Origin of the sequence: Campylobacter showae (genome assembly GCF_900573985.1) — a bacterium.
GTDB classification, from domain to species: Bacteria; Campylobacterota; Campylobacteria; order Campylobacterales; family Campylobacteraceae; genus Campylobacter_A; species Campylobacter_A showae_E.
This window is the reverse complement of record NZ_UWOK01000001.1, coordinates 2063170-2162358: the sequence shown is the minus strand read 5'-3', so window position 1 is coordinate 2162358 and position 99189 is coordinate 2063170. Positions and strand designations below refer to the sequence as shown.

Below are 99189 nucleotides of genomic sequence, written 5' to 3'. Positions count from 1 at the left end.
TTGGTAGAAAAATCTTATCTTGCTTTTGGTTATATTTCCCGCTGCGTCAAGCGCCACGACGTCGGCGCCAAACGAGCCTGCTGCGCCGCGCCCAAGCTACTAGCGAGGCGAATAGCCGTCTTTTACGAATTGCTCGGGATAAATTTTATACCATAGTTTGTCTCGATAAGACCTTCTTTTAGCATTTCATCAGTCGCCTTTAAACACGACCGTCGCCCGCTCACCGCCTTTGGTGATGGCGTATGAGTGGTTTAGGATGTTTACGTCGGGTTTTTTGTTATCGACGGTGATTTTGACCTCTTTTTTTTTGCGTGTGCCGCAGGAAAAATCCCCCATGTTGCTAGTATGCCGTGGCCTCGAATCACGGATCTGTTGTAGTATCTTTTTGTGCGCCAAATCCCGTTTTCCGGAAAGGTTAAATTTAAATCCGACGAAGTCTCAGACGGCGCTTCAAATTTTTGAGTCAATAAATTTACGCGCCTTTTTCGTCCTATAAGCGAAATTTTAACCGATTTCACGCCCGCCTTCCGTCGGGGTTATTTTGATCGGTAAGAGGCGAGGTTAGATTCCAGTAAAGTTTGATCTGAGATAGCTATGCTCGGTGCTTCCGCGTTCCAAAACCTGTTTTTGAAGGTAAATAAAAAAAGCTAATCGCCGCAACTCAAAAGTAAAATAAATAGATGGCCGAAAAAATATCATTCCGAGATTGCCAGCGTCTTCTCATAAAAAATCTCCTAAAATCTTAAAGACGAACCGATTTTACTAAAAAAGCCGATAAATTTAAGGGTAAATTGCCGCCCCAATTTATAAAAGTTTCGCGTATTTTTCTGCTTCGCCCATCCATTCTCGCAGCTCGTCCCACTTCTCGTTTTTGATTAAATTTTCGCATTCGTTCCAGCTCTTTTTTGAAAAGGTCTATCGAATTTATCAAATTTTGCTTGTTTTGTTTAAAGATATCCGTCCACATCACTGGCGAGCTTTTGGCGATCCTGATCATGCCGTTAAATCCCGTGCCGCTTAGCGCGATGATATTTTTTTTGTTTTCCTTTTTTAGTACGCTGCTAGCTAGCGAAAAGCTGATGGCGTGGGGCAGGTGAGAGATGACGCTGGCGTGATGGTCGTGCTCCGCCGCGCTCATAAAAATGATCTTCATGCCTAGGTGTGAAAATAGCTCGACCGAGCGCTTGACGTGCATCTCGCCGCTTTCTTTAAAGTCGCAGATAGCTACGACGGCGTCTTTAAAAAGCCCAGAAAACGCGGCAGTCGGACCGGAGTATTCCGTGCCCGCCATCGGGTGCGCGGGGATGAAATTTGCCTGATGCTCTCGGGCACCGCTTCGATTATTTTTTGCTTGGTGCTACCAAGATCGACGATAGTCGTGTTTTCGCCGATACCTTCAAATTCTTTAACGATTTTGATGATGCCTTCGACGGGGATGGCTAGAAATATCATATCGCATTTTTGCTTCATCTGCTCAAGAGTTAAAATTCATGCACGAGACCGAGCTCAATGGCTTGTTTTTCGTGCTCTTTGTTTAGATCCATGCCGCTAACGCAGCTGATTAGTTTTTCGTTTTTTAGGCTAAGACCTAGCGAGCCGCCGATGAGTCCTAGGCCTACGATACCGATTTTCATAAATTCACCTTTTAAATTTATATTGTTTAAAAATAAAATGTGCTATTATACAGCCTTATCATCACTTTTAGGTTAAATAAATGAAAAAAAGCGTTTTTCTACTACTTCTGGGTGCTGTTTTGGCAAATGCCCAGCAGATAACTTCCATAAATTTAAAGGTCTTGTGCATCTGTCTCCAGAAACTGCAAAGGAGATAATGGGGCTAAAAGTCGGCGACGATCTAAACGGCGATAGTACGGATAGGGCGATCGCAAAGCTGTTTAGGCAGGGCTATTTCGACGATATATATATCGAAAACGAGGGCGGCGACGTAACCGTAACGGTAAAAGAAAAGCCTAGCATCGCTCGTATCGATATCAAGGGCGTAGTGACTAACGATAAAACCGCTATCGACGGGCTAATCAATATCAAACAAGGCAATATGTACGACGAGCTAGCTATCGAGCGCGCAAAAGAGCGCATCAGGCAGTATTACGAGTCAAAAGGATACTTTGACACTATCGTGGACGTAACAAAAGAGCCGGTAGCGGGCAATGAAAGCAGCCTTTTTGTCACGATGAACATAAATCGCGGCGAAAATATCATAATAGAAAACGTAAATTTAGTTGGCGCAAAGCTTTTTGATTATGACGACGTGGAGCCTGTGGTAGCGAATAAAGAGCGCGAATTTATGGGCTGGATGTGGGGTAGAAACGACGGTAAGGTTAAGCTTTTCGAGCTACCAAACGATCCTGCGAGAATCCAAGACAAATACTACCAAAAAGGCTACCTAGACGCCACCGTCTCAAACCCGTATCTAAACGCCTATATGGATAACTACACCGCAGACCTCACCTACTACGTGACCGAGGGCGAGCAGTATAGGGTATCTAGCGTAGATATCGAAGCGCCTGAGTTTTTAGAGCTTGATAAAGAGAAAATTTTAAAAGACTTTAGGCTAGAGAGCGGCGACGTGATGAACTCCGCTCGCCTAAGGCAAGACATGAAAAAGCTCGACGATATGGTAGCGGATAAGGGCTACGCGTTTGTAAGGATAAATCCAAAAACCGAGAAAAATGTCGAGGACAAGACTGTTAGTATCGTCTATGAGGTTTTACCGGACGAAAAAGTATATATAAGAAACGTGCAAATTTCAGGTAACGACAGAACCGTGGATAGGGTCGTTAGACGCGAGCTATACCTCACGGAGGGAAATTTATACAGTAGAACAGACCTGCAAGACAGCAAGGACGCTCTAAGGCGAACGAGTTATTTTGACGAGGTTGAGATCGAGGAGCAGCGCGTCGGAGCAAACCAAGTTGACTTACTCGTAAAAGTAAAGAGGCCTCCACGGGCTCGATCAGCGGCGGTATCGGCTACGGTAGCTCGGACGGTTTGCTACTTAACGCGAGCGTGTCTGATACGAACGTATTTGGTAGCGGCTTGAAAGGCGTCATAAGCGTAGATAGGAGCGATAACGAGCTCTCCGGGCAGATAGGTCTAACCAACCCGCGCCTTTTTGATAGCGAATATAGCCTTGGCGGCACTCTTTATGCTAACGACTATAGCTGGAATAACTACGATGAGAAATCATACGGTCTAAACGTCGTCGTAGGCAGAAAACTAACTAGAAATCTAAGCGCGTCTCTGGGTTACATCATAGAGCAAAGCCGTATCAGCGGGCTTAGCGACGTGCTAAAAACCGTCGGGTACAAAGACGGCAAGAGCCTAAAAAGCTCGCTCATACCGTCTATCACGTATAATAGCACGGATGACTACTACCTACCTCGCACCGGTATCATCGCAAGCACCAGCCTAGAGTTTGCGGGCGTGGGCGGCGACGAGAAATTTTTAAAGAGCAGAACGAATTTCAACTGGTATCAAGGTATCAGAGAGTGGGTGGACTACGACCTTATTTTTAGATTCAAATCAAGCTTTGGCAAAATTTGGGATCGCGGCTGGGTGCCTATCAACGAGAGACTATATCTAGGCGGCATCAGAAATCTACGCGGATTTGAGAGTAGAACCGTCTCGCCTAAAGTCAAAGTCGCCAGCGGTAGCTGGTACGAGACGGGCGGCGATACGTCGTTTAACAGCTCGGCAGAACTTAGCTTCCCGCTAATAGAGCGCGTAAAGATGCGCGGATTGCTGTTTGTTGACTACGGCGTTATTCGCGGCAGGATCGCAAACGTAACGGCGCCAGGCATCGTGGATTATATCGACGGACGTATCAGTAGATATAGTGCGGGCGCAGGTATCGAGTGGGTAACGCCTATGGGGCCGCTACAGCTAATCTTTGCCAAACCGCTCAAAAAGCAAGACGGCGACGATACGAGTACGTTTGAATTTACTATCGGACAACGTTTCTAATATTACAATAAAACGGCGTTTTGTGTGGCAAGACGCCGTTTTTAACTTTCTATCCCATAAATACTGCTTTTATCTCGATACAAATTTGTACTAAATTTTGCCTTATTTACGTTGCGATTTAATTTTATCTACAAAATCCCCAATCATCTAAACCGTCAAATTTGCCTCTTGCTTAAAAATATCAAGGTTTAAATTTAATTCGTCTATGATAGATAAAAGTTCTGAAATTTCCTTTTTTATCCGCGCGGCGTCCTCAAGGCTAGGCGGTAGCGAAAATGGCGTAGTTTCAAATCTATTTTTCGCTCCGTTTAAAAATAGATAAAATTTATCGTCCATAAACGCAGCGCTCACGCCCATCTCTCCCGCAAATTTTATCTTTAATTCGCGCAAGCGCTTCATGAATGCGGGCGTCAAAAGATACCTCGCTTCGACCTTGTCGTCCGTAAAAACCCTAAATTCATCGTTAAAAAGAGCATCGTCCATCTGCTCTTTTTCGCCTAAAAATTTAGTGTTTAGAGTGCGGCTTGCCACTATCGTTTGCCCGCTAAATTTCTTATCAAACTCGCAGACCAAGACAGAGCCGCTAAAGGCCTGCATATCTTTCATCGTCTCTCACGCAAAAATTATCACTCGGAAACTAAAAGCTTCTCATGGTTTATGATACACATGACTTCGTGAGATTAATTTGATATTGTTTGGAGCGAAATTTACGCCGTAAGGGTGCGGGTTTGGCGGGCAAGCCAGTAAAATATGGGCGTCAAATTTAAAAATTAGCCGCGCAAATTTTAGTATAATACCCCAAAATTTAACTAGGCGGAAGCGATGATAAACGACGAATTTTATATGTCTTTAGCCATAAAAAAGGCTTGGGAGTTTCAAATTTTAACCTACCCAAATCCAGCTGTCGGTTGCGCGGTTTTAGACGCCGGCGGCAGGCTTCTCTCGGTCGCCGCGCATAAAAAGGCGGGCTTTCTACACGCCGAGCCAAGCGCGATTTTATTGGCGCTCTGCGAAAAAAGCGAGGCATTTTTGAGCGATTTTTTACGCGATTATCATGCGGCTTCGGGCGTCAAATTTGAAAGCGCTGCAGAGCTTGAAAATGCGGATTTGGAGCCAAATTTCACGTATGAATACATCCTGCAAAATCACGGCGATCTGCTAAAGGGCGCCAAGGCCTACGTGACGCTCGAGCCCTGTGCTCACCGTGGCAAAACCCCGCCATGCGCCGAGCTTTTGAGTCGGCTAAAATTTGCCGAAGTCGTCATCGCTAGAGGAGACGAAAACGCCGTAGCTAGCGGCGGCGCGCATATCTTGCAAAGCGGCAGCGTAGCGGTCAAATTTGACGTACTACGGCGCGAAGCGGACGATCTGGTTGAGCCGTTTCTAGCGTGGCAGGGCGGAAATTTTAGTTTTTTTAAGCTCGCCCTTAGCGCAAACGGCGTCGCAGTCGGCACCGCGCAGAGCAAAATCATCTCAAACCTAGCCAGCCGCACGCACTCTCACCGCCTTCGCAGCGCGGCCGAGCTGCTAGTTATCGGAGGCGCCACCGTCCGCGCCGACCGCCCGAGGCTAGACACCAGGCTGATAGAGGGCAGCAAAAACCCAAACGTGATGATCTACTCGCGCGAGCGCGAGTTTGACGCGTCTATACCGCTTTTTGGCATGGCGAGCAGGAGCGTGCACGTAACAAGCGACATAAATGAAGCTTTCATGCCGCGCTTAACGATGTTTGAGGGCGGCGAAAACGCGCTAAAGGCCCTAGACGAACGCGTAAAATGGCTGCTGCTTTACCGCTCGAGCGAGTTTTTAGACGCGCCCGCGGTTAGGCTAAATTTAAAACTCAAACCGCTATTTCACGGCGAGCTTGGCGGCGACGTTTACGAATGGTATAGGATCGAGCAGGATTTGGGCTAGAGCGCGTCAAATTTAGCCAAATGATTTTGTAAATTTAAGGAGAAAAATGAAAAAAATAACGCTAAACGGAGCGAAATTTAAAGTCGCGGCAAACACGATGGAGGAGCTAAAAAACGAGGCTCTGGGCGATAAAAACGGCGAGATGTATAAATTTCTAGCCAAATTTAACGCTAGCGAGCCGGATATCTTTATCCTGGACGGCTTTGCGACGAAGGAAAATTTGGAGATAAAAGATGGCGCAAATGTCGTATTTATAAGGCGCGGCGTGATGCCTGGACGAGAGGTGCTAAAGGCCATGATCGCCTCCAGAAACAGCCCCGAGCTAAACGCGGCTCTAGCTAGCGGCTGCGTGGGCGTGGCGGGACTTGGCGGTCTTGGCTCAAATATCGCGCTAAGCCTTGCCCGCACGGGAGTCGCTAAGCTCGTGCTGGCCGACTTTGACGTCGTGGAGCCTAGCAACCTAAACCGCCAGCAGTACTTCGTCCGCCACATCGGCATGAAAAAAACGGACGCGCTAAAAGAGCTCATCGCCGAGGTAAATCCATTTGTCGAGGTGGTGACGCACGACGTGACGCTAGACGCGAGCAACGTCGCCGAGATTTTCGCGCCGTGCAGCATTATCTGCGAGGCCTTTGACAATGTCGCGGGCAAGGCGATGATGGTAAACGAGGCGGGCGCGAGCCTGCGGGACAAAAAGATCGTCGGCGCGTCGGGCATGGCGGGGCACTTTAGCTCAAATCTCATAAAAACGGTCAAATTCGCGCGAAACGTCTATCTGTGCGGCGATCTGCAAAACGCTGCGGGCGTAGGACAGGGGCTCATGGCCGCGCGCGTGGCGATCTGCGCAAATCACGAGGCAAACCTTGCTATTAGGCTTTTGATGGGGCTTGAGGAGGTTTAAATTTGACGGCGGCGACCTTTTAGCTTGCGCTCAAATTTAGCTTTAGCGAGTTTTTGATTGCGATAAATTTGAGTAAATTTCGTTGCGATAAAGTTAATGGCTTGCGTTTTGCCGTGTCAAAATTTAGCTTGCAAATCGGTTATTTATCGCATGAAATTTTGTAAATTTGCGTCTAATTTATATAAAATTTGACCAAATTTACTCGTCTGATTGCTTGGTTAGTTGTTTGCGTTTGGCGGACTTTACCGAAGTTTGTTTTAAATTTTATCGTGAGATTCAATCCAAATGAGCGCGCGCCTAACAAGAAGTCAAATTTTACCTACGCTACTTCATCTTCGGACGAAACGAGCGTTTTACGTCAAAGCCCTTGCCTGCGATTTTTATATCGTTTGGGATCGCGCCTGTTGGGGCGGAGGCGTCCTTTTTGGCGGACAAAAACTCCACTAGGCTTTGCCAGACGAAATCAGCATCCAGATAAAGCCCCATCGCTCTAAGTTGCGGATTTATCGCTACAAAGTCGGTAGTTTTCGTTTTTTTAAAAAGCACGATCGGCGCATTTAAAATCTCGTCTGCGCTTATCGCTTTACCGTCGCGAACGATGTTTTTTAACGATTTTTCGCAGGTGGCGCCTAGGGGGTATTTTATGTCGAGCAAAATATCCTCTCTCGTGGCGCGATCGCCTATCTGCCGAAACTGCGAAACGATATAGGCGCGAAAACCGTCGTTAAACGTCAAGATCCCAGTTTTGTTATCGGTTTCTTTAAGATCAAGGCTCGTGTAAATCTTACCCTGCGCGGCAAAAATATGGACCAAATTTTGGCCGATAAAGATGATGGAGTGCAGCAGGCGCGGAACTTCATTGATGTCGGTTTTGTTTAAATTTATAAATTTACCGTCAGTAAATCGGTAGCCGCCCAGTTTTCGCTCAAAATCTATTTGATCTATTTGGTTTAGTTTCCATAGCTCATCGGCGGCGACGAGAGTCGAGTTTCTGCGGTCATAGATTAGCGTCTAGTCAAGGCCGTATTTTGAGACCATAAAGTCGTAGTTGTCTTTAAATTTCGAGATTATTTTCACGGCGCGCCTTTAAATTTACCTCGCCTTAGTTTCAAAAAATGCCGAGATTAGCGAGTTTGCGCCCTGATTTATAAATTTTTGCATCGCTTTTTCGTAGACGGACGGCTTTGCCCAGACGGGCTCGGCCACGCCGCTTAGCTTTTCTAGCTCGGCGCGCGCAGAATAATAATCGCTCACCTCGTCGATGAGTCCGAGTTTTGCCGCATCGCGAGCGAGAAATACCCGCGCGTTGGCCCACTCTTTGCTTTTGTTTGCGTCTAGATTTCTATCCGCCGCCACGTCGCTTACGAACATCTCGTAGCTGGCGTTTACGAGCTCTTGCAGTTGCTCGCGCTCGATCTTGCTCCACGGGCGCAGAAACGTCCCCGCCTCTTTATACTCGCCCGCTTTTACGACTTGCTGCGAGACGCCGATTTTAGCCGCTAGCTCGCTAGCATCCGCGCCTTGCATTATCACGCCGATCGATCCGATGAATGCGCCCGGATTTGCTAAAATCTTGTTCGCGCCAGCGCCCGCGTAGTAGCTACCGCTCGTCATCGACCCGCCCGCATACGCGACCACGGGCTTTGCGGCGCGTAGATTTTTGATCGCTAGGTGCAGCTCGACGCTAGGCGCCAGCGCGCCGCCGGGGCTATCGATGTAGAGCAGCACGCCTTTGATGTTGGCGTCCTTGCGCGCGGCCTCGATCTTTTCTAGCGCCTCGTTTGCGTCCATGATCGCGCCTGAGAGGTTGATCTGGGTTAGGTTGGGCGGATTTACGCTCTCGCCTTTGCCGCTAAAAAATATCAAAAAGACGATGAGCAAAAACAACATCGCCTTAAAATACGTGTTTATGAACCTAAAAATCGCCGCGATCGGCGAGAAAATAAACTTAAAAAATCCCATTTTTTTCCTTTAAATTTGTCGTTTTCGTGAAATTCGGGCGCATTTTACCATTTAAATTTATAAATTTAGCTAGCGGGCGGGATTTAAGAAACGAGCCACAAATTTGAGCTTAAATTTAGCATTTTTATTTTTTCGCGCCAGAGCCTAAACCGTAAAATTCGGCTTAATCGTTTAAATTTACCTCCGCGCCGCCAACAAATAGCCGCTCGCAGCCTCTGGCATGCAAGATGAGCATGAGCGGTAGCTGCGCCGCGTCGGCGTCTGCAAAACCGCCGTATAGCGCGAGGTCGGCCAGCTTGCCCTCTTTTATCTCGCCTGCGTCCAAATTTAGCGCCTTTGCCGCGTTTTTTGTCGATGCTAGAAGCAAAATTTTAGCAAGCTCAAGCGGATCAAATTCGGCGTGAATGAGTAAATTTGCCCGCAGCTCGTCCAAGAAATTTAGGCTCATATTTGAGCTAAGCCCGTCCGTGCCGATGTTTATGTTTGCTCCCACGTCCAGCGCGGCGCGTAAATTTAGCGTGCGTTTGCTAAGCAGCCTGTTTGAAACCGCGCAGTGCGTGAGACTGTGAAGCTCCGGGTCAAAACCCGAAAAATCATCCGTCCAAACGCAGTGCGTAAAGAGCGTGCGAACGCCCGCAAACATCGCTACAAACGAGCTTGGCGAGTAAAGCGGGTACGCGGCGGGGTTAAATTTGCCCAGCCACTCTTTAAAGCCGCCCGTGCCGCCCTCTAGCCAGCTTTTTTCATGCTCGCTCTCCATAAAATGCGTCGAGACGACCAGCTCCAGCTCGCGGGCTAAATTTAGCGCCGCAGCGGCTAAATCAGGGTGCGTAGAGTAGGGCGAGTGCACTGAAACCGCAGGCGTAAAAAGCGGGCTTTTGCGCTTTTGCGACGCTTCAAAGCGGGCGGTGAAATTTGCCAAATTTTGCTCGAGCGCTGCTTCATTCGTACCTAAAATTTCGTTAAAAAACACGACTCGCCCGCCGCAGTTCGCGCACGCGTCCAAATCCCGGCCAAAGCTCGACACCGCTCCGAAGCTCGCCACGCCGCTACGCTGCATGGTTTTTATCGCAGAGGCGATGAGGTCATCGTTTGCCGCCTGCGAGAGCGCGCCGCGAGAGGCGATAACGGAGCTTAGCCACTCTAAAAAATCGCCGTAAACGAGGCTGGTTTTGTTCGCGCTAAATTCCAGATGTACGTGCGGATTGATGAAAGCAGGCGCCAAAACGGCATCCGGATACTCGAAAAACCGCGCATTAGGGTATCTTTTGCGCAGCTGCTCGGCCTCGCCAACGGCCTCGATACGCTCATCAAAAGCGACCGCCGCATCCTCTAAAACGGTAAAATTTTCGTCGCATAGCATTGTAAATTTTGGTTTAACGATGATCATTTTTTAAGCTCCTATTTTTCGTGATTGTAGCGAAAATTTAGCTTAAAAAATGTATAATCAAGGCTAAATTTAAATCCTTTAAAAGGCTAAAAATGGAAACAAAATCTAAACTAATGGTCATCCAGGGCCCGAATATCAACATGCTGGGCACGCGCGAGACCGATATCTACGGCTCGATGAAGATGGAGGATATCCACGCGCAGATGAAGCTTTTTGCCGAGCAAAACGGCATCGAGATCGAGTTTTTTCAGAGCAATTTCGAGGGCGAGCTAGTGGATAAGATCCAAGAGTGCTTCGGCGAATTTGACGGCATCATCATAAACCCAGCCGCCTATACGCACACATCTATCGCGATCCGCGACGCTATCGCAGCCGTCGGGCTTCCGGTCATCGAGGTTCATATCAGCAACATCCACCGCCGCGAAGAATTCCGCCAAAAAAGCCTCATAGCGCCGGTGACTGCGGGACAGATCGTCGGCTTTGGACCTGTGGGCTACCACCTAGCCATGATCGCGATTTTACAAATTTTCGAGCAGATAAAAGCCATGAAAGCCGCAAGAGCGGGCGAAAAAGCGGAGTAAAACGAGGCAAAATTTGAAAAATTTTATCCTAAAGGACGAAAACGCCGTATTTTACGAGTGCGGATACAGCTGCGACAACGCGATATTTTTGAGTCTTGCGGGGCGCAAATTTTTCCTCACCGATGCGCGTTATAGTATCGAGGCGCGCGAGCTTTGCAAAGATACCGAAGTGATCGAGGTCGAGCGAAATTTGATAAAAGACGCGCGACTATTTTTGCGAAAGGCAGGCGTAAAGGAGCTTGCGTATAACCCGTACGATTTTAGCGCGGGTGAGTGGGAAGCTCTGAGTAAGGGGCTTGGGATAAGATTTAAGGCGCGTGCGAATTTTTCGCAAATTTCGCGCATAGTAAAAAGCGAAGATGAGATAAAAATTTTAAAACGCGCGGCGCAGCTGGGCGCGGAAAGATTTGACGAATTTGCCGCGTTCGTGCGCTCTAGCGGCGAAGGCATGAGTGAGGAGGAGCTGTTTTTTAACGCCGAGCTCATCTTTAAGAAAAAGGGCGAGCTCGCGCTTAGCTTTTCGCCTATCGTCGCGATCAACGAAAACGCCGCCAAAGCGCACGCTCTGCCGAGCAAAAAGCGTTTGCGACAGGGCGATTTGCTCCTGCTTGATGCGGGGGTTAAATTTAACCGCTACTGCTCGGATAGGACGCGCACGGCGTGCTTTGACGAAAATTTTAACTTCGGCAAAGAGCAAAATTTTAAAAATGCCAAACGCCAAGAAATTTACGAAATCGTAAAAGAGGCTCAGGCTCTAGCGATCGCGGCGGTTATGCCCGGCAAAAAGGCGTGCGAGATCGACGCGGCGGCTAGGGATTTTATCGCCGCTCAGGGTTATGGCGAGGCGTTTTTCCACAGCACCGGACACGGCGTCGGAGTCGATATCCACGAGCTTCCGTTCATCTCAAAGCGCGGAGATACCGTGCTAAAAGAGGGAATGGTCTTTAGCGTGGAGCCGGGGATCTATCTGCCTGGCGAGTTTGGCGTGCGCATCGAGGACGTCGTGGTTGTGCGCGAAAACGGAGCTGAAATTTTATGAGGGTAGCGGGAGCGAGACGGTTTGATAAATGCCTCTTTTTCCCGAAGGTTTTTGATTTTAAACCGAGCTTTAAAAATAGCGTTATTTTGGGGCTCGGAGGCAATATCGGCGACGTGAAAAAGCGCTTTAATCGGTTGCATTTTAAACTCAGCCGTGACAGCAGGTTTCACGTCGTGGAAAACTCGGCGCTCCTTATCAACGAGGCGTTTGGGTTTAAGGAGCAGGCTGATTTCACAAATGCCGTAATGCTCGCGCAAACGAGCCTTGCCGCGAGGCAAATTTTAAAAATAACGGCAAATTTAGAAAAGCGTTTCGGACGCGTGCGAAGTTTTAAAAACGCGCCTAGAACGCTTGATATAGACATTTTGTATTTTAGCGGACGAAACAGGAATGATGCGCGGTTAACGCTACCCCATCCGGGCGCGCAAAGCAGGGCTAGCGTGATTTTGCCGCTTGGGACGATGAGGCGCGTTAGCAAAAGCGGAGTGAGATTTTAAAATTTAGCGGCCACAAAGCCTAGATTTGAAGCGGGAACGGAAAATGCATAGCCTTTGCCGCGACGATTTTGGCTAGAGGCGGCGAAATTTAGCGAGAAACGAAGGAGAAGATTTGGCGACGAAGTTTTATACGTTTACCGGCGAGAGCAGTATGGAGGCGCTAAAAAAGGCGCAGGCTCAGTGCGGTGAGAGGGCGATCTTGGTAACGACGAAGCAAATTCAGCCAAAGACGATAAACAAAAAGCCGCTTTATGAAATTTTAGTTAGCGTCGAAGAGGACGCGAGCGAGCAGAAAAAAAACCAGCCTCAAAAGCAAAATTTAAAGGGCTACGAGGAGTTTTTGCGCGCTCAGGCAGCAAAAGAGGAAAGGCCGCAAAAGATCATTTTAGACGAGCGCGAGCTTTTTGAAGTCGAAGCTCAAAGCGCTTTAGCTGCGGCAAATTTTAGCCAAAACTCCACGAGCTCAGCCTCGCAAAATCAAAACTACAAAACAGCCCAAAATAGCGGCGAGGACATACTTCTAAACATCTCAAAAGCCGCAAAGGAGATAAGCCAAATAGCAAATATAGAAACTATGCCAAGCCGCCAAGATCAAAACTACGATAAAAAGATAGACGACGTCGCAAGGCAGGTGAGCGCACTAAGCGAAAAAGTAAATATGATAGCCGATATGTTCTGGGAGGAGCGAGCGGGTGCTAGAAACAACCTAAGCATACCGCCCGAGTTTGCCGGTATCTACAAAGACGCCAAAAATAGCGGCATGAAAGAGGAACACCTAGAGCAGATAATGAAAATAACCGTGGAAAATATGTCGCCTCAGATGAAGGCTAATCCGACCGCGGTTAGGAGATATTTTAGCTCGCTACTTAGGAAGATGCTACCGTGCAGAAGCGAAGAGGACGATAGAAAACAAAAGATAATGATGCTGGTGGGGCCGACCGGAGTTGGTAAAACTACGACTCTAGCTAAACTTGCTGCAAGATTTGCGTATGGAGACGGTAAGCGCGTGAAAACGGGCATCATCACGCTTGATACCTACCGTATTGGGGCGGTCGAGCAGCTGTTTCAATACGCCAAGATGATGAAGCTTCCGATCCTTGACGTTATCGAAGTTGATGATTTTAAAAACGCTCTAAAGCAGCTAAATCACTGTGAGGTTATCCTCATAGACACCACGGGTAGCTCGCAGTACGATAAAGAAAAGCTATCAAGGCTAGAAAAATTTTTAAAAAGCTCGGATACGCATATAGACGTGCATTTGGTGCTCTCGGCAGGAGCAAAGATCGAAGATATGCTTGAAATTTACAACGGATTTAGCTTTCTTGACATCGATACCCTGATTATCACCAAATTTGACGAGACGAAGATTTTTGGCAACGTATTTTCCCTAGTTTACGAGACGAATAAGCCTGTTAGTTTTTTCTCCGTCGGCCAGGAGGTACCGGACGATATCTTGGTGGCAAAGAGCGAATTTTTAGTAAGCTGCGTATTAGAGGGATTTAGCAAGGAACATAATGAGTAATCAGGCCGAGAAACTAAAAGGCATAGTGGCCGCCCAAGCCAAAGCAAAAACTACGTATTTTATCGCTGTAACTAGCGGCAAGGGCGGAGTAGGCAAAAGCACCATAAGCGCAAATTTGGCTAACGTCTTGGCCAAAAGCGGGTATAGAGTCGCTCTTTTTGACGCGGACATAGGGCTAGCGAATTTAGACGTCATCTTAAACGTGCGCGTTAATAAAAATTTGCTCCACGTACTAAAAGGCGAATGTTCCTTAAAAGATATTTTGATCGAGATAAAGCCGAATTTGACGCTGATTCCCGGTGAAAGCGGCGAGGAGATATTAAAATTTAACAACCAATTTTTGTGCGAGCAGTTTTTTGCCGAGTCGGCGAACCTTGACGGGCTTGATTTTATCATCATCGACACGGGCGCGGGTATAGGCGGAAACACGCGGCTATTTTTAGAGGCCGCAGACGAGGTCGTGGTGGTTACTATGCCCGATCCTGCAGCGATAACGGACGCCTATGCCGTTATAAAAATCACTTCAAAAGATAAAGACAATCTTTTGATGGTTTTTAACATGGTGAAAAACGAAAAAGAGGCGATGAGGATATTTGAGCATATTCAAAAAGTGGCCAAGGCAAATATCGAAAATCCGCTAAATTTGGAGTTTTTAGGCGCTATTAGCGAGGATAAAAGCGTCTCAAAGAGCATAAAACAGCGTACGCTTTTTACCGACGATAGCGAATTTTGTCTGCCGAGCTTGGAGTTAAATCAGATAGCTCAAAGGCTTATTTCGAGATTGGAACAAAAAGTGCTTAAAGATGGTCAAGTCAATAGCTTTAGCGCCTTTTTTAGGCGCATGATTGAGCAATTTTAAATTTAGGATTTAGTTTTGAAAGCGGAAAATTTTATAGCATTTTTTACTGTTTGCGGATTTTTTACGGGAGTCGTTTTTTCGGCGTTAAAGTTAAGCGACCCGATACAGATGTTGCTTTATACTTTCGTGATTACGTTTTTCTTTTATCTCGTGATTCACGTTATCATAATGAACTATATCGACGTAAGATTATCTCTTAAAAAGAGATTTGATAAAGAGCAATACGAGCAAACGGCTGATTATCTTATCGGAGAACTAGCTCTTAGAGAAAAGCGTATAGATAATATATTAAGTAAGCTAGCTAGCGAAAATATCCTAATAAAACAAGCGCTAGGCAAAAATGGCGAAAGAAATGCAAAAGCCGCATAATCCTTATGCCTCAAATTTAAAAAAAGAACAAGACGAGGTTGTGCTAGCCTACACGCCCGCTCTTCGCGCGATGGCTTTTAGGCTAAAGGAACGCCTGCCCGCTCATATCGACGTTAGCGACCTGATCGGCGCTGGGCTGGAGGAGATGGTAAAGCTCTCCAGAAAATACGACAAAGAGCAAAACGACTCGTTTTGGGGCTACGCGCAAAAGCGAGTTTACGGCGCGATGCTTGATTTTTTGCGCGGGCTTGATGTGGTTAGCCGCTCGGACCGTACTTTGGTAAAGTCTATCGAGGCTTTAGTAAATGAGTATTTTAATAAATTCGAGTGCGAACCCGACGATGTATATATCGCAGAAAAGCTAGGTATCGACGTAGAAAAAGTAAGCGAAGCAAGGAACGTGAGCGCCGTCGTCGCCGTCCTAAACATCGACGATCAAATGGAGCTAATGAGCGAGGAGAATACGCTAGAACGGGTCGAAAAAGAGGATTTGATAGAAAAGATAACTCAAATTTTAAACGAATTTGAGGAACGCGATCAGCTCATCGTACAGCTTTATTATTACGAAGAGCTGAGCTTAAAGGAGATCAGCGAAATTTTGCAGATTACCGAGAGTAGGATCTCGCAGATACATAAGCGCTTGATGGAAAAAATAAGAAAAAAGCTTGAGGGTAAATAATGGCGGACATTTTAAGTCAAGAAGAGATAGACGCGCTACTAGAAGTCGTGGACGACGACGATGCTAGCGAATCTATCGGCGAAAAATCAAAAAAGAAGAACAGCAGCAGGTAATAATTTACGATTTTAAACGCCCAAACCGCGTGAGCAAAGAGCAGCTTCGCGCGATAAAGGGCATACACGACAAGCTTGCGAGGAATTTGGCTTCTCAAATTTCAAGCGTTATGAGAAGTATCGTGGAGATCCGTCTGCATAGCGTCGATCAGATGACGTACGGCGAGTTTTTGATGAGTTTGCCGAGCCCTACTAGCTTTAACGTCTTTTCGATCAAGCCGCTTGACGGCAACTGCGTTTTGGAGATAAACCCGAGCATCGCGTTTCCTATGATAGATCGCTTGCTAGGCGGTAACGGCGAGGGCTTTGAGACCAGCAGGGAGCTAACCGATATCGAGGTAAATTTGCTCGACGCAATCCTAAGGATGATGATGCAGCGCCTAAAAGAGAGCTGGTCGATGATCACCGATATGTACCCAAACGTCGAGGCTAAAGAAAGTAGCCCAAACGTCGTGCAGATCGTCAGCCAAAACGAGATCGTGATAATGGTCGTCATGGAGATCATCGTAGGCAACTCAAGCGGCATGATAAATATCTGCTATCCAGTTATCTATCTCGAACCGATCTTAAGTCGCCTAGCCAACCGCGATATAATGCTTGGCGAAACGAGCGCAAAAAAGAGCCGAAACAAAGAGCTAAAAACGCTAATAGGGCGCGCCGAGGTGCTATATGAGGCGATACTGGGTAAAAGCATAGTTAGCGTAAACGAGTTTTTAAATTTAAAAGAGGGCGACATACTGCGCCTCGACCGATCGGCAAACGACAAGGCCATCGTAACGATCGATAAAAAAGAGGTATTTTTGGCTGAGGTCGGACTACATAGATTTAGAAAATCTATCCGCATAGAAGAGCTAATCAGAAGCGATAAAGACGAGATCAAAAATATCCTCGAGCAGTATGAAGAAGAGCGCAGAGCAAAACTCATGAGCACTGAACACGAGGATGAGTACGAAGACGATGATATATTAGGCGAGGATGAAAACAATGAATGATTTTTTTAAAATTTTCGTAAACGAGGTAAAGGCTACGGTCGAAGGGCTAACGGGTAGGACGCCTGAAATAGGCGAGAGAAACGAATACGACGCTCCTAAGCAAGAAGGCATAAAGCCGCCTCTAGCCGTTGCAAACATAGCCGTTAGCGGCGATACGACGGCAAAGATGATACTAGTAGCCACGCCGGTGCTAATGAGCGCGATCGGCGAATGGATGCTTGGAGAAGAAGAGATCTCGCGCAACGAAAATCTAAGCGAGGACGAGCTAGATGCCGCTAAAGAGGTGTTTTCAAATATTATGGGCGCGTTTTCCACGAGCCTTGGCGCGCAAAAGGGCATGCCGAAGCTAAATTTCGAGGTCGCAAAGGTAAATTTCCTCGACGAGAGCGCAAATTTTGATTTGAACGCGTTTGAAAAAATATACGTCTATTCCGTTAAAATTGGAGACGTCAGCGAGCAAATAGCTATCGTGCTTGACTTTGCATTGGTGAAATTTTTAAATAAAGATCACAAAGAACCCGCCCAGCAAGCAGCTGCTTCAAAAGGCGATTTAAGCATCGAGGAAATGCGAAATATCGGGCTCATCATGGACGTGCGCCTGCCGCTTCACGTGCGTATCGGTTCAAAAAGAATGCTGCTAAAAGACGTGCTCACGATGGACATAGGCTCGGTCATCGAGCTAAATCAGCTCGCAAACGACCCGCTTGAGATCTTGATCAGCGACAAGGTCGTAGCTCTAGGCGAGGTCGTCATCGTTGATGGCAACTTCGGCATCCAAATCACTCAGATCGGTACGAAAAAAGAGCGCTTAGAGCAGCTTAGATAAGGTTAAATTTAGAAATAAGAGGCTAAATTTAGCCTCGCTTTAGCTCGGGCGCGCCTTTTCTTAAATTTGACGGCATTTACTCAAATTTGAGCGCAAAGCCACGGCGCGTAAATTTAACCCCGCGAGCGCAAATTTAACCGCAAAGAGAAATAATGGATGAAATTTTAAACGATCTGGCCAAATTTAGGGATTTTGCGACTTATAAAAATCCTAGCGTTACGTTTTTCGGCTCGGCTAGATTTGACAAAAATAGCAAATACTGTAAAATGGCTTTTAGCCTCGCAAAAGAGCTTGCCGACGGCGGTTTCGCGGTCGTTAGCGGCGGAGGGCCGGGCGTGATGGAAGCGGCGAACAAAGGAGCGTACGATAGCGGCAAAAGTCCGTCGATAGGGCTAAATATCGTGCTCCCGTTTGAGCAAGTGACAAATAAATACGCCACGAGCAACTTCGTTTTTTCAAATTTATCCGCTCGCAAATTTGCCCTCATCGAGCGCTCGAGAGCGTTTTTGGTATTTCCGGGCGGCTTTGGGACGCTTGACGAGCTGTTTGAGATACTGGTGCTCGCGCAAATCGGTGCTAAAAAAGCTAAAATTTTCCTCATCGGAAGCGAGTTTTGGGGTAAGCTCGATGATTTCATCAAAACCACGTTGATACACGAAAAAGCCGTCAGCGAGGAGGATTTGTCGCTTTATACGATCAGCGACGATCTGGACGCCGTGAGAGATGAAATTTTGCGGATTTTAGACTAGGCGAGTGCGCTAAATTTTATAAATTTTGAGGATTTTGCGATGTTTGACAGGATGCGAGATAGGATCGCTTTTGTGCTGATTTGCCTCGTTTTTATAGCTATTTGCGGCTGTGTCGCCCTCAAATTTGACGGCGCGCGCGTCCCTTTGTTGATTTTAGCCGCCGTAGTTTTCGTCACTGCGCTGGCGGCGCACATGATACATGAAAATTTAAAGCTAGATAAAGATCTAAAAGACGGCGAAACTCAAGACCAATAGCCACAAGCAGGCTTGACGGCTAGTTAAATTTGGTCGGTAAATTTGCCGAGTACTTATACTTGGCGCTCGGCGTTAAATTTTGATTTTTACGCTTTGGTTTTTTGAGCGGATTTGCCGATATGCTTGCCTTTTACTTCAAATTCGGTAAATTTAACTGCGTCATCGCCGTTTGAAAATTCTGCGTTGCCGTCTCGGCGGGTAAAATTCAGAGCCGAGCAAAGCGCAAAAGCTAAATGCTCGCTTAGCTCGCTATCCTTGGCTCGCAAATTTATAGCGTATTAAGCTAATTTTTATATAATCGCACCGAATTTATACGAATTTGCCTTATTGTGGGGCTAGGGCGAGATTTGTAAATTTACAAAACACTTTTACAAAAAATCACAAGCGATGAATCGTGAGACGAATTTAAGCGTTGCACGGAAATTTTTGCGTCAAGGCTAGGCATGTAGCCTGCCGCAGATCAAAAATTTCAAGCTCGTTTAAAGGCGCTCGCGAGGCGCGCTTGCTCCACAAAGGAAAGAAAAATGAAAATTTTAATGGCCATGAGCGGCGGCGTCGACTCCACCATGAGCGCCAAAATGCTGCTAGAAGCGGGTCACGAGGTCGTGGGCTGCTACATGAAATTACACAAAAAGCCCGGATATCATGAAAAAAATATCGATAAAGTCGCCCGCGCGTGCGGGTATCTGGGCATCCCTTATCACGTGCTTGATTTACAAGAGCAGTTTGACAGATACGTCTATACGCCGTTTGTTAGCTCCTATAAAGAGGGTAAGACGCCAAATCCCTGCGCGCTTTGCAACCACTTTATAAAATTCGGCGAGCTGCTAAAATTTGCCAAAAGTATCGGCTGTGAAAAGCTCGCCACCGGCCACTACATCCGCGTTCAAGATGGCATGATCAGAGTCGCCGCCGATCCTAGCAAAGACCAGAGCTACTTCGTCGCGCAGGTGCCAAAGGAGATAATCGCCGATATGATTTTCCCGCTCGGAGACAAATTTAAAAAAGATATAAAAGAGCTGGCAAAATCATTGCCGAGCTTTCGCGAATACGGCGAGCAGGCCGAGAGCAGCGAGATTTGCTTCGTCGAGGACACCTATATCGAGGTGCTAAACAAGCACTACGAGACCGACCTGCCCGGCGACGTGGTCGATAGCGCGGGCAGGGTGATCGGGCGGCACAGCGGCTACATGCACTACACGATCGGCAAGAGGCGCGGATTTGAGGTGTTTGGGGCGCACGAGCCGCATTTCGTGCTCGCTATCGACGCGGCAAATAACCGCATCGTCGTAGGCCCAAAAGAGGAGCTCGAGCGCGGTAAGATCGCGGTAAATAGCCTAAATTTGTTCGTGGATGAGAGCGAGTTTGACTGCGACGTCAAGGTACGCTACCGCAGCATCGGGCTAAACGCGCACGTAAAAGTGCTGGGTGACGGTACCGCCGAGATCGAGCTAAAGCAGAGCGCATTTGGCGTGGCTAGCGGGCAGCTCGCGGTATTTTACAGAGGCGAGCTGGTTATCGGCAGCGGATTTATACTGTAAATTTATCTTAAATTTGATCGCTTCAGGCGGTCAAATTCGGCTCTCTTGCCGAGGCGTTTGCGGTAGCGGCGTTTCGGCGAAATCTACAAATTTAACTTCAAATTTTACTGTTTGGCGACCTTTTTTATGCGCTTAAATTTATAAATAATCGAGTTTTAGGAGTCCAGTACTCACGATCTAAATTTGCCTTTTTTAAAATCGGCAATCGCTTTGTATATGGTTTGGTTTGTAGGAAAAGTGCCCTTATGGCCTCGTAGAGTAAAAATTAGTTTTACTGATTTGTATGCTCGTTAAGAGACTAGCCGCGAAAGATTGTTGCTCGGTTAGTAGGTAGGCTTAAATTTGCCAAAAAGAGTTACATTTAGATATGTTTGCGTAAAATTGGCTATAGAGTTGATAGGCGTTAGTCGTATAGCCGTAGGGAGCGGAAAAACTCCGCTCCACTTAAGATTACGCGTTAGTTATCTGGATATAGTTTATTCCGCCTTCGGTTACCGAGTTAGCGTTTAACAAGTCGAAATTTGAGATACCTGCTAGTTTAACTAAGTTATCGTTAGCATCTAAGGCCTTATTGCTGTTAGCGTCTCTTACTAGATACGTATCGTTACCGTAGTATACCGCATAGATAGTATTTGCCGCGGTAGAGCTTAGGCTACCTAGGGCATCGTTTATAGCGGTTTTTAGATCGGCTCTGCCGTCTACGTTTAGAGTTATTTTTTGTAACGTAGCTGCGCCTGCGCTACCTAGGCTTATCTTATCGCCTCTGTTTGCATCGGTGATTGTTATGTATTTGCTAGCGCTAGCATCGGTAGTAGAAGCTCCTAGGCTAAACGTATCGTTACCCGCTCCGCCGCTGATTTCAAATTTCTTATTAGCGGTTAATGCCGCAGTAGTGACGGTATCGTTGCCTTCGCCTAGGTTGACGGTTATATCGTGGGTTTGAGTAGTATTTCCGCCAAAGGTTACCTCGTCGTCGCCCGTACCGGTATCTACTGTTTTTAGCTTGGTATTTGCGGCATAGACGATACTTATGTCGTCTTTGGTAGACGAACCTTTGATTGACGATATTTCTAGTTCGGTCGATCGGATAATTATTTTATTCGTACCGCTTGCATTGTTGTAGCCGCTTAGATCGATTGATTTTAGTTTAGGCATGTAGCTTAAGTCTACCGTTAGATTTGAGTTATGATTTACGCCGCCGTCTATAGCTAGGATACTTGCGGGATTGGTTATGCCGCCTTTTATTGTCATGGTTTCAGTTTTATTGTTTGGCGATATTGACCATCCCCCCATTATCGTTCCTTTGATGTTTACGATGTCGGCCGTCGCATTCTTTTCTGCGGCACCGAGTCTGGCGTATATCTTTGTTACGTCATCTCCGACGTAGCCTTTGATATTAAGCGCTTTACCTGCACTTAAATATAGAGCTTTATCCCAATGTTGTCCTGGTTGCGATACGCGGCTGTTTACGGGTTCTATGACATTTGAGATGTCCAAATTTATATTCACTCCAGCCATATGAACACTATTTGAGCCAGAGTTAAATTCTGCATATTGCATAGCGTCAAAACTTCCGGTGCTTATATTTATATTGCCTTGAGATGCCAATATAGATCCGGTTTTTAGCTCTTTTAAGTTGTCTGCTTTTATAGTAATGCCTTCGCGACTGATAATTCTATTAAATTCTGCCGTAGAATCCAATCCGCTACCATTTATGTTTATTTTTGTCTCTTTAGCGGCCATGATGGCTTCGGCCTTAAATGTCTTTTGTCCGTGTGCTTTTAAATTTACGTTTTTCACCATCTGGCTTCCATTATGACCTATGCCTTTAGTGTATGGATGTATTGATGTAGTGTAGCCTATGGTTACGTCGCTATCTTGTATATCTGTACTTAAATTTATATTTACGTCGCTCTTTTTGTTATCATAGCCGCTATTTAGTCCTCTTAGCCAGCCTAGACTTACGGTTTTTTGATTTACGGCAGTTATATTTATGTTGCCGCCTTCGCCCACATCACCCCAGTAGTCGCCCAGCTTTAAAACGGCGTCCGTTATGCCGTAGTCTGCGGTAGCGTTTAATGTTAAACTTTTAGCTTTTATAGGCGCATTGTTGATGTCAAAAGGAAGGGTATGCCCTATGTCTGCGATACTTCCTGCTACGCTAGCTTTTAAGTTAAACGTCATATCGCCCGTCGCGGTTATTCTTTGGTTTGTACTGTTGTTTATATTTAGTTCTTTATATCCGCTTGCATTTACGGTAAAATTTCTTGCCTCGGCGTGTGATAGGAAATTTATCACGCCGTCAGTTATATTCGAATTTGAGGTATGATTTATGGTTATGTCGCCGGTTGTGCGCACGGTTCCTGCATTGTAGTTAGCCACAGACCCCTCTTGCGTAAATTTACTAGTCAGACTTACGTCTCCTGCTGCGGTTATATTTCCTACGGTTAACGTTTTTTGTCCTACGGCGCTTAGGGTTACGTTATTTACCTTTTTATCGTTATCTCTATCTCCTATCTCTCCGTACGTTACCGTAGAGTCCTCTTTATCCGTAGTAGATATTAGGCTTACGTCTCTAGTGGTATATATTTTATCGTTTGCAGCTACGCTTAAATTCTTTAATCCTTCGGCTTTTAAAGAAATATCTTGAACGCCTTGAAGAGGAACCGGAAGATAGGTCTTATCGCCTACTGCTCTAAGAGTTACGCTAGTGTCGTCGCCTGTACCTTTTAGATTGATTTTACTGATGCCGCTTAGCTTATTGTTTATAGTATAGTCTCCCTTTGTCTCTACGTTTAGAGTCTTTAGGTTGTAGGCATTCGTATCGTGGCTTCCCGAAGCGTTTAACGCCGTAATACTAGCCGTTATATCTTTATCGGTCTTATTTACTACGTTTAGCGTTTCAAGAGCAAATACGCTGTTTATATCTTGATAAAAAGTACTACCGTTAGCCGTAGTATTTTCTAGGGTAAAGTCTAGCTCTTTTACGGTATTTGAGACTACGCTTGCACTAGTAGTGCCTTGACTTGCAGGTACGTCGCTAGCGTTGGCTACTTTTACGTTTAGCTTTTCGGTTCCGTTTGCGGTTATGCTGCCGTTACCTTTTTCTATAACGAAATCTCTTATATCGGTACTATTGTTTATAGTTACGTTTGTAGAGTTGGTAGCTTTTGCGTTTACTTTTGCTATCTTAGAGTTAAGTATATTTACGGTAGCGCTAGTTCCGTTAATACCAAGCTCGGTTATCTCTTGCGCTCTTGTAAAGTCTAGTACTGAAGCGTTGGTGTTGATATTTAGTACTTCCACTCCCGTCATCTCTACGTGCTGGTTTCCGTTTATAGCGTCTATGAAGTTTACCGTATCCTTGCCGGCTCCTCCGTCGATAGGTATGATTCTTCCGCTGGCTCCGGTTACGTTAAACAAGTCGTCTTGTCCGCTGCCTTTTATGCTTTGAACGTATCCGTTGGCTTTTACGTTTGCAATTAGTTTATTGCCTTTATATTCGGTAGCGTCAAAGCTATATAGTCCGCTCGTAGTATCTACCGTTAGATCAGCCGTTCCTTTTATATGCATAGTCTTTATGCTTGCAACTTGATCCGGTTGTCTAATCGTATTTGATGTAAAATTAGTTAGCTTGCTAGCTCCTCCTACGGCGTTAATGGTTAGAGCTTCTATATGGTCTCCGTTAACGGTAGTTATGTTTATTCTAGCGTCTTTATCCATGTTTACATTATTTACGACGATTTCCTGGTTATCGTTGCTTCCGGCTAGTACGTCGGTATTATAGATTAGATTTAATCTTCCCGTATCGCCGTTTCCGCTTAGTTTTAGATCGTTGACTAAAAGTTTTACTTTGTTCTCCGGGTTAATAACGTCTACCTTATTCTCGCCGTTTAAGGTGATGGTTTCTAGGTTGTGGATATATTTAGTGTCAAATCTTAAATCGCCGTTGGTCTTGTTGGTCAAATTTAGATTCTCTATATTTTTAACCTCTCCGGTTCCGTTAGTCATTCCGTAGAAGTTAGTGTATAGATCTAAATTTAAAGTATCGTTTCCGCCTTTGCCGTCTAGCTTATCGGTAGCTTTAAACGTAGTTTGTCCTACGGTAGCAGATACGGCTCCGTTAAATACGTCTGATTTGCCTGTTCCGCTTACGTCGTTAGCGTCTGCTGAAAGATTGTGGATAGTAGGAGCTATAAGAGCGTCTATTTTTGCTTTTTGCTCGTCTAGGTTGGTATTATTAGTAGTCGCTATTATATCTTGGAATAAAGAGTAGTCGTACGCTCCGGTTTGATCGGCCGGAATATCTGCTATCTTCTCGGCCATATACTGAGAGATGGCTGTTTTATTTTCAAATACCTTAGCGGCTACCGGGTCTGCCGCTTTTGCTATAGCAGAAGTAGCTACTTCAAATAACTTAGCTACCGTATCTCCTCTGGAGTTACCTAGTTGAATGTGTTTTACCCAGGCGTTAATACCGTCCGGATCTTGAGAATAATCTTTACCTAAGATATTTTTATAGAGCATCTCCACGAAATCTCTATCGTGATCTATGCTGCCGTTAAAATAGGCTAGTGCCGCCGGAGAAGATAGCATGTCGTTAGCCATCTTAGCTATCGTACTGTTTGCTCCCGCGTTTACCCACGCGTTAAAGCCTGCGCCTTCGGGTGCGCGGTTAAATAACGCTACGTAAAGCTGTGCTACTTGCGCTTGTGTTACTGCCATTGAGGACTCCTTTTTAGTTACGGTTATAGGTTTAACGTTTTAAATACGATTTACGAGTTTAAAAAATAAGCTCAGCTAGGCTTAATTCGCGGGTAGATTGCGACGCCTAATCGGGTCTAGTTTTAGGATAAAATTTACTGCACCGAAATTATGATCGCACAAATCTAAACGCAGCTAAAGATACACTTATCTTTAGGCTTTAGCGTTTAAATCGCAAATCTTAATTTTAATGATATTTATAATTTTAACTAGATGCTATAAACTTAAAATCGATTTAAAAAGTCGGGGGATTATAGCGAAAAAATATGAAAAATAAAAGGTAAATTAAATTTTACTCCCCGAGTAGTTCTAAAAGTACCGCAACGTGGCTTAAATTTATATCTTTAGTCGCGGTTAATAGAGCGATTTTACCGTGCTTTTTTTCTAGAGTTTTTAGCTCGTTCAGTCCTACCGTCGCCTCTTTGTCTGCTAGTTCGGCCTTAAATTTAACTTTAAATTCCTCAAATCTAGCCTCTTTGTCCTCATGAAACCAAGATCTAAGCTCGTTTGACGGAGTAACCGACTTTAGCCATAAAAACGAGCAAAATATCTCCTTTTTCACTCCGCGAGGATAGAGTCTATCGACGAATACGCCGTAAAAATCGCTATTTTTATCGCCTTTTACAAAATCGTAAATTCTGAAAGCCTGAAACATTTTTGCTCCCCGGTTTGACAAATTTGATTCCGAATTTTACAGTAAAATCGCTATTTTATCGACTAGATTTTAAATTATCTCCGTAGTTTACGGGTACCAAGTTTTATCAAAAAGAGATCTTGCGCCGTATTTGATTTTTGTTTATTTACATCAAATATCGGCTTTAATTTTCTAAGAAACGGCGTTAATTTTTCGTACGAATTTGCCAAAATAACCGCTCTTTAATCAAAATCCTTGTAAAATTCGCCAAAAAAAATCGAGGCAAATTTATGCAAAAAAGTAAAAAAATCGCTCTTATTATCCTAGGCTCGCTCGCGGGCTTGTTGCTTATCTACACGCTCGCGGGCTTTTTAGGCGTTCCTTACGCGCTCAAAAATACGCTGCCCGCAAAGCTAAAGGATATGAACGCGAGCCTTAGCGTGGCGGAGGCTAAATTTAACCCCTTTACCTTCGAGCTAAACGTCACGCGCCCCGAGCTAAACACGACCGCGCCGCTTTTTAGCGCGGAGCAAATCGACGTCAAGCTTAAGCCTTTTTCGCTCTTTAAAAAACTCGCGGAGGTCGATATCTTGCGCCTTGAGAGCCCTAGCGTAAATATCGCTAGAGATAAAAACGGCACGCTAAATTTAGCTACGTTTTTAGACGAGTCAAACGCTACTAGCACCGAAAATAACGAAACTAGTAGCATAAATTTCGCTCTAAACAGCACAAAGATAATCGGCGGCTCGTTTGCCTACTCGGACGAGAGTTTAAAACAGCCGTTTAGCGCCAAATTTGAGGGAATAAACTACGAAATCTCGGGCATAAATACCGAGCAAAATAGCGCCGGTAAGCACGTTTTTGACGCAAACTCCACGCTAGCGCAAAAGCTAGACTGGCAGGGCGGCATCGACCTCTCGCCGCTTCGAGTTTACGGCGAGCTTAGCCTAAAGGACTTTAACGTCCGCCCCGTCGCTCTTAGCTTCATCGACACGCAAGATCTGCGCATAAACAGCGCGCTTATAAACGCGAAAACTAACTACGAACTAAGCACGGACGGCGGCGTTATCAAGGCTGCTTTAAAAAACGCCGCTTTAAATTTAAAGTTGTTTGAAGCACAGCTAGACGGGCAAAATTTGAGCCTAGAGGAGCTTGATCTGCCTGCCATCGAGGTAAATGCCGACGTTAGTGAAAAAAGGAGCTTTGCGGCCGATATTAGTGAGATAAAATTTAAAAATACGAGCTTTAAAGGCGAGGCGCAGGCAAATTTAAACAGTCTAAATTTAAGCGGAGTCGCGCTTAAGGCTGATATAAACGAAAAAGGCGATATAAACGCCTCTGCGTCGCTCAAAGCCCTGGGCGTTAGCGGGATAAACTTGACCGAAAAAAGCGTCGGCGAGATAAAGCTAAAAGACGCAAACGCAAGCGAGCTGGATGCTAAAATAAAAGGGCAAAATATCGCCGCTAGCCTAAAAAATTTGACGCTTAGCACCGCCTCCGCTCCCGTAGGCAAAAACAGTGCGGCAAGCCTAGAAAAGCTCGTTATAAACGCGCCTAAATTTACGCTGGAAAATAACGCTAGCGCCGCTTCTATCGGCGAGGTAAAAGCGCAAAAAATCGCGCTAAAAACAAAAAATAAAGAGCTCGCTACCATCGCCGAAATCGGCGTGAAGGACGCGGATTTTGATCTAGCTAAAACCGCGCTTCGCATCGAAAGCGTCAGTATAAATAAGCCTAAATTTACAACCGAATTAAAAGAAAACGGCGAGCTTAGCGCTATTAGCGAGCTTGGCTTAAACGGCGAAAAAACCGCCGCCAAAACAAAAGCAAAAAGCAAAACCGAAAGCGCAAAAAAACCTGCCAAATCTCAAAAAACGGCAGAAAAAAACGCCGCGGAAAAGAGCCAAAAAACCGAGCAAAAAAGCACTCAGAGTGCAAAGAGCGGATTTCAATTTAGCATCAAAAACGTCTCCGTTATGGGTGCCGATATCGGCGTAACGCATATTTTCGAAGGTCAAAAGATAGCGCACAAATTTGACGGACTAAATGTAAATTTGCAAAATATCAGCGAAAATTTAGCTGCGCCAGTGACCGCTAAAATCGACATGAAAAGCTCGCAAAAGCTAAATTTGGCTCTTAAGGGTAAAATCACGCCAGAGCCCCTAAGTATCGAAGCCGATATAAAACTAAACGACGCAAATCTGCCTCGCTACTTCGTCTACGCTAAAAACTATCTGGACGCGAGCTTAAAAAGCGGCGAGCTAAACGCCGAGCTAAACGTAAAATACGCCGCGGATGCCTCCGTAAGCGGCAAGGCAAACATCGCAAACATCGAGCTTGCGGACGGCTCTGGCGATAAGGTTTTTGCATTTAAAAATCTCAAACTATCTAAAATTTCGTTTGCGAAAAACTTCTTAAATTTAGAGCGCGTGACTCTGAGCGCACCGTTTTTAAAGGCGCATTTAAATAAAGAACGCGAGCTAAATCTAAGCAGTCTAGTGAAAAAGAGCGAGAGCGAAAAGGCGCAAAAAGCGGACGCAAAACAAGCCGCCCCTAAAAACGAAAAGCCCGTAGAGGCCGCAAAACAGCAGAAAAAAGAGGGCGAGTTTGACTTCGCTATCAAAAATATCCTCGTAGAAAACGGCGATGTAGACTTCTCCGACGCGTCGCTATTTATGCCGTTTGCGACCAAGATAAGTAAGCTAGAAGGCGTGCTGATGGATATCGACAGCACTCGCCCGACGATGGGTACGTTTGAGGGCGTAGTTGGCAAGAGCGGCTTTAGCAAGATCGGGCTCAAGCTACTGCCGTATGATCCTAAAAAGAGTACGGAAGTCAAATTTAGCTTTAAAGATATCGATCTAGTCGACGTCACGCCTTACAGCGGGCAGTTTTTGGGCTACAAGATAGAAAAAGGCAAGCTAAATTTGACTCTAAACTACGATGTTAAGGACTCTAAGCTAAACGGTAGCAACATCGTAAATCTAGACACGCTAACGCTTGGCGAAAAGGTCGAGTCTAAGGACGCGGTAAATCTCCCGCTGTCGCTTGCCATCTCGATCCTAAGCGATCAAAACAACCAGATAAACATCGATCTGCCGGTGACAGGCGATCTAAATGACCCGGACTTTAAATACGGCGGTATCGTCTGGGAAGCCGTAAAGAAGCTATTTGCAGACATCACGCTGGCCCCGTTTAGATTTTTGGGTAATATGCTAGGGCTAAGTAGCCAGGATCTAAACACTATCGACTTTATGCCCGCAAATGCCGAGCTCATCGTATCCGAGCAGGCCAAGATAGCTGATTTTATCAAGCTAACCACGGCAAAGCCTAAGATGAAACTAAGTATCACTCCAGCCTATTCTGATGTGGACGTAACGGCTCTAAAAAATGCGAAACTAAACGAAAAAATAAGCCAAACGATGAATCAAACCGGTAAAGACTACGCAGGAGCGCTCGCATCGCTAGCTCCAAAAGAAAAAAGCAGCGACGAAAAGGCGCTGAGAGAAGCTGCGCTAAAAAGCATCGAGGTGAAAAAAGAGCAGCTGCTAGAGCTCGCTAACGCAAGAGCTCAGGCTATTAAGACGGCCCTAGCGCAGGCGGGACTGGCCGAGGATAGGATGACTGTCAAAAAGCCTGAAAAAACAGACGTCAAGCAGGGCGAATACTCAAGCGTGATGATGGGCGTGGCGGACTAAATTTGCGTGGTTGCGGGTGTTTATTTCATCCGCACCATTTTTTGTTCACCTTGCTTGCGACAAAGGATTTTTGGGGTTAAATTTGCAAATTTGACCCGCCCAGACCCGCACCGCGAAAATGCCAAATTTGACGCTATATCCACTTTTAAAATCTCAAAAATCAAATTTAATAAAATTTATATGATTTTCCAATTTCATTCAAATTTTACGCAAATTTGGAAATTCATCTCAAATTTGGATAGAATTTTGCTTGCGCGATGTAAAATTTACGAAAGGATTTTTATGAAAAATTTTATACTTTTATTTGCAGCGTTCCTTTTTACGGGATGTTTCGGGCTGTTCGAGAGCTCACCGGAGGTCGCTCAAATCGAGGGCGGCAACGCCAAAGGCTACAAAGAAGTAATGCGCATCAAAGCAGACTGCTCCTCATGCGCTAGCGGCGGTCAGGATATCAAGATAAACGGCACGGACTACACTAGCGACGTCGCGATAAAATGCTGCATCGCTCAAAGCAGGATCGACACGAGCGCGGCCATCAAAAAAGTCTATATCCATAAAATAGCCGACGAAAGAGCTGCTGATAGCGGCATAAAATTTATCTCCAAAAACGGCGCGAAAATGCTCTATCCAAAAGAGCGTCTTGAGAGACTTTTTCATCTTTTCTTACAAGACGAGCTTCTAAACCGCGGCATCATGGTCGTGGATAGCCAAACCTCGCCTTACACCTACCGCGTAGATTTTGCGTTTACCGACTACGCAGCGTCTTATAGCGAACCGTCGCAGTATCTAAGCGCGGCGATGAAAGGCAAGCTAGGCGTCAAAAACATAAACAAAACCCGCGTGCTAAATATCTCCACCAGACAAGACGTGCGCAAGCTGGAGGCCGAGGACACGGAGGATTTTAACCTCTACGTCTACCTTCTGGTTAAACAAGCCGCCAACAAAGCCGCTGAAGAGATATCAAAACTATAAAGGAAAAGTATGAAAAAATTAGCTTTTTTCGCCCTTACCGCCGCGCTTTTTGCCGCGGTCATGAGCGGATGTTCGCAGCGCAGCTCGGTGTTAAATTTAACCCCGTATCAATCAACCTCAAACCAGATGGGCTACCAAAAAAGTATCCGCATAAATAGCATCGAGGACGCTCGCGCCAACAAAAGCATAGTCGCCACAATCACGGGCAGCAACGGTGACGTCAAAGAGTACGTCACGCTACAAAACAGCATCGAGGGCTGGCTGCAAGACGGCCTTAGCACCGAGCTAAAGCGCCTGGGCGCAAATTTGAGCGACTTTGGCGATATCGTCGTGGACGTGAGGATCGTCGAGCTTAAAGCAAACCTAAGCGGCTACTCCACCGACAACCTAAAGGGCTCGGCAAAGCTTGCGATAACGGTTCATAGAGGCGATCAAACTATCACCAAAAACGTCTCGCAAGAGCAGACTAAATTTGCCCCGATCCACACGAGCGGTGCGTTTAAGAGCTTTTTTGACGAGCTACTACAAGACATCGTAAAACGCGCGGCGATCCAAATCCTAAAAAGCTGATGAGATGCGCTAACTGCGGGCATCTGAGTCTGGGCGTGATCTGTAAAATTTGCAAAGATCACCTGCTCTCCTCGCCCGCAAGGACGCGCGTTTTGGACGGCGATTTTAAAATTTACAGCTTTTTTGATTACTCCGAAGTTAAAAATTTGCTCCATTCAAAGCACCTATTTCACGGCTCTTTCGTTTACGGCGCGCTCGCAAATTTGAGTTTTAAGATTTTTGCTAGCAAATTTAGCTTCGGCTCGCCGGTAAATGCCGTGCCGATCGATGATAAAACGGCTAGCGGCTACTCGCATACGGCGATCCTAGCTCGCGCGTTAAAAAGCGCGGAAATCCGTCCGCTTTACGCCTGTTTGCACGCGAGCTCAAACGTCAGCTATCACGGCAAGGATCTCGCCTTTCGCCTAAAAAATCCGCGAAATTTTAAGCTCTTAAAAACGCCTAAATTTCCGGTTATCTTGATAGACGATATCGTAACGACGGGCACTACGATAGACGAAGCCAGACGGACGCTGCAAAAAGCCGGCTGCGAGGTGCTTTTTGCGCTGACGCTTGCCGATGCAAAGTATTAAAATTTGATTCAATTAAGGCAAAATTTGGGCGCAAATTTGGCATTTTAAAACTAGCGAAGTAAAATTCTCAAACATCCCCAAATTTCGACTAAATTTAACTCAATCAAGCCAAGAAAAAGCATATCTATTTAGCAAGTTTTTATCAAATTTAAGCTAAAATCGGCAAGTAAATTTTAAGGATAAAAATGGAAGAAAATCTACTCAATCAAAATCAAGACATCCAAACCGTCGATATCGAGGAGTCTATAAAAACGAGCTACCTCGACTACTCGATGAGCGTCATCGTCGGTCGCGCCCTGCCCGATGCCAGAGACGGCCTAAAGCCCGTTCATAGACGCATCCTCTACGCGATGAACAACCTCGGAGTCGGCAGCCGCAGCCCGTACATGAAGTCCGCGCGTATCGTGGGCGACGTCATCGGTAAGTACCACCCGCACGGCGACACGGCCGTTTACGACGCGCTCGTGCGTATGGCGCAGAAATTTTCCATGCGCTATCCGGCGGTCGACGGTCAAGGAAACTTCGGCTCCATCGACGGCGACGGCGCGGCGGCGATGCGTTATACCGAAGCTAGGATGACGAATCTAACCGAAGAAATTTTACGCGATATCGAAAAAGACACGGTTGATTTTATCCCAAACTACGACGACAGAGAGACCGAGCCAGACGTCCTGCCTAGCCGCGTGCCGAATTTGCTGCTAAACGGCTCTAGTGGTATCGCCGTCGGTATGGCGACGAATATCCCGCCGCACAGCCTCGACGAGCTAATCGACGGGCTTTTGCTAGTGCTCGAAAATAAAAACGCGACGCTAGAAGAGGTGATGCAGTACATAAAAGGGCCGGATTTCCCGACTGGCGGGATAATATTTGGCAAAAAAGGCATCATCGAGGCCTACCGAACGGGGCGCGGCCGCGTAAAACTACGCGCCAAAACCCACATCGAAAAAAAGCCGAACAAAGACGTCATCGTCGTAGACGAGCTGCCGTATCAGACGAACAAAGCTCGCCTCATCGAGCAGATCGCCGAGCTGGTTAAAGAAAAACAGATCGAAGGTATCAGCGAAGTGCGCGACGAGTCCGACAAGGACGGCATCCGCGTCGTCATCGAGCTAAAACGCGACGCGATGAGCGACATCGTGCTAAATAATCTCTTTAAATCAACGACGATGGAGAGTACGTTTGGCGTCATAATGCTGGCGATAAACAACAAAGAGCCGAAGATATTTAACCTAATCGAACTTTTGAAGCTATTTTTAAATCACAGAAAAACAGTCATCATCCGCCGCACGATATTTGACCTAGAAAAAGCCAGAGCTAGAGCGCATATCTTAGAAGGTTTAAAGATCGCGCTAGATAATATCGACGAGGTTATCGAACTCATCAAAAATAGCGCCGACACGCCGAGCGCTCGCGAAGGGTTGGTAGCAAAATTTGGCCTTAGCGAGCTACAAGCAAACGCGATACTAGACATGAGGCTAAGCAAGCTAACTGGTTTAGAGCGCGAAAAACTAGAAGCCGAGCTAGCCGAGTTGATGGCCGAGATCGCGCGCCTTGATGAAATTTTAAAGAGCGAAACCTTGCTAGAAAAACTAATCAAAGACGAGCTGCTTGAGATAAAAAATAAATTTAAAGTGCCGCGCATCACCGAGATCGTGGATGATTACGACGATATCGACATCGAGGACCTCATCCCTAACGAAAATATGGTCGTAACCATCACGCACCGAGGCTACATCAAACGCGTGCCGAGCAAGCAGTACGAGAAGCAAAAACGCGGCGGCAAGGGCAAGGTCGCGGTAACCACGTATGACGACGACTTTATCGAGAGCTTCTTTACGAGCAACACTCACGACACGCTGATGTTCATAACCGACCGCGGACAGCTCTACTGGCTCAAAGTCTATAAGATCCCTGAAGGAAGCCGCACGGCTAAGGGTAAAGCGGTAGTAAATCTCATCCAGTTACAGCCTGACGAAAAGATCAAGGCGATCATCCCGACGACTGATTTTGCCGAAAGTAAATCGCTCGCGTTTTTCACTAAAAACGGCATCGTAAAACGCACGAATTTAAGCGAATTTAAAAACATCCGCTCTATCGGCGTGCGCGCCATCAACCTAGACGAGAAAGACGAGCTAGTAACGGCTCTAATCGTAGAAGGCGAAGAAGAGCCGATGAATCTAATCGACGAGCTTGGCGTAGAGACCGAGATAAACGAGATAGAGGCGATAGAAGCTCAGATCGACGAAGAAAATAGCGAGGAAAACGATGAGAACGCGGCCGAAGGAAGCGACGACAGCGAGAAAATGCTATTTATCGTAACCAAAAAGGGAATGTGCCTCAAATTTAAACTCAGCAAAGTCCGCCAGATGGGCAGAACGGCTCGCGGCGTGACGGGTATCAAATTTAAAGAAGCCGGCGACGAGGTCGTTGGCGCTGCCGTCATCGAAAACAACGATCAAGAGGTGCTAAGCATATCTCAAAAAGGTATCGGCAAGCGTACTACCGCAGAAGAATACCGCCTAACAAATCGCGGCGGAAAGGGCGTAATCTGCATGAAGCTAACGAATCGTACCGGCGATCTAATCGGCGTCGTAATGGTCGATGACGAACAAGATCTGATGGCTCTAACCTCAAGCGGCAAGATGATTCGCGTCGATATGCAAAGCATCCGCAAAGCCGGCCGTAACACCAGCGGCGTCATCGTCGTAAACGTGGACGGCGACGACGTAGTAAGTATCGCAAAGTGTCCTAAAGCCGACGATGGCGAGGATGAGAGCGGCGAAGAGACGCTAGAAAATTTAGAATGAATTTAGTGTTTTTGGAATACAATTTGCTAGTAAATTTGCAAACAAAAAAACAACTAAATTTAAAGGTTCAAGAATGAAAAAAATTACATTCGCGGTTTTAGGCGCAGTAGTATTTTTGACGAGCGGTTGCTCGTTTAACAACCCTTTTGCCTCCGACGACGCAACATCGGCAAAGCAAGACATCGTCATCCAAAAGGTCGATAAAGAAGACATCAGAAGCGTGATGAAACAAGAAAAGATGATATACGATATCGAACCGGCCGATGCGGTATTTGGCGCCGTGGGCGAGGGTATCGCTCCGACCAACACTGTCTCTCACGCCCAGTCTCTAGCACTAGCTAAACGCGCGGCCATCGCGGATGCGCACAGGCAGCTAGCCGAGAAACTCTACGGAGTCAAGATAAACTCCAAAGATACGGTTAGAGACGCGATGCTTAGAGACTCCACTATCACGGCTCAAGTAGCAGGCCTCATCAAAAACGCTTCCATCGTCGAGCACGACTTTAAAGACGGGCTCTACCGCGTCAGAATGGAAATGAAAATAGACCAAAACAAGTGGCAAGAAATTTTTGCTTACTGATTGCCGCTACGGCGCTTCTTTACGGCTCGGAGGAGTTTATCCTCTGGGCCAAAATCTCCACTAAAAATCACACTGTCGTTTACGACGATATCGCGCTTTCAAAGGCAATGGTTCTAAGCGAGCTAGAGTACGAGTATCTATGCGAAATAAACACCCCAAAGCAGCCCGCGCAAAGCTCGATGGAGTTTTTAAATCTACATAAAAACGAGCTTTTCGAGTGCTTTTTGTCTTATAAATTTAAGGTCGAAGATCGCTTCGTCCAGCGCAACAAAAATATGAACTCCGCAACCGACCTCACGCTGTTTCCCGTGCGTTTTACGGTGAAATTTAAGCCCTCTTCGGCTATCATAAGCGTATTTAAAAACAAAGAGTAAAAGATGAACATCGTAATAGTAGAAGACGACATAAATATGCGCAAGTCCTTAGAGATCGCGCTTGGCGAATACGACGATCTAAAAATCAAAAGCTACAAAAGCGCAGTCGAGGCGCTTAAAAAAATGGGCGAGGACGTCGATCTCATCATCACCGATATCAACATGCCCCAGATGGACGGGCTGGAGTTCATCAAGCGCCTGGATGGCAAATTTGACGTCATCATAATGACGGGCAACGCGACGCTAAACAAAGCCATCGAGAGCGTGCGCCTTGGCGTCAAGGACTTCCTCACGAAGCCATTTGACGCGCAAACGCTGTACGAAGCGATAAAAAGGGTCGAAATTTTACGCCGCAAACTACCCGCTGCGAGCCTAAAAGCCGCGCAAAACGGGTCAAATTTACAGGCCGATTCGACCGATTTCGTCGCTAGCTCGCCAGCGCTTGCTAATGCGTTAAATTTAGCCTCTCGCGTCGCAAAAACGGACGCCTCGGCGATGCTAATGGGCGAGAGCGGCGTGGGCAAGGAGCTGTTTGCTAAATTTATCCACAAAAACTCGCCGCGCAAGGACGGCCCGTTCATCGCGATAAACATGGCCGCGATCCCAGAAAATTTGATAGAAAGCGAGCTTTTCGGCTTTGAAAAGGGCGCATTTACCGACGCTTCGGCGATGAAAAAGGGACAGTTTGAGCTAGCAAGCGGCGGCACACTGTTTTTAGACGAGATCGGCGAGATGCCGCTAAATCTGCAGCCAAAACTCCTGCGCGCGATCCAGGAGCGCGAGATCACGCGCCTTGGCGCCACAAAAAGCCTCAAAATCGACGTTCGCATCGTATCTGCGACGAACGCAAATCTGCCTGCCATGATTAGCGAGGGTAAATTTAGAGAGGATCTGTTTTACCGCCTAAACACCGTACCCGTCGCCATCCCGCCGCTAAGAGAACGCAAAGAGGAAATATTGCCTATAGCCGAGCGCTTTTTAAGGCAAAGCTGCGAGGAGTTTAGCCTCGGCGCAAAAAGCTTTTCCGAAGCGGCGGTAAAGGAGCTAGAAAACTACGATTTTCCGGGCAATATCCGCGAGCTCATCTCCGTCGTGCAGCGAGCCGCGATTCTTAGCGAAGACGAGGAGATACAACCGGGCGATCTTTTTTTGCAGGCTCGTAGCAGAAAATAGCTTAAATTTAAGCTTTACGCGAGTAAAATAAGCAGAATTTTAGTTTAAATTTAGTCGGCCGAGACGGCGACGCTGAAAATGCGGCGTGCGACTCGTCAAATTTGAGCGGCAATTTTGAATATAAAAGAAGTTAAATTTAACCGCAAGGTCCGGTCAAATTTAAAATTTGGACGCAAATTTAGCAAAAACAGGCGCATGCGATTTCCTGCCGAAAAACCAAATCAACCTTTTGGTTTGCGTCTGATTGCGACGAGACTACGCTACGAGGAGTATGGGATCCAACCGATATGGTTGATCGCAGGGCGGCTTTGCCGACCGAGAAGTTAAAAGAAAGCCAAAAATAAAAAGGAGCCAAAAATGAGAAAATTTAACGTTGCCGTCGTGGGTGCGACGGGCGCAGTCGGAGAGGAGCTTTTCCGCGTTATGGAGGAGGTTGATTTCCCGGTAGGCGAGCTACTACCGCTAGCAAGCGCGAAAAGCGCGGGCACTCAAATAGAGTTTAAAGGCAAAAACTACAAAGTCGTGGAGCTCACCGAGACGGTTTTTGACGAGCACGAGATCGACATAGCGTTTTTTAGCGCGGGCGGATCAGTATCGGAAAAATACGCCAAATTTGCAGCCGCCAGCGGCGCCGTCGTGATCGACAACACCAGCCACTTTAGGATGGACGCGGACGTGCCGCTAGTCGTGCCCGAGTGCAACCCGCAGGATATCATGCAGTGGAAAAACCGCGGCATCATCGCCAATCCAAACTGCTCAACCATCCAAATGGTGCAAATTTTAAAACCGCTAGACGACGCGTACGGCATCAACCGCGTGGACGTCTCGACCTATCAGGCGGCTTCCGGTGCGGGTAAAGAGGGCATGGAGGAGCTGGTCGTGCAGCTGCAAAAGTTTTTCGAGTTTAAACTCGACGAGTGCGAGCCAAAGGTGTTCGCGCACCAGCTAGCGTTTAACGTCATCCCGCACATCGACGTATTTTTGGACAACGACTACACGAAAGAGGAGATGAAAATGGTCAACGAGACCCAAAAAATCCTCCACAAAAATATGGAAGTGAGCGCGACCTGCGTGCGCGTGCCGGTGCTTCGCAGCCACTCAGAGGCTATCACGATTCATTTTGATAGAGACGTGGACGCCGCAGCCGCTCGCGAAGTCCTGCGCAAGGCGCCTAGCATCGTAGTCGTGGACGAGCCCGCCGCAAAAAAATACCCGATGCCAAGCATCTCAAGCGATACCAACGAGACCTACGTCGGACGCATCCGCACGGACAACTACCGCAAAAACGTCCTGCATCTATGGTGCAGCGCCGACCAGATCCGCGTGGGAGCAGCGACTAATGCCGTAAGAATCGCGCAAAAATGGATAGAGATGCAGGAATAATCGCCCCGCGTTTTGTTTAAATTTACCGAATTTGCGCTTTGGTTTGGCGGGCGTGCCTTGCCTCGCTTTGGTGTAGATTCGGCTAAATTTTGTCTAAATTACGTTTATCTTACTTGAGCATAAATTTAGTGTAGGTTTTGCGCGTGGGTTAGTTTTCAGCTCTCTTGTCAAAGCCTTGCAAAGCTTGGATTTTCAGGCTAAATTTTGATTATTTTAGAAAATAAAACCGTGTTTTTGTCGTATTAATTTTTTGATCTGTACACGATCTTTTGTAAATTTCACATATACATTTACCTGCATCTTTACGATAAACAGTTACAAATAGGTCTTAAATTGCTATGCCATCTTGAAGCACAATTTGCTTAAAAATTTTAGAAAGTAAATTTGCTTTACCCATATACTTTAAATTTGTGAAATAAAGCTAAAAATATATAAAATGCTATCAAAAAAGGATACTTGGATCATGAAATATACAAGCATTGTAACTCCTAACGATTTGGCACGATATGCAGATACGCGTGAGAGCGGAGGAATAATTCCCGAGCTTATTTGTCGACTTATCAGACAATCGGCAGCTAATATAAGCGAGTGCCGCATACCTTACGGTGATGCCGTAAATCAACCCGGCATGGACGGCATTGTAGATTGCGAGACCGGATTTTTTGAATTTGTTCCTGCGGGGAAATCATATTGGGAAATAGGCACCGGAAAAGATCCTCAAGAAAAAGTAAGTAGTGACTTTCAAAAAAGAACCGATGAATTGAGCGATGAAGAACGGGCAAATTCCACTTTCGTCTTCGCTACTCCGCGTTCGGCCGAAGCAAATGGTTGGAATGAGCCAAAACAGAGGGCTTGGATCAAAAGGCAGCAAGGTAAAGGATGGAAACGAATTATAATAATAGATGGAGTAAAGCTAGCGGATTGGCTTAGAGAATTTCCCGCTATCGGTAAGTGGATGGCTTGCAAAATAGGAATTTCGTCAAATTTAGGTGATATTATAACCCCGCTTGAACACTGGAATTTAACTCAATCTAAATTTAAAAATTGCAACTTGATCCAGTCGCAATTTAATGGGCTGGCTTTTCCGCCCGAGCTTTTTACCTCTTTTCGCGATAAAGCTTGCAGTGCGCTTGAAACCATCTTTTCGGGCGAAACCAAAAAGCTCTTTATTATTGCTGAGAGTGAAAACGATGTAGACGATTTTGTGGCGGCTTATCTTATGACGCTTGAAAAAGAAAAGGCACAAAAATATGCAGATAGGTGTCTTTTTATAAAAGATAAAGATACATGGCAAGCAATATCCGAGTTGCGACGATCACATGTATTGGTTGCTAGCCCAAGGCTAGGCTTGGATGATGAACAACAAAATTTACTTGCGTTAGCCATAGAAAAAGGGCATGGAGTGATCGCGCCGTTTTGCGATGCCCCATCAATTGGTAATGACGATGTTATAGACCTTAAAAGTCCTCCATCATATCAGATCAAAGAGATACTGACGAAAGCGCAGTTCCCAGATGCTCTTGCAGATGAATTTGCTAAAATAGGAAATAGGAGGCTGTCTGCACTTATGAGGTATCTCGCAGGAGTCGCTGCACCGTCGTATGCGAAACGGAATACTGCTCGCGAATTGGCAAAAGCCTGCTTAATAGGTCGTTGGGACGATAGAAACGAAGCGGACGTTAAAATTATAGAAAAATTTATCGGCAAAAGTTATAAAGAATGGATGGAAAAATTTATAGTTGATGCTCTGCGTCCAGACTCTCCGCTTACTTTGATAGAAGGAAAATGGAAAGTTATTTCTCGTGATGAGGTGTGGGATGTCCTTGAAGGCTTGATCTCAAATGATGATCTAGTTCGCTTTAAGAATATGGCGATTTCAGTTTTAGAAGAAAGAGATCCGGCGCTTGATCTGCCAAAGGAAGAACGATACGCCGCTAGCATTTATGGAAAACAATTAAACTATTCGCAAAATATTAGAAAAGGAATTTCTCAAACGCTTGCTTTGATGGGTAGTCGCCCCAAAGCGCTTAGTAACTGCTCTTGCAATGAGGCTTTAAACACTGTAAATTTTATTGTGCGCACATTGCTTGATGGGGCGGATTGGGAGCGATGGGCGAGCATAGATTACTACTTACCGCTTCTAGCAGAGGCTTCACCTAGTGAATTTCTTGACGCTGTAGAGTCGTCATTGGTCGATATTTCGAATTCCTCTTTTCATAAAATATTTGAACAAGAAGGAAGTGGGATCGAAGGTCGTAATTATATGTGCGGCCTGTTATGGGCTCTTGAAAAGCTGGCATGGTCTCCTGATTATTTATCAAGAGTAGCGGTTGTCTTGGCAGATCTTGCCTCTATTGATCCCGGCGGATCTTGGGCAAATCGTCCTATAAGATCGCTTGTGAATATATTTTTACCTTGGCATGTGCAAACTGCCGCAAAATTTGATAAAAGAAAAGCGGCGATCAAGGTCGTGATAAAAAATCAACCTAAAATCGGATGGTCCCTGCTGCTAGAGTTGCTTCCGAGAGAATGTCAAACCACAATCGGAACTTGCCGCCCTATTTGGAGATATTTTATCCCGCTAGATTGGAAGGATGGTGTATTTCGAAATGAATATTTGGAGCAAATTGCTGCCTTATCCGAGCTTATGATTGATTTAGCAAAAGAAGACGTGGATAAATTTATTGAGCTTATAGAAAGGCTTTCAAATTTACCCAAAAATGCATACGATTTTATTCTTGATTATTGCTTGTCAGATAGCATAATAAATTTGCCCGAAGAAAAACGCGATTTAGTTTGGGAAAAACTTGATGAGATTGTGCGTCGCCATAGAAAATTTTCTGATACTAACTGGGTATTGCCCGAAGAAGAACTTTGCAAAATCGAAAACTTAGCCGATAGTCTTGCGCCATCTTCGCCGGAAATAAAATATCGTTATTTATTTAATGGCATAGTTTTTGAGTTATTGGACGAAGATGATAGCCATGATAAACAAATAGAAAGGCTCGCTAAAAAACGCAATTCCGCTATAAAAGAAATTTTGGACAGTGGAGGTTTGATAAAGTGCATAAATTTTGCCAAAAAAGTAGCTTCGCCGCTTAATGTAGGTCGAGCTTTGGGCGAGATAGAATATGATTTGGTTGAAAATGAACTATTGCCAACATTTCTTGATTCAAATGATGAAGTTGAAAAGCAGGTTTTAAGCGGGTATGTGCAGATCAAAATTTATAAAATCGGCATCGATTGGGTTGATATGATTATGCAAAAAGATTGGTCTTTAGAGCAACGCGCTAAATTTCTGTTGCTTTTACCTTTCAATGAAGAGGTATGGGAAACGGTTTCTAAATATTTAGGAGAAAACAGCGAGGGTTTGTACTGGAAAAATATTAGAGTTAATCCTTATGAATCAGGCAGCGATCTAAATGAAGCAACCGAAAAATTGCTTACGCATGGGCGCAAAGGTGCGGCCGTTATCTGCGCTGCTCACAGGACAAATAAAGCCGAAATTAATGAAGCCCTAGCGGTTCGTTCACTTATCTCTATTCTTAATAGCGAAAGTGGCATGCAAGAACTCACCAACTATAGCTATGTGACCTATGATGTAGTTGAGCTAATTAATCGCCTTCAAAAATCAAAAACCATAGATCAAGACGCGCTACTTAAAATCGAATTTAATTTCTTTCCTTGGTTAAAAAGATTTTCAAGAGAAAAATCCCATACCGCAATCGAGAAAAAACTCGCTTCTGATCCGCAATTCTTTGCCGATATGATTGCCCTTGCCTTTCGATCCGAGTATGACAAAAGAGACACTACTAAAGAAATAGATGAAAATAAACGCTATCTGGCCCAAAATGCCTACGATATTTTATATGAATGGAAACTTTGTCCAGGAGTTAAAGAAGATGGAAAATTCGACGAAAATGCATTTAAAGAGTGGGCCAAAGAAGCCAAAAGGATTACCGAAGAGACGGGGCATATAGGAGTTGCTAGGCACTATATCGGACAAAGCTTAACCTACGCGCCTGCTGATCCGGGCGGGCTTTGGCTACATAAAGCCGTGGCCGATATTTTAGATGAGCGGGATGCCGACAAAATACGCTCCGAATTCACGCTCGCGCTTTTTAATCGGCGCGGAATGCATACCTTTACTTACGGGCGGGAAGAGCGAGAGCTTGCTAAGAAAAATCAAGAAAAAGCCGAAGCCCTTGATGCGGAAGGTTTTACTAGATTTGCAGCAGCTATGCGCAAGTTTGCCGAGCAGTATACAAAAGAAGCGGAAATGGAAGAAAAAAGAGATATTTATGAAGAATACGATTAAATTTGATTTAAATTTCTTATTTTAAGCATGGCTACTGTTTGTTAAATTTGAGTCCTAGCTTTAAGGAAAATATTATAAAATACGCGTTTATTTTTAAACAAAGGAAATTAATGCGTAGAGCTTTTGAAAAAATCCTGCTCTTTAGCAACAACTTCACGCTCTTGCCCGTAGTGTTCGGCTTGCTCGGCGCGATCGTGCTTTTCGTCATCGCCAGCTACGACGTGGGCAAGGTTTTCGTCACCGTTTATCACTACTTTTTCGGCGATTTTCACCCGGAGAACTTCCACTCCGACGTCGTCGGCGAGATCGTGGGCGCGATCGACCTCTACCTCATGGCGCTCGTGCTTTACATCTTTAGCTTCGGCATTTACGAGCTGTTTATCTCCGAGATCGAGGAGCTCAAGCAGTCCAAACAGAGCAAAGTCCTCGAGGTGCACTCGCTAGACGAGCTCAAGGACAAACTGGGCAAAGTCATCATCATGGTGCTTATCGTTAATTTTTTCCAGCGCGTTTTGCACGCAAATTTCACTACGCCGCTTGAGATGACCTACCTTGCGGCCTCGATTTTGGCGCTTTGCTTGGGGCTTTATTTCCTACACAAGGGCGAGCACTGATGCCATTTGCGAGCCTGGATTCGGGCTCGCTTTTTAAATTTCGATTCAAATTTTACCGCTTCGCTATATGTGAATAACCTTTAAATTTCGCCTTTATCATTAAGTTTTATTTAAAAATTTTGCCAAATTTAAAGCTATATAAATTTAAGGTCTATTTTAGCGATAAATGCCGATCTTAAGGGCTTTAGAGATTAAATTTAAGATTACAAAATTAACCAAAATAATATAAATTATTTCACTTTTCACTCCGTGAAAAAAGCGTGAAAAGTTACGTTTAATTTCAGTCTTTTTTGAGTAAATTTGACGCAGTTAAATTTGACCGGCATAACCCGCATCTTTACGGCATAAACCAAAATTGATTTGAATTTTCGGGTTGTAAATCGGGAGTTAAATTTGACGCTTAAATGGGTAAAATTTAAAAACGGCGCACGCTTACCGCATACGCCGCCAAGGGGTAATTTTTATCAAAATAACGGCCAAAGCGCCGCATAAAATCAATCAAATAGCGAATTTACGCTTTCGTTATGATACACGCGTCTGATCACTTCGCCAAAAATTGGCGCGACGCTGAGCACTTTTATCTTTTCGTTTTCCTCGCGAAGCGGTATCGTGTCGGTTACCACAAGCTCGTCTAGCGCGCTATCTGCGAGGTTTTCATAGGCTTTACCAGAAAGCACCGCATGCGTGCAGCACGCCATCACAGAGGTTGCGCCGCGCTCTTTAAAGACTTTAGCCGCCTTTACTATCGTGCCGCCCGTGTCGATCATATCATCGACTAGAATCACGTCCTTGCCCGCCACGTCGCCGATCACGTTCATTACTTCGCTCTCGTTAGCTTTTTCGCGGCGTTTATCGACGATGACGATATCCAGATTTAGGGCTTTTGCGACGCTTCTAGCGCGCGCGACGCCGCCGATATCGGGGCTAGCGATGATAGGATTTTTGAGATTTTTATTTTTGATGTGGTCGTTAAAGATGATCGAGCCGTAGAGGTTATCGACCGGGATGTCGAAAAAGCCCTGAATTTGGCCCGCATGAAGGTCGATCGTGACGACGCGGTCGATGCCCGCCGTTTGCATCATGTTTGCCACGAGTTTTGCCGTGATAGGCACGCGAGGAGCGGCTTTGCGGTCTTGGCGCGCGTAGCCGAAATACGGCACCACCGCCGTTATCGAGCTAGCCGAGCTGCGCTTAAGCGCATCTGTTAGGATCAAAAGCTCCATCAAATTTACGTTTGCAGGCGCGCAGGTAGGCTGGACGATGAAAATGTCCTTGCCGCGTACGCTCTCGCCGATCTGTACGCTGATCTCGCCGTCGCTAAAGCGCTTGATCGTAGCTTCACTAAGCGGAAGCGATAAATAGTGCGAAATTTTCTTTGAAAACGCCGGATTTGCGGTGCCCGAAAAGATTTTGTAACCTCTCATAACGATTAACCTTTGTAAAGTTTTTACTAATTTTACCGAACTAAAACTTAAATTCGTAGATTTTTGCGGATAAATTTTATCTTTTGTATGCTCAAATTTGAGCTTTTGACGCGCTAGTTCGGGCTGCAGACGAAATAATCTTTTTAAAAATTTTGCAGCCCCGACTGCCGTGGCGGAGCTATTTTGAGTCAAATTTTATCTCTAGTTTTAAAATATCGCGAATTTATCTCGCGTCAAATTTGACTAAATCAAATTTAACATTTTCGCAGTGCGGGTTCGGGCGAGTAAAATTTGCAAATTTGACGCGAGATAATAAAAGCAGCTGCGAGCGCAGCAAAAACGCTCGCGAAATGCCGCTAGTCTATCTTTAAAACGCTTAAAAACGCCTCTTGCGGCAAATTTACTTTGCCGATAGCTTTCATGCGCTTTTTACCCTCTTTTTGCTTTTCGAGTAGCTTGCGCTTACGCGTGATGTCGCCGCCGTAGCACTTGGCGGTTACGTTTTTACCCATCGATTTTACAGTTTCGCGAGCGATGATTTTGTTGCCGATGCTGGCTTGAATAGCCACCTCAAAGAGCTGGCGCGGCACGATCTCTTTCATCGCTTTTACGAAATCGCGTCCTTTGGACTGGGCTTTGGACTCGGGCACTATGATGGAGAGCGCGTCCACGGTCTCGCCCGCGACCTTGATATCAAGCTTCACTAGATCGCCCACGCGGTAGTCGCTAGGCTCGTAATCAAAGCTCGCGTAGCCTTTGGTGCTCGATTTTAGCTTGTCGTAAAAGTCCATCACGATCTCGTTCATCGGGATATCGTACTCGAGCAGCACGCGCTCGGGCGTGATGTAGTCCATCTTAGTCTGCACGGCGCGGCGGTTGTTTAGCAGCGTGATGATGTTGCCCAAAAACTCGCTAGGCGTGATGATTGTGGACTTGACGTAGGGCTCTTTGATATGCTCGATTTTATTGACCGGCGGGAGCTGGCTCGGGTTTTGGATGCGTAAAATTTGACCGTCGGTTTGCACGACTTCGTATGTGACGGTCGGAGCCGTGGCGATGAGATCGAGGTCAAATTCGCGCTCCAAACGCTCCTTGATAACCTCCATATGCAGCAGTCCTAAAAATCCGACGCGAAAGCCAAACCCAAGCGCTACCGAGGTTTCCGGCTCGTAGCTGATCGAGCTGTCGTTTAGTTTGAGTTTATCCAGAGCGTCGCGCAGATCCTCAAATTTATCCGTTTCGATCGGATAAAGTCCCGCAAATACGAACGGCTTAGCCCGCTCAAAGCCGCCGACGGGCTCTTTTACGGGGTTACGAGCTAGCGTGATCGTGTCGCCCACCTGCACGTCGCTAACGTTTTTTAGTCCCAGCACCACGATGCCGACCTCGCCAGCACCCAGCCTCGCCGTTTTTATCGGGGCGATGGGGTTTGGATACATAAGATCTAGCACGATATGTTTTTTGCCCGTGCCCATGACTAGGATTTCGTCGTTTTTCTTTAGCTCGCCGTCATAGACGCGCACGAGCGCCAGCGCGCCCAGATAGTTGTCAAACCAGCTGTCGTAGATGAGCGTTTTTAGCGGTTTTTCCGCTTCGCCGCCGGGAGAGGGAATGCGCGTGATGATGGCTTCTAGCAGCTTTTTGATGCCGATGCCGCTTTTAGCGCTGACCTCGATCGCGCCGCTACAGTCAAGCCCTATAACATGCTCAATCTCGTTTTTTACGCGAGCTGGATCGGCGGCCGGAAGGTCGATTTTATTTATGACGGGGATGATTTCGAGGTTATTTTCTAGCGCGATATAGACGTTTGCGATGGTTTGAGCTTCTACGCCTTGGCTGGCATCCACTACGAGCAGCGCACCCTCGCAGCTAGCTAAGCTACGGCTTACCTCGTAGCTAAAGTCCACGTGGCCCGGAGTGTCGATCAAATTTAGGACGAAATTTTCGCCGCCAAGCGCGTAGTTTAGGCGCACGGATTGAGCCTTGATCGTGATGCCGCGCTCTTTTTCGATGTCCATTGTGTCCATGATCTGCGAGCTCATCTCGCGGTCGCTGACGGCGCCGCACTCCTGGATGAGGCGGTCTGCGAGCGTACTTTTGCCGTGGTCGATATGAGCGATGATGCTAAAATTTCTGATGTTTTTCATGAAATCCCTAGTTAAATTTTGGGCGATTGTATAAAAATTTTCGTTAAAGTAGAGTAAATTTAGCTTTCGTTAAACGGGCGGCGGCTTGCGGCGGGGGATTTGGAGTAAATTTGACGCGGATTCGGTTCGTAAAATTTAACTTAAATTTTGAAGTCTTTCGCGCACGGCGCAAATAACGACGCAAAGCGAATACAAAAAATAAACATACGCCGCCAGCGGAGCAAAAGCTAAAAATCCCGAGGCGTAAACTAGAGCGCTTAGGCCGTATGTCGCGTTTGCGAGCGCGGGTATATGATACGTCCAAAGCTCAGGCTTTTCAAAAGGAGTGTCGATAGCGTTGAAATACAAAGCCAAATTTAGCGCTAGCAGTAGCAAAAATATATAATCTTTTTTCATAAAAGAAAAAGCGGCGCAAACCAAGGCTACCGCGAAATTTAACGCGATGAGAGAAACCATATAGCTACCGCCCGCAAAGGCGCAAAGAAGGCCTAAAATCGCGATTAATACATCTTTTTTCATATCTAAACTACCACCTTTTTAGCTCTTTTAGATTTTGCATAGCGCATAAATTTTGATTTATTTGCCCGCTAAATTTTCGCTCAAATTTTAGTGATGATGCCCCAAATGTCCGCCCGTATCGCTTGATCTTACTTCGCAGATGAGCTCGCCGTCGCATTCGTTCTCGCTGCTTTCAAGCTGCAGCGTCGTGTGCGTGATGCCCAGATGCTCCATTTCGTGCGATATTTCAGCCATGATCCGCTCCGCTTCGCGCACGCTCAGCTCGCCGCTGACCACGATGTGCGCCGTGAGCGCGTTTGCGCCGCTTGTTATACTCCAGACGTGCAGGTCGTGCACCGAAAGCACGCCGTCCACGCCCCTGATCTGCGCGACGAGCCCGTCCAGACACACGCCCTTTGGTGAGCCTTCCATCAGGATGTTTAGGCTGTCTTTTAGCATGCTCCAGCCGCTTTTTACGATGAGCGCGGCCACGAGCGCGCTAGCCGCCGCGTCCGCCCAGCCCCAGCCAAAGCACATCATCAGCAGTGCCGCCGCGATCGCGCCCACCGAGCCTAAAGCGTCGCCCAGCACGTGCGCATAGGCTCCGCGCATATTGACGTTTTCACTCACGTCGCCGCCGCGCAGCATGTAGAGCGCCACGACGATGTTTATGGCAAGTCCCAGCGTGCTGATAGCAAGCATGCCCGCGGTGGCTACTTCGGGCGGGTTTCGGAAGCGCCTGGCCGCCTCGATGACGATCAAAACGGCGATCGCGACGAGGGCGAGGGCGTTTATCGTCGCGGCTAAAATTTCGATCCGCCTGTAGCCGAAGGTCTTTTGCAGATTGCCTTTACGTTCGCCGAATTTAAACGCAAACAGCGAAAGTCCGAGCGCCGCGGCGTCTGATAGCATGTGTCCGGCATCGGAGAGTAGGGCGAGCGAGTTCGTCGCGAAGCCGCCCGCAACCTCGATCAGCATAAAAGTGAATATAATCAGGAAGGAATTTCTCAAAACGACCTTGTTTGACGTGTGCGAATGCGCGCAATGGGCGTGATTTTCGTGCATTTTGACCTCGTTTTTCGGCAAATTTTAGGTACATTATACCCTAAAAAAGCGCTTAAATTTTAGCCAAATCCCCCTCTAACTCGACGTTTACGCGCTTGCCTATGTCTTTTAGCTTACTAAACTCTTCCACTAGCCTCGGCGCGTCGTCAAGACTGATCGCAAACGTCCATAGATAGGTAAGCACCGAGTAGATGTGACCCGCATTTGCATGATTGCTCGAGAGTAAAAATATCGCCAAGCTAAAAATCGCCGCCGCACTCGCGCCGATGATAAAAAAACTCATCGCCTCTCTGTTTGAGATGCGGATACGAAGCTTTGATAGCACGTCGTAGTGGCGCTTTAGCGTGCGCTCATCGCCTGCGCTTATGCGTCCTGCCTCGCGCTCTAGCTGGTTGTTTAGCTTGAGATACAAGCGGTCGTTTTTGGCGATGTATTTGGGTAGTAAAACTCCAAAAACCGCGAGCAGGGCAAAAACTGCCAAACCTACGTAGAACTCGATAAATAAAAGCATGATCGCCGAGCCGAAAATCGAAACGACCGAGGTGAAAAACACGGGAAAATGCTGCTCGAAAAAATCCACGAATTCGCGAGATAAATTTGCTCTTGCGATTACGGCGCTTTCGTCTTTTGCGGCTCTTTTTTCGTTCATTATCACGCTTACGGCAAGTCCTGCATATATCCTAGTAAATACCTGCGTATCCACACGCCGCCTAATCGAGCCGAGTCCCCAGCCTACGAACACTAAGCCCGAGTAGCTAAGCGCCATAATCGTGTCGCCGGCTACGATGGCGTTTATGGCTATGCCTGCTAGTACGGGATAGACGAGAAATAGCCCGTTTTCCGCCAAAACTAGACTAAACGTTAAAAACAGTTTTTTAAAATTTTTCTTTGCTATGAGCGTTAGCGTCTTAAATGCGCTATTTTGCATAAAAATCCTTCGGTTAAAATGGCGCGGATTTTAGCTGATTTTAAAATTTGCGTCAAATTTTTTTGAAAATTTTTGTTGTAACTCTTGACATTACAACAAAAATTTATTATACTTCGCTCATCGGTTGTAAGTTATAGCATTACAACAAAAATTTCTAAGGAGAAAAAGATGTCAAACTACAAGATCGTTTCAACGAAAAATGCGCCGAGAGTCGAGCTAAAAGACGCTCTAAATTTAAGCGGCTGCGAGCTTTCTATCAACGAGCTTCCCGCAAACGCAAGCGTGCCGTTCGTGCATTCGCACAAGCAAAATGAGGAGCTTTATTTGGTGTTAAAAGGCGGCGGTACGCTTTTCATCGACGGCGAGGAGAAGGCGGTGGGCGAGGGCGATGCGATCCGCATCGATCCGGACGGCAAAAGGTGCTTTAAGGCGGGCGCGCAGGGGATGAAGTTTATCTGTATCCAGACCAAACGCGGCAGCCTGGAGCAGTACACTAACGGCGACGGCGTGATAAACGAGGATGTAAAGCCAAGCTGGCTGTAAATTTACGCGGCAATAAAAACAAATCAAATTTAAAGGAAAACAATGAAAATAGCAATCATCGGAGCAAACGGCAAACGGGCGTAAATTTAGTAAAAGAGACCCTAAAATAAGGCTACGACGTCACGGCGATCGTACGAAACAAAGAGTATAAAAATGGCGACGTCAAAGTGGTCTATTAAAGATGTTTTTGAGCTTAGCAAAGCCGATTTGGCGGGCTTTGACGCCGTTATTAGCGCATTTGCGGCTTAGAGCGACGAGACTTTTCCGCTTCATAAAAAAGTAGCAAAACACCTCGCAGACGCGCTTAGCGGTACGAAAACGAGACTACTAGTCATCGGCGGCGCCGGTACGCTGCTTGTGGACGACAAAGGTACTATGGCTATGGATACGCCGGGCTTCCCGCCTGAGTATATGGGCGTGGCAAGGGCGGCTGCGGAGTCGTTTTTTGAGCTAAAAACCAAACCTGACGTGCTTTGGACCTACGTTTCGCCTGCGGGGGACTACGACGCAGATGGCGCTCGCACCGGCAAATACGTGCTCGGTAACGATCACGTCATACTAAACTCGCAAAACGAGAGCTACATCAGCTACGCCGATCTTGCGATCGCGATCATTGACGAGCTAAAAAATAGAAATTTCGTGCAAAAGCGCTTTACCGCAGTCGGCGAGAGGGCGTGAGTTTAAAATTTTGCGTAATTTAGCTAAAATAACGCCGCACGAAACTAACGTGCGGTTTTTAAATTTAAATCAAGGCTGATTATGCAAATAGGACAAAAATTTTCCATCGCTATACATATATTGCTTAGCTGCGAGTTTTTTAAGGACGAGAAAAACACGAGCGAGTTTTTGGCCGGTACGATCGGCACGAACCCCGTCATCGTGCGAAATATCATTAGGCTTTTAAAATCGGCAAATTTGATAAACGTAAGCGCGGGCACGGGCGGGGCGAGCCTAGCTAAAAAGCCTGAACAGATCACGCTTTTTGATATATTTTCGGCGGTAAACGAGGGCGAAAACGACATCTTTAAAATCCACAAAAACTCGCCGCCGCCTTGTCCGCTAGGAGGTAGGATCGAGGCGCTTTTGACGCCTAAATTTGCCTCTGCGCAGCAAGCGATGTTTGATAGCTTGGCGGGTGTAAATTTACAAAATTTGCTAGACGAACTGGCGGCTAAAAACTAAAATTTGCGCCTTTTAAAATTTTCTCGCTTTAAATTTAATCCGTAATTTAAAAAACAGAAGTGTTTGTAGTTTAAGAAAAATTTACTTATAATTCACGGATTAAATTTAAAGGAGATTTCGTGCAACCAAACGCTAAACGCGGAATAATTCAAAAATATTTCGAGGCGAATTTGCTTCTAAAAATTTTAGCCGGACTTATTTTGGGCGCCGTTTGCGGCATCATTTTTCAAGACGCAAAGGACGCGATAGTTATCCTAAAGCCTTTTGGCGACGTGTTCATAAGGCTTCTTAAAATGATCATCGTGCCTATCGTTATGGCTTCGCTCATCGTGGGCTGTAGCTCCATCTCGCCTTCCGATCTTGGCAGAGTAGGGGCAAAGGTGCTGATTTTTTACATCTTGACGTCGTTTTTAGCCATCATAGTCGGGCTTGCGGTCGGTCTTATTTTGGAGCCTGGAGCCGGACTGCACATAACCGGCAGCGGCGACATAGGCGGCAAAGCCGCAAATGCGCCTAGCATGTCGTCGATACTCGTAAATTTATTTCCTACTAACCCTTTTGAAGCTATTGCAAAGGGCGAAATTTTACAAATCATAACTTTTAGCCTATTTTTCGGCGTCGCGCTTTCGTTTTTAAAGGATAGCAAAGACGAGAGGCTTAGCAGGCTGGGAAATTTGATATACGACGTATTTGACGGGATCAACCACATCATGTTTTACGTCATAAGATGGATCATGGAGTACGCGCCGTTTGGTGTTTTCGCGCTTATATTTATCGTATTTTCTCAGCAAGGCGTAAAGGCTTTCGGACCGCTTTTGGGCGTTACGGTTAGCGCGTATATCGGCTTTGCGGCTCAAATTTTCGTCGTTTATTTCTTGATCTGCTTGATCGTTAAAATCAATCCGTTTAAATTTATCAAAAAAGTTCGCCCGCCTATGCTAACGGCTTTCGTAACTAGAAGCTCGGGCGGAACGCTGCCTATCTCCATGAAAACGGCCGAAGAAGATATGGGTATCCCAAAGCAAATCTACGGCTTTGCGCTTCCCGTGGGCGCCACCGTAAATATGAACGGCACGATCATATATCTAGGTATCTGCGCGATGTTTATCGCTAACGCCGTGGGCGTAGAGCTTGACTCGGGGGCCAAAATGACCATAATACTAACGGCCGTCCTTGCCGCCGTCGGGACTGCCGGAGTGCCCGGAGCGGGCGCGATAATGCTTTTGATGGTGCTTGAATCAGTCGGTCTAAAAGTCGAGGGCGGAAGCGCGGTAGCCGCTGCGTATGCGCTGATTTTGGGTATCGACGCGATCCTTGATATGGGGCGCACGTCGATGAACGTGACGGGAGATATGCTGGGCGCGCTAGTTGTGGCCAAAAATGAAAAAAAATTAGACGAAAGTAAGTGGGCGGATTAGAATTTAATAAATATTTAGATAAAATCGCTAAAAATTTAAAGGAAATATATGATTTTCATCGACGCTTGTTTAAAAAAACCTACGCCTTATACGCCCGTTTGGATGATGCGGCAGGCAGGTCGTTATCTGCCCGAGTATATGCGAGTTCGCTCTGCGGCGGGAGATTTTTTATCGCTTTGTAAGGATTATAAAAAAGCTAGCGAGGTCACGATCCAGCCGGTTGAAATTTTAGGCGTCGATGCGGCGATACTTTTTAGCGATATTCTCGTCGTACCGCTTGAGATGGGCATGGATCTTAAATTCGTCCAAGGCGAGGGGCCCGTATTTAGTGATTCTATCAAGACGAGAGAGGATCTAGATAGGCTAGACGTCCAAAAATCAATCAAAAATTTAGACTACGTATACGATACGATCAAGCTAACGCGCGAAAATTTGGCGCAGGATAAAGCGCTGATCGGATTTTGCGGTGCGCCGTGGACGATAGCTACGTATATGATCGAGGGCGGCGGGACGAAAACCTACGCGGTTAGCAAAAAGCTTTTGTATTCAAATCCCGAGTTTATGCATCAAATTTTAGCCAAGGTCACGGCCGCGCTCATAGGCTACATGAAAGAGCAGATAAAAGCCGGCGTAAATGCGGTGCAAATTTTTGACAGCTGGGCGGCTGCGCTGGAGGATGAGGCGTATTTTAAGTTCGGTTGGAAATATATCATGGATATAGTGGATGCGCTTAAGGCTGAATTCCCGCAAATTCCGGTTATCGTTTTTCCAAAAGGCATAAGCGGATATCTGGATAAAATTTCGGGAAATTTTGAGGTTTTTGGCGTGGATTGGAGTACGCCGATCGAGCTTGCCAAAGCAAAACTAAGCCCGAAATACGTCCTTCAAGGAAATATGGAGCCTACGCGCCTTTATAGCAAAGAGGCGATCGACGCGGGTGTGGAACGAATTTTGCAGACGATGAAAAACGCGCCGCATATCTTTAATCTCGGACACGGTATTTTGCCGGACGTTCCCGTAGAAAACGCGAAATATTTTATAAAACGAGTGCAAGAAAAAAGCACAAGATAAAGGAGGAAGGATGAACAATCTGAGCATAAAACTTAAAATTTTAGTCATAGCTCTAGTCGGGCTAATAGGTCTTGGTATCATTAGCGCCTATATGCTAAACGGTATTATCAAAACTCGCGATAAAGCCGATTACAGCGAGCGAATCGTCGATACGATCATAAATCAAAACGACTTCATTCACGAGATGCAAAAAGAGCGCGGTTTTAGCTCCGGAGTGCTAGCCGGGGGAGATAATGCTAAACTCGTGGCTCAGCGCAAGAACGTGGATGCGGCGCTTGAGAAGCTTGCGGAAAAGAACGAAATAGCTCCAGAGATAGCTAGCATTCGCTCGGGCGTAGATCAAAGAAGCGGCGATAATCTAATCGGACGTATAACTAAAATACTAAGAAAAGAAGTTATCGCTATAAACGGATATAGCGACAAACTGGAGCCTAGCCTCGTTGATGATTTAAAACGCATTATTATCGTCGGGGAGATAAAGGAATCATTCGGTATCTTGCGAGCAACTCTAAACGGAGTTTTCACTAAAAAGAGCATAACTAAAGAAGACTACAATAAAGTAGTTGCCCTAAATAGCGTAATCAATAAATTTATGCAGGATTTCGACGAGTACAATCCGAAAGAATTCAGTGCTGAATTTGATACTATCGCGAGGAAAAAGGCGGACTTTAACGATGCGATGAACATCATCAAAAACGTAGTCGCTACCGAGGATATATCGTACGACCCCGCGACTTGGTTTTCAAAAATAACCTTATCTATAGATGCGATGAGGGAGCTAGAGCTAAAGCTATTAAGCGATATGAAAAATGCAGCCTCGCAGGTAAAAAGCGAAGCGACGGCACAGCTCGTATTTAGCGGTACGGTTATCGCCGTGTGTGTGCTTTTGATGCTGCTGGCTTCTATCATAATCGGTAAAAATTTAATCTCAGGTATTGATCAGACTAAAAACGGCCTTGTGAGATTTTTCGAATTTTTAAACAATAAAACCGACAAAGCCGAAACGTTAGAGCGCAGCGGAAGCGACGAGATCGGACAGATGAGCGCGCTGATAAACGAAAATATCAGGCAAATCGAGGCAAATCTCGCCGAGCAAAATAGCTTCATAAAAGAGGCCAACGCGTTTGTAGGGCAGATAGGCAAGGGCAACTATGTAGCCCAGCTAAACGCCGACACCTCAAATCCGGCTCTTAGCCAGCTAAAACAGACTTTTAAAGACCTACAAATCGCGCTAAAACAAGCCATAGCCGCAAGCGGCGACGAGGTCTTAAATTTGCTCGAAAGCTTTAAAAATCAGGATTTTACAAAAAGGCTTGACGACGAAGGTAAAGTAGCTGCCGGTATCAATGCTTTAGGCGAAGAAATAGCCGGTATGCTAAGGGCAAATTTGGAGCAGGCGCATACGCTTGAAGAAAAGGCCGAGTTTTTAGCTCGCTCGATGCAGCAAGTCACGCAAGGCGCTAATTCGCAGGCTAATTCGCTACAAGAGAGCGCTGCGGCAGTCGAGGAGATGAGTAGTTCTATGAATGCCATTAGCCAAAAGGCCGAAGACGTAACTCGCCAAAGCGAGGAGATCAAAAACATCATCGTCATCATCCGCGATATCGCCGATCAGACAAACTTGCTAGCGCTTAACGCAGCCATCGAAGCAGCGCGCGCAGGCGAACACGGCAGAGGCTTTGCGGTCGTGGCCGATGAGGTTCGTAAGCTAGCCGAACGTACGCAAAAATCCCTCGGCGAAATCGAAGCCAACGCAAACGTGCTAGCTCAAAGCATCAACGAGATGAGCGAAAGCATCAGGGAGCAAAGCGAAGCTATAAATATGATAAATCAAGGCGTAGCTGAGGTCGATGAGCTAACTAAGCAAAACGTCAGGGTCGCAAACGACACGAGCATCGTAACCGCCGAGGTAGACAGCATGGCAAAGGCGATCGTAGAAGACGTAAGGAAAAAGAAATTTTAGCCATTTTGACGGTTCTTTTTGTGCAGAACCGTCAAATTTGACTCTAGGAAAAAGAAATTTTAGCCATTTTGACGGTTCTTTTTGTGCAGAACCGTCAAATTTGACTCTTATGTATGATTTTTAAATTGGGGTAAAGCAAAATTTGAGAGAAACTAAATTTTCGAATTTTGCTTTATATCTTTTTAAAAGCTTTTTGCGCGGTAGATAAATTTCGTATTGGGCTTATCGCGTATTTTAAAATTTGCTACTAAATCGGCTTAAATCTAAATATTTTTCAGGATTTATATTCTTTTTATCCGCTTTAATAAATTTTGCCCTGGCTTTTAGTATAATCGCACATCTTAAATTTAGGAAAATCAATGCAAATCGTCTTTGGTCCCGTTAGCTCGCGCAGGTTTGGCGCTTCGCTGGGTGTCGATCTATCGCCCGCGCAAAAGTGCTGTAACTTTGACTGCGTTTATTGTGAACTCACGGCGGCAAAACCCGTCGCAGTGATAGAAAATCCGCCAAGCGTAGAGCAAGTAATCGCCGAGGTGAAGGCCGCACTTGCCGTGCATCCGCATATCGACGTCATCACGCTCACGGCAAATGGCGAACCGACGCTTTATCCCGATCTTGCGTGGCTAGTACGCGAGCTAAATTTGATAAAAGGCCGGGCTAAAACGCTAATACTCTCAAACGGCTCGGGCGTGCTTGATCCTAAAATTTGCGAGGCGCTAAAAGGGCTTGATATCGTCAAATTTAGCCTTGATAGCGCTGTGCAAAAAACCTTTGCTAGGATCGATCGCTCGGGCGATAATATCGATGTTGGCGAGCTAGTGGCTGCGATGGCTAAATTTAGGCGAGAGTTTAAAGGCGAGCTAGTGCTTGAAATCCTGGTCGTAAAAGGATTAAATGACACGAAAGCTGAATTTGAAGCGCTAAATGCGGCACTAGATCAAATTTCACCAGCCCGCGTGGACATAAGCACCATCGACCGCCCGCCCGCATACCCGGTAAAAGGCGTGAGCCAGGAGCTCTTGCGTGAGCTTGCACAGCAAATTTCCAGCGTACCGTGCGTGATAGCGTCGGCAAAATACGGCGATGAAAAATTCGAGCTTAGCAAAGAGGAGCTACTTGAGCTATTAAAACGCCGCCCGCAAAGCGAAAACGACGTGATAAATAGCTTTTCTGAAAGCTCGAAACAAAATTTACAGGAGCTTTTAGCAGACGGAAAGATAAAAGTAGTAGATGCGGCGGGAACTAAATTTTACCGACTTGCGTGATTTTGCGGTAAAATTTACTCTTTTTTTCTACTAATTTTTTGATATCCAAAAATTTAAGGTAAAATTTATTGACAAACGGAGTTTTTTTGCCTATAATACGACTTCTTTTAAAACGTTCCGGATTAGCTCAGCGGTAGAGTAGTCGGCTGTTAACCGATTGGTCGCTGGTTCGAATCCAGCATCCGGAGCCATCTATACTAAAAAATCCCTTTCAAACCCTGATTTTAACGACGTTTTAAGAACTTTAAGTTTTCTTAGTTTTATAAAATTTGTTCCCTATTTGTTCCCGAAATTTTTTAATATTCCAATTTCTTACCAAGCTTTCTAAGTTAATCTAAGATACCTTATTTTAAATACGAAAATAATTTTTTACTCTCAATCACTCTAAAATACCCTAAGGAACCATAGGGTATTAATTTTTTTTCAAAAACTATCCAAAAACCGCTCAAAATAGCAAAAGTAAATGAAAAGTACATATAATTAGTTATATAAGAATAAGCAGAAGGAGAAAAATAATATGCTTAATGAACTATATAACGACGTAGAGTACAAAGCACTTCTCGAGCATATAGCCAAACAATATAAAGGACAAGCGGTACTAAATAGGCAACAAACGGCAAAACTTCTTAGTATCGGCGTATCCACCCTTGATCTTCGCATATCACAGGGCAGAGATATTCCACGTTATATCAAAATGGGAGATGCAAAGAATTCTCGCATAGCGTTTGCGATAACGGATATTGCAGCTTATATTTTTCAAAAAAGGGTTAAAACATGCTCTTAATTTCTATAGTAAATAATAAAGAAAAGGATCAAAAATGAGTAATGCCCTTCAAATAGGCGGACACAGCCTAGTTCTTTGTGTAAGAAGCGAATTCTTGACGCTCAAAAAGGCTATTATAAGGTATGAGCACAATGTTAGAGAGGTTAAGCACGCCTCTAAGATCGGATATCTTAGAGGTAACAGCCGAAATAATAGATACATAGTGCTTAGCGAATATAATGATAACGGTAATATGCGAGAGATACCTAGTAGTGACAAGGAATTTAACGATAAAAAATATATAAAAAAACTCTTGCTGGAATATCACGAAAAGATGAAAGCCGACTATGAAGCTCAAGTAAAAACGTATAAAAATGGTAGAGCAGTAAAGAATCGTTGGCGAGAAAACATGGTTGGGTTTTCCGAAATAGTCATAAGTTTCGGCACCGAGCGCCCAAAAGACCCCAAAGAAGGACTAAATCAAACCGAAGTTAATTTTGTTAATGCTCAAGTTTCGCTTGACAGAGTTCTTAAATTTGCGAGATCGTACTGTGCCAAATACGGCGTTAAATGCCTGCTAATCGCTGAGCATAACGATGAGAAGACTAAGCATTATCAGCTTATTTTTACGAATTATCAGTTTGAAAACCATAAAAACCTTAGGTTTAACGGCAAAGGCGAAACGAAAGACTTTGGTAGAAGTATGCAGGAAATGGGAGGGGCGGCGTTTAACGGTATCGCTTTGCGGGGCGAGATTGGCAGTAAAGCAAGACATAAAAATCTAAAGCAAATGCACCGCACCGAAAAAGAGTATAGCGCCGAGCAAGAGTTTAAAAACAAAATGAGACAATCGATAGTCGATAAAACAAGGAAGTATATAAAAAAGAAAGAGTCTATGTTTGGTAAAGATTATTTGAGATTAGAAATCGAGGACGATAAGGCTTTTATAACGAGTCTTACGAATTTGGTTTTAGATCAAATGAAAGACAATATAAACATAATTACGGATAGCGAACTAAAGCAAAGAGTGGACGAGCTAACCAAGCAACTTTTAAACAAGGGTGAGATAATTGCAAAAAATAACGAGCTGGATCAATCCAACGAAAATCTAATCCAAGAAAATAAAAATCTAAAAGAGATTAACGCGAACCTAAGCAATCAAGACAATATTATAAAAGATAGGAATTTGCGAATAAGCGAGCTTTCGTTGCAACTAATTAAAGAAGAAGATAAAAATATCAAACTACAAAATCAAATAACGGCTTTTGAGACCGACAAAGCCCAAATAGACAAACTGAAACAAAAAGCAAATCAAAAAGACGCTCTACAAATCGAGCTTGAAAGAGCCAACGAAGAGTTAAAAAACAAAGAAGGAGTAAACCAATACTTAAAAGAAAGAAACGAGGAGCTAGAAGCATCGCAAAGGAACGAAGAAGCTTTGAAAGAAGACAATGATAGCAAACAAAACAAGATCGTCAAGCTACAAACTTCCGTAAACGGCAAGGATCAAAGAATATCCGAGCTTGAAGAACAAGTAAAAACTCAAGACGAAACGATAGCGGGTCTGAAAAATAAAGTAAGCATCTTAGAAAATTTTAAAACCAAGGTTATTAATTTTATCTCAAAAATAAGCAATCTAATACCGAATTTTAGTAGGTTGCTAGATGACGAACCAAATGAGGTAAAAAATGAGATAAAAAGCAAAATAGCCGGTAAAGATAGTATGGGTATGGAGATGTAGTTAAAGGGGTTTTGGTTGCTTGAGCGTAAAAATAGTCTAATTTTGAAATTTTTGCTAAAATTTCAAAAAATCAAGGAGGCACAATGAGCAAGATAGATGAAATTTGCAAGTATTTGGACGCTAAATTTAGCTCAGATGGTAAGATACAAAGCGATATAAAGGAGCTATTTGTCTACCGAGCAAGCGTGCCGACCGAGTTTTTAACCGGCGTTTACGAGCCGGCGCTTTGCATGGTTTTTAAAGGCTCAAAACTGGCCAAAGTCGGTAATGATTTTTATGAGTACGATGAGCAGCGCTATCTGCTAGCCGCTACGCATATCCCCGCCGTTGCAAAGATCAAAGGCTGCCCGTATCTAGCCATAAAGATCAACTTTGAGCTAGAAGATATCTTGGGCGTGATCGAGAGTATAGGCGGCGCCGAGAGCAAAAAGGGCGAGTTTGCAGGGCTAGCTCTTGGAGCGGTAGATGATGAGCTGCTTGAAGCTGTATTTAAATTTATCCGTTTGCTAGAGCGCCCAAACGATGCTAAATTTTTAGCAAAGCTCGTGATAAAGGAAATTTTATACATACTCTTAAAGGGTGAAAACGGCGATTTCCTGCGCCAATATGCAATGCTAGAAACCATAGAAAATCGCGTTACGCGCGCTGCCAAAGAGATAAAATCAAACTACGCCGAGGCGATAAATATCGAAAATTTAGCCAAAAAGCTCGGTATCAGCGCATCGTCGCTCTATCATAACTTCAAGCGTATTACGGCGCTTAGTCCGCTTCAATTTCAAAAAAAGATCCGTCTCGAAGAGGCAAAAAATCTCTTGATAAATCAAAATTTAGACGCCGCAGAGGCTGCATTTACCGTCGGCTACGCGAGCCCGTCGCAGTTTAATAGAGAGTACTCCAGGATGTTTGGCATGCCTCCTAAGGCGCACGTCTTAGCCATAACTGGTGCTTAAATTTAGTACGGGCGGGCCTGCTGCCTCTCGTTGATTTTATCTTCTAAGCCTCTTTTATCTAAATTTACATTTTTGACCCACCACAAATACAAATTTTGATCTAAATTTTGTATTTTTTATAACATTTGCAGAAATAGGCAATGATTTTGCAGGATCGTTCTACCTCCTTTTTTTAAAAACCGTTATAATCATTTCAGTTTAAAAATCAAAATTGCAAGGAGCAAAAATGCAGCATTTAACCTTAAATGACGGCAACAAAATGCCGATTTTAGGCTACGGAGTCTATCAGGTGGAGCCTGCGGAGGCTCAAAGGTGCGTTGAGGATGCGATTGGCGTGGGTTACCGTCTCATCGACACCGCGCAGGCTTATCGCAACGAAGAGGGCGTTGGCGCGGCGGTTAAAACGGCGATAGCCGGCGGCGTGAAACGTGAGGAGCTTTTTATAACGACAAAGCTTTGGGTGAGCGACGTAAGCGAGGATAGAGCGCTAAAAGCCTTTGATGCGTCGATGAAAAAGCTAGGGCTTGATTATCTCGATCTGTATCTCATCCATCAGCCATATAGCGACACCTACGGCGCGTGGCGAGCGATGAGTAGGCTTAAAAAAGAGGGTCGCATCCGCTCTATCGGCGTTAGCAACTTCTACGCTGATCGGATCGTCGATCTGTGCGAAAACAGCGGCGTCATCCCTGCGGTAAATCAGCTTGAGTGCCATCCGTTTTATCAGCGTGAAGCGTTAAAACGCGTACTTGATGGCTACGGCATAGCATTTGAGTCGTGGGCTAGCTTCGCCGAGGGCAAAAACGATATATTTAAAAACACCGTACTAAGCGGTATCGGTGAAAAATATGGCAAAAGCTCAGCTCAGGTTATTTTGCGCTGGCTAATTCAGCGCGGTATCGCCGTCATTCCAAAAAGCGTAAAAATCGAGCGAATGAGGCAGAATTTCGATATTTTTGATTTCGCGCTTGCGCCTGATGATATGGCTGCTATCGCTGCGCTGGATACAGGCAAGACGCTATTTTTCGACCACAGAGATGACAGCATGGTAAAACGGATTATAAACTGGATGAAGGATAATACGCCAAAACAATAAAAGCAGGCCTATTTTTCGATCACCGCGACCCGCAATGGGTCAAAAGACTAAATAACTATAAATAAGGAGCAAGCAATGAAAAAACGCGATTTTATGAAAATTTCAGTAGAAGGAGCAGTAGCTATGAGCAGTTTAAACGCAAAAGAAAACAATGCTGGCGAGAGGGTAGAAAAACCCAAAGTCCCATTCGCCAACCCGAGCAAAGAGGCTGCCGCAAATGTGGCTAAAAATCCGTTCGGCCTGGTCTACGGCGACGCGATAAGCAAAAACGAGGCGGGCAAGGTAAATTTGACGCCGGTAAGCTATAAATCTCGCGGCTTAGATATCGCGGCCAACGTCTATACGCCCGCAAATTTTGATCCTAACAAGAGTTACGCGGCCGTCGTCGTGGCGCATCCAAACGGCGGTGTGAAGGAGCAGGTAGCGGGTCTTTATGCGCAGCGCCTAGCGGAGCTTGGTTACGTCGCGATCGCCTTTGACGCGGCTTATCAGGGCGCTAGCGGGGGCATGCCGCGCAACGTCGATACGCCTGCAAACAGGATCGAGGATATCCGCGCGGCAGCCGATTTTTTGCTTAAATTTAAAGGCGTAGATCGTGACCGTATCGGAGTGCTAGGCATCTGCGGAGGCGGCGGATATACGCTAAAAGCCGCGCAGACTGATAAAATTTTCAAAGTCGTGGCGACGCTAAGTGCTTTTGATAGCGGACTAGCTAGGCGAAACGGCTTTTTGGACGCGCAAATTTCGACTATCCAGCAACGACTAAAAGACGCTAGCGACGCACGCGCCAAAGAGGTGCTAACGGGCGAGGTTGAATACGTGCCGGATCCAAATTTAACCGACGAGGAGATAGCCAAAATCACCAACGATCTTTACCGCGAGGGGCTAAAATACTACCACCGCACGCACGCGCATCCAAACTCCACCTTCGCCTACACCAAAAGCAGTCTGCTAGATCTCATGAACTTCGACGCTGCGAGCAATATGGATCTAATCAATCAGCCGCTTTTGATGATGGTAGGCTCCAAAGCCGACAGCGCCTATATGAGCGAGCGAGCTTTCGCGGGCGCTAGCGGTACGCAGAAGAAGGAGTACTTTAAGATAGACGGAGCGCTACATATTGACACTTACTATAAGCCCGAATACGTGGACGTCGCGATGAAAAAGCTAGCCCAGTTTTACGGAGAAAATTTGTAAAAACGAATAAAAACAAAGGATATGCGGTGAAAATTTTTAGAATTGTTTTAGCTATTTTATTCGCTTTAAATTTAAGCTCGGCAAAGGAGCAAGCGATGATAAATTTTAACGAGCTTCCGCACGCGGCAAAGCTTAGCGGAGCTCTTAGCGACAAGCAGCTAGCGCTCGTTAGCGTGGCTGCTTATGCGGCGGCTGGCGATGCGGACAAACTAAAAGGCGCGCTGCAAAACGCAAGAGATGCCTTAAAAAGTCTTTAGCGGTTTTTGGTTATAGGGGTAAATTTGAAAAAGTTTTTGATTTCGGCGCTATTTGCGGCGGCGTTAGCGGGAGGGCAAATGAACGATAATTTTACAAAAGAGAGCAAAATTTCAGACGTCGTCCATGATGCGGCGTTTGGTGATTACGGCAGGCTGCTTTTTCCTACGCACAAGGATTACTTTGGCGGCGGTAAGCTCGGCGAGCTAAATTTGACGTGGTACGAGCATATCGACGCGGATAAAACGGTTGAAGTTTTAAACCACCTAAAAGATCGCGCCAAAGCCGGCAAGCAGGTATTTTACGATATTTACTCAAATACCGAAAAAGCCGCCGATCCACGCAAAAATGATACTGGACTTTTTTATTTTAAAGGCGAGCGGGGCAAGCCGTTTGCAGTGGTGGTCGCCGGAGGCGGCTTTGCCTATGTGAGCGCGATGCATGATAGTTTCCCGCACGCGCTTGAGCTTTCTAAAAAGGGCTACAACGCCTTTGCGTTGATCTACCGCCCGGGCGCTAGGAGCGGGTCGCAAGACCTTGCTCGTGCGATTAGCTTTATTTTTGAGCACGCAAAGGAGCTTGAGGTGGGAGCGGAGTTTTATTCGCTGTGGGGCGGCTCGGCCGGAGCTAGGCTTGCGGCGATGCTGGGAAGCTACGGCACGCAGGCTTTTGAGCAGGGCTCGCATCCGCGACCTACAGCCGTGATAATGCAATATACGGGCTATTCGGATTTTACGCGAAACGATCCGCCGACCTTTGCCGTCGTTGGCGAAAACGACTGGATCGCAAGCCCCGGCGTGATGGAGAGACGGATACGAAATTTAGCCGCTACGGGCGTTAAAACGCAGTTTCGTAGCTACGCAAATTTAGGTCACGGATTTGGCTTAGGCACCGGCACGGCAGCACAGGGCTGGCTGGATGAGGCGGTCAAATTTTGGCAAGAACAGATGAGATAAAGGAAAGAAAATAAAATGAAAAAATTAAGCAAAATAATGGCTGGAGCGCTTGCTATGTGTTCATTCGCGGCGGGCGAAAGTGCAGCAGGAAATATAAAATTTGAGCCCCAAAAGACGCTCGTAGTCTATTTTTCAGCAGGCGGCAATACGGCTAGAGCGGCAAATTTAATAGCACAAAATTTAGGTGCTAAGATAGTTGAACTAAAGCCCGTGCAGCCCTACACGAACGCTGATCTAAACTACAACGATCCAAAAAGTCGCATTAGTCGCGAACATGACGATGCGTCGCTTAGGAGCGTACCGCTAACTAACGCTAAAATCCCCGGCTGGGAGAGCTACGAGGCTGTTTTCGTGGGCTATCCGATCTGGTGGCACGATGCTGCGTGGCCGATCGACGAGTTTATAAAAAACAACGATTTTAGCGGCAAAAAGGTGATCCCGTTTTGCACCGTTTATAGCTCCGGGCTTGAAAATAGCGATAAAAATTTAGCCAAGAAAGCAAACGGCGGCGAGTGGCTAGCGGGGAAGTGCTTCGGCGAGAGGCCGAGCGAAAAAGAGATAAAAGAGTGGCTTGCGAAATTTTAGGCGATCTGAGCGCTATTTTGATTTATTTTTAAATTTTAGTTTCCTAATTTGGAAAACCTTGCGCTTTACCGTTGTTTGTTACAATAAGACCATACCTTAATCTTACGGGAGGATATCATGAAACCAAATTTATCAACCAAATTTGCACGAACGGCATTGCTAACTATAGCTTTGGGCTTTATAGCGCCAGCGTTAGCGAGTCAAGATCCGATCCAAGCCGGTAGCGACATCGCTGTAGTTCATACTGAAGCTGGTAAAATTCAAGGCTATATCCATAACGATATTTTGACCTACAAAGGCATCGCGTATGCCATGGCTGAGCGTTTTATGCCGCCGCAAAAAGTGGCAAAATGGCAGGGCGTAAAAATGGCTTTAACTTATGGCGATGTATGTCCGCAAGTTCCGATGGGCGGACGTTCGTTTTTCTTTACCGGCCCGGAAATGACGCAGAGCGAGCAGTGCTTAAATTTAAATATATGGGCGCCTAAGAATGATGGCAAAAAACGTGCGGTAATGGTATGGATTCACGGAGGAGGCTTTCAGTCCGGAGCGTCTAACGATCTACATAGCTATGACGGAGAAAATTTGGCCCGCTCGGGCGATGTGGTAGTGGTTTCTGTTAATCACCGCTTGAATGCGATGGGGCATTTGGATCTATCCGCTTACGGCGAGCAGTACAAATACTCGGCAAATTTAGGCGTACAAGATTTGGTGGCTTCACTGGAGTGGGTTAAAGAAAACATTGATAAATTCGGCGGAGATCCGGCAAACGTTACTATTTTTGGCGAAAGCGGAGGCGGAGCAAAAGTGCTTACATTAATGGGAACGCCGGCAGCCAAAGGTTTATTTAGCAAAGCGATCGTCGAAAGTGGCGCAGTAGAAAAAATGGGAATGACGCTCACCTCTCCTAAAGCAGGCAGGCGCGTAGCAGAGCTAACGCTTGCAAATTTGGGCGTAAAACCAACCGCGCTTGATAAGCTCAAAGTGTTTACACCGGCGCAAATTAACGAGGCGGCAAACAAAGCTCTAAAGCAAACGGCCCAGGAACAAAAACTTATGCCTCTTCGCGGACAAGGCTATGGTTTATCGTGGGCACCGACAATGGACGGCGATTATATCCCGCAAGAGCCTGTAGGCGAAAAATATCCAGAATTATCAAAAGATATTCCGCTCTTGATCGGTTCAAATTTAACAGAATGGGAGAGCTTCCCGCTGCAACTAGATTTAGCCAATACACAAAAAGATAACCGCTTTACTTGGAGCGACTCGCAAGTGGAGGAAAAGCTAAAAGTAAAATATGGCAATAAGACCGCCAAGGTCATAGAGGCATTCCGTGAAGCCTATCCAAAACGCCGTTTGGCCGATGCACTCTATGTGGATAGTTTTCTGCGTGCTCCGGCATTAAAAACTGCGAGTTTAAAAGCTGATCAGCACGCTGCGCCGGTGTATAACTACATATTTAGCTGGGATACTCCCGTGTTTAACGGCGTACCGATGAGCTATCATACCGCAGAAATCGCCTTTGTCTTTAACAATATCGATAAAATGGAACAAGCCACGGGCGGCGGCAAAGAGGCGCGCGAGTTGGCGAAAAAAATGAGCACGGCTTGGGTAAATTTTGCCAAAACAGGCAATCCAAACGGCGGCGATTTGCCGCAATGGGACGCTTATACTCGCGAAAACGGCAATGTGATGATATTTGATAACGAAATCAAGACCAAACAACATCACGATGCGAAGTTACAGCGTTTATTGGCTCCGGAAATGAAATTTTAAGAGATCATAAAAAGGATAAACCATGAAAAAATTTACAAAACTTTCCATATTTTTAATCGCTTATGGGCTAGCCGTGCAAACTTACGCAGCGCCGCTTTCCATCGAAGAGCAAGGCAGCTTTGCCGTGGGTGGTTCGATAAAAACCAGCAAAGGCATTTACAACCCCTTTCCGGACACTGTAAAAGGCAAAGAAAGCAATAGCTTTATGGATGTCTATGAAGCATCTATCCAAGCGGGCGGGCAAACCTTGCACGGCGATCATGCAACCGTTTTTTATCAAATTCCAAGTAGTCCCCGCAAGTATCCGCTTGTGTTTTTGCATGGCGCAGGGCAATCAATGCGAACATGGCAAACTACCCCGGACGGCAGAGAAGGTTTTCAAAATATCTTTTTACGCAGGCATTTTCCTGTTTATTTAGTAGATCAACCGCGCCGCGGGCAATCCGGACAAAGTACGGTAGAAGGTAAAATTTCTGCAACGCCTGACGATCAGTTCTGGTTTGCTCAATTTCGCATAGGCACCTACCCAAATTTCAATAAAGGCGTGGCATTCCCGCAAGATAAAAACTCGCTAGATCAGTTCTTTCGTCAGATGACGCCAAACACGGGAGCGTTTGATGGCGCGGTAATCAGCGATAGCATGAGTAAACTCTTTGATCGCATCGGCGATGGCGTGCTCGTCACTCACTCGCAAGGCGGTATTGTTGGTTGGCTAGCCGGAATGAAAAATCCGCATATCAAAGGCATTATCTCTTTTGAGCCCGGCAACTTTCCATTTCCGGAAGGTGAAATTCCGGCAAATATCACTAGCAAATTTGGCGATATCAAACCTGCTGCGGCAAGTAAAGCGGATTTTGACAAGCTTACCAAAATGCCGATTTTGATCTATTTTGGCGATTTTATCAGCGATAAACCATCCGATAACCAAGGCGAAGATCAATGGCGAATCCGCTTGTCGCTCGCTAAACAATGGGTTGACGTTGTGAATAAACACGGCGGCGATGCGACTGTTGTGGAACTACCTAAAATAGGTATCAAAGGCAACACGCATTTTATATTTTCGGATCTTAACAATATGGAGGTAGCCGATCATATGGAAAATTGGCTAAAACAAAAAGGTCTGGGTAAGTAAAATAAAATTTTAGCCAACAGCAGAGCAGTGTGTTCAAATAACAAATCATGCAAAACACTCAAATTTTAGTTAAAAAAGATGAGCTGGTCGCCTATGACAAGGTGAGCGATAAAATTTTTGCAGGCGGTCTGCCGAAAGTCACGCTGCTTTTCGGCGCAACGCCTTGCGCAAACGCAGGAGCAGTGCTAGTGCATTTCCCACGTGGAGTAGGCACGGCGTGGCACACGCATCCCGCGGGGCAAAATTTACACCGGCATGGCGGACGGCATCGTGCAAATCGCTCGTGCTGGCGACGTAGTGCTCTGCCCGCCTGGCGTCAAGCATTGACACGGAGCCGGACTGCAAGAAGGCGGAGAGCACATCGCGGTAACCTTTGAAAAGGAGAGTAAAAGCGTAACGTGACTGGAGCATCTAAGTCAGGATGAATACGAAAATTTAATTAAAAAGGCGGAACAGTAGGCTAGATTGTCAACCGCATATAAGCTTTTAACTGATATCCGTTAAAAGCTTCCTATTAAAAAACTTAGACCTTTTATCGACGAAAAATCATTTTCGAGCGATAAAGTTTCGTCTAAGTTTTTATATTTTTCTTTTGCCTAGACAAAGAAAAATATTGGCCGTCTGCTAAGACCTTACAGCAAACTCATTTGAGTTTGCTAAGTAAGTATTAACATATTGTCCTATGTAGGGGTTGTTTGTTCTTAATATTTTGATAAATGGTGTCAAGTTCTAAGACTGTACGATGGAATTAGAAGCGACTGTTTTTTATTAAGTTAAAGTAAATTTTGGTTTATAGGGAAATTGACTTTTATTTTTTTATTTGGTATTTTAGCACAAATTTTCAAAATTAAGATGTTGCTAGTCTTCTTGTAGCATAAATAAATATTAAAGTAGAGATTGTTTTTGAGCAAGAAATAAGAATCAAAAAGAAGAGCATTTTGTGCAGGGTTAATATTATTTGATAAAACAAGCATCGCTATAATATATCCGTATTCGTTTTCGCAGTCGTATTAACCCCTTGATTTAGTTGCGTTTTGAATATGCCCATGCTATAAGAGCCTTATTTTTTCAAATCCTAACTATCGTATCCGCAAGAACCCCGTCTTGAGAACCAACAAAGCTTAATATTTTCTCCTGTATCGACTTGAGTATTTGCTAGATAATTAATCTTACTTATACTATCGCCACTCTTTTGCCGCAAGCTTTTATGTAGTTAAAAAATGTTTTATACTTGATATTATACGCTCCGCTTTCTATTCTGGCTACGGCAGACTGAGTTATGCCCATCCTTTTAGCTACTTCGCTTTGAGTTAGCCCTGCCTCGTTTCTAGCGTCTATCAAAGCCTCTATGGCTTTATATTCGTCCTCCAGTGCATCGTATTGCGCTTTAAATTCGGTGTTTTTTAGCTCCTCTTTTAAAACTTCTCTAAAATTAACGGTTCCCATCTTTAAACTCCTTTAATCTTTGTTCTGCCAAATTTAGTATACTTTTAGGCGTCTTTTGTGTTTTTTTAACAAAAGTTAGTAGGATTATTATTCTTTTGCCGATTTCATAACAATATATGCTTCTAGCTATTCCTTCATCCGACTTTATGCGTATCTCGAACAGCCCGTCTTTTATGCTTTTAGTGTACGGCTCTCCCAAGGTATTACCCCTAGCCTCTAAGAGCTCGAACATTTTATAACCTCTTTGTCTAAGTCCGGTCGGCAGTTCCAAGAACTCGTCTTTTATGGCTTCGCTTGCAAACTCTACGCTCCACATTGCAATCCTTCTATGTAACTAAGCCCTATTATACCATATATGATATAAAATGCAGTTTGTTTTATATGCTTATTGCTAAATAAACAACTTGATATAAAATTATTCATAAAGCCTCTCCACCATCTCTCTTCCGCTGTCCGGCATTAGTTTAGCGTATCTTAGGGTATGGTTGATATCTGAGTGATTCATCAGCTTTTTTATCGTTAGTATCGGAGTGCCCTTTATAGCAAGATGCGAAGCGAACGTATGCCTAAGGGTGTGAATGACTACTCTATTGGTTGCGTCGCTTATATCTAAATTTTGATTAAAAAGCTTGTTTAATAATGGCTGCAAGACGTTTTGAATAGTGGATTTTGGTTTATTTACCAAAAAGTCGTTCGGGGATAGGGTGGTATAAATTTGATTTATCTTTTCTAGTGCTCTTTTACTTAAAAACCCCGTATACGTGCTCTTTGTTTTAAAATCGCTTATGGTGACCGACTTGGTAGATAGCGCTAAATCTTTTTTCTTGATATTTAAAATTCCTTCTAATCTAGCTCCCGTACAAAGCGCAAGCTCAACGAACAGCTCTAGGGCAAAGTCTTCTTTGCCCGCTACTTCTTTGCGTAAAAGCTCTATCTCGATAAGCTCCAAAAATCTCTCTCGCTTGTTGCTCGGCTTTTTTAGTTCTATCTTGTATGGGCTAATATGATCGATAAGGTCATTTTTTATAGCGTGATTAAAAATCGTCCTAACTATACCCATTATAGCGTTTATCCTGGATTGCGACAGCTTTCGTTTGGTTTTAGGTGAGATTATCTGAGAAATATCTTTATGATGCTCATTTATCATCTCGGGTGTTATCTGCGTCGTGGCTAGACCGCCTAACTTATCCTTATGGTAAATTTCATAATCTCGCCTTTGCTCTTTTATATTGACGGCGTTGTCTGGTTCTTTTTCTAGTTTATAGCTGAAAAAGGCGTCTGCGATCTCATCAAATTTAAGCGAGCTTTTGTTATTCTTGGCGGCTATTTTCTTTGTTATACTATCTGGCAATTCGCCGTTTCTTTGCTTGGCATCGAATTCTTTCTTTTTGTTATACGCGTAGGTTATATTTACGCCTTCGGATTTTGATCCTATTTTAACGTTCGCCTTTTTGCCCTCAAGCGTAACTCTCATATAAAAAACGACGTCACCGTTGGCTAGATTATTGAAGAAAATTCCAGGATATTTATTTACTCCAAACGACGAGTTGTAATTTTTAAGTTTTCCTGCCATAATACCCCCTAAATTTATTCCCTATTTGTTCCCAAAATTTGTAAAAATGTATGATATTCTAGTGTAACTTAGAATATGCTTAAGCTATCAAATAGCGTATTATAGGGCTTTTTAGAGTATTTTAGAGCGTTTAAGAATTATATATTTTTGAATCCAGCATCCGGAGCCACTTAATATTTTCTTAAGCTTCCGATTAATTCCAATTTTTATCAAAAAAGCCCTAAAATACGATATTTGCTCTTATTTATATTTCCGTTTTATTCTATTTCTTTTCGTTTTTTTGTATCATGGTTCCGAAAAACATGGTATCTCTTAGGGTATCTCCTTTAAAAATACGCTTTTAGGAGATACCATAAACTTGAATTAAGTGCCTTTTTTTGGAACTTTTCGCTACTTTTTGGAAAGTAAAAAACAGCAATTTTTCGGTAAAAACGCAACTTTTTGCCATTTTTTGCAAACGAGATACCTAAATGTTTTTCAAAGTCCTAATTTTAGGCATTCTTATACGGTTTTTAGAAAAAAGATCGCAAAAAGGCATTCTAGATCCCCTTTTTGCTTTTTAAAAATATTAAAAAACATTATAATGAACGCATAAGATAAAAAGATAATAAGGAAAACATAGATGATAATTACCAAGGAAGAACAGATACAAAAACTTCCCGTAAGCGGAAAAAAAGAGATGCATAGTCTAGCTTGCTTAAGAGAATTAAAACTCATACTTACCGGTAGTGGCGCTAAGATATTTAAATTTCGTTACGAAAATAAACTGACTGGCGATAGAACTACTAAGACTCTAGGAGAGTATAGGCAAGGGGTCTATTCTATAAAAGAAGCCAGAAACGATGCCATAAAGCTACTTATGTATTATCAGGAAACCGGAAGCATTAGTAAAGAGATAGAGCTTAGCTATAGCGATCTTTGGACTCAGTGGAGAAAACAAAGAGCCTCAAGAACCGATATAAAACATATTCGTTTCAAATTTGACGTTGTTTATAAAAGACGGCGAAATTTTAGCCTTCGGGCGCAGCGAGCAGCTCATAAACGCCGAAAATATAGATAAAATATACAGCATAAACTACGAAAGATACGAGGATAGATTATGATTTTACCTTCAAACTACGACGAGATCGACTTTGACGAGCTTTATAAGGCACAAAAGGTAAGAAGCTCGTTTGGCAAAAAATTTGCAGAGGACTGGGACAAAAAAGCGCCCAGCTTCAACGAGGGCGTGATGAAAAGCGCCTATGCGCGCGAATTTATAGATAAGGTTGATTTTACGGGCGTTTCTACGTTGCTTGATTTTGCGTGCGGAGCGGGGGCGCTAAGCGTGCTGGCGGCGCAAAAGGTGGATCAAATTTACGGCTACGATTTTTCGCCTAAGATGCTAGAGTTTGCCCGCGAAAACGCTCAAATTTACGGCGCACAAAACGTTAAATTTGCGCAAAAAGCCTTTGAGGACGACTGGTCTGACGTGCCTGAGTGCGACGTGGTTTTGGCTTCGCGCTGCCTTGAGGTGGATGATCTAAAGGCTGCGCTTAGTAAGCTTCTTTCAAAGACTAAAAAATCGCTTTATATCACGTTTAAGGTTGGCGGCAGCTTCGTGGACGGGGACGTTTTGGACGCGATAGGGCGCGAAGTGGAGCAAAAGCCCGACTTCGTCTATCTTTTAAACATCTTGTTTCAAATGGGATATTTGCCAAGTCTTGACTATATAAAAGCTCGGTGTCATGCAGGTCCTGCTACGAGCGCTGAGGAACTCGTCCAAAAGACGCGTTGGGGGCTTGGCGGCGAGCTAAGCGAAGCTGAGGAGGCGCAGCTGGCGGAGTATTTTAACGGCGGCAAATACAAGCCGAGGCAAGAATTTATGCACTGGGCGTTTGTTCGGGTGGATAAAAATAGTTAAATTTGGTTTTTTAGTTAAGCGATATAAATTTGGATCAAATTTAAATGAAAGAAAATCAAGCTAGCGAGCGCCAATTAAAACGCTCGCTATGTAAAAGAATTAAGCACCTATGATGATGTGGCTAGCTTTGATGATAGCAGTTACTTCATCACCTGCTTTTAGAGCTAGGTTTTTAGCAGACTCGTTAGTGATGATAGCGCTTAGCTTATCTCCGCCAGCTATCTCGATATCTACTTCAGCGTTTACCGCACCCTCTACTACTTTTACTACCTTACCTTTTAGTTGGTTAGTAGCGCTTAGTTTTAGACCGTTCTCGCCTTTAGCTACTATGATAGAAGAAGCTTTAAATAGATAAACTACCTTTTTACCCGCTACTAGATCTAGAGCCTTTTGGCTATCTACGGTTACGGTTGCTTTTACAGTCTCTCCACCTTGTAGCTTTGCTACTACTAGAGAGTTTACCGCTCCCTCTCTTACCTCTGTGATTTGTGCTGACAGTTGATTTCTTGCGCTAAACATTATGTTTTCCTTTGTGATTAAATTTGATTTCGTATTAAAATCTGAGCGAATATTAACAACTTATACTTTCATAAAACTTAAAAAACAAATATGCAAAAATACAACTTTATTACTAAAAACGCATACATTAACGATTATCGGAATTTTAGGTATTTTGATAAATGAAGTAGAAAAAATTAATTTCGTAAATTGGAATTCGGGGCAAATGGGTTTTGGGGTAAATTTGAGGGCGAGAAAAATGAAATAGGTGAATTTAGGCCAAGTCGGTAGTGAAGCTTCTTATAACGATGACGGGAATTTGTATTTAAGATATATGCTAAATTTGCATATATAAATCATCATCAGATACCGATAAAATCGCACTAAAAATAGTTTAAGTTTTTGCTTGATTTAAGCAATAATTCACTACAATCAAATCTTAAATTTAGATTTTCAAGCTATCATTTCGCAAAAATTAAGGAAAATCATGCAACCTATTTTTACGACGCAAATCATCAAATTTAAAGGCGCTCAAAAAAGCGCCGTGGATGATATTTTGGTGCGCGAGATCAAACTTGAGATCTACATAAACGGCAAGCGTTTCGGCGCGCTGATGGCGACTCCGACCGATCAGGAGGCGCTAGCTGCAGGCTACCTAATCAGCGAAAATTTGATCACGAGCCCCGAGGATATCGAGAGTATCGAGCTCTCAGAGGATGCTTTAAGCGTGCGGGTAAAGGCTAAAATCAACGAAAAGCGCCTCGAGCAGTTTGACGAGGAAAAGGTAATAATCAGCGGCTGCGGGCGTAGCTCGACGGCAAATATCGACCCTGAAGCTATGGCGGCGCGCTCGATAAAGGGCGAGGTCAAATTTAACAAAGACGAAATTTTGCGCCAGATGGGGCAGTTTTACACGCAGTGCGAGCTTTACGAGATGACTGGCTGCGTGCATACGGCTAAGCTTTTCGTGAGCGGCGAACAGTTTTACATCGGCGAGGATATCGCGCAGCATAACACGATAGATAAGGCCGTCGGCAAAGCGGTACTAGCCGGCGCGCAGCTACAAAATTCGTTTTTGATGGTGAGCGGAAGGCTAAGCTCCGAGATGGTGGCAAAAGCCGTCATGCATGGCGTCCCCGTGCTCGTCTCGCGCACGGCTCCGACTAGCCTTGGCGTCGTGATAGCGCGTAAATTTAACCTAACGCTGTGCGGCTTTGCGCGCGGCGAAAACATAAACGTATATAGCGGCGCGGAGAGAATCTATGAGTGAGCAAATCCGCGAACTGATCGCAAAACTGTTAAACCCAAAGGGTAGGCTAGACTGCGGCACGGCGTTTAAGATCGCTGCAAAACTAGGCGTAGAGATCGGCGAGGTTAGCGACGAAGCTGAAAAAATGGGCGTAAAGATCGATAACTGTGAGCTAGGGCAGTTTGGCGGGCTAGAAAATGGACGCGGTAAATACACCGTGATGACGCAGCTAAAACAGATGACCGACGAAAAAGACAGAATCCTGTGCAAAGACGCTAGAGACGCGGCTGCGGGCGTGGGGCTAAAGACGATCCGATCGACGCTAAAAGACTATAAAATCGACGTAAAATACTGCCAGCTGGGGTGTTTTAAGGAGAAGAAAGGAAAAAAGATGAGAGTAAAAACCAAAACTTGGATAGAAAACGACGAGGGCGAGCTGATCTTCGGCAAGGGCAAAACCGAAGTCCTAGACGTCATCGCCGAGGTCGGCTCGATCTCAAAGGCTGCCGAAATCCTAGGCATGAACTATAAAAAATGCTGGAATCATCTGCAAATTTTGCAAAAAAATCTAAAAGAGGAGCTCTTCACCACCAAACAAGGCGGCGGCGAAAACGCCGGTACGACGCTAAACGAACGCGCGCATGAGCTCATAAACGCCTATAGGCAGCTACAAAACGATATCGAGGACTTTGCGGATAAGCGCTTTAAGGAGCTGTTTTTGAAAAAAGACGGCGAGAAAAAGGACTCGACCAAAGACGACGCAAACGATAAAAAAAATAAAACCACATCAAATTTAAGGGAGAAAAAATGTACGTAAAACTAAACGATAGGGTCTATCTAAACAAAGACAAGATCACTAGAATAAAGGTAGATAGCGTCCAAGACGGTATCAGGATTCGCTTCTACGAGGGGCAAAATCAGGTCGCTAAAAGCGGACGCTTCGAGAGCGAAGCAAAAGCTATCGAGTGGCTAGAGAAAAATTTTATAAATAAATAAAATTTCCGCCTCTCGCAAAGGGTCGCGAGCCTCTGCGGCTAGCGTCTCTTTGCCTTAAAAACTCGCAAAGAACGTTAAATTTGCCGCTTGGCGGTTAAAATTCTAATTTTTAAATTTAGCGCTTAAATTTCCTCCGCAACGAAGTCGCCGCAAGCAAATATCCGCGCAGAAAATCAAAAATCACTTTTAAAATTTCCGTTTTTGTTTTGTAAATTTTAAGCTCGCAAACGACGCGAGTAAATTTGACCGATAAATCAAAAAGCGTCCTCATCGTTGCTCAAATTTGGCTACGCCTCAAGGCTAAATTTATCTATTTTCCGCACCAAATTTAGGGCAAAATTTAGCCGTAATTTTTTAAAACCAGCCTACAAATTCGCTGCCAAATTTTACGCGCAAATGTCTTTTAAATTTCAGTAAATCGCCGCGCGGCAAGTTTTATACAGCTAAGCGCAAATTTGAAATAATAGCCCGCAAAATTAGCTTCAAATTTCCCAGAAAAAGCCCTAAATTTGCGAAAATTTAATATAATTACCGCATCAAATTTAAAGAGTAAAAAATGCTAAATTTAGACGAAATTCGAAAAAATATCATCCTAAAACCGGGCGTGCATTATTTTGATTACACTGCTTCGGGGCTTGCTTACGAGCCCGTAGAGCGCGAGATAGGCGAAATTTTAAAAACCTATGCCAACACCCACTCCGACAGTAGCTCCAGCGCCATCATCACGCAGCGGCGCTATGAGGGCGCGCGAGAGAGCCTAAAAAAACTGCTGGGGCTTGACGAGCGGTTTTGTCTCATCGCCTGCGGACAGGGCGCGACAGCCGCGATCAAGAAATTTCAGGAGCTACTGGGCATCTACCTGCCGCCTGCGACTAGAAGCGCGATCGGCGAGGCAAATTTACGCGCCGCACAGCTTCCGCTCGTGCTCGTTTCGCCGTACGAACACCACTCAAACGAGCTTAGCTTTCGCGAGGGGCTTTGCGACTACATGCGCGTGCCGCTTAGCGAATCAGGCGAGATCGATCTGCTTGCACTCGAGCGCATCCTAAAGCTTAACGCAACACGCCGCATCATCGGCTCGTTTAGCGCCGCCTCAAACGTCACGGGCGTCATTAGCGACTATAAAAAGATCAGCGAGCTAATCAGAGCCGCGGGCGGAATCGTAGCCTTTGACTGCGCGGCGCTGAGCTCGCACGCAAATTTAGATTGCGACTATTTCGACGCGATTTTTCTCTCGCCGCATAAATTGCTCGGCGGACCTGCTAGCTGCGGGCTTTTGGCGATCAAAAAAGAGCTGCTCAGTAGCGACGTGCCGACATTTGCCGCGGGCGGGACGGTCGCCTACGCTAACCGCGAAGGGCACGTATTTTTGAAAAACCCAGAGCAGCTAGAGGAGGGCGGTACGCCGCCTATCATCGGGCTTATGCGGGCAAATTTGGCTTATGCGCTGCGAAACGAGGTGGGCTTCGAGCAAATAAAAAGCGCCGAGGACGAGCTCGCGCGGCTTTTTGAGAGCGAGCTAGCAGGCATAGACAAGATTATAAACTACGCTCCAAAGGACGCGCCGCGACTGCCGATAATTTCGTTTAACGTGCGCGGCGTCTCGGCGTATGATTTCGCCGCGAGCCTTAGCAACGACTTCGGTATCCAGACGCGCGCGGGCGTGATGTGCGCGGGGCCGTACGCTCACGATCTGCTGGGTATCAAGGAGGGGCGCATGCCTGAGAGCAAGCCCGGCTTCGTGCGCGTGAGCCTGCACTATACACACACCGAGCAAGACGTGCTATATCTCGTGGGCGCGATAAAATCCTGCATCAAAAAGCACCGCGAGCTTTGGGGCGAGGAAAAGGCGATGTACGAGATGTTTGGCGGGAAGATTTAAATTTGAGCGGGTTAAATTTGACTCCCTAAAACGTCAAATTTGAGCAAATCAAAAATGCGCGGTCAAATTTGAAAATTTACGCCGTCAAGATACGGGTCTGGGCACTCAAATTTGATTAAATTTAAAAAATAAAAAGAGTAAATTTAAGAAAGAAAAGGGCGCAAAGCGCGCCCGAATCACGCAAATTTAAGCCATAAATTCGACTCAAATTTGCGCGTAAATAAAATTAGTTCTTGCGACTGTTTGCATCAGGCGTGAAAAGCGGCTTATCTAGCAGCTTAAAGTCGCCGATAAATTTCTGACCCTCTTCGCTCGTCGCCCACTCGATAAATTTATTTGCATTTTCGATGTCGGCCTTAGCGCAGTGCTTCGGATTTACCGCGATTAGCGAGTAGAAGTTCTTTAGGTCATTGTCGCCCTCGTTGATGATAACCATCTCAGGCGCGCCTTTTTTGGTGTCCTCGTACTTGATGTAGGTGCCGCGGTCGGTGAACGTCACGCCCTTTTGCTCGGCTGCTGCGTTGATAGTAGCTAGCATGCCTTGGCCTGTTTGCATGTACCAGCCGTCTTTTTCAGGTACTTCGCCGACGATTTTTTTCCAGATACCTTTTTCTTTGTTGTCGGTGCCTGATTTATCGCCGCGAGAGAAAAATTTGATATTCTCTTTTTTGATTAGCTCAAAGCTCTCTTTTATGTCTTTGCCTTTAAATTTATCCGCGATCGATTTATCGGCGATGACGACGAAGTCATTGTACATTACGGGTTTTCTCTCGACGCCAAAGCCTTTTTCTACGAATTCTTTTTCAACTTTTGGCGAATGCACGAAAAGTATGTCCGCATCGCAGTTTTCGCCTAGTTTTAAAGCCGCTCCCGTGCCTACGGCAGTCCATTTGATATCGACGCCGGTTTTTGCCTTATACGCAGGATAGATCGCGTCTAGTAGCCCCGTGTTATCGGTGCTGGTTGTAGTTGCCATGATGAGTTCGCTATCGCCCGCAAACGCCAAAACGCTCGCGATTAACGAGCCTAATATTACTTTTTTCATTTTTCTCCTTTTTTAAAAAGTATGCTATTATAGCACATTAAATTAACACTTAAGAAATATGCAAGGAAAGAATATTTGGATTTTCTACTAAACGGATTTTTGGAGGCCTTTAGGCTGCTTTTTAGCGGCGACGAGGAGACGTATTCGGCGATCAGGGCGACGCTTTACACTTCGAGCGTTTCGATTTTTTTTGCGATTTTAGTCGGTTTTCCGCTAGGCTTTACGCTGGGATTTTACGATTTTAAAGGGCGCAGGATTCTTAGGCTGCTCAGCGATACGGCGCTTGCGATGCCGACGGTTGCGATCGGGCTTATTTTGTACGCATTTATCACGCGAAACGGCCCGTTTGGCGAGTTTGGGCTGCTTTTTACGCTAAAGGCCGTGATGCTGGGGCAGTTTGTACTGGCTCTGCCTATCATCATCTCGCTAAGCGCTAGCGTCGTGGAAAATATGGACAAAAAACACTATCTAACCATCCTAAATTTACGCCTGAGCGCGCCGCGGCTAGTTGGCTGCGTGCTTTATGAGCTGAGGTATGCTCTGATGGTGGTCGTAGCGACGGCGTACGGGCGCATCGTGGCTGAGGTCGGCGTGGCGATGATGATCGGCGGAAATATCAAATACTTCACTCGCACGATCACGACTGCGGTGTCGCTAGAGACGAATAAGGGCGAGTTTGCGATGGGTATCGCACTGGCTTTGGTGCTTATCTTTATCGCATTTGCGGTAAATTTGGCGATACATGCTCTAAAAAGGCTTGATCGATGAAATTTGATAAATTTGAAAAAAATACGCTCGTAAAAAGCGGGCAGGACGCGTCAAATTTGAGCCTTTTGTTTAAATTTAACGAGAAAGGCGCAAAGTGATAAACGTTAGAAATTTACGCCTAAACTACGGCGCGAGCGAGATTTTAAACATCCCGCGCCTTGATATCGACGTCACCAAAATCACTGCGCTAACGGGCAGCAACGGCAGCGGCAAAAGTACGCTGATGCGAGTGATGTCGTTTTTACAAAGGCCTACTAGCGGCGAAGTGCGGCTGTGGGGAAGCAGCGCGCCTAGCTTAAATTTACTGCGCGACGTTAGCGTTTTGCTGCCAGAGCCCGCGCTTTTAAAACGCTCCGTGAGGGAAAATTTTAGAGCCGTTTTAAAAAGCCGCGGAGTGCTGGTAGAATTTGAACAAAGGGCGAGCGAGGCATTAAATTTGGTCGGTCTTGACGAGAGCTTTTTAAACAAGCGCCACTTTGAGCTAAGCTCGGGGCAGACGCAGCGCGTTAGCTTTGCGTTAAATTTGGCGCTTAGATCGCGGCTATATCTGCTTGACGAGCCGACAAATAGCGTGGACGTGGGCACCTCAAAGCTGTTTGGCAAGGCGGTGCTTTATATGCGGCAAAGATACGGCTGCGGCTTTGTGATCGCTAGTCACGACGATAAATGGCTAACCGCTATCGCTGAGGAAAACGTCTTTTTGCACAAAGGACGCGTGTGTGAATTCGAATACAAAAATATATTCGACGCGCGAGACGGGGTTTTAAAATTTGACGAAAATGCGGTCGTAAATTTGCCGTCAAATTTGCGTAGCGCCGCAAAGATCGCCGTAAATCCTGGCAAAATAATGCTAAGCAAAACGCCGATGGATGGGTATTTGGGCGGCATCTTGCACTCGGTTTCGCTCTATCTTGGCAAAGAGCTTTTGGTAAAAATCAAAATCGGCGACTTTTTGATAAAAACTTTGGTGCCTAATTCGCAAAATTTTAACGTCGGCGAAAATATTTATTTTAAATTTGACGAAGGAGCGTTTTTGGGGCTTGAATGAGCCTCAAATTTTGCAAATTTCGCTTCAAATTTTAAACTTAGACTCGTTTAATGCCTGTTAAAAGAGTCTAGTTAAAAGTAAATATCAAAATGAAGCGTAAATGCCATATATATGCGTAAATTTCATATTTCTTTTATCCCCTAAAATTCGCTACAAGTAATATGCAATTAAGGCATATTTAAGCGTATATTAATTTTTTTAATTTATTTTTTTTTAAGTATAAGAAATAAGCCAAAAAGTAGTATAGTTTCACAATCGAGAAAAATCTCAAAAAATAGACAAAAATGATAAAGGAAGGCGATGACTAGCAAGGGCGAATTTGCGGCGGGACGCGGGCTTTACTACTCGCTATTTTCGCGTTTTTTCGTTTTTAGCCAAGACGCCGATAGATTTAGCGGCATAAACGCGATGCTAGGCCTTGCCTCGGCGCACGCTCTAAACGAAGAATCGGCCGCCGCGATAATGCGTATTCAGGCAAAATTCGACGAGAAAAATCCGCAAAATTTAGCGGATGAATTCGATGAAATTTTCCACGCTCCGCCAAGCCCGCTTAGAAACTCGCTGTCCTACTACGACGAGGGCTACGAGGTCGGGCATGCCTGCGCGAAAGTGCGTAAAATCTTAGCCCGCACCGACCTTAGGCGAGATGAGGCTAAATTTAAAGAAAGTGAAGACAACGTAGGCTTCGTGTTTGCGCTAATGAGCGAATTTATAGCGCGCGAGGGCGAGCTGGAGCTATACGGCGAGCTTGAGGAACAGCTTTTTAAAGAGATCATAAACCCAAACATTGATGAGTTTATAGAGAGTCTTTTTAATCACGAAAGTAGCGAAATTTATAAAGACGTCGCGGTGCTACTGCAAGGATTTATCGAGTTTGAGCGCGTAGTTTTGAGCGCGCCGCGTCCTATAAATCACGGCGAAAACAAAAAGACTTTGGACGGAGTTTCAAGATCCGAAGCCATAAGAAGACAAAAAAACCGAGTGAGAAAGATAAAAGCTATGGAGGAAGAAAATGCAAAAAAATAGGCGAGAATTTTTAAAAAAGGCGGGGCTAGTCGGCGCGGTAGCGGCTACGGCCGGAGTGGCGACGGCAGCGGCGTCAAACCTAAAATACGGTAAAAGCAAAAAGACCGAAGTGCTATACAAAAGAAGCAAAAACTGGGATCTATACTACGAACAAGCGAAATAAATAAAATTTAAGAAAGGATGAATATGTCTGAGGCAAATTTGCGTCTTATACCCAACTCAAACGCAGTCGGGCGAAGATCGTTTTTAAAAATGGCCGCGCTAGCGGGCGTTGCGGGCAGCATGAGCGGACTGGCTGCTAGCGGCGTAACTAGAAGTGCGACCAAAGAAGAGATGGCAAATCCGTTTCCAAACTCTAAAATCGTAAAAACCGTTTGCTCGGTTTGCTCTGTTGGATGCGGAGTGCTAGCCGAGGTAGAAAATGGCGTTTGGGTACGCCAAGAGGTAGCTCAAGATCACCCGGTAAGCGCTGGCGGTCACTGCTGTAAGGGCAGCGACGTCATCGATATGGTGCGCTCTCACTGCCGCGTAAAATACCCGATGAAAAAAGTCGGCGGCAAGTGGAAACGCATCAGCTACAAAGACGCGCTTGACGAGATCGGCGCAAAGCTAAAAGCTTACCGCGAAAAAAACCCGGAGCAAGTTATGTTTCTGGGCTCGGCGAAAGATAGCAACGAGCAGAGCTACTACATCAGTAAATTCTCTGCGATGTTTGGGACAAACAACCTAGATCACCAAGCTAGAATTTGACATAGCGCAACAGTCGCCGGTGTGGCGAATACGTGGGGTTATGGAGCTATGACTAATCACCTTGGAGATATCCAAAACGCGAAGTCTATCTTTATAATCGGCGCAAATCCGGCTGTAAACCACCCGGTAGGATTTAGGCATTTTCTAAAAGCGAAAGAAAATAACGGCGCGAAGCTGATCGTGGTCGATCCAAGATACACGAGAACTGCGGCTAAGGCTGATTATTTCGCTCAAATTCGCCCAGGTACGGACATACCTTTCATGTACGGTATGATGAATCTCATCTTTGAAAACGGCTGGGAAGATAAGAAATTTATAGAAGACCGCACATACGGTATCGACGAGATCCGCAAAGAGGCTGCAAAATGGACTCCTGAAGTGGTAGAAGACGTAACTGGAGTACCGGCTGCGACGCTAAAAGAGATAACCGAAGTTTATGCGAAAAACCGCCCTGGTTCGGTCGTTTGGGCGATGGGTCTAACTCAGCACACCATAGGTAGCTCAAACACTCGTATCGCTCCGATCCTTCAACTAATACTAGGAAATATGGGCGTATCAGGCGGCGGCTGCAACATCCTTCGCGGTCACGATAACGTTCAAGGCGCTAGCGACATGGCAAATGCTCCAGATAGCTTACCTGGATACTACGCCAAAAACGAAGCTACGTGGAAGTACTTCGCTAAAATGTGGAAAGTAGACTACGAGTGGCTACAAGGAAATTTTGTAAAACCTGAATGGATGTTTAAGCCGGGATTTACCCTAGCTCGCTGGTGGGCTGGCGTACTTGACGGCAAAAATGGCAATGACCAGGTTGAAAACGCTGGCGATAGCCTAAAAGCCCTAATCGTCATCGGTAACGGCATCACCTCGACCGCGCAACAAGTAAAAGTGCAAGAGGGTCTTGACGGCCTTGAGCTTTTGGTGCTACTTGATCCTTTCGTAAACGACGCTGGCGTGATAACTAATAAAAAAGACGACGTATATCTACTACCTGCGGCGACTCAGTTTGAGGGTAGCGGCACGGTTGTGGCTACAAACCGCAGCGGCCAGTGGAGAAGCCAGGTCGTAGAGCCTCTGTTTGAGAGTATGCCGGATCATGAAATTTTATTTGAGCTCGCAAAGAGAATAGGCTTTTACGATGAGCTAACTCGCACGATCAGAGACTCTGAAGGCAAGATCGAGTGGCCGGAAGCTGCTACTCGCGAGATCGCTAGCATCGTAAAAAGCATCGGCCTAACTGGCTGGACGCCGGAGCGTCTAAAACGCCATCAGGCTAACTGGGATAAATTTGACGAAAAAACGCTAATGGGCAAAGAGGGCACCGAGGTAGCGGGCGAATACTACGGCTTGCCGTGGCCTTGCTGGACGGAAAAGCACCCTGGTAGTCCAAATTTATACGATATAAACAGACCGGTAATGCAAGGTGGTATGGGCTTTAGAAACCGCTTCGGCCTAGAGCATAACGGCGTAAATCAGCTAGCAGCCGACGGTAGCGCGCCGGTAGGCGGCGCTCAAAGCGGCGGGTATCCGGAGATCAAAAAAGATAACATCGAAAAGATACTAGGCATCACGCTAACTGATGAAGAGCGCGAAAAAATGGGCGCTACGTGGGCGACGGACGCTAGCAACATAATCGCCGAAAAATGCATGGAAAAGGGCATCGCTCCGTACGGCAACGCAAGAGCTAGAGCGGTAGTTTGGACCTTCGTCGATCAGATACCGCAGCACAGAGAGCCTATCCACTCGCAGCGCCAAGACCTTGCGCAGAAGTATCCGAGCTTTGAGGATAAGCCGAATCACTACCGCGTATTTACGAAGTATAAGAGCTTGCAGCTAAGTAAGGACTTCTCAAAAGAATTCCCGATAAATCTAGTCACGGCTCGTCTCGTAAACTTTAGCGGCGCGGGCATGGAGACGCGCGCTAGTATGTATCTATCGCGTATCACGCCTGAGATGTTTGCGGATATCCACCCTGAGCTTGCGGCTAAACACGGCATTAAAAACTGGGATTTCGTATGGATTCATTCGCCTGAAGGCACGAAAATCAAGGTACGCGCTAGAATCGTGCCTTCGGTCAAGCCTGATATGATTTTCTTGCCGTTTCACTGGGCGGGACACATGCAGGGCGTCGATATGACGGGCAATTTCCCTGACGGCACCAAGCCTTATGCGGTAGGCGAGAGCGCAAATACCGTCACCAACTACGGCTACGATATAGTCACTCAAATCCCAGAAACAAAAGGCGGTCTATGCCGCATAGAAAAGGCGTAAAATGAGCGAATTTAACGATAATAATAGACTTAAATTTTACTGCGACGACGATAGATGTATCGACTGTAACGGTTGCGCGGTGGCTTGCGACGAGGCTCACGAGCTGCCTCTAGGCATCCGCCGCCGCCGCGTCATCACGCTAAACGAAGGCGTGCCCGGTAAGGAAATATCAACCTCGATAGCCTGCATGCACTGCGAGGACGCGCCATGCTCGCTCGTTTGCCCGGTTGATTGCTTTTATATCAGAGCCGACGGCGTCGTGCTACACGACAAAGATATCTGCATCGGCTGCGGATACTGTCTATACGCGTGTCCGTTCGGCGCGCCTCAGTTCCCGCGCGAGGGAGTGTTTGGCGCCAAAGGTTCGATGGATAAGTGCACGATGTGCGCAGGCGGTCCGCTACCGACAAATAGCGAAGCCGAGCGCGAAGAGTACGGCCAGGATAGAATTTCAGAAGGCAAAGTGCCGGTTTGTGCGGCGATGTGCTCGACAAAGGCGCTGCTAGTAGGCGAATCGGCTATGATAGAAAAAATCTACGGCGATAGAGTCAAGGCTCGCGGCTACGGCTTTAAAGACCTAAAACAAACTCCGACCTGGAAGCTTGCTTATTACGCAGGCGATAGGCTAAAATACAGCTTCTAAATTTTCGCTCCGCGCTTTGGCGGGGCGAACTATTACACCAAATTTGACGCGGTTTGGCTGCGTCAAATTTGACACAAATTTAAATTCTACTCGACTCGGTTTTAAAATTTTATCAAATTTATCCCGCTTCATTTATCGCAAAAATCTCGTTAAATTTGACGCTAGATTTTGGCTTTGGCATTAAAATTTGACACGAGTAAATTTGAAATCAATATGTAGATAAAATTTAAGTAGAAAAGGGCGGTCTCCCGCCCTAAATTTACGCTCTAACAGGCGATAAATACGGATTTGCCGAGTGCATCGACATCTCGTTTTGCTCTCTAAATTTGATAAATTCCTCTTCGCTTAGACGCCTGATATTTGCTATCGTCATCTTTAGCGGCGTGATGCCTGAGAGCGGATCAGGATCGCCCGCGTTTGCTAGCTCGTTACCGTCGGCCTCGCTATAGTGGAAGGTCGTAAATATCGTGCCTTCTTTTAGATCCGGATTTACTCGCAGTTTGGCGGCGATCTGGCCGCGTTTGTTTTGTACGAGCGCGTAGCAGCCTTCCTCTAGCTCTCTCTCGCGAGCGATATCCGGGCTTACCTCTATGAGCGCGCCTTCTACGCCGGCGCCGTACTCTAGGGCGGGGCACTCTCTCGTCATCGTTCCGGTGTGGTAGTGATAGACCTTGCGTCCGGTCGTAAATAGGCACGGATATACCTCGTCAGGCACTTCGCTAAGTGCGCCGCTACCGACCGGATAGCCGTCTGGGATATTCATCTTGGCCCTAAATTCGGCCTCGGCCTTTGCGCGCTCACCTTTATCGTCTAGGTACAGCACCGGCGCGAAGCGGAATTTGCCGCCCGGTAGCATGGACTTGTGATCGGAGTAAAGCACCGGCGTACCAGGGTGTTCCTCATCCGGGCACGGCCAGCTGATACCGCCTAGTTTGCCTAGTCTATAGTAGCTTATGCCGCCGAAAAATTTAGGCATGAGCTCCCTTAGCTCGTTCCAAATTTGCTCAGGGCTCGCAAAGTCAAATCCCTCTAGCCCCATGCGGTTTGCGATGTTGCAAACGACCTTCCAATCAGGCTCCACGCCGCTAACGGGTTCGCTAGCCTTGCGCGTGCGTTGGACGCGGCGAGAGGTGTTGATAAAGGTGCCGTCCTTTTCGCCCCAGCCTGCGGCAGGTAGCACCACGTCGGCCTTGTGCGCGCTCTCGGTAAAGAAAAGATCCTGCACGATAAAGCAGTCTAGGTGGTGCACGGCGTGGACGAAGTGCTCGGTCCACGGATCGCTCATCACCGGGTTTTCGCCGTAGACGTAGAGTACTTTTAGCTCGCCTTCGTCTATTTTATCCGGCGCTTGCGTTAGTTTAAAGCCTGGAACCGGATTTAGCTCAAAGTGCCATACTTTGCGCGCTTGCTCCTGTGCGTAAGGGCTGTTTACCGCGCCTGCCGGGATGACGTTAGGCAGCGCGCCCATGTCGCATGCGCCCTGGACGTTGTTTTGACCGCGCAGAGGATTTACGCCGGCACCCTTTTTGCCTAAATTTCCCGTTAAAACGGCCAAATTTGATAGTGAAAAGACGTTTGACGTGCCGTCGCTAAACTGAGTGATACCCATCGTGTAGCAAATCGCCGCCGCGCCTGCTTTAGCATACATTCTAGCTGCCTCTATGACGAGCTCTTTTTTTATACCGGTTTCTCGCTCGAAACGCTCAGGCGTAAAGTCCTTAACCGCTTCTTTTAGATATTCAAATCCCTCGGAGTACTTCTCGATAAACTCGCTATCTTGCAAATTTTCGGCGATTATGACATGCATCATCGTATTTAGCGTTTTGATATTCGCTCCGATCGGGATTTGCAAGAAAATATCGGCTTTTTTGGCCATATCGGTGCGCTTTGGATCTACGACGATCATCTTTGCGCCGCGCTGAAGGCCGCGCTGCATCTGCATAGCGATGATTGGGTGGCACTCGCTCGTGTTGGTACCGATGAGTAAAAATACGTCCGTGTCAGTCGCAAATTCGACCAAATCGTTCGTCATCGTTCCGTTTCCTAGCGTGCTGGCAAGACCTGCCACTGTAGGAGCGTGTCAAAGACGGGCGCAGTGATCGACGTTGTTGCTGCCCTGGGCGCGAAAAAATTTCTGGAAAACGTAGTTATCTTCGTTATTTGAGCGCGCAGAGCTAAAGCCCATGATCGAGCTTGGGCCGTATTTTGCGACGGTGGATTTAAATTTATCCGCGAGGAAATCATAAACCTCCTCAAAACTTACTTCTTCAAGCTCGCCGTGCTTGTCGTAGACGCCGTTTAGCTTTCTCATCATCGGTCGGCTTAAGCGTTTAGGAGAGTTTACGAACTCCCATCCGAACATTCCTTTTAAGCAAAGCTCGCCATCGTTTACGTGGTGGTCTTTGCTAGGTTTGGCATCTACGATTCTACCGTTTCGCACGATAAGATCGATGCCGCAGCCCGTACCGCAATATGGACAGGTGGTCTTTACGATCTCTTCCATTTTTGTTCCTTTCTGGTATTACTGAAAATTATGAGATTATTATACAACGGCAAATATAAATTTAGTTTTAAAATTAGTATAAGATTTTAAGAATTATTTAAGTAATATGCAAATTTAGCATATTACTTTTTTACTATCAATTTATTTTTTAGGTAAAATTTGAAGTATATATTTAAAGCTACGTAAAATTTATTTAAAAATTATTACTTTTAAATACATTTAGATGTATAATGAAGGTAGAAAATCTTTCAAAGGAGCACCCATGAAAAATCTAGTCATTTTTCTAGTCGTCTTAGGCGTTATCGGCGGTATCGCCATGAAGTACATCAACGCCTTTCCCGTACTCGACGAGACGGTCAAGGAGAAGTGGGCTCAGGTGCAAAACCAATACAAACGCCGCGCCGATCTTATCCCAAATTTAGTAAAAACGGTTCAGGGCTATGCCAGCCACGAGGAGAGCGTGTTTAAAGAAGTAACCGAAGCTAGAAGCAAAGCTTCTCGTATGACGATCGACGTTAGCTCGGTAGATGATCCTGCTAAGCTAAAAGAGTTTGAAAACGCTCAAAAAACTCTAGGCGGCGCGCTATCTAGGCTAATGGCCATCACCGAGAACTACCCTCAGCTAAAAGCCGATCAAAATTTCCTCTCCCTGCAAAGTCAGCTTGAAGGTACGGAAAATCGCATAGCGGTCGCTAGAAAGGACTATATCGCAGCGGTCAAGGACTATAACATCGCCCTTCGCAAGATACCGGATAAGTTTATAGCCGCGATTTTTTATCCAGAGCTAAAACCGCGCGTAACGTTTGAAGCAAACGAAGCCGAACAAAGCGTGCCGGACGTGTCTTTCGCCAAATAACCCAACCAAGGTACAAAAATGAAACGCATTTTATCTACTTTATTTTGCGTTTTTACGCTTTTAGGACTTACGGCTATAAATTTATCGGCAGCAGACAGTGCTACCGAACAAAATAAAACCGCAAAAGAAACTCCTACTCAAACATCAAACGAAAAGAGTTCAAATTTCCCTGCCTTAACCGGCAGGGTAGTAGATCAGGCAAGAGTACTAAGCCAGAGCACAAAAGACGAACTAGAAACATTACTAGCTACTCATGAAAACAACACCACTAATCAAGTCGTAGTAGCTACTATAGAATCTCTAGGTAACGCTCAAATAGAAGAGTACTCCATAGAACTAGCTAGACGTTGGGGTATAGGACAAAAAGGTAAAGACAACGGAGTAGTATTAGTAGTAGCTCCAAACGACAAACAAGTACGCATAGAGGTAGGATACGGTCTAGAAGGTACTCTAACAGACGCTCTTAGTAGTAGTATCATAAACTACTACATAATCCCAGAGTTTAAAAAAGGCGATATCCAAAACGGTATAAACATAGGCATACAAAAGATCATTGCATTGCTTGACGGGGATGAGAGCGTGAAGGAGGAGATAGAAGCTAAGGGCGACTATGATATGCCAATAGAGGTCTACGGGATAATGGGCGGTATTGCGGCAATAATCGCATCGGCTTTTTTAGGCGATATGATCATGAATATCGGCCTTAGCGTCATGGTCGCTAGTATCATCGGCCTTCTTGTAAATTTATGCTTCGGTATCGAGGATATCATAGCTCAACTAGCCGTAGTACTCGGGATCGCCTTGGGATTTTTCTATCTTGTTAAAGACGTGAAGGTTGGTAGCGGAGGCAGTCGAAGCTCTGGGTCGAGCGGCTCCAGTAGTAGCTCTAGCGGAGGAGGTAGCAGAAGCTCCGGAGGCGGATTTAGCGGAGGGGGCGGAAGCTTTGGCGGAGGTGGAGCTAGCGGCAGGTGGTAGATTGTCGCTTTAAATTTAGCGTTAAATTTGAGGTTTGCTAAATTTGACGCTTTTGCTTTGTAAATTTGATTTAAAGCCGCGAGTCGGTAGTTAAATTTGACCCGATACGCCGTCAAATTTACAGGCTTTTTTGGACGCCATAGATAAGGTATAAAGATGAAACGCATTTTAACTAATATTTTATATACCGTTATTGCGCTGGTTTTGGGGCTTTTGTTGTTAGTCCCCTCTGATGAGACGCAAGAGCCTCAAAAAAACTCCGAGCAGTTGCATTCTGTTACGTTAATGGATAAAACAGCCGGCCAGGTAGATGCCCCTGGTGCGGTCGCCAAAGATGAAAACGTATCGCAAAAAATCGCCGAACAGCTAAATTTTCCCGCTTTAACGGGCAGAGTCGTAGATCAGGCGGGCATACTTAGTACCGCCGTCAAAGAGGAGCTAGAAAGTGCGCTAGCCGCCCACGAAAACAACACGACTAATCAGGTCGTAATAGTTACCATAAAAACTCTCGGCGGAGCGAATATTAGCGATTATTCTTTAAAGCTGGGCAGATACTGGGGCATCGGACAAAAAGATAAAAATAACGGCGTGTTGCTAGTGGTAGCTCCAAACGATAGGCGGGTGCGTATCGAGGTCGGATACGGCTTAGAGGGCACGATAACGGACTCTTTCTGCGAAGCCATCATCGATAACTACATCGTTCCCGAGTTTAAAAAAGGCGACATAGAAGGCGGCATAAAGATAGGCACGCAAAAGATCCTTGCGCTGCTTGATGGCGATGAAGCCGTCAAAAAGGATATAGAAAAATTAAGCGAATTCCCGATAGAAGGCTACGTGATGTTATTTAGCGCGCTGCTGATATTTGCTCGAAATATGTTCGGCATAATCGGTCAAGTGTGCGCCATCATCGGGGTTAGCGTCTTTGTGGGCGGCGCTATCTCGCTTTGGATAGCGCCAAAATTGGGCATTGAGGATTTCGCCGCCAGAGGCGGGATAACGGCTGCGCTTTCTGCGATACTTTTGGGTCTAGCTTTAAGAAATATACTAGCCAAAGACAAAGAAAACTTCAGCGACGAGGGCATCGAAGACAACGAATACGAGGGTCCGGACGGAGACGATGGGGGTGGTAAAGGCTTTAAAGGCGGCGGCGGAAGCTTTGGCGGAGGCGGAGCTAGCGGCAAGTGGTAGCCGCGGTTTTAAAATTTGACGTTAAAATTTAACCTTTTAAATTCGGCGCTTAAATTTACTTTTGTTATGCGTAAATTTGTGGTAAAATTTAAGACGCATGCTTGCTTGGCTCAAATTTAACGCCTAGCAATGCAAATAACCCAACCAAGGTACAAAAATGAAACGCATTTTATCTACTTTATTTTGCGTTTTTACGCTTTTAGGACTTACGGCTATAAATTTATCGGCAGCAGACAGTGCTACCGAACAAAATAAAACCGCAAAAGAAACTCCTACTCAAACATCAAACGAAAAGAGTTCAAATTTCCCTGCCTTAACCGGCAGGGTAGTAGATCAGGCAAGAGTACTAAGCCAGAGCACAAAAGACGAACTAGAAACATTACTAGCTACTCATGAAAACAACACCACTAATCAAGTCGTAGTAGCTACTATAGAATCTCTAGGTAACGCTCAAATAGAAGAGTACTCCATAGAACTAGCTAGACGTTGGGGTATAGGACAAAAAGGTAAAGACAACGGAGTAGTATTAGTAGTAGCTCCAAACGACAAACAAGTACGCATAGAGGTAGGATACGGTCTAGAAGGTACTCTAACAGACGCTCTTAGTAGTAGTATCATAAACTACTACATAATCCCAGAGTTTAAAAAAGGCGATATCCAAAACGGTATAAACATAGGCATACAAAAGATCATTGCATTGCTTGACGGGGATGAGAGCGTGAAGGAGGAGATAGAAAAGCAAGATGAGACGCCTATGGAGGCTTACGGGATAGTAGCGGGCATGGTGATGGTATTTGCTTCGGCTATTTTCGGCGCGGCAGCTTTACGAATCGGAGCTAGCGCGACGCTATCAGGCTTTATCTCGGGCGTAGTCGCAGGGACGTTTGGTATCGAGGATCTGCTTGTTAGAGGCGCGATATTACTCGTTCTTTTCATGCTACTTTTTTATCTAATGCGAAATATGAAAACCGGCGGTAGAGGCTTGTACGGCGGTGGCAGCTCTGGAGGCGGTTACGGCGGAGGCGGATTTAGCGGAGGAGGCAGAAGCTCAGGAGGAGGCTTTAGTGGAGGGGGCGGAGGCTTTGGCGGAGGCGGAGCTAGCGGCAGGTGGTAGCTGCTTTTAAATTTAGCGTCAAATTTAAGTAATTTAAAAAAATAATCAAATTTAGCGCGACCTCGATAAAGCGTGACTTTAATTTGTCATTGAGCGTAAAATAAAAATAGGAGTAAAAATGCAAGGCGATCAAAAAATGAAAGAAATTTTTTCGCGTTTAGACCCAAATAAGGCGACTCAAGAAGAGATAGAAAATTTTATGCGCGATTTGCTGGAAAACTATGTGCTAGAGGTTGCAGGCGAAAAATTCGCTTTTGCAGAGATCGAAATTTATACGAGTGCGGATAAAAACACCTACAAACGAGTGTCGAGCGCCGGCGACATATTTTTTCATAACTTTGGTTTCGATATCTGTTTTGAGAGCTCGAAAGAGGACTACGGCGGCGTGCTCGTGCGCTCGCTTTGGCCGCTCGGGCAAGCCGAGCCGATAGTGGGCCCGTGCAGATGTGCGAACGCGATTTTAAATATATCCGAACCGAATTTAAATTTTTGCCTTTTGGATGCCAAGGATCCGCAAGAAGCGTCGGAAAATTTTAGCCTCAGAGTGCGCAGAGTCAGTCTTGATGCAGACGGCGAGGCAATAAACGAGCCTAGGCGACTCACTTCGCGTGAATTTGAAAGATGGCTAGACTCGGGCGAAAAAGAAGCTGAAAAATACAAAAAAACTATAAATAAATACAAAGACAAAGCGAAAAACGAAAAATCAACGCCAAATCAGGCGAATTAGTAAATTTGCTTTTTATGCACTTAAAATTTGAAATTTAAGCTATGCTGTCAAAAATACGTGCAAATTTTACCCGCCGCGCTCAAATTTGCATGCCCACTATTAAATTTGCACCCAAATCCAAGCTCAAATTTCCCCCAAAATCTTTTTATAGTTGCTAAAAATCGGCGAATCCTCGCCAAAATACAAACTCATCGCGCGCACGTAGCGATCGAGTGGATTTTGGATGCGATTTAGCGCCAGGCGCTCGCGAAACGGCAGGTCGTAGCTGCTTAAAATCACGCTAAAAGGCACGGGAAAATCGGTGCCAAAAAGGATTTTGTCGTGGATTTGCGTTTGGGTTTTGAGGTGCGGCAGGATGCGGGCCTTGTTTATGCAAAGCAGCGCCGAAACGTCGGCGTAAAGCCCGTCAAATCCGCGCAGCCAGCCAAGTAGCGTGAAGTAATTTGCGCCGAATTTTTCCGGGTCCCTAGAAAGCGCCGTGAAAGCGCCGTCGCTTGAGGCGCCCATGTGAGCGCAGACGATACGGCAACCAAGATTTAGCGGGGATTTTAGCTGCTCGATGCTCTCAAGCGCCTTGTTTGACGCCAGCGAGTTTTCGTCGCCCACGTGGATCACTAGCGGCAGCCCAAGCTCGCTAAGTAGCCTAAAATAGGGCTCATATCGCTTGTCGTTTAGATCCGTCTCCCAGTACGAGTGCAGCAGCTTGCCGCCCTTAAAGCCCATTTTGTGGTACTTTTCGATCAAATTTAGCGCGTCTTTGCGGTTTGGATTTACGCTAAAAAACGGCACGACCTCGTTTGGATTTTGCTCGTAAAAGGCAAAAACATCCTCGTTTGTGGCGCAGACGGTTTTGTCCTTGTGTACGAGATTTCCGCTCTCGTCAAATTTCGCATCGACGCCGAAAACCACGGACTTTTGGACGAAATTTGAGCTTTTAATCAGCCGCGCGAAGTTGCTTTTGTAGCCTTCAAAACCGTTTTTTATAAGCTCGCTCCTGTTTATGTCGAATTTTTTGGCAAAAAACGCAAGCGCTAGTTTGTCGTAAAATCGGTCGAATTTCACGTCCGCGCTAAGCAAATGCGAGTGGATATCGACGGTTTTTATCTGCATTAAATTTGCGTTTTGCAAGCCGCTAAGTTCGCTCTCCCGCACGGCGATTTCGTTAAATTTACCCCGCGAAAACCCGCTCGAATTTGCTTCGTTTGCGGTTAAATTTACGCTCGTTTCGGCAAATTTATCTTTGGCGTAAATTTGATCCGCCGCGTTTTGGTAAAACCCGAGCGTTTCTGACGCGGTCGTCTCGCTTGCTCTTAGATTTGAGCTTAAATTTACCCGCGCGTTTTGCTCGGTTAAATTCGCGCGAGTTAAATTTGCCTCCGTTTTGCGAGCTACTAAGCCAAAGCTTGCGGCGTTTGTTCGGGCCGAGTTTGCCGCCGTTTTTCCGCCTCTCAAATTTACACCAAAACCAAAAGCTCCCAAACCCTCGCCTGCGCTATAAAAACCATCTCGAAACATCGTTTCTCCTTTTTAAAATTTGGCGAAATCATAGCCTAAATTTTAAAAAGTGTCAAGTGGCGCTTTACGCTTTATGATTTTCTAAGCTAAATTTGCGTAAGATTTCGTCAAATTTAACGAAAGGAAAGAGATGAGCTACAAGATGAGCGAGCTTTGCGAACTATCGCAAACGCCCAAATCAACGATACTCTTTTACGTCAAAGAGGGGCTTTTGCCCGAGCCCGTGAAGGTAAAAGATAACGTCCATCAGTACGGCGAGGATACGCTTTTGATGCTAAATTTCATCAAATACGTCCAAAGCAACTTCCACCTAAGCCTAAAGGAGGTAAAGGCGCTCACGCAGCAAAAGGGCTTTAGCTTTAAGCGTTGCTACGAGGCGCTTTTTGATTCGCTCGATACCTTTATGGGGTCAAATTTCGCCCAGACGCTAAGCGCCGAGCAGGCGTGCGATAGGCTGGGTATCAGCCAGGCCGAGCTAGATAAGTTTATCAAGGAGGGATTTATCTTTATGCGAGGCGGCAAGCTAACCGAAAAGGAGGTCGAGATCCTGCAAATCGTGCTAGAGACCCAAAATAGCGAGCGCGGGCGGGAAATTTTACAGACCTATATAAATTTAGCCAAGCAAACGGCAAAAATCGAAGCCGAATGCGCACGCGAAATTTACGCGAAAGCAAAGGACAAAAACGCGGCTTTAAAGCTCGTTTTCGACAATATCTTGATCCTAAAACCATATATCTTAAATTTTCACACCTTCGATGCCTACAAAAAGGAGAACAAATGAAAGGCGTTTTTTCGGTTAGGGGCTTTTTGCCCTTTTTGGTCGTTATGTTTATCAACGCGGTCGTCGATCTTGGCCACAAGATCACGATCCAAAACATACTTTTTAAGAGCATCGAGGATGAAAATTTACAGATCATCCTGACCTCGCTCGTAAATTTACTGATCTTGCTTCCATACATCATGCTTTTTAGCGTTTCGGGCTTTTTAAACGATAAATTTTCGCGCACCCGCATCACGAGATACGCGGCGGCGAGCGAAATTTTACTCACGCTTTTTATCACTATAAGCTACCTTTGCGGCTGGTTTTACGTGGCGTTTGGCACGACGCTGCTGCTAGCGGTGCAAAGCGCGGTGTATAGCCCGGCTAAATACGGCCTGATTAAAAAAATCACGGGCGCAGAAAAGCTTGGCGCTGCAAACGGTATCGTGCAGGCCTTTACTATCGTGGCGATTTTGCTTGGGTCGTTTGTCTTTTCGGCGATTTTTGAGAGCTACGCCGTAGCGAGCACGGACGCTGGAGAGATGATAAAATCAGTCTGGTTTATAGGCGCGATACTTTTTGTTTGCTCGGTAGCCGAGACTATTTTTACGTTTAAGATTCCATTTTTCGAGGCGACTGACGCCGGGCTTAAATTTGACGCGAAAAAGTACTTTAAACTAGGCTACCTAAAAGAAAACACTAGGCACATCTTTAACAACAAAAACGCCTTTTTATGTACGCTGGGGCTTTCGGTTTTCTGGGCGGTAGCGCAGCTGGTTATCGCCGTTTTCCCCGCTCACTACAAGGCTATGAGCGCGGATAACAACGTCATGATCGTGCAGGCGATTTTAGCCGTTAGCACCATAGGTCTGGTCGCGGGCTCGGCGCTAGCGGGCAGCTACTCGAAAAATCACATCGAGATGGGCATTGTGCCTTTTGGGGCGCTTGGGCTTTTTGCTTCGCTACTTATGTTCGCGCAGGGCTCAAGTGCTGCGTTTATGACGCTGGCATCCTTTTTGTTCGGTTTTAGCGGCGGCATTTTCATCGTGCCGCTAAACGCAAATATCCAGTTTTTCACGTCCGAAGAGCAGATGGGCCGCACGCTAGCGGGCAGTAACTTTATCCAAAACATCTTTATGGCGGCGTTTTTGCTGCTTGCGATGGCGTTTAGTATATTTGCCGTTAGTACGCCCGAAATTTTCGTCATTACTTCTTTTGGCGTGCTTATCTGCGCGCTGGTAGCGATAAAGTACCTGCCGCATCTTTTTGCGCGTTTGCTTATCATGCCGTTTTTTAGGATCGGTTACACGATCAACGTCGACGGCGTCGAGAATATCCCGCAAAAAGGCGGCGTACTGCTGCTTGGCAACCACATGAGCTGGATAGACTGGGCGGTGCTGCAGATGGCCTCTCCGCGCCCGATCAGATTTGCGATGCATAAGAGCTTTTATGAAATTTGGTACCTAAAATGGCTATTAAATTTATTTGACGTGATCCCGATAGGCGCGGGCGCTAGCAAAAGCGCGCTAGAAAAGATCCGCGAGTGCCTAGACGCGGGCGACGTGGTGGCGCTGTTTCCGGAAGGGCATATCAGTTATAACGGCCAGATAGACGAGTTTGCGCACGGTTACGAGATAGCCGCAAGCGATACGAACTCCGTCATCGTGCCATTTTATCTGCGCGGCCTTTGGGGTTCGAGCTTCTCGCGCGCTCAAAAATACTACCAAAGAATCAGCCGCAAAATAGACGGCAAGCGCGCTATCAGGGTGAGCTTCGGCGCGCCTTTGGCACCTGAGACCAAAGCCCCGCAGGTGCGCGAAAAGGTCGTCGAGCTGTCGTTTTTTAGCTGGGCGGAGTATCTAAAAACTCTAGAGCCTATGCAGTTTAGCTGGCTAAAACACGCTAAAGCAAATCTGTTTAAACGCTCGATGGTAGATAGCACGGGCGCTGATCTAAACAATCTCAAGGTTATCGCGACGGTGCTTGTGTTTTTGTCTAAATTTAAATTCTCGTTTTTAAAAGAGCGAAACGTCGGCGTGATACTGCCTTCCTCGGTGATGGGCAGCATTATAAATTTGATGCTATTTATCAGAGGCAAGGTAAGCGTAAATCTAAACTACACGCTTAGCGAGCAAAATTTGATCGGCTGCGCGGACAAGGCTGGGTTAAGAAGCATAATCACGTCGCGCCAGTTTATCGCCAAGCTAAAGGCTCGCGGCTTTGAGCTGGAAGAATCTCTAAAAGGCAGACTCGTCTATCTTGAAGACGTCGCGCAAGGCATAAGCAAGGCTGATAAAATTTGCGCGATGATAAAGGCGATTTTGATGCCGCGCTGGCTGCTTGAGCTTATTTATTTTCGCGACGTTCGCATCGACGACGATGCTACGATACTCTTTAGCAGCGGCAGCGAAGGCACGCCAAAGGGCATCGTGCTAACGCATAAAAACATAATGGCTAACATCAAGCAAATTTCAGAGATTGTAAATACGGACGGCAACGACGTTATCTTAGCGTCGCTACCGATATTTCACTCGTTCGGGCTTACTGCGGCGACCTTTTTCCCGCTTAGCGAGGGTATCGCCTCCGCTCACGTGCCTGATCCCACGGACGCCTTTGCCGTGGGTAAGATGGTTGCTAAATACCACGCGACGATAATGTTTGGCACGTCGACGTTTTTTAGGCTCTATACCAAAAACAAAAAGCTAAATCCGCTGATGTTTTCTACGATCCGCTACGCGATTGCCGGCGCGGAGAAGCTAAACGCGGCCGTTAAGCGCGAGTTTAAGATGAAATTCGGTGTCGAAATTTACGAAGGCTACGGCACGACCGAGACCTCGCCAGTTGTCAGCGTAAATACCGCAAACGTGCTAGAGCCCGAGTTTTTTAAAGAGCTCATTTTCTCAAAAGAGGGCAGCGTGGGGTTACCGACGGCCGGCACGATAATAAGAATCTGCGATCCTACAAGCCTAGCAAAGCTAGAAAACGGGCAAGCCGGCCTCATCCTAATTGGCGGCCATCAGGTGATGAAGGGCTACTACGAGGACGAGGAGCGCACGAAAGAGGCGATCGTCGAGCTAGACGGTGTGCGCTACTATAACAGCGGCGACATCGGCTTTTTGGACGAGGCGGGTTTCCTAACGATCACCGATAGGCTCTCTCGCTTTGCTAAAATCGGCGGCGAGATGATAAGCCTAGGCGCGGTAGAGGCTCAAATTTCAGCCGTGCTGGGCGATGAGGCGACCTTTGTGTGCACCAACGTCGCCGACGAGAAAAAGGGCGAGCAGGTCGTTATGCTATTTAGCGGCGAGATAGGCGAGGAGGACGTGGCCGCGCGCATCAGAGCTTCTGCGATACCGTCCATCATGCAGCCTTCAAAGATTTTTAAAGTCGAGGCCGTACCTGTGCTAGGAACGGGCAAAGTTGACTTTAAATCAAGTAAAAAACTAGCGGCCCAGCTGGTTGCTGGCGAGGGAAATTTAGGCGAGGCGGAGGAAGCTTAAATTTGAGCGGTAAATTTAGGGCGGCGAAATTTGACGCTCGTAAATTTGCAAATTTGACGAAACGGGCTTAAATTTACGAGTTAAATTTAAGCCTGCCAAAGCTAGCGAAGCGATGTAAATTTGACTCCGTAAGCGAGTCAAATTTACACCAAATCCCTGCTGCTAAAGATAAAATACCCCCCGACAAGCATAATCGCGCCTAAAATCAGCGGATAAAAAATCGAGTAAATCACAAATCCAAACGCGCTAAAGTTGTTTAGCACGAAATTTGACGCCACGCCGATAACGGCCAAATTTGGATCAAATAGGCTAATCGCCGCGATCCTAAAAACCTCGATCGGGTTAATGAGCGCGATAAAAAAGATGATATCCTCGCGTACGTTAGTTTTCATCAAAAAGCCGATCAGCGCGAGATCCAAAAACGCCAGCAAGATAAGCCAGAGTAAAAACGCGACGCCTTGACCCATTTCTTGATTTTTGATCACCGAGGAGATGAGAAATCCAAACGACAAAAACACGAAGCTAAGCGCGAAAAGTAGGGCGGTGTAGAGGGTTAGGATATTCCACGGGATTTCGATTTTTTTAACTAGCCCAGCAATCACCGCAATGGCAAAAGAGAGCAAAAGCGGCACGAAAATAACGAAAATACGCCCCAAAGCCTTACCGAAATAATATTCGCCCAGGCTAACGGGAAAGCTAAGCATGTATTCGAGCAAATTCGTATCGCGGTCTGCGCTGATGCTGCGTACGGTCGAGATGAGGATAAAAATGGGCACGATGATGATGCAAATTTGGATAAAAAGCAGCAAAAGCCGCGTAAGTCCGCTAAATCCGAGCACCCGCGAGTCCGTCACGCCGCTAAAGATAAAAGTAACGATAAGCCCCATAAAAACTAGCATGTAGATGAGAAACCAGCGCGAGCGTAGCGACTCGGCGACGTCTAGTTTGGCGATGAGTAGGAGGTTATTCACGGTCGTCTCCTTGTGTGATCGGCTCGTCTTTTATGATCTGCCCCAGGTCCATCTCGACGTAGCGGTTTGACATACTCTGAACCTCATCAAGCCTGTGCGAGATGAAAACCAGAGTCTTTTCGCTTGCGAACTCGCCTAGTAAATCCATAAAATTTCGCCTGGCTTTCGGGTCTAAATTTGCCGTGGGCTCGTCAAACATCATAGCTTCGGTGTTTTTAGCAAAGGCGATTGCGATTAGCATTTTTTGCTTCATACCGCCTGAGAGTTTGTAAAAGGGCTTGTGAAAATTTCCTTTTAGATCAAGCTCCATTTTCTCGCAAAATTTCTCTATGTTTTCCTGCGCGACGCCCGAGCTTTTGCAGACGAACTCGCAAAGCTCTTTTAGGTTAAATTTAAGCGGCGGCGGCGTTTGCGGAACGAAAGATATCACGCTAAGGGCTTCTTTGCGCGCGGTAAATGGGTCAAAGCCGTTTACTCGCACCTCGCCGCTGTTTGGCTTAAATTCGCCCAGGATTATGCGCATCAGCGAGCTTTTGCCGGCGCCGTTTTGCCCGAGCACGACCGTTTTTTGCCCCTTTTTTATGTTTAAATTTACGTTTTGCAGTATCTTTTGCGAGCCAAAAGCCTTGGTGATGTCTTTTAAGATTATCAAATTTATCCTTTTAGATGAGCTTTTTAAAGCCGTTGTCGAATTTCAGCGCGTCGTGGTGGCACACGTCGATACAGCGCCCGCAAAGCGTGCAGTCGCCGCCCACGAGACGAAATTCTTTTTTATTTTCATCCTCGCCCGTTTTGGCGTTTTTCTTCGTGATCTCTAGCACGTGCGGCACGAGACAGGTATCGATGCAGACCAAACAGTGGTCGCAGCGATCTTTGTTCCAGCTAACTTTAACGGCGTTAGTGCGGGTTAGCAGCGAGTACGTCGCGCCGATAGGGCAGACGTAGCGGCACCAGCCTCTGCGGGAGTAGAAAATCTCGACTAAAAGCACGAAAACCGCAAACCAAATCGCGTGAAAATAGCCGTAAATGACGAACCTAGACACAATACCCGTCACGCTAAAAATCTCAAACACGAGCTGCGCGCTGGCAAAACTCATCGCGATAAAAAGGGCGGTAAAGACGTAGCGCCATTTCGGGTCGAAATTTCGGCGTTTGATTATCTTTTTGGCGGCTAAATTTTCGTGGATTTTCTCGCCGATCTCGCCCAAAAAAGTATAAGGGCAAATCCAGCCGCAAAACGCCCGCCCGCCCACGAGCGCGTAAAAAAGCAAAATCGTAGCCGTGCCGATGATCAAATTTGTCGGAAACTCGTGCGTCGCGGCAAATACCTGAAAGCTCATAAAAGCGTCGGTCAAATGAAAGCCTAAGATCCTTGATCCGCTGATATCGCCTTCTA

The 99189-nt window shown here is 45.8% G+C and carries 82 protein-coding genes, 1 tRNA gene and 5 pseudogenes (1 of these 88 only partly in view); 64 read left to right on the top strand and 24 right to left on the bottom strand.

Going from position 1 to position 99189, the window contains the following annotated elements:
- Window positions 1-189: 189 nt before the first annotated feature.
- Together EE116_RS12495 and EE116_RS10810 are read right to left on the bottom strand one after the other, a co-directional pair.
- Window positions 190-336 (bottom strand): hypothetical protein, encoded by a 147-nt coding sequence (locus EE116_RS12495; RefSeq protein ID WP_163028055.1) that lies wholly within the window; start codon window positions 334-336, stop codon window positions 190-192.
- A 468-nt stretch (window positions 337-804) separates the two neighbouring features.
- Window positions 805-1634 (bottom strand): annotated as a pseudogene (locus EE116_RS10810) (prephenate dehydrogenase).
- Between the two features lie 80 nt (window positions 1635-1714).
- On the opposite strand from EE116_RS10810, the pseudogene bamA reads away from it, so the two are divergent.
- Window positions 1715-3983 (top strand): annotated as a pseudogene (gene bamA, locus EE116_RS10805) (outer membrane protein assembly factor BamA).
- 147 nt (window positions 3984-4130) lie between these two features.
- Here bamA and EE116_RS10800 read toward each other — a convergent pair.
- Window positions 4131-4589 carry a DUF3137 domain-containing protein gene (locus tag EE116_RS10800; protein WP_122872705.1) on the bottom strand — a complete coding sequence of 153 codons (459 nt, stop codon included), beginning with the start codon at window positions 4587-4589 and terminating at the stop codon, window positions 4131-4133.
- A gap of 216 nt (window positions 4590-4805) precedes the next feature.
- On the opposite strand from EE116_RS10800, the gene ribD reads away from it, so the two are divergent.
- Complete coding sequence (gene ribD, locus EE116_RS10795; protein ID WP_122872704.1) at window positions 4806-5897, top strand: bifunctional diaminohydroxyphosphoribosylaminopyrimidine deaminase/5-amino-6-(5-phosphoribosylamino)uracil reductase RibD; 1092 nt, start codon at window positions 4806-4808, stop codon at window positions 5895-5897.
- Between the two features lie 46 nt (window positions 5898-5943).
- Window positions 5944-6798: a sulfur carrier protein ThiS adenylyltransferase ThiF gene (gene thiF / locus EE116_RS10790; protein ID WP_122872703.1), complete on the top strand. Its 855-nt coding sequence runs from the start codon at window positions 5944-5946 to the stop codon at window positions 6796-6798.
- A gap of 324 nt (window positions 6799-7122) precedes the next feature.
- Here thiF and EE116_RS10785 read toward each other — a convergent pair whose 3' ends face one another.
- From EE116_RS10785 to mqnF, 3 genes are all read right to left on the bottom strand, one after another.
- Entirely contained in the window at window positions 7123-7611 is a 489-nt protein-coding gene (locus EE116_RS10785) for a hypothetical protein (RefSeq protein ID WP_122872702.1), read from the bottom strand.
- 279 nt (window positions 7612-7890) lie between these two features.
- Window positions 7891-8760: a signal peptide peptidase SppA gene (gene sppA, locus EE116_RS10780; protein WP_122872701.1), complete on the bottom strand. Its 870-nt coding sequence runs from the start codon at window positions 8758-8760 to the stop codon at window positions 7891-7893.
- A 163-nt stretch (window positions 8761-8923) separates the two neighbouring features.
- Window positions 8924-10150: an aminofutalosine deaminase family hydrolase gene (gene mqnF / locus EE116_RS10775; protein ID WP_122872700.1), complete on the bottom strand. Its 1227-nt coding sequence runs from the start codon at window positions 10148-10150 to the stop codon at window positions 8924-8926.
- A 92-nt stretch (window positions 10151-10242) separates the two neighbouring features.
- Between mqnF and aroQ the strand changes: the two genes are divergently transcribed.
- From aroQ to EE116_RS10720, 11 genes and pseudogenes are all read left to right on the top strand, one after another.
- Complete coding sequence (gene aroQ, locus EE116_RS10770) at window positions 10243-10731, top strand: type II 3-dehydroquinate dehydratase (protein ID WP_122872699.1); 489 nt, start codon at window positions 10243-10245, stop codon at window positions 10729-10731.
- 13 nt (window positions 10732-10744) lie between these two features.
- A complete protein-coding gene (locus EE116_RS10765) occupies window positions 10745-11770 on the top strand; it encodes an aminopeptidase P family protein (protein WP_122872698.1) in 1026 nt (341 codons plus the stop codon).
- Entirely contained in the window at window positions 11767-12267 is a 501-nt protein-coding gene (gene folK, locus EE116_RS10760; RefSeq protein ID WP_122872697.1) for a 2-amino-4-hydroxy-6-hydroxymethyldihydropteridine diphosphokinase, read from the top strand. Before EE116_RS10765 ends, folK begins: the two co-directional genes overlap by 4 nt.
- Before the next feature lie 112 nt (window positions 12268-12379).
- On the top strand, window positions 12380-13789 hold the full coding sequence (gene flhF, locus EE116_RS10755; protein WP_122874405.1) for a flagellar biosynthesis GTPase FlhF: 1410 nt from the start codon (window positions 12380-12382) through the stop codon (window positions 13787-13789).
- Window positions 13782-14648, top strand: coding sequence for a MinD/ParA family protein (locus tag EE116_RS10750; protein WP_122874404.1), 867 nt, complete (start codon window positions 13782-13784; stop codon window positions 14646-14648). The genes flhF and EE116_RS10750 overlap by 8 nt, the downstream gene beginning before the upstream one ends.
- A gap of 15 nt (window positions 14649-14663) precedes the next feature.
- The gene (locus tag EE116_RS10745) at window positions 14664-15017 is read left to right on the top strand and encodes a hypothetical protein (RefSeq protein ID WP_002947554.1); all 354 of its coding nucleotides are present in this window, start codon (window positions 14664-14666) and stop codon (window positions 15015-15017) included.
- Window positions 15001-15696 carry an RNA polymerase sigma factor FliA gene (locus tag EE116_RS10740; protein WP_206159270.1) on the top strand — a complete coding sequence of 232 codons (696 nt, stop codon included), beginning with the start codon at window positions 15001-15003 and terminating at the stop codon, window positions 15694-15696. The genes EE116_RS10745 and EE116_RS10740 overlap by 17 nt, the downstream gene beginning before the upstream one ends.
- A pseudogene (gene fliM, locus EE116_RS10735) lies at window positions 15696-16801 on the top strand (flagellar motor switch protein FliM). The gene EE116_RS10740 and the pseudogene fliM overlap by 1 nt, the downstream one beginning before the upstream one ends.
- Window positions 16794-17627, top strand: coding sequence for a flagellar motor switch protein FliY (gene fliY, locus EE116_RS10730; protein WP_122874402.1), 834 nt, complete (start codon window positions 16794-16796; stop codon window positions 17625-17627). Before fliM ends, fliY begins: the two are co-directional and overlap by 8 nt.
- A gap of 152 nt (window positions 17628-17779) precedes the next feature.
- A complete protein-coding gene (locus EE116_RS10725) occupies window positions 17780-18376 on the top strand; it encodes an LOG family protein (RefSeq protein ID WP_122874401.1) in 597 nt (198 codons plus the stop codon).
- Window positions 18377-18415: 39 nt separating this feature from the next.
- A complete protein-coding gene (locus tag EE116_RS10720; protein WP_122874400.1) occupies window positions 18416-18631 on the top strand; it encodes a hypothetical protein in 216 nt (71 codons plus the stop codon).
- A gap of 86 nt (window positions 18632-18717) precedes the next feature.
- Here EE116_RS10720 and EE116_RS10715 read toward each other — a convergent pair whose 3' ends face one another.
- Entirely contained in the window at window positions 18718-18897 is a 180-nt protein-coding gene (locus tag EE116_RS10715; RefSeq protein ID WP_122874399.1) for a hypothetical protein, read from the bottom strand.
- Window positions 18898-19155: 258 nt separating this feature from the next.
- On the opposite strand from EE116_RS10715, the gene mnmA reads away from it, so the two are divergent.
- Entirely contained in the window at window positions 19156-20172 is a 1017-nt protein-coding gene (gene mnmA, locus EE116_RS10710; protein ID WP_122874398.1) for a tRNA 2-thiouridine(34) synthase MnmA, read from the top strand.
- 450 nt (window positions 20173-20622) lie between these two features.
- Here the strand turns inward: mnmA and EE116_RS10705 are convergent, their stop codons facing one another.
- Window positions 20623-24897, bottom strand: a complete 4275-nt coding sequence (locus EE116_RS10705; protein WP_122874397.1) for a beta strand repeat-containing protein — start codon at window positions 24895-24897, stop codon at window positions 20623-20625.
- Between the two features lie 331 nt (window positions 24898-25228).
- Window positions 25229-25591: a DUF488 domain-containing protein gene (locus EE116_RS10700; protein ID WP_122874396.1), complete on the bottom strand. Its 363-nt coding sequence runs from the start codon at window positions 25589-25591 to the stop codon at window positions 25229-25231.
- A gap of 269 nt (window positions 25592-25860) precedes the next feature.
- Here EE116_RS10700 and EE116_RS10695 point away from each other — a divergent pair, with 269 nt between their 5' ends.
- From EE116_RS10695 to EE116_RS10645, 11 genes are all read left to right on the top strand, one after another.
- A complete protein-coding gene (locus tag EE116_RS10695; RefSeq protein WP_122874395.1) occupies window positions 25861-29268 on the top strand; it encodes a DUF748 domain-containing protein in 3408 nt (1135 codons plus the stop codon).
- 282 nt (window positions 29269-29550) lie between these two features.
- Window positions 29551-30240: a hypothetical protein gene (locus tag EE116_RS10690; RefSeq protein ID WP_241091682.1), complete on the top strand. Its 690-nt coding sequence runs from the start codon at window positions 29551-29553 to the stop codon at window positions 30238-30240.
- 9 nt (window positions 30241-30249) lie between these two features.
- A complete protein-coding gene (locus EE116_RS10685; RefSeq protein WP_122874394.1) occupies window positions 30250-30810 on the top strand; it encodes a YajG family lipoprotein in 561 nt (186 codons plus the stop codon).
- Window positions 30810-31382: a ComF family protein gene (locus EE116_RS10680; RefSeq protein ID WP_122874393.1), complete on the top strand. Its 573-nt coding sequence runs from the start codon at window positions 30810-30812 to the stop codon at window positions 31380-31382. Before EE116_RS10685 ends, EE116_RS10680 begins: the two co-directional genes overlap by 1 nt.
- A gap of 185 nt (window positions 31383-31567) precedes the next feature.
- A complete protein-coding gene (gene gyrA, locus EE116_RS10675) occupies window positions 31568-34189 on the top strand; it encodes a DNA gyrase subunit A (RefSeq protein WP_122874392.1) in 2622 nt (873 codons plus the stop codon).
- A gap of 73 nt (window positions 34190-34262) precedes the next feature.
- Entirely contained in the window at window positions 34263-34769 is a 507-nt protein-coding gene (locus EE116_RS10670; protein ID WP_122874391.1) for an LPP20 family lipoprotein, read from the top strand.
- Window positions 34745-35143 (top strand): hypothetical protein, encoded by a 399-nt coding sequence (locus tag EE116_RS10665; protein WP_122874390.1) that lies wholly within the window; start codon window positions 34745-34747, stop codon window positions 35141-35143. Before EE116_RS10670 ends, EE116_RS10665 begins: the two co-directional genes overlap by 25 nt.
- Before the next feature lie 3 nt (window positions 35144-35146).
- Entirely contained in the window at window positions 35147-36316 is a 1170-nt protein-coding gene (locus tag EE116_RS10660; protein ID WP_122874389.1) for a sigma-54-dependent transcriptional regulator, read from the top strand.
- 357 nt (window positions 36317-36673) lie between these two features.
- Window positions 36674-37699, top strand: a complete 1026-nt coding sequence (locus tag EE116_RS10655; protein ID WP_122874388.1) for an aspartate-semialdehyde dehydrogenase — start codon at window positions 36674-36676, stop codon at window positions 37697-37699.
- Between the two features lie 463 nt (window positions 37700-38162).
- The gene (locus EE116_RS10650) at window positions 38163-42017 is read left to right on the top strand and encodes a hypothetical protein (protein ID WP_122874387.1); all 3855 of its coding nucleotides are present in this window, start codon (window positions 38163-38165) and stop codon (window positions 42015-42017) included.
- A gap of 110 nt (window positions 42018-42127) precedes the next feature.
- The gene (locus tag EE116_RS10645) at window positions 42128-42631 is read left to right on the top strand and encodes a YqhA family protein (RefSeq protein WP_122874386.1); all 504 of its coding nucleotides are present in this window, start codon (window positions 42128-42130) and stop codon (window positions 42629-42631) included.
- 494 nt (window positions 42632-43125) lie between these two features.
- Here EE116_RS10645 and EE116_RS10640 read toward each other — a convergent pair whose 3' ends face one another.
- From EE116_RS10640 to EE116_RS10620, 5 genes are all read right to left on the bottom strand, one after another.
- Window positions 43126-44055 (bottom strand): ribose-phosphate pyrophosphokinase, encoded by a 930-nt coding sequence (locus EE116_RS10640; RefSeq protein WP_122874485.1) that lies wholly within the window; start codon window positions 44053-44055, stop codon window positions 43126-43128.
- Window positions 44056-44411: 356 nt separating this feature from the next.
- Window positions 44412-46202, bottom strand: coding sequence for a translation elongation factor 4 (lepA, locus tag EE116_RS10635; protein WP_122874385.1), 1791 nt, complete (start codon window positions 46200-46202; stop codon window positions 44412-44414).
- A gap of 135 nt (window positions 46203-46337) precedes the next feature.
- Window positions 46338-46721: a transporter gene (locus EE116_RS10630; RefSeq protein ID WP_122874384.1), complete on the bottom strand. Its 384-nt coding sequence runs from the start codon at window positions 46719-46721 to the stop codon at window positions 46338-46340.
- 87 nt (window positions 46722-46808) lie between these two features.
- Window positions 46809-47765, bottom strand: coding sequence for a cation diffusion facilitator family transporter (locus EE116_RS10625; RefSeq protein WP_122874383.1), 957 nt, complete (start codon window positions 47763-47765; stop codon window positions 46809-46811).
- 52 nt (window positions 47766-47817) lie between these two features.
- The gene (locus tag EE116_RS10620; protein ID WP_122874382.1) at window positions 47818-48693 is read right to left on the bottom strand and encodes an ABC transporter six-transmembrane domain-containing protein; all 876 of its coding nucleotides are present in this window, start codon (window positions 48691-48693) and stop codon (window positions 47818-47820) included.
- A gap of 168 nt (window positions 48694-48861) precedes the next feature.
- Between EE116_RS10620 and EE116_RS10615 the strand changes: the two genes are divergently transcribed.
- The 19 genes and pseudogenes from EE116_RS10615 (at window position 48862) to EE116_RS10530 (ending at window position 66586) form a co-directional block, all read left to right on the top strand.
- A complete protein-coding gene (locus EE116_RS10615) occupies window positions 48862-49236 on the top strand; it encodes a cupin domain-containing protein (protein WP_122874381.1) in 375 nt (124 codons plus the stop codon).
- Between the two features lie 357 nt (window positions 49237-49593).
- A complete protein-coding gene (locus EE116_RS12870) occupies window positions 49594-49914 on the top strand; it encodes an NAD(P)-dependent oxidoreductase (protein WP_241091681.1) in 321 nt (106 codons plus the stop codon).
- A gap of 81 nt (window positions 49915-49995) precedes the next feature.
- A complete protein-coding gene (locus tag EE116_RS10605) occupies window positions 49996-50418 on the top strand; it encodes an Rrf2 family transcriptional regulator (protein ID WP_122874380.1) in 423 nt (140 codons plus the stop codon).
- Window positions 50419-50537: 119 nt separating this feature from the next.
- The gene (locus EE116_RS10600) at window positions 50538-51836 is read left to right on the top strand and encodes a dicarboxylate/amino acid:cation symporter (RefSeq protein ID WP_122874379.1); all 1299 of its coding nucleotides are present in this window, start codon (window positions 50538-50540) and stop codon (window positions 51834-51836) included.
- A gap of 48 nt (window positions 51837-51884) precedes the next feature.
- Window positions 51885-52907, top strand: a complete 1023-nt coding sequence (gene hemE, locus EE116_RS10595; RefSeq protein WP_122874378.1) for a uroporphyrinogen decarboxylase — start codon at window positions 51885-51887, stop codon at window positions 52905-52907.
- 10 nt (window positions 52908-52917) lie between these two features.
- A pseudogene (locus EE116_RS13270) lies at window positions 52918-53700 on the top strand (nitrate- and nitrite sensing domain-containing protein); the annotation flags it as partial.
- A 768-nt stretch (window positions 53701-54468) separates the two neighbouring features.
- Window positions 54469-54870, top strand: a pseudogene (locus tag EE116_RS13265) (methyl-accepting chemotaxis protein); the annotation flags it as partial.
- Window positions 54871-55229: 359 nt separating this feature from the next.
- Window positions 55230-56135 carry a radical SAM protein gene (locus EE116_RS10585; RefSeq protein WP_122874376.1) on the top strand — a complete coding sequence of 302 codons (906 nt, stop codon included), beginning with the start codon at window positions 55230-55232 and terminating at the stop codon, window positions 56133-56135.
- A 116-nt stretch (window positions 56136-56251) separates the two neighbouring features.
- Window positions 56252-56326, top strand: a tRNA-Asn gene (locus EE116_RS10580).
- A gap of 326 nt (window positions 56327-56652) precedes the next feature.
- The gene (locus EE116_RS10575; RefSeq protein ID WP_122874375.1) at window positions 56653-56919 is read left to right on the top strand and encodes a hypothetical protein; all 267 of its coding nucleotides are present in this window, start codon (window positions 56653-56655) and stop codon (window positions 56917-56919) included.
- Between the two features lie 34 nt (window positions 56920-56953).
- Window positions 56954-58639 (top strand): hypothetical protein, encoded by a 1686-nt coding sequence (locus EE116_RS10570; protein ID WP_122874374.1) that lies wholly within the window; start codon window positions 56954-56956, stop codon window positions 58637-58639.
- 83 nt (window positions 58640-58722) lie between these two features.
- Entirely contained in the window at window positions 58723-59589 is an 867-nt protein-coding gene (locus EE116_RS10565) for an AraC family transcriptional regulator (RefSeq protein WP_122874373.1), read from the top strand.
- Window positions 59590-59815: 226 nt separating this feature from the next.
- Complete coding sequence (locus tag EE116_RS10560; RefSeq protein WP_122874372.1) at window positions 59816-60685, top strand: aldo/keto reductase; 870 nt, start codon at window positions 59816-59818, stop codon at window positions 60683-60685.
- Window positions 60686-60760: 75 nt separating this feature from the next.
- Window positions 60761-61882: an alpha/beta hydrolase gene (locus EE116_RS10555; protein WP_241091680.1), complete on the top strand. Its 1122-nt coding sequence runs from the start codon at window positions 60761-60763 to the stop codon at window positions 61880-61882.
- 26 nt (window positions 61883-61908) lie between these two features.
- Complete coding sequence (locus tag EE116_RS10550; protein WP_122874371.1) at window positions 61909-62139, top strand: hypothetical protein; 231 nt, start codon at window positions 61909-61911, stop codon at window positions 62137-62139.
- A gap of 24 nt (window positions 62140-62163) precedes the next feature.
- The gene (locus tag EE116_RS10545; protein WP_206159251.1) at window positions 62164-63093 is read left to right on the top strand and encodes an alpha/beta hydrolase; all 930 of its coding nucleotides are present in this window, start codon (window positions 62164-62166) and stop codon (window positions 63091-63093) included.
- A gap of 15 nt (window positions 63094-63108) precedes the next feature.
- Window positions 63109-63678: a flavodoxin gene (locus EE116_RS10540; protein ID WP_122874370.1), complete on the top strand. Its 570-nt coding sequence runs from the start codon at window positions 63109-63111 to the stop codon at window positions 63676-63678.
- 117 nt (window positions 63679-63795) lie between these two features.
- A complete protein-coding gene (locus EE116_RS10535; RefSeq protein ID WP_122874369.1) occupies window positions 63796-65454 on the top strand; it encodes a carboxylesterase/lipase family protein in 1659 nt (552 codons plus the stop codon).
- Window positions 65455-65476: 22 nt separating this feature from the next.
- Complete coding sequence (locus EE116_RS10530; protein WP_122874368.1) at window positions 65477-66586, top strand: alpha/beta hydrolase; 1110 nt, start codon at window positions 65477-65479, stop codon at window positions 66584-66586.
- A gap of 1173 nt (window positions 66587-67759) precedes the next feature.
- Here the strand turns inward: EE116_RS10530 and EE116_RS10515 are convergent.
- The 3 genes from EE116_RS10515 to EE116_RS10505 form a co-directional block, all read right to left on the bottom strand.
- Window positions 67760-68032, bottom strand: a complete 273-nt coding sequence (locus tag EE116_RS10515) for a helix-turn-helix domain-containing protein (protein ID WP_122874366.1) — start codon at window positions 68030-68032, stop codon at window positions 67760-67762.
- Complete coding sequence (locus tag EE116_RS10510; RefSeq protein WP_122874365.1) at window positions 68019-68348, bottom strand: type II toxin-antitoxin system RelE/ParE family toxin; 330 nt, start codon at window positions 68346-68348, stop codon at window positions 68019-68021. The genes EE116_RS10515 and EE116_RS10510 overlap by 14 nt, the downstream gene beginning before the upstream one ends.
- A gap of 99 nt (window positions 68349-68447) precedes the next feature.
- Window positions 68448-69605 (bottom strand): tyrosine-type recombinase/integrase, encoded by a 1158-nt coding sequence (locus EE116_RS10505; RefSeq protein ID WP_122874364.1) that lies wholly within the window; start codon window positions 69603-69605, stop codon window positions 68448-68450.
- 622 nt (window positions 69606-70227) lie between these two features.
- On the opposite strand from EE116_RS10505, the gene EE116_RS12490 reads away from it, so the two are divergent.
- Together EE116_RS12490 and EE116_RS10490 are read left to right on the top strand one after the other, a co-directional pair.
- Window positions 70228-70665 carry a hypothetical protein gene (locus EE116_RS12490; protein ID WP_163028054.1) on the top strand — a complete coding sequence of 146 codons (438 nt, stop codon included), beginning with the start codon at window positions 70228-70230 and terminating at the stop codon, window positions 70663-70665.
- Window positions 70666-70704: 39 nt separating this feature from the next.
- Window positions 70705-71508: a class I SAM-dependent methyltransferase gene (locus EE116_RS10490; protein WP_122874362.1), complete on the top strand. Its 804-nt coding sequence runs from the start codon at window positions 70705-70707 to the stop codon at window positions 71506-71508.
- A 99-nt stretch (window positions 71509-71607) separates the two neighbouring features.
- On the opposite strand, the gene EE116_RS10485 is transcribed toward EE116_RS10490, so the two are convergent.
- Window positions 71608-72027 (bottom strand): TOBE domain-containing protein, encoded by a 420-nt coding sequence (locus EE116_RS10485; RefSeq protein WP_122872933.1) that lies wholly within the window; start codon window positions 72025-72027, stop codon window positions 71608-71610.
- Between the two features lie 466 nt (window positions 72028-72493).
- Here EE116_RS10485 and fdhD point away from each other — a divergent pair, with 466 nt between their 5' ends.
- From fdhD to EE116_RS10460, 4 genes are all read left to right on the top strand, one after another.
- The gene (fdhD, locus tag EE116_RS10475; RefSeq protein WP_122874360.1) at window positions 72494-73276 is read left to right on the top strand and encodes a formate dehydrogenase accessory sulfurtransferase FdhD; all 783 of its coding nucleotides are present in this window, start codon (window positions 72494-72496) and stop codon (window positions 73274-73276) included.
- The gene (locus tag EE116_RS10470) at window positions 73269-74072 is read left to right on the top strand and encodes a winged helix-turn-helix domain-containing protein (RefSeq protein ID WP_122874359.1); all 804 of its coding nucleotides are present in this window, start codon (window positions 73269-73271) and stop codon (window positions 74070-74072) included. Before fdhD ends, EE116_RS10470 begins: the two co-directional genes overlap by 8 nt.
- Window positions 74063-74251, top strand: a complete 189-nt coding sequence (locus EE116_RS10465) for a hypothetical protein (RefSeq protein WP_004320751.1) — start codon at window positions 74063-74065, stop codon at window positions 74249-74251. The genes EE116_RS10470 and EE116_RS10465 overlap by 10 nt, the downstream gene beginning before the upstream one ends.
- A 556-nt stretch (window positions 74252-74807) precedes the next feature.
- Window positions 74808-76133: an aminotransferase class V-fold PLP-dependent enzyme gene (locus EE116_RS10460; protein ID WP_122874358.1), complete on the top strand. Its 1326-nt coding sequence runs from the start codon at window positions 74808-74810 to the stop codon at window positions 76131-76133.
- Window positions 76134-76359: 226 nt separating this feature from the next.
- Here EE116_RS10460 and tupA read toward each other — a convergent pair whose 3' ends face one another.
- A complete protein-coding gene (tupA, locus tag EE116_RS10455; protein ID WP_122874357.1) occupies window positions 76360-77178 on the bottom strand; it encodes a tungstate ABC transporter substrate-binding protein TupA in 819 nt (272 codons plus the stop codon).
- A gap of 75 nt (window positions 77179-77253) precedes the next feature.
- On the opposite strand from tupA, the gene tupB reads away from it, so the two are divergent.
- The 6 genes from tupB (at window position 77254) to fdh3B (ending at window position 83684) form a co-directional block, all read left to right on the top strand.
- Complete coding sequence (gene tupB, locus EE116_RS10450) at window positions 77254-77946, top strand: tungstate ABC transporter permease TupB (RefSeq protein ID WP_054196292.1); 693 nt, start codon at window positions 77254-77256, stop codon at window positions 77944-77946.
- Between the two features lie 94 nt (window positions 77947-78040).
- A complete protein-coding gene (gene tupC, locus EE116_RS10445) occupies window positions 78041-78994 on the top strand; it encodes a tungstate ABC transporter ATP-binding protein TupC (protein WP_122874356.1) in 954 nt (317 codons plus the stop codon).
- Window positions 78995-79294: 300 nt separating this feature from the next.
- Complete coding sequence (locus EE116_RS10440; protein WP_122874355.1) at window positions 79295-80020, top strand: TorD/DmsD family molecular chaperone; 726 nt, start codon at window positions 79295-79297, stop codon at window positions 80018-80020.
- Window positions 80007-80183, top strand: a complete 177-nt coding sequence (locus EE116_RS10435; protein WP_009496297.1) for a twin-arginine translocation signal domain-containing protein — start codon at window positions 80007-80009, stop codon at window positions 80181-80183. Before EE116_RS10440 ends, EE116_RS10435 begins: the two co-directional genes overlap by 14 nt.
- 23 nt (window positions 80184-80206) lie before the next feature.
- A complete protein-coding gene (locus EE116_RS10430; protein WP_122874354.1) occupies window positions 80207-83041 on the top strand; it encodes a formate dehydrogenase subunit alpha in 2835 nt (944 codons plus the stop codon).
- 1 nt (window position 83042) lies between these two features.
- The gene (gene fdh3B, locus EE116_RS10425) at window positions 83043-83684 is read left to right on the top strand and encodes a formate dehydrogenase FDH3 subunit beta (RefSeq protein ID WP_004321074.1); all 642 of its coding nucleotides are present in this window, start codon (window positions 83043-83045) and stop codon (window positions 83682-83684) included.
- A 259-nt stretch (window positions 83685-83943) separates the two neighbouring features.
- Here fdh3B and EE116_RS13145 read toward each other — a convergent pair whose 3' ends face one another.
- Window positions 83944-86187, bottom strand: coding sequence for a molybdopterin oxidoreductase family protein (locus EE116_RS13145; RefSeq protein WP_420886351.1), 2244 nt, complete (start codon window positions 86185-86187; stop codon window positions 83944-83946).
- Between the two features lie 262 nt (window positions 86188-86449).
- Here EE116_RS13145 and EE116_RS10410 point away from each other — a divergent pair, with 262 nt between their 5' ends.
- The 5 genes from EE116_RS10410 to EE116_RS10390 all read left to right on the top strand — a co-directional run bounded on the left by EE116_RS10410 (window position 86450) and on the right by EE116_RS10390 (window position 91047).
- Window positions 86450-87043, top strand: coding sequence for a LemA family protein (locus EE116_RS10410; protein WP_122874352.1), 594 nt, complete (start codon window positions 86450-86452; stop codon window positions 87041-87043).
- 18 nt (window positions 87044-87061) lie between these two features.
- Window positions 87062-88018: a TPM domain-containing protein gene (locus EE116_RS10405; protein ID WP_122874351.1), complete on the top strand. Its 957-nt coding sequence runs from the start codon at window positions 87062-87064 to the stop codon at window positions 88016-88018.
- 156 nt (window positions 88019-88174) lie between these two features.
- Window positions 88175-89206 carry a TPM domain-containing protein gene (locus EE116_RS10400; RefSeq protein WP_122874350.1) on the top strand — a complete coding sequence of 344 codons (1032 nt, stop codon included), beginning with the start codon at window positions 88175-88177 and terminating at the stop codon, window positions 89204-89206.
- Window positions 89207-89363: 157 nt separating this feature from the next.
- Window positions 89364-90320: a TPM domain-containing protein gene (locus EE116_RS10395; RefSeq protein ID WP_122874349.1), complete on the top strand. Its 957-nt coding sequence runs from the start codon at window positions 89364-89366 to the stop codon at window positions 90318-90320.
- A 118-nt stretch (window positions 90321-90438) separates the two neighbouring features.
- Window positions 90439-91047 (top strand): sulfate ABC transporter ATP-binding protein, encoded by a 609-nt coding sequence (locus EE116_RS10390; protein ID WP_122874348.1) that lies wholly within the window; start codon window positions 90439-90441, stop codon window positions 91045-91047.
- A gap of 123 nt (window positions 91048-91170) precedes the next feature.
- Here the strand turns inward: EE116_RS10390 and EE116_RS10385 are convergent, their stop codons facing one another.
- A complete protein-coding gene (locus EE116_RS10385; protein WP_122874347.1) occupies window positions 91171-92562 on the bottom strand; it encodes an amidohydrolase family protein in 1392 nt (463 codons plus the stop codon).
- A gap of 130 nt (window positions 92563-92692) precedes the next feature.
- On the opposite strand from EE116_RS10385, the gene EE116_RS10380 reads away from it, so the two are divergent.
- Together EE116_RS10380 and EE116_RS10375 are read left to right on the top strand one after the other, a co-directional pair.
- Window positions 92693-93343 carry a MerR family transcriptional regulator gene (locus EE116_RS10380; protein WP_122874346.1) on the top strand — a complete coding sequence of 217 codons (651 nt, stop codon included), beginning with the start codon at window positions 92693-92695 and terminating at the stop codon, window positions 93341-93343.
- Window positions 93340-96822: an acyl-[ACP]--phospholipid O-acyltransferase gene (locus tag EE116_RS10375; RefSeq protein ID WP_122874345.1), complete on the top strand. Its 3483-nt coding sequence runs from the start codon at window positions 93340-93342 to the stop codon at window positions 96820-96822. Before EE116_RS10380 ends, EE116_RS10375 begins: the two co-directional genes overlap by 4 nt.
- Before the next feature lie 143 nt (window positions 96823-96965).
- On the opposite strand, the gene EE116_RS10370 is transcribed toward EE116_RS10375, so the two are convergent.
- The 3 genes in view from EE116_RS10370 to EE116_RS10360 are tightly spaced (at most 10 nt apart) and all read right to left on the bottom strand, a layout consistent with a single transcriptional unit that may run on beyond the window.
- Window positions 96966-97793 carry an ABC transporter permease gene (locus EE116_RS10370; protein WP_122874344.1) on the bottom strand — a complete coding sequence of 276 codons (828 nt, stop codon included), beginning with the start codon at window positions 97791-97793 and terminating at the stop codon, window positions 96966-96968.
- Window positions 97786-98445, bottom strand: a complete 660-nt coding sequence (locus EE116_RS10365; RefSeq protein WP_122874343.1) for an ABC transporter ATP-binding protein — start codon at window positions 98443-98445, stop codon at window positions 97786-97788. The genes EE116_RS10370 and EE116_RS10365 overlap by 8 nt, the downstream gene beginning before the upstream one ends.
- Before the next feature lie 10 nt (window positions 98446-98455).
- Window positions 98456-99189, bottom strand: partial view of a NapH/MauN family ferredoxin-type protein gene (locus EE116_RS10360; RefSeq protein WP_122874342.1) — the 3' portion only. The gene runs 172 nt beyond the window's last position; 734 of the gene's 906 nt are visible here — the last part of the coding sequence; its start codon lies beyond the right edge, outside the window; its stop codon occupies window positions 98456-98458.

Coding starts and splice junctions, on each gene's coding strand:
- thiF (WP_122872703.1), top strand. CDS start 5,944: ATGAAAAAAATAACGCTAAACGGAGCGAAATTTAAAGTCGCGGCAAAC.
- EE116_RS10540 (WP_122874370.1), top strand. CDS start 63,109: ATGAAAAAATTAAGCAAAATAATGGCTGGAGCGCTTGCTATGTGTTCA.
- fdhD (WP_122874360.1), top strand. CDS start 72,494: ATGCAACCTATTTTTACGACGCAAATCATCAAATTTAAAGGCGCTCAA.
- EE116_RS10440 (WP_122874355.1), top strand. CDS start 79,295: ATGACTAGCAAGGGCGAATTTGCGGCGGGACGCGGGCTTTACTACTCG.
- EE116_RS10740 (WP_206159270.1), top strand. CDS start 15,001: ATGCAAAAGCCGCATAATCCTTATGCCTCAAATTTAAAAAAAGAACAA.
- EE116_RS10660 (WP_122874389.1), top strand. CDS start 35,147: ATGAACATCGTAATAGTAGAAGACGACATAAATATGCGCAAGTCCTTA.
- EE116_RS10375 (WP_122874345.1), top strand. CDS start 93,340: ATGAAAGGCGTTTTTTCGGTTAGGGGCTTTTTGCCCTTTTTGGTCGTT.
- folK (WP_122872697.1), top strand. CDS start 11,767: ATGAGGGTAGCGGGAGCGAGACGGTTTGATAAATGCCTCTTTTTCCCG.
- EE116_RS10650 (WP_122874387.1), top strand. CDS start 38,163: ATGAAATATACAAGCATTGTAACTCCTAACGATTTGGCACGATATGCA.
- EE116_RS10720 (WP_122874400.1), top strand. CDS start 18,416: ATGTTTGACAGGATGCGAGATAGGATCGCTTTTGTGCTGATTTGCCTC.
- EE116_RS10555 (WP_241091680.1), top strand. CDS start 60,761: ATGAAAAAACGCGATTTTATGAAAATTTCAGTAGAAGGAGCAGTAGCT.
- EE116_RS10390 (WP_122874348.1), top strand. CDS start 90,439: ATGCAAGGCGATCAAAAAATGAAAGAAATTTTTTCGCGTTTAGACCCA.
- EE116_RS10560 (WP_122874372.1), top strand. CDS start 59,816: ATGCAGCATTTAACCTTAAATGACGGCAACAAAATGCCGATTTTAGGC.
- EE116_RS10585 (WP_122874376.1), top strand. CDS start 55,230: ATGCAAATCGTCTTTGGTCCCGTTAGCTCGCGCAGGTTTGGCGCTTCG.
- EE116_RS10705 (WP_122874397.1), bottom strand. CDS start 24,897: ATGGCAGTAACACAAGCGCAAGTAGCACAGCTTTACGTAGCGTTATTT.
- hemE (WP_122874378.1), top strand. CDS start 51,885: ATGATTTTCATCGACGCTTGTTTAAAAAAACCTACGCCTTATACGCCC.
- sppA (WP_122872701.1), bottom strand. CDS start 8,760: ATGGGATTTTTTAAGTTTATTTTCTCGCCGATCGCGGCGATTTTTAGG.
- EE116_RS10640 (WP_122874485.1), bottom strand. CDS start 44,055: ATGAGAGGTTACAAAATCTTTTCGGGCACCGCAAATCCGGCGTTTTCA.
- EE116_RS10530 (WP_122874368.1), top strand. CDS start 65,477: ATGAAAAAATTTACAAAACTTTCCATATTTTTAATCGCTTATGGGCTA.
- EE116_RS10685 (WP_122874394.1), top strand. CDS start 30,250: ATGAAAAAATTAGCTTTTTTCGCCCTTACCGCCGCGCTTTTTGCCGCG.
- fliY (WP_122874402.1), top strand. CDS start 16,794: ATGAATGATTTTTTTAAAATTTTCGTAAACGAGGTAAAGGCTACGGTC.
- EE116_RS10465 (WP_004320751.1), top strand. CDS start 74,063: ATGTACGTAAAACTAAACGATAGGGTCTATCTAAACAAAGACAAGATC.
- EE116_RS10800 (WP_122872705.1), bottom strand. CDS start 4,589: ATGAAAGATATGCAGGCCTTTAGCGGCTCTGTCTTGGTCTGCGAGTTT.
- EE116_RS10490 (WP_122874362.1), top strand. CDS start 70,705: ATGATTTTACCTTCAAACTACGACGAGATCGACTTTGACGAGCTTTAT.
- EE116_RS10605 (WP_122874380.1), top strand. CDS start 49,996: ATGCAAATAGGACAAAAATTTTCCATCGCTATACATATATTGCTTAGC.
- EE116_RS10615 (WP_122874381.1), top strand. CDS start 48,862: ATGTCAAACTACAAGATCGTTTCAACGAAAAATGCGCCGAGAGTCGAG.
- mqnF (WP_122872700.1), bottom strand. CDS start 10,150: ATGATCATCGTTAAACCAAAATTTACAATGCTATGCGACGAAAATTTT.
- EE116_RS10565 (WP_122874373.1), top strand. CDS start 58,723: ATGAGCAAGATAGATGAAATTTGCAAGTATTTGGACGCTAAATTTAGC.
- EE116_RS10725 (WP_122874401.1), top strand. CDS start 17,780: ATGGATGAAATTTTAAACGATCTGGCCAAATTTAGGGATTTTGCGACT.
- EE116_RS10630 (WP_122874384.1), bottom strand. CDS start 46,721: ATGAAAAAAGATGTATTAATCGCGATTTTAGGCCTTCTTTGCGCCTTT.
- EE116_RS10505 (WP_122874364.1), bottom strand. CDS start 69,605: ATGGCAGGAAAACTTAAAAATTACAACTCGTCGTTTGGAGTAAATAAA.
- EE116_RS10405 (WP_122874351.1), top strand. CDS start 87,062: ATGAAACGCATTTTATCTACTTTATTTTGCGTTTTTACGCTTTTAGGA.
- EE116_RS10645 (WP_122874386.1), top strand. CDS start 42,128: ATGCGTAGAGCTTTTGAAAAAATCCTGCTCTTTAGCAACAACTTCACG.
- EE116_RS10435 (WP_009496297.1), top strand. CDS start 80,007: ATGCAAAAAAATAGGCGAGAATTTTTAAAAAAGGCGGGGCTAGTCGGC.
- EE116_RS10695 (WP_122874395.1), top strand. CDS start 25,861: ATGCAAAAAAGTAAAAAAATCGCTCTTATTATCCTAGGCTCGCTCGCG.
- lepA (WP_122874385.1), bottom strand. CDS start 46,202: ATGAAAAACATCAGAAATTTTAGCATCATCGCTCATATCGACCACGGC.
- EE116_RS10625 (WP_122874383.1), bottom strand. CDS start 47,765: ATGCACGAAAATCACGCCCATTGCGCGCATTCGCACACGTCAAACAAG.
- EE116_RS10385 (WP_122874347.1), bottom strand. CDS start 92,562: ATGTTTCGAGATGGTTTTTATAGCGCAGGCGAGGGTTTGGGAGCTTTT.
- EE116_RS10620 (WP_122874382.1), bottom strand. CDS start 48,693: ATGCAAAATAGCGCATTTAAGACGCTAACGCTCATAGCAAAGAAAAAT.
- mnmA (WP_122874398.1), top strand. CDS start 19,156: ATGAAAATTTTAATGGCCATGAGCGGCGGCGTCGACTCCACCATGAGC.
- EE116_RS10690 (WP_241091682.1), top strand. CDS start 29,551: ATGAAAAATTTTATACTTTTATTTGCAGCGTTCCTTTTTACGGGATGT.
- ribD (WP_122872704.1), top strand. CDS start 4,806: ATGATAAACGACGAATTTTATATGTCTTTAGCCATAAAAAAGGCTTGG.
- EE116_RS10510 (WP_122874365.1), bottom strand. CDS start 68,348: ATGTGGAGCGTAGAGTTTGCAAGCGAAGCCATAAAAGACGAGTTCTTG.
- EE116_RS12490 (WP_163028054.1), top strand. CDS start 70,228: ATGATAATTACCAAGGAAGAACAGATACAAAAACTTCCCGTAAGCGGA.
- EE116_RS10750 (WP_122874404.1), top strand. CDS start 13,782: ATGAGTAATCAGGCCGAGAAACTAAAAGGCATAGTGGCCGCCCAAGCC.
- tupA (WP_122874357.1), bottom strand. CDS start 77,178: ATGAAAAAAGTAATATTAGGCTCGTTAATCGCGAGCGTTTTGGCGTTT.
- EE116_RS10655 (WP_122874388.1), top strand. CDS start 36,674: ATGAGAAAATTTAACGTTGCCGTCGTGGGTGCGACGGGCGCAGTCGGA.
- EE116_RS10515 (WP_122874366.1), bottom strand. CDS start 68,032: ATGGGAACCGTTAATTTTAGAGAAGTTTTAAAAGAGGAGCTAAAAAAC.
- EE116_RS10410 (WP_122874352.1), top strand. CDS start 86,450: ATGAAAAATCTAGTCATTTTTCTAGTCGTCTTAGGCGTTATCGGCGGT.
- EE116_RS10470 (WP_122874359.1), top strand. CDS start 73,269: ATGAGTGAGCAAATCCGCGAACTGATCGCAAAACTGTTAAACCCAAAG.
- EE116_RS10395 (WP_122874349.1), top strand. CDS start 89,364: ATGAAACGCATTTTATCTACTTTATTTTGCGTTTTTACGCTTTTAGGA.
- EE116_RS10570 (WP_122874374.1), top strand. CDS start 56,954: ATGAGTAATGCCCTTCAAATAGGCGGACACAGCCTAGTTCTTTGTGTA.
- EE116_RS10535 (WP_122874369.1), top strand. CDS start 63,796: ATGAAACCAAATTTATCAACCAAATTTGCACGAACGGCATTGCTAACT.
- EE116_RS12495 (WP_163028055.1), bottom strand. CDS start 336: ATGGGGGATTTTTCCTGCGGCACACGCAAAAAAAAAGAGGTCAAAATC.
- gyrA (WP_122874392.1), top strand. CDS start 31,568: ATGGAAGAAAATCTACTCAATCAAAATCAAGACATCCAAACCGTCGAT.
- EE116_RS10460 (WP_122874358.1), top strand. CDS start 74,808: ATGCTAAATTTAGACGAAATTCGAAAAAATATCATCCTAAAACCGGGC.
- EE116_RS10670 (WP_122874391.1), top strand. CDS start 34,263: ATGAAAAAAATTACATTCGCGGTTTTAGGCGCAGTAGTATTTTTGACG.
- aroQ (WP_122872699.1), top strand. CDS start 10,243: ATGGAAACAAAATCTAAACTAATGGTCATCCAGGGCCCGAATATCAAC.
- EE116_RS10700 (WP_122874396.1), bottom strand. CDS start 25,591: ATGTTTCAGGCTTTCAGAATTTACGATTTTGTAAAAGGCGATAAAAAT.
- fdh3B (WP_004321074.1), top strand. CDS start 83,043: ATGAGCGAATTTAACGATAATAATAGACTTAAATTTTACTGCGACGAC.
- EE116_RS10575 (WP_122874375.1), top strand. CDS start 56,653: ATGCTTAATGAACTATATAACGACGTAGAGTACAAAGCACTTCTCGAG.
- EE116_RS10485 (WP_122872933.1), bottom strand. CDS start 72,027: ATGTTTAGCGCAAGAAATCAACTGTCAGCACAAATCACAGAGGTAAGA.
- EE116_RS10680 (WP_122874393.1), top strand. CDS start 30,810: ATGAGATGCGCTAACTGCGGGCATCTGAGTCTGGGCGTGATCTGTAAA.
- EE116_RS10380 (WP_122874346.1), top strand. CDS start 92,693: ATGAGCTACAAGATGAGCGAGCTTTGCGAACTATCGCAAACGCCCAAA.
- EE116_RS10400 (WP_122874350.1), top strand. CDS start 88,175: ATGAAACGCATTTTAACTAATATTTTATATACCGTTATTGCGCTGGTT.